The 108785-nt window shown below is 73.2% G+C and carries 88 protein-coding genes and 1 pseudogene; 53 read left to right on the top strand and 36 right to left on the bottom strand.

The genetic code is table 11. The features are described from left to right. Positions 1-124 precede the first annotated feature (124 nt). Together ACIG47_RS09970 and ACIG47_RS09965 are read right to left on the bottom strand one after the other, a co-directional pair. Positions 125-922, bottom strand: coding sequence for a glycoside hydrolase family 16 protein (locus tag ACIG47_RS09970; protein ID WP_397430661.1), 798 nt, complete (start codon positions 920-922; stop codon positions 125-127). A gap of 64 nt (positions 923-986) precedes the next feature. Beyond that, positions 987-2282 (bottom strand): glycoside hydrolase family 6 protein, encoded by a 1296-nt coding sequence (locus ACIG47_RS09965; protein WP_397430660.1) that lies wholly within the window; start codon positions 2280-2282, stop codon positions 987-989. 185 nt (positions 2283-2467) lie between these two features. Here ACIG47_RS09965 and ACIG47_RS09960 point away from each other — a divergent pair, with 185 nt between their 5' ends. The 12 genes from ACIG47_RS09960 to ACIG47_RS09905 all read left to right on the top strand — a co-directional run bounded on the left by ACIG47_RS09960 (position 2468) and on the right by ACIG47_RS09905 (position 9474). Next, the gene (locus ACIG47_RS09960) at positions 2468-3040 is read left to right on the top strand and encodes an AAA family ATPase (RefSeq protein WP_397430659.1); all 573 of its coding nucleotides are present in this window, start codon (positions 2468-2470) and stop codon (positions 3038-3040) included. A 172-nt stretch (positions 3041-3212) separates the two neighbouring features. Then, positions 3213-4673 (top strand): GntP family permease, encoded by a 1461-nt coding sequence (locus tag ACIG47_RS09955; RefSeq protein ID WP_397430658.1) that lies wholly within the window; start codon positions 3213-3215, stop codon positions 4671-4673. Further along, on the top strand, positions 4670-5224 hold the full coding sequence (locus ACIG47_RS09950) for a gluconokinase (RefSeq protein WP_397430657.1): 555 nt from the start codon (positions 4670-4672) through the stop codon (positions 5222-5224). The genes ACIG47_RS09955 and ACIG47_RS09950 overlap by 4 nt, the downstream gene beginning before the upstream one ends. 144 nt (positions 5225-5368) lie before the next feature. Next, positions 5369-5809 (top strand): Asp23/Gls24 family envelope stress response protein, encoded by a 441-nt coding sequence (locus tag ACIG47_RS09945; protein ID WP_397418718.1) that lies wholly within the window; start codon positions 5369-5371, stop codon positions 5807-5809. Next, positions 5806-5997, top strand: a complete 192-nt coding sequence (locus ACIG47_RS09940; protein WP_397418720.1) for a DUF2273 domain-containing protein — start codon at positions 5806-5808, stop codon at positions 5995-5997. Before ACIG47_RS09945 ends, ACIG47_RS09940 begins: the two co-directional genes overlap by 4 nt. Beyond that, positions 5994-6353, top strand: a complete 360-nt coding sequence (locus tag ACIG47_RS09935; protein ID WP_397430656.1) for a hypothetical protein — start codon at positions 5994-5996, stop codon at positions 6351-6353. The genes ACIG47_RS09940 and ACIG47_RS09935 overlap by 4 nt, the downstream gene beginning before the upstream one ends. Beyond that, positions 6350-6916 (top strand): hypothetical protein, encoded by a 567-nt coding sequence (locus tag ACIG47_RS09930; protein ID WP_397430655.1) that lies wholly within the window; start codon positions 6350-6352, stop codon positions 6914-6916. The genes ACIG47_RS09935 and ACIG47_RS09930 overlap by 4 nt, the downstream gene beginning before the upstream one ends. Continuing rightward, complete coding sequence (locus tag ACIG47_RS09925) at positions 6913-7518, top strand: hypothetical protein (protein ID WP_397430654.1); 606 nt, start codon at positions 6913-6915, stop codon at positions 7516-7518. Before ACIG47_RS09930 ends, ACIG47_RS09925 begins: the two co-directional genes overlap by 4 nt. A 138-nt stretch (positions 7519-7656) precedes the next feature. Further along, positions 7657-7851: a CsbD family protein gene (locus ACIG47_RS09920; protein ID WP_397430653.1), complete on the top strand. Its 195-nt coding sequence runs from the start codon at positions 7657-7659 to the stop codon at positions 7849-7851. Between the two features lie 86 nt (positions 7852-7937). Continuing rightward, entirely contained in the window at positions 7938-8504 is a 567-nt protein-coding gene (locus ACIG47_RS09915) for an RNA polymerase sigma factor (protein WP_397418729.1), read from the top strand. After that, positions 8501-9139, top strand: a complete 639-nt coding sequence (locus tag ACIG47_RS09910) for a hypothetical protein (RefSeq protein ID WP_397430652.1) — start codon at positions 8501-8503, stop codon at positions 9137-9139. Before ACIG47_RS09915 ends, ACIG47_RS09910 begins: the two co-directional genes overlap by 4 nt. Continuing rightward, the gene (locus ACIG47_RS09905) at positions 9136-9474 is read left to right on the top strand and encodes a hypothetical protein (RefSeq protein ID WP_397430651.1); all 339 of its coding nucleotides are present in this window, start codon (positions 9136-9138) and stop codon (positions 9472-9474) included. The genes ACIG47_RS09910 and ACIG47_RS09905 overlap by 4 nt, the downstream gene beginning before the upstream one ends. Here ACIG47_RS09905 and ACIG47_RS09900 read toward each other — a convergent pair. Together ACIG47_RS09900 and ilvD are read right to left on the bottom strand one after the other, a co-directional pair. After that, positions 9471-10676 (bottom strand): MFS transporter, encoded by a 1206-nt coding sequence (locus ACIG47_RS09900; RefSeq protein WP_397430650.1) that lies wholly within the window; start codon positions 10674-10676, stop codon positions 9471-9473. The genes ACIG47_RS09905 and ACIG47_RS09900 overlap by 4 nt on opposite strands. A 73-nt stretch (positions 10677-10749) precedes the next feature. Next, positions 10750-12453 carry a dihydroxy-acid dehydratase gene (gene ilvD, locus ACIG47_RS09895; protein ID WP_397430649.1) on the bottom strand — a complete coding sequence of 568 codons (1704 nt, stop codon included), beginning with the start codon at positions 12451-12453 and terminating at the stop codon, positions 10750-10752. A 152-nt stretch (positions 12454-12605) separates the two neighbouring features. On the opposite strand from ilvD, the gene ACIG47_RS09890 reads away from it, so the two are divergent. Further along, positions 12606-13520 (top strand): glycoside hydrolase family 43 protein, encoded by a 915-nt coding sequence (locus tag ACIG47_RS09890; protein ID WP_397430648.1) that lies wholly within the window; start codon positions 12606-12608, stop codon positions 13518-13520. Positions 13521-13574: 54 nt separating this feature from the next. On the opposite strand, the gene ACIG47_RS09885 is transcribed toward ACIG47_RS09890, so the two are convergent. Then, a complete protein-coding gene (locus tag ACIG47_RS09885) occupies positions 13575-14201 on the bottom strand; it encodes a hypothetical protein (protein WP_397418741.1) in 627 nt (208 codons plus the stop codon). Positions 14202-14505: 304 nt separating this feature from the next. Between ACIG47_RS09885 and ACIG47_RS09880 the strand changes: the two genes are divergently transcribed. Genes ACIG47_RS09880 through ACIG47_RS09860 form a run of 5 tightly spaced genes read left to right on the top strand, consistent with a single transcriptional unit; the run spans position 14506 to position 19565 of the window. Then, complete coding sequence (locus ACIG47_RS09880; protein ID WP_397430647.1) at positions 14506-15834, top strand: extracellular solute-binding protein; 1329 nt, start codon at positions 14506-14508, stop codon at positions 15832-15834. Position 15835: 1 nt separating this feature from the next. Beyond that, positions 15836-16810, top strand: coding sequence for a carbohydrate ABC transporter permease (locus tag ACIG47_RS09875; RefSeq protein ID WP_397430646.1), 975 nt, complete (start codon positions 15836-15838; stop codon positions 16808-16810). A 1-nt stretch (position 16811) separates the two neighbouring features. Further along, positions 16812-17648 (top strand): carbohydrate ABC transporter permease, encoded by an 837-nt coding sequence (locus ACIG47_RS09870; RefSeq protein WP_397418747.1) that lies wholly within the window; start codon positions 16812-16814, stop codon positions 17646-17648. A gap of 24 nt (positions 17649-17672) precedes the next feature. Continuing rightward, complete coding sequence (locus ACIG47_RS09865; RefSeq protein ID WP_397418749.1) at positions 17673-18446, top strand: IclR family transcriptional regulator; 774 nt, start codon at positions 17673-17675, stop codon at positions 18444-18446. 9 nt (positions 18447-18455) lie between these two features. Beyond that, on the top strand, positions 18456-19565 hold the full coding sequence (locus ACIG47_RS09860; RefSeq protein ID WP_397430645.1) for an enolase C-terminal domain-like protein: 1110 nt from the start codon (positions 18456-18458) through the stop codon (positions 19563-19565). A 253-nt stretch (positions 19566-19818) separates the two neighbouring features. Here the strand turns inward: ACIG47_RS09860 and ACIG47_RS09855 are convergent, their stop codons facing one another. The 3 genes from ACIG47_RS09855 to ACIG47_RS09845 all read right to left on the bottom strand — a co-directional run bounded on the left by ACIG47_RS09855 (position 19819) and on the right by ACIG47_RS09845 (position 24253). Continuing rightward, a complete protein-coding gene (locus ACIG47_RS09855; protein WP_397430644.1) occupies positions 19819-22446 on the bottom strand; it encodes an ABC transporter permease in 2628 nt (875 codons plus the stop codon). Next, positions 22446-23234 (bottom strand): ABC transporter ATP-binding protein, encoded by a 789-nt coding sequence (locus tag ACIG47_RS09850; protein ID WP_397430643.1) that lies wholly within the window; start codon positions 23232-23234, stop codon positions 22446-22448. The genes ACIG47_RS09855 and ACIG47_RS09850 overlap by 1 nt, the downstream gene beginning before the upstream one ends. Positions 23235-23371: 137 nt before the next feature. Continuing rightward, the gene (locus ACIG47_RS09845; RefSeq protein ID WP_397430642.1) at positions 23372-24253 is read right to left on the bottom strand and encodes an SDR family oxidoreductase; all 882 of its coding nucleotides are present in this window, start codon (positions 24251-24253) and stop codon (positions 23372-23374) included. 85 nt (positions 24254-24338) lie between these two features. Between ACIG47_RS09845 and ACIG47_RS09840 the strand changes: the two genes are divergently transcribed. The 4 genes from ACIG47_RS09840 (at position 24339) to ACIG47_RS09825 (ending at position 29145) form a co-directional block, all read left to right on the top strand. After that, positions 24339-24911, top strand: a complete 573-nt coding sequence (locus tag ACIG47_RS09840) for a TetR/AcrR family transcriptional regulator (protein WP_397430641.1) — start codon at positions 24339-24341, stop codon at positions 24909-24911. A 93-nt stretch (positions 24912-25004) separates the two neighbouring features. Next, on the top strand, positions 25005-25823 hold the full coding sequence (locus ACIG47_RS09835) for an ABC transporter ATP-binding protein (RefSeq protein ID WP_397418348.1): 819 nt from the start codon (positions 25005-25007) through the stop codon (positions 25821-25823). Positions 25824-25986: 163 nt separating this feature from the next. Continuing rightward, positions 25987-27012: an iron-siderophore ABC transporter substrate-binding protein gene (locus ACIG47_RS09830; protein WP_397418350.1), complete on the top strand. Its 1026-nt coding sequence runs from the start codon at positions 25987-25989 to the stop codon at positions 27010-27012. A 6-nt stretch (positions 27013-27018) separates the two neighbouring features. Then, a complete protein-coding gene (locus ACIG47_RS09825; RefSeq protein ID WP_397430640.1) occupies positions 27019-29145 on the top strand; it encodes an iron ABC transporter permease in 2127 nt (708 codons plus the stop codon). Positions 29146-29178: 33 nt separating this feature from the next. Here the strand turns inward: ACIG47_RS09825 and ACIG47_RS09820 are convergent, their stop codons facing one another. Both ACIG47_RS09820 and poxB read right to left on the bottom strand, forming a co-directional pair. After that, on the bottom strand, positions 29179-29580 hold the full coding sequence (locus ACIG47_RS09820) for a RidA family protein (protein ID WP_397418354.1): 402 nt from the start codon (positions 29578-29580) through the stop codon (positions 29179-29181). 52 nt (positions 29581-29632) lie between these two features. Next, a complete protein-coding gene (gene poxB, locus ACIG47_RS09815; RefSeq protein ID WP_397418356.1) occupies positions 29633-31366 on the bottom strand; it encodes a ubiquinone-dependent pyruvate dehydrogenase in 1734 nt (577 codons plus the stop codon). A 460-nt stretch (positions 31367-31826) separates the two neighbouring features. Here poxB and ACIG47_RS09810 point away from each other — a divergent pair, with 460 nt between their 5' ends. Beyond that, the gene (locus ACIG47_RS09810) at positions 31827-32831 is read left to right on the top strand and encodes a squalene cyclase (protein WP_397430639.1); all 1005 of its coding nucleotides are present in this window, start codon (positions 31827-31829) and stop codon (positions 32829-32831) included. Here the strand turns inward: ACIG47_RS09810 and ACIG47_RS09805 are convergent. Together ACIG47_RS09805 and ACIG47_RS09800 are read right to left on the bottom strand one after the other, a co-directional pair. Further along, on the bottom strand, positions 32804-33787 hold the full coding sequence (locus tag ACIG47_RS09805) for a hypothetical protein (RefSeq protein WP_397430638.1): 984 nt from the start codon (positions 33785-33787) through the stop codon (positions 32804-32806). The two genes, ACIG47_RS09810 and ACIG47_RS09805, sit on opposite strands and share 28 nt — an antisense overlap. Before the next feature lie 45 nt (positions 33788-33832). After that, positions 33833-34696, bottom strand: a complete 864-nt coding sequence (locus ACIG47_RS09800) for a LysR family transcriptional regulator (RefSeq protein WP_397430637.1) — start codon at positions 34694-34696, stop codon at positions 33833-33835. 148 nt (positions 34697-34844) lie between these two features. Between ACIG47_RS09800 and ACIG47_RS09795 the strand changes: the two genes are divergently transcribed. From ACIG47_RS09795 to ACIG47_RS09785, 3 genes are all read left to right on the top strand, one after another. Next, on the top strand, positions 34845-35720 hold the full coding sequence (locus ACIG47_RS09795) for an oxidoreductase (protein WP_397430636.1): 876 nt from the start codon (positions 34845-34847) through the stop codon (positions 35718-35720). Between the two features lie 176 nt (positions 35721-35896). Beyond that, positions 35897-38677, top strand: a complete 2781-nt coding sequence (locus tag ACIG47_RS09790; RefSeq protein ID WP_397430635.1) for a hypothetical protein — start codon at positions 35897-35899, stop codon at positions 38675-38677. Positions 38678-39049: 372 nt separating this feature from the next. Next, positions 39050-42442, top strand: a complete 3393-nt coding sequence (locus tag ACIG47_RS09785) for a CARDB domain-containing protein (protein WP_397430634.1) — start codon at positions 39050-39052, stop codon at positions 42440-42442. A 226-nt stretch (positions 42443-42668) separates the two neighbouring features. On the opposite strand, the gene ACIG47_RS09780 is transcribed toward ACIG47_RS09785, so the two are convergent. The 6 genes from ACIG47_RS09780 to ACIG47_RS09755 all read right to left on the bottom strand — a co-directional run bounded on the left by ACIG47_RS09780 (position 42669) and on the right by ACIG47_RS09755 (position 50781). Next, positions 42669-43850 carry an ROK family protein gene (locus ACIG47_RS09780; protein ID WP_397430633.1) on the bottom strand — a complete coding sequence of 394 codons (1182 nt, stop codon included), beginning with the start codon at positions 43848-43850 and terminating at the stop codon, positions 42669-42671. A gap of 70 nt (positions 43851-43920) precedes the next feature. After that, a complete protein-coding gene (locus ACIG47_RS09775) occupies positions 43921-45279 on the bottom strand; it encodes an ABC transporter substrate-binding protein (RefSeq protein WP_397418380.1) in 1359 nt (452 codons plus the stop codon). Continuing rightward, complete coding sequence (locus tag ACIG47_RS09770) at positions 45276-46274, bottom strand: acetylxylan esterase (RefSeq protein ID WP_397430632.1); 999 nt, start codon at positions 46272-46274, stop codon at positions 45276-45278. The genes ACIG47_RS09775 and ACIG47_RS09770 overlap by 4 nt, the downstream gene beginning before the upstream one ends. Continuing rightward, on the bottom strand, positions 46271-48796 hold the full coding sequence (locus ACIG47_RS09765) for a glycosyl hydrolase family 95 catalytic domain-containing protein (RefSeq protein WP_397430631.1): 2526 nt from the start codon (positions 48794-48796) through the stop codon (positions 46271-46273). The genes ACIG47_RS09770 and ACIG47_RS09765 overlap by 4 nt, the downstream gene beginning before the upstream one ends. Then, on the bottom strand, positions 48793-49764 hold the full coding sequence (locus tag ACIG47_RS09760) for a carbohydrate ABC transporter permease (protein ID WP_397430630.1): 972 nt from the start codon (positions 49762-49764) through the stop codon (positions 48793-48795). Before ACIG47_RS09760 ends, ACIG47_RS09765 begins: the two co-directional genes overlap by 4 nt. A gap of 66 nt (positions 49765-49830) precedes the next feature. Further along, positions 49831-50781 (bottom strand): carbohydrate ABC transporter permease, encoded by a 951-nt coding sequence (locus ACIG47_RS09755; RefSeq protein ID WP_397418388.1) that lies wholly within the window; start codon positions 50779-50781, stop codon positions 49831-49833. A gap of 111 nt (positions 50782-50892) precedes the next feature. Here ACIG47_RS09755 and ACIG47_RS09750 point away from each other — a divergent pair, with 111 nt between their 5' ends. Then, positions 50893-53070 (top strand): alpha-galactosidase, encoded by a 2178-nt coding sequence (locus tag ACIG47_RS09750; protein WP_397430629.1) that lies wholly within the window; start codon positions 50893-50895, stop codon positions 53068-53070. A 61-nt stretch (positions 53071-53131) separates the two neighbouring features. Here the strand turns inward: ACIG47_RS09750 and ACIG47_RS09745 are convergent, their stop codons facing one another. Then, on the bottom strand, positions 53132-55612 hold the full coding sequence (locus ACIG47_RS09745; protein ID WP_397430628.1) for a X2-like carbohydrate binding domain-containing protein: 2481 nt from the start codon (positions 55610-55612) through the stop codon (positions 53132-53134). 225 nt (positions 55613-55837) lie between these two features. Between ACIG47_RS09745 and ACIG47_RS09740 the strand changes: the two genes are divergently transcribed. Next, on the top strand, positions 55838-58300 hold the full coding sequence (locus ACIG47_RS09740; protein WP_397430627.1) for a glycosyl hydrolase 2 galactose-binding domain-containing protein: 2463 nt from the start codon (positions 55838-55840) through the stop codon (positions 58298-58300). A 24-nt stretch (positions 58301-58324) separates the two neighbouring features. On the opposite strand, the gene ACIG47_RS09735 is transcribed toward ACIG47_RS09740, so the two are convergent. After that, the gene (locus tag ACIG47_RS09735; RefSeq protein ID WP_397430626.1) at positions 58325-58498 is read right to left on the bottom strand and encodes a hypothetical protein; all 174 of its coding nucleotides are present in this window, start codon (positions 58496-58498) and stop codon (positions 58325-58327) included. A 26-nt stretch (positions 58499-58524) separates the two neighbouring features. Here ACIG47_RS09735 and ACIG47_RS09730 point away from each other — a divergent pair, with 26 nt between their 5' ends. From ACIG47_RS09730 to ACIG47_RS09720, 3 genes are all read left to right on the top strand, one after another. Continuing rightward, entirely contained in the window at positions 58525-59070 is a 546-nt protein-coding gene (locus ACIG47_RS09730) for a CGNR zinc finger domain-containing protein (protein ID WP_397430625.1), read from the top strand. Further along, a complete protein-coding gene (locus tag ACIG47_RS09725) occupies positions 59067-59636 on the top strand; it encodes a pyridoxamine 5'-phosphate oxidase family protein (protein ID WP_397430624.1) in 570 nt (189 codons plus the stop codon). The genes ACIG47_RS09730 and ACIG47_RS09725 overlap by 4 nt, the downstream gene beginning before the upstream one ends. Before the next feature lie 79 nt (positions 59637-59715). Further along, positions 59716-60609, top strand: a complete 894-nt coding sequence (locus ACIG47_RS09720) for a VOC family protein (protein ID WP_397430623.1) — start codon at positions 59716-59718, stop codon at positions 60607-60609. Positions 60610-60727: 118 nt separating this feature from the next. Here the strand turns inward: ACIG47_RS09720 and ACIG47_RS09715 are convergent, their stop codons facing one another. Next, positions 60728-63994 carry a family 78 glycoside hydrolase catalytic domain gene (locus ACIG47_RS09715; RefSeq protein WP_397430622.1) on the bottom strand — a complete coding sequence of 1089 codons (3267 nt, stop codon included), beginning with the start codon at positions 63992-63994 and terminating at the stop codon, positions 60728-60730. Between the two features lie 239 nt (positions 63995-64233). Here ACIG47_RS09715 and ACIG47_RS09710 point away from each other — a divergent pair, with 239 nt between their 5' ends. Continuing rightward, positions 64234-65193: a pyridoxamine 5'-phosphate oxidase family protein gene (locus ACIG47_RS09710; protein WP_397430621.1), complete on the top strand. Its 960-nt coding sequence runs from the start codon at positions 64234-64236 to the stop codon at positions 65191-65193. A 14-nt stretch (positions 65194-65207) separates the two neighbouring features. Here the strand turns inward: ACIG47_RS09710 and arfB are convergent, their stop codons facing one another. After that, a complete protein-coding gene (gene arfB / locus ACIG47_RS09705; protein WP_397430620.1) occupies positions 65208-65654 on the bottom strand; it encodes an alternative ribosome rescue aminoacyl-tRNA hydrolase ArfB in 447 nt (148 codons plus the stop codon). Positions 65655-66146: 492 nt separating this feature from the next. Between arfB and ACIG47_RS09700 the strand changes: the two genes are divergently transcribed. Beyond that, positions 66147-66638 carry an NUDIX domain-containing protein gene (locus tag ACIG47_RS09700; RefSeq protein ID WP_397430619.1) on the top strand — a complete coding sequence of 164 codons (492 nt, stop codon included), beginning with the start codon at positions 66147-66149 and terminating at the stop codon, positions 66636-66638. Between the two features lie 123 nt (positions 66639-66761). Here ACIG47_RS09700 and ACIG47_RS09695 read toward each other — a convergent pair whose 3' ends face one another. Next, entirely contained in the window at positions 66762-67409 is a 648-nt protein-coding gene (locus tag ACIG47_RS09695; protein ID WP_397430618.1) for a hypothetical protein, read from the bottom strand. A 43-nt stretch (positions 67410-67452) separates the two neighbouring features. Beyond that, the gene (locus tag ACIG47_RS09690; protein WP_397430617.1) at positions 67453-67767 is read right to left on the bottom strand and encodes a hypothetical protein; all 315 of its coding nucleotides are present in this window, start codon (positions 67765-67767) and stop codon (positions 67453-67455) included. Positions 67768-67832: 65 nt separating this feature from the next. Here ACIG47_RS09690 and ACIG47_RS09685 point away from each other — a divergent pair, with 65 nt between their 5' ends. Beyond that, the gene (locus ACIG47_RS09685; RefSeq protein ID WP_397418416.1) at positions 67833-68459 is read left to right on the top strand and encodes a LysE family transporter; all 627 of its coding nucleotides are present in this window, start codon (positions 67833-67835) and stop codon (positions 68457-68459) included. Between the two features lie 21 nt (positions 68460-68480). Here ACIG47_RS09685 and ACIG47_RS09680 read toward each other — a convergent pair whose 3' ends face one another. From ACIG47_RS09680 to ACIG47_RS09665, 4 genes are all read right to left on the bottom strand, one after another. Next, a complete protein-coding gene (locus tag ACIG47_RS09680; RefSeq protein ID WP_397430616.1) occupies positions 68481-70433 on the bottom strand; it encodes an anthranilate synthase family protein in 1953 nt (650 codons plus the stop codon). Between the two features lie 202 nt (positions 70434-70635). Beyond that, entirely contained in the window at positions 70636-71481 is an 846-nt protein-coding gene (locus ACIG47_RS09675; protein ID WP_397430615.1) for a citryl-CoA lyase, read from the bottom strand. Further along, positions 71478-72686 (bottom strand): CaiB/BaiF CoA transferase family protein, encoded by a 1209-nt coding sequence (locus ACIG47_RS09670; protein WP_397430614.1) that lies wholly within the window; start codon positions 72684-72686, stop codon positions 71478-71480. The genes ACIG47_RS09675 and ACIG47_RS09670 overlap by 4 nt, the downstream gene beginning before the upstream one ends. Next, positions 72683-73450 carry an IclR family transcriptional regulator gene (locus ACIG47_RS09665; protein ID WP_397430613.1) on the bottom strand — a complete coding sequence of 256 codons (768 nt, stop codon included), beginning with the start codon at positions 73448-73450 and terminating at the stop codon, positions 72683-72685. The genes ACIG47_RS09670 and ACIG47_RS09665 overlap by 4 nt, the downstream gene beginning before the upstream one ends. Before the next feature lie 208 nt (positions 73451-73658). On the opposite strand from ACIG47_RS09665, the gene ACIG47_RS09660 reads away from it, so the two are divergent. The 4 genes from ACIG47_RS09660 to ACIG47_RS09645 are packed head-to-tail and all read left to right on the top strand — an operon-like array spanning position 73659 to position 77075. Continuing rightward, positions 73659-74036 carry a universal stress protein gene (locus tag ACIG47_RS09660; protein ID WP_397418426.1) on the top strand — a complete coding sequence of 126 codons (378 nt, stop codon included), beginning with the start codon at positions 73659-73661 and terminating at the stop codon, positions 74034-74036. Continuing rightward, positions 74033-75013, top strand: coding sequence for a Bug family tripartite tricarboxylate transporter substrate binding protein (locus ACIG47_RS09655; protein ID WP_397430612.1), 981 nt, complete (start codon positions 74033-74035; stop codon positions 75011-75013). The genes ACIG47_RS09660 and ACIG47_RS09655 overlap by 4 nt, the downstream gene beginning before the upstream one ends. Further along, positions 75010-75567, top strand: coding sequence for a tripartite tricarboxylate transporter TctB family protein (locus tag ACIG47_RS09650; protein ID WP_397430611.1), 558 nt, complete (start codon positions 75010-75012; stop codon positions 75565-75567). Before ACIG47_RS09655 ends, ACIG47_RS09650 begins: the two co-directional genes overlap by 4 nt. A 2-nt stretch (positions 75568-75569) precedes the next feature. Further along, the gene (locus ACIG47_RS09645) at positions 75570-77075 is read left to right on the top strand and encodes a tripartite tricarboxylate transporter permease (protein ID WP_397430610.1); all 1506 of its coding nucleotides are present in this window, start codon (positions 75570-75572) and stop codon (positions 77073-77075) included. A 31-nt stretch (positions 77076-77106) separates the two neighbouring features. Here the strand turns inward: ACIG47_RS09645 and ACIG47_RS09640 are convergent, their stop codons facing one another. Continuing rightward, positions 77107-77652: a small multidrug efflux protein gene (locus tag ACIG47_RS09640; protein ID WP_397430609.1), complete on the bottom strand. Its 546-nt coding sequence runs from the start codon at positions 77650-77652 to the stop codon at positions 77107-77109. Positions 77653-77947: 295 nt separating this feature from the next. On the opposite strand from ACIG47_RS09640, the gene ACIG47_RS09635 reads away from it, so the two are divergent. Next, on the top strand, positions 77948-79165 hold the full coding sequence (locus ACIG47_RS09635; RefSeq protein WP_397430608.1) for a hypothetical protein: 1218 nt from the start codon (positions 77948-77950) through the stop codon (positions 79163-79165). Positions 79166-79168: 3 nt separating this feature from the next. Here ACIG47_RS09635 and ACIG47_RS09630 read toward each other — a convergent pair whose 3' ends face one another. Beyond that, on the bottom strand, positions 79169-80089 hold the full coding sequence (locus ACIG47_RS09630; protein WP_397430607.1) for an aminoglycoside phosphotransferase family protein: 921 nt from the start codon (positions 80087-80089) through the stop codon (positions 79169-79171). A gap of 176 nt (positions 80090-80265) precedes the next feature. Between ACIG47_RS09630 and ACIG47_RS09625 the strand changes: the two genes are divergently transcribed. From ACIG47_RS09625 to ACIG47_RS09615, 3 genes are read left to right on the top strand one after another with little or no spacing between them, the layout of a single operon-like run. Continuing rightward, entirely contained in the window at positions 80266-81771 is a 1506-nt protein-coding gene (locus tag ACIG47_RS09625; protein ID WP_397430606.1) for an MFS transporter, read from the top strand. Between the two features lie 36 nt (positions 81772-81807). Continuing rightward, a complete protein-coding gene (locus tag ACIG47_RS09620; RefSeq protein ID WP_397430605.1) occupies positions 81808-82644 on the top strand; it encodes an SDR family NAD(P)-dependent oxidoreductase in 837 nt (278 codons plus the stop codon). Beyond that, positions 82644-84293, top strand: a complete 1650-nt coding sequence (locus ACIG47_RS09615) for a hypothetical protein (RefSeq protein WP_397430604.1) — start codon at positions 82644-82646, stop codon at positions 84291-84293. Before ACIG47_RS09620 ends, ACIG47_RS09615 begins: the two co-directional genes overlap by 1 nt. A 19-nt stretch (positions 84294-84312) precedes the next feature. On the opposite strand, the gene ACIG47_RS09610 is transcribed toward ACIG47_RS09615, so the two are convergent. Then, positions 84313-85536 carry a helix-turn-helix domain-containing protein gene (locus ACIG47_RS09610; RefSeq protein WP_397430603.1) on the bottom strand — a complete coding sequence of 408 codons (1224 nt, stop codon included), beginning with the start codon at positions 85534-85536 and terminating at the stop codon, positions 84313-84315. Positions 85537-85669: 133 nt separating this feature from the next. Here ACIG47_RS09610 and ACIG47_RS09605 point away from each other — a divergent pair, with 133 nt between their 5' ends. From ACIG47_RS09605 to ACIG47_RS09595, 3 genes are read left to right on the top strand one after another with little or no spacing between them, the layout of a single operon-like run. Beyond that, on the top strand, positions 85670-87907 hold the full coding sequence (locus tag ACIG47_RS09605) for a glycoside hydrolase family 2 protein (protein ID WP_397430602.1): 2238 nt from the start codon (positions 85670-85672) through the stop codon (positions 87905-87907). A gap of 26 nt (positions 87908-87933) precedes the next feature. Beyond that, on the top strand, positions 87934-89166 hold the full coding sequence (locus tag ACIG47_RS09600; RefSeq protein ID WP_397430601.1) for a family 1 glycosylhydrolase: 1233 nt from the start codon (positions 87934-87936) through the stop codon (positions 89164-89166). Continuing rightward, positions 89163-91781, top strand: a complete 2619-nt coding sequence (locus tag ACIG47_RS09595; protein WP_397430600.1) for a family 78 glycoside hydrolase catalytic domain — start codon at positions 89163-89165, stop codon at positions 91779-91781. Before ACIG47_RS09600 ends, ACIG47_RS09595 begins: the two co-directional genes overlap by 4 nt. A 16-nt stretch (positions 91782-91797) precedes the next feature. Here the strand turns inward: ACIG47_RS09595 and ACIG47_RS09590 are convergent, their stop codons facing one another. Then, positions 91798-92448: a TetR/AcrR family transcriptional regulator gene (locus ACIG47_RS09590; protein ID WP_397430599.1), complete on the bottom strand. Its 651-nt coding sequence runs from the start codon at positions 92446-92448 to the stop codon at positions 91798-91800. A gap of 213 nt (positions 92449-92661) precedes the next feature. Between ACIG47_RS09590 and ACIG47_RS09585 the strand changes: the two genes are divergently transcribed. The 3 genes from ACIG47_RS09585 to ACIG47_RS09575 are packed head-to-tail and all read left to right on the top strand — an operon-like array spanning position 92662 to position 95287. Next, positions 92662-93873: a cytochrome P450 gene (locus ACIG47_RS09585; RefSeq protein ID WP_397430598.1), complete on the top strand. Its 1212-nt coding sequence runs from the start codon at positions 92662-92664 to the stop codon at positions 93871-93873. Between the two features lie 35 nt (positions 93874-93908). Beyond that, positions 93909-94103 (top strand): ferredoxin, encoded by a 195-nt coding sequence (locus ACIG47_RS09580; RefSeq protein ID WP_397430597.1) that lies wholly within the window; start codon positions 93909-93911, stop codon positions 94101-94103. After that, a complete protein-coding gene (locus tag ACIG47_RS09575) occupies positions 94100-95287 on the top strand; it encodes an NAD(P)/FAD-dependent oxidoreductase (RefSeq protein ID WP_397430596.1) in 1188 nt (395 codons plus the stop codon). Before ACIG47_RS09580 ends, ACIG47_RS09575 begins: the two co-directional genes overlap by 4 nt. Before the next feature lie 79 nt (positions 95288-95366). Here ACIG47_RS09575 and ACIG47_RS09570 read toward each other — a convergent pair whose 3' ends face one another. The 4 genes from ACIG47_RS09570 to ACIG47_RS09555 all read right to left on the bottom strand — a co-directional run bounded on the left by ACIG47_RS09570 (position 95367) and on the right by ACIG47_RS09555 (position 104170). Continuing rightward, the gene (locus ACIG47_RS09570) at positions 95367-98105 is read right to left on the bottom strand and encodes a PKD domain-containing protein (protein WP_397430595.1); all 2739 of its coding nucleotides are present in this window, start codon (positions 98103-98105) and stop codon (positions 95367-95369) included. A gap of 127 nt (positions 98106-98232) precedes the next feature. After that, entirely contained in the window at positions 98233-99426 is a 1194-nt protein-coding gene (locus ACIG47_RS09565) for a sugar phosphate isomerase/epimerase family protein (RefSeq protein WP_397430594.1), read from the bottom strand. 79 nt (positions 99427-99505) lie between these two features. Continuing rightward, positions 99506-102841: a family 16 glycoside hydrolase gene (locus ACIG47_RS09560; RefSeq protein WP_397430593.1), complete on the bottom strand. Its 3336-nt coding sequence runs from the start codon at positions 102839-102841 to the stop codon at positions 99506-99508. A gap of 210 nt (positions 102842-103051) precedes the next feature. After that, positions 103052-104170 carry a LacI family DNA-binding transcriptional regulator gene (locus tag ACIG47_RS09555; RefSeq protein ID WP_397430592.1) on the bottom strand — a complete coding sequence of 373 codons (1119 nt, stop codon included), beginning with the start codon at positions 104168-104170 and terminating at the stop codon, positions 103052-103054. A 137-nt stretch (positions 104171-104307) separates the two neighbouring features. Between ACIG47_RS09555 and ACIG47_RS09550 the strand changes: the two genes are divergently transcribed. From ACIG47_RS09550 to ACIG47_RS09530, 5 genes and pseudogenes are all read left to right on the top strand, one after another. After that, positions 104308-104604, top strand: a complete 297-nt coding sequence (locus ACIG47_RS09550; RefSeq protein ID WP_397430591.1) for a hypothetical protein — start codon at positions 104308-104310, stop codon at positions 104602-104604. A 255-nt stretch (positions 104605-104859) separates the two neighbouring features. Then, positions 104860-105729, top strand: a complete 870-nt coding sequence (locus ACIG47_RS09545) for an ABC transporter permease (RefSeq protein WP_397418446.1) — start codon at positions 104860-104862, stop codon at positions 105727-105729. 59 nt (positions 105730-105788) lie between these two features. Next, the gene (locus ACIG47_RS09540; RefSeq protein WP_397418448.1) at positions 105789-106832 is read left to right on the top strand and encodes an ABC transporter substrate-binding protein; all 1044 of its coding nucleotides are present in this window, start codon (positions 105789-105791) and stop codon (positions 106830-106832) included. Further along, on the top strand, positions 106829-107659 hold the full coding sequence (locus ACIG47_RS09535; protein WP_397430590.1) for an ABC transporter ATP-binding protein: 831 nt from the start codon (positions 106829-106831) through the stop codon (positions 107657-107659). The genes ACIG47_RS09540 and ACIG47_RS09535 overlap by 4 nt, the downstream gene beginning before the upstream one ends. 12 nt (positions 107660-107671) lie before the next feature. Continuing rightward, a pseudogene (locus tag ACIG47_RS09530) lies at positions 107672-108785 on the top strand (Gfo/Idh/MocA family protein); the annotation flags it as partial.

Genomic DNA, 108785 nt, shown 5'->3' with positions numbered 1-108785 from the left:
CCCCCCCCCCCCCCCCCCCCCCCCCCCCCCCCCCCCCCCCCCCCCCCCCCCCCCCCCCCCCCCCCCCCCCCCCCCCCCCCCCCCCCCCCCCCCCCGGGCCCGAAGGACGAGGCGCGACGGGCGGTCAGTACTGCGTGTACCGGACCCAGTCGTAGGTGGCGGTCCGCTGCCCGGTGTAGTTGAACGGCCCGAGCCAGGAGTCGACGCCGGTGCCCGGCCACAGGTTCATCATGATGCGCTGCGGGCGCGTGGGGAGCGGGCCGCGCGAGCCGTTCTCCTGGTGGACGAGGCGGCCGTCGACGAACCAGTTGATCGTGCCGCCGCGCCACCACTCGATGGCGTAGTCGTGGTAGCCGGCCGCGGCGTCGAAGCCGAGGTTGATGATCGACTCGTGCCCGCCGACCCCGTTGGTGAAGTAGTTGGTCTGCATCTGCCAGGTGTTCTTGCCGAGGATCTCGACGTCGATCTCGTCCCACGGCTGGCCGTCGCTCGGCCCGGTGTAGGTGAAGAACGACGTGACGATCCCGGACCCGGACGCCGCCTTCATCCGGACCTCGAAGCGCCCGTAGGAGTACAGCTCGTTGCTGCGGTACTCCCCGGAGGCGTACGGCTTGCCCGAGCAGCCGCCCGGGCACGGCGTGTTGTTCAGGTTCAGGCCCATGACGCCGCCGCTGTGCCAGACGTGGTCGGCCCGCCAGCCGGCGTTGAACATGCCGCCGTTGCTCCAGCCGTCGGCCTTGTTCCACCGGCCGGTGTCGTACGAGTCGAGGTTGTCGGTGAAGCTGCCGCCGACGGCGGCGGCGGGCGGTGTCAGGCCCGGTGCCGCCGAGAGCCCGAGCAGCAGGCCGAGGGCGAGGGCCGGAGCCAGGGTCAGGAGCCGGCGGCGTGCGGTGGAGCGGTGCTGCGTCGTCGTTGATCGCATGAGTACCTCCATCGGTACGGGTGGCGGGTTGGTGTGGCTGGCTGGTGCCGGCCGGTAGCGGCCGTCAGGGGTGGCGCAGCGGGGGCTGGGCGAGCTCGACCAGCTCGCGTGCCTGCTCGGGGAACCAGTGCCCGGCGGGCGGGTCGACCATGCCGCGCTCGGGGTCCTCCGGTCCGCCGAGGCCGCGGAAGCACTCGCCGTCGGACTCCCCGGGAATCTTGATCCACAGGAAGGCGTCGACGAGCTCGTTGCCGGTGTCGGTGGTCGGCCGCAGGCCCAGGCCGCGGTCCGGCGGGTTGCACCACGTCTCGGCGTCGGGGTAGACGCCTGCCGGCGCGGCCCAGGCGCCCCGGCCGTTGCGGCTGGTGTCGACGACGAAGTGCGTGGTGGGTTCGACGTCGCCGAGCGCGGCGTCGTACCGCGAGTCGATGCCCGCGGTGTTCAGCGCCGGGTCGGTCGCCGTCGGGCTCCAGATGCCCTGGTTGGACAGCGTCACGCCGGTCCAGTCGTTCGCCGGACCGCCGCTCCAGTACTGGTTGCCGCAGCTCGCGTAGTCGCCCGGCGCCACCTGCGTGGCGTAGGCGATGCATCGGGAGATCCAGGTGCCGTACGCGACGCTGTTCTCGGTGAACTCGTAGTTGGACACGTTCAGGAAGAACCCGTCCGCGCGCTCGACGCCGGCCTTGACCAGACGGTCGGTGGCCTCGCCCACGTTCAGCCACGACGTGTTCGTGCCGTCGAGGTACACGACGGCGTTCGGCTGCTCCTTGAGGCGGTCGACCGCGTAGTTGAGCATCTCGAAGCGCTCCGCGGCGGCGTCCCGGCCGGTGGTCTCGGGGTCGTACTCGGGCGGCCGGCAGCTCTCGAGCTGCCCGTCGAGCGTCGTGTACCAGGGGATGACGCCGAGCCCGTCCGGCTCCAGGACGACGGCGACCTCCTCGCGGCCGATGCCGGCCGCGAAGCCGTCGATCCACGCCTTGTACTCCGCCACGTCGCGGGCGCCGCCGGCCGAGTAGAGCGCGCAGTCGCGGAACGGGATGTTGTACGCGACCAGCACGGGCACCTTGGCGCCGGTGCGCTTGACGAGCTTGCGGACGTCCCGCTCCACCTCGGCGGGACTGCCGTCCGTGAACCAGGTGGAGCTGGGGATCTTGCTCAGCAGCAGCGCGTCACGCCTGGCCTGTCCGCGCAGCTCGTGCGCGGCCTCCTTCGTGGAGCTGTGGGGGTCGTTGAAGATCGTGGTCCCAGGGGCGAGGACGTCGTTGCTCGCCCAGGCCGGGCCGCCGCCGAGCAGGGCGGCGCCGAGAGCGCACACGGTCAGCGCGGCGGTGAGCCGGCGCCGAGGGGTCGGTCGTGTCATGCGGGGTCTCCCGAGGTCTCTGCGAACGCGTCGTTGCGTGTTCGTCGCGATGCTGTGCTGCATGCGGGTCTGCACAGAACTGGAAGAATGTGGAAGCGCTCCCAGTCGGACCATGGTCCGGGGCGGCGGCCGACCGTGTCAAGGTCTCCCGGCGTCGTGATCGGGTGGCGGGTAGGGTCTCGGCCGTGGCCGGGAGCGGAGGTGCGGCAGCCGGGGGACCCGGCGCCGGGAGCACGGAGACCTGTCTGGTCGTGGTGCGTGGCCCCTCCGGGGCAGGCAAGTCCACGGTCGCCCGCGCGGTGCGGCGGCGCATGGGCCGGGGGACGGCGCTCGTCGAGCAGGACTACCTCCGCCGCACCCTGATGTGGGAGAAGGACACGGCCGGCGCGCCGAACATCGGGCTCATCGACACCGTGGTGCGCCACGCGCTCGGTGTCGGGTACTCGGTCGTGCTGGAGGGCATCCTCGCGGCCGACCACTACGGGACCATGCTCAGGGACCTGCTCACGGACCACAGGGGCCGCACGGTGTGCGCCTACCTGGACGTGCCGTGGGACGAGACCCTGCGCCGGCACGAGACGCGGCCGCAGGTGGCCGACTTCACGCCCGAGCAGATGGCCGAGTGGTTCGACCCGGACGACCGGCTGGGCATCGACGGCGAGATCGTCGTCGACGCCGCGTCGTCGGCCGAGCGGACCGTCGAGACCCTGCTGGCGGCCGCCGGGTGGACCGGTGCCCACGCTCCCGGCGGCGCCTGACCGGGACGGTGGGCCGGTCTCAGGAACCGGCGGCCGGGGCGGCGGCGAGCATGGTCTCGACGAGGTCCGCCGCGCGTGACCCGCTGACCTGCGGCGGTGCTGTCCCCCGGGGCATTTCACCCTGTAGGGTCGTGCGGGTCGTCCAGGCAAGTCCCACCGCGAGGAGGCGGTCGTGACCGAGATCGAACCCGTCTACGGGGCCGGGACCCTGCTGCTCGTCGCCGCCGCGGCGGTGGCCCTGCTCCTGCTCCTGATCATCCGCTTCAAGCTCCACGCGTTCGTCGCGCTCGTGCTCGTCAGCCTGCTCACCGCGGTCGCCGCCGGGATCCCGGTCGCCGACATCCCCGACGCGCTGCTGACCGGGTTCAGCGGGACGCTCGGCTCGGTGGCCCTGCTGGTCGGGTTCGGCGTGATGGTGGGGCGGCTGCTGGAGATCACCGGCGGCGCACAGGTCCTGGCCGACACGCTCATCGCCCGGTTCGGCGAGAAGCGCGCCCCGCTCGCGCTCGGCGTCGCCGCGCTCATCTTCGGGCTGCCGATCTTCTTCGACGCCGGCCTCGTGGTCTTCCTGCCGATCATCTTCACCGTCGCGCGGCGGTTCGGCGGCGGCATCCTGCGCTACGGGCTGCCGACGGCCGGGGCCTTCGGCGTCATGCACGGCGTGGTCCCGCCGCACCCCGGGCCGGTCGCCGCCGCCGCCGAGCTGGACGGGAACATCGGGCTCACCCTGCTCCTGGGCATCCCCGTGGCGGTCCTCGCCTGGTTCATCGGCGGCTACTACGTGGCGCGCTACCTGAGCCTCCGGTACGTCATCGACATCCCGGACGCGGTGTTCGGCCGGATGAACGGTGGCCGGGACGACGTCGCGGACGGCGGCTCGGGCGGCCCCGGCGCAGGAGGGGCCGGCGCGGGAGGTGGCAGCACGACCGCCACCGCGACCCAGGCCCCGCCGCGGTTCGGCACCGTCCTGCTCATCCTACTGCTGCCCCTGGTGCTGATCTCGCTCAACACCGTCGTGGACACCCTCGTCAAGGCCGGGGCCGTCGCCGAGGAGGCCGGGTGGGCGAACGCTCTGATCCTCGTCGGGCAGACGCCGATCGCGCTGCTGATCACCGTGCTCGTCGCCCTCGCGGCGCTCGCACCCGGACGGTTCACCATGGGCCGCGCCAACGCCGTCCTCGACGACGCCCTCGGGCCGATCTGCTCGATCATCCTCATCACCGGCGCCGGCGGGATGTTCGGCGGCGTGCTGCGCGCCAGCGGCATCGGCTCGGCGCTCACCGACTCGCTGTCCGACCTCGGGCTGCCGCTCCTGCTGCAGGCGTTCGTCATCTCGACGGTCCTGCGCGTCGCACAGGGCTCCGCCACGGTCGCCCTCACGACCACGGCCGGGCTGATCTCCGCGCAGGTGGCGGCCGAGGGCCTCAGCGACCTCAGGATCACGCTCCTGGTGTTCGCCGTGGCGGCCGGCGCCACCGTCCTGTCCCACGTGAACGACTCCGGGTTCTGGCTCGTGAGCCGGTTCTTCGGCATGGACGTCCGCACGACGCTCAAGACGTGGACCGTCCTGGAGACCACCCTCGGGCTCGTCGTCTTCCTGCTCGCCGCCCTGCTGTGGCCGGTGACCGGGTGACCGAGGTGACCGGCTCGCAGGGCGGGGGCGCGCCCGCCGGCGTCGTGCGGCACGTCGTCGTCATGGGTGTCACGGCGACCGGCAAGACGACCGTGGGGCGGGCGCTCGCGGACGCGCTAAGCGGTGTGTTCGTCGAGGGCGACGCGTTCCATCCCCGGGCCAACATCGACAAGATGTCGGCGGGCATCCCGCTGGACGACGACGACCGCCGCCCGTGGCTGCACGCCCTGGCCGGTGAGATCGCCCGGCTCGATGCCGCCGGGGAGACCTCCGTGACGGCGTGCTCCGCGTTGCGCCGCCGCTACCGGGACTGGCTGCGCGAGGGGTACGCGGGCCTGTTCTTCGTGCACCTCGACGCGCCGTCCGACGTGCTGCTGGAGCGCATGAGGCGCCGCACCCACTTCATGCCGCCCTCCCTGCTGCGGTCCCAGCTCGACACCCTGGAGCCGCTGGAGGCCGGGGAGCGGGGAGTCGTGGTCGACGACACCCGGCCGGTGGACGAGGTCGTGGCGGCGGCCCTGGCCGCCGTCCGGCCTGGTGAACCGGTCTGACCCACCCCCGCCCGGGATCCTCCCGCACCCTCCTCGCCACGAGTTTGTGACGAACTCGCGCCGGCACCCGTCTCAGTGGTGTCGCTTGGTCGGAGCGGCTCGCATCCACACCGGATGCGACGTGGACAGTGGGAGGACGTCATCATGGCGAACGTAGCGGGCGGTACCCAGCCGAAGGCCCAGACGGACACGAGCACCCGGCTCGACGGCCGGACCACCATCGAGGACGGGGTGGTCGCGAAGATCGCCGGCATCGCCGCGCGGGAGGTCAGCGGGGTCTACGCGCTCGGCGGCGGCGCCGCGCGCGTGGTCGGCACCATCCGTGACGCGCTCAACTCCACCGACCTGACCCAGGGGATCAGCGTCGAGGTGGGGGAGACGGAGGTCGCCGTCGACGTCACGATCGTGGCGGAGTACCCGGTGGCGCTGCAGAAGGTGTCCGACGAGGTGCGTGCCGCCGTCTACCAGGCGATGCGGGACCTGGTCGGCATGGAGGTCGCCGAGGTGAACGTGACCGTGAACGACGTGCACCTGGCCTCCGAGGGCGACCAGGACACCGAGACCACGGAAGGCCGGGTCCGGTGAGCACCCCCGTGATCGGCGCGGCGGCCGGCGCGGTGCTCGCGCTGACCTGGATCGTGCTCGGCTTCGGCGCCTTCGTGCTCGTCGCCCTCGCCATGCTGGTCGGCGCGGCGGCGGGCCGGGTGGCCGAGGGACGGCTCGACCTCCGGGCGCTCTCGGAGGCGTTCGGAGGCAGGCGCTCGTCGTCATGACCGGCGAGGCGCAGGACGTGCCGGTCCGGGACGTGCCCGGCAGGACGCGGATCAGCGCGCGGGCCCTGGAGCACCTCGCCGTGGGCCTCGTCCGCGACGCGGCCCACGCCGCGCAGCGGGAGGTCGTGGTGCGGCTCGCCGATGCCGGCGGGGCGCTGAAGGTCACGGTGACCGTACCGGTCATCGTCGCCCCGCACCTGACGGGATCGATCGCCGACCGTGGCGCCGCCCTGCGGCAGCACGTCATCGACGGCATGCGTGACCTGGCCGGGCGCCGGGTCGACGTCGTCGACGTGCGCTACTCGGGCGTGCGGCGGACCGGCACACGGGTGACGACAGCACGGAGGGTGTCATGAGGGACGAGCGGAGCGTGCACCGGTGGGTGCTGCGCCGGGAGACGCACTCCTCGCGCACCGGCGCGGCGGTGGCCGTCGCGTCGGTGCTCGCGGTGGTGATGGTGGCGGCAGCCGGCGTGGGCGCGTGGTGGTTCGCGGCGCCCGGGTCGCGTGACGCGATCGGGGGCTGGCTCGGCACGGCGTCGTCCGTGACGGGTGACCGGGTGGCCCTGACGACGGCCGGGGTCGTGGCGCTGGTCCTGGCGCTCGTGCTGATCGCCCTGGCGGTGCTGCCGGGCCGCCTGCCCCGGCGGGCACGCAGCGCCGACCGCCTGGCGGTGCTGGTCGACGACGGTGTGCTCGCCGACGCGGTCGCGGACGCGGTGGCCGCCCGCTGCGGGGTCGACCCGCGGCAGGTGTCGGCCACCGTCGGACGGCGCCGCACCACCGTGCGGGTGACGCCGACCAGCGGCGTCCCCGTCGACCACGCCGCCGCCACCGAGGCCGCGGCGGACGCCGTGGCCGCGGTCGGCTTCACCACCACGGCGCGGCTGACCGTCGCGCCGCAGGGGGTGGTCTCATGAGGTCCGGCAGCAGGGTCCTGAACCGGGCGCTGCTCCTGGTGTGCGGGCTGCTCCTGGCCGCCGCCGGTACGGCCGCGGTGCTGACGGCGTCCGCGCCGGGTCGCTCGGGGTGGACGCCGCCGGAACCGGCCCCGCGCTGGCTGGCCCAGGCCCGGGAGTCCGCGGAGGGGCTGCCCTCGGTCGGTGGTGCGCCCGGCGCGACCCTGGTCGCGCTCGGCGCCGCGCTCCTCCTGGCTGTGCTGCTGGTGGTCTTCGTCGCCACGCGTGGCCGTGGCGGCACCACGACGGTGCTCCGGCTCGCGGGCCAGGACGGGAGCACCCGCGTCGACCGGGACGTCGCCGCGGCGATGCTGTCCGAGGTGCTGGCGGAGCGGCCCGACGTGCTCGGCGCCCGCACGCGGGTGCACCGGGTGCGGGGCGTCGAGACGATCGGCCTGGCGGTCACCGTCCGCCGTGGCGCCGACCTGTCGCGGGTCCTGACCGCGGCGCACGAGGCCGTCGACACCTGGGACGAGCTGGCCGGGGTCCGGATCCCGGTCCTGGTGCACCTGTCCGACCGGAGCTGGCTGGACGGTCTGCGTCCGGCCGGCCGGGTGCGGTGAGCCCCCGAGGCGCCCGGCATCCGTCCGCCGTCCCCGGGAGCGAGAAGTCGCGCCCGGGGAGAGGCTGGGCGCGGAGGCGCCCGTGAGATGTCCACGAGCTCGGTTCCCCGCCGGGGGACCAGGAGGAGAGGAAGAGACATGAGCGCAGGAGACAAGATCAGGAACGCCGCCGACGAGGCCGTCGGCAGGGCGAAGGAGTCGTTCGGCAAGGCCACGGGTGACGACGAGCTCGCCGCCGAGGGCACGGCCGACCGGGCCAAGGCGCAGCTCAAGGACGCGGCGGAGCACGTCAAGGACGCCGCGGAGAACGTCAGGGACGCCTTCCGGAAGTGAGTGCCGCGCACGGGGCGGGGTCGCGAGCGACCCCGCCCCGAGCCGCGGGACCGCACCACGCAGGACGTACTCACAAGGGGGCTGGGATGGGGGCGGAACACGGTCCGGCTCTGCTCGACCAGGCGGACGACCGCATCGTCGCGGGTCGCGCGGCCGACGGCGACGTCACCGCGTTCGCGGTGCTCGTGCGCCGGTACACACCGATGATGCGGGCCTACACCCGCCGGATCCTGAACTCCGGTGCGGACGTCGACGACATCGTGCAGGAGGCCTTCGTGACCGCCTGGCAGCGGCTTCCCGAGCTCGACGAGCCGGCGCGCGTCAAGAGCTGGCTCATGCGGATCGTCAGCCGCAAGGCCGTCGACCGCATCCGCGCGAGCCGGCCGCACGTCGACGTCGACCTCGTCGAGCCCGCCGCGCCCGCGCACGCATCACCGCCCCGCGTCGCCGAGGCGCGGGCCGGCGTCGACGCACTGGCCGAGGCCGTCGGGCGCCTCGCCGACGCCGAGCGGCAGTGCTGGGTGCTCCGGGAGGTGGGTGGATACTCCTACGACGAGATCGCGCAGGAGATGGACGTGCCCGTGAGCACCGTCAGGGGACTGCTGGCCCGTGCACGCAAGCACATCATCGTGCGGATGGAGGAATGGCGATGACATCCGGTGACGACCGACCCGACCTTCGTCCGCTCGACCTCGAGCCGGAGCACCTCGACGGCCACACCCTCGAGGAGCTGACCGACTACCTGGAGGCGGGCCGCACCCCGCCCGACCCCTCGATCGAAGGGTCCCCGGCCTGCCGGCTGGCGCTCGACGCCCTCGAACGGCTCCACGGGCTCACGCCCGCGCTGATCGCCGCCGACACCGCTGCCGAGCCGGAGGCCGACGACGGGTGGGTGCGCCGCGTCCTCGGCGGAATCGCCCTGGACGCGCACGCCGGACGCCGCATCCCGCTGCCGGGCCCCGACCCGGCCGTCGATCCCGCCGCGGACCTGGGCATCACCGAGGGCGCGGTCCGGGGCCTCGTGCGGGCCGTCGAGAACCAGGTACCCGGCGTCGTGGTCGGGCGGTGCCGCTTCGACGGGGACGTCACCGTGCCCGGTGCCCCCGTGCGGGTCCTGGTCGAGGTCAGCGTGCCGTACGGCCGGCCGATCGTCCCACTGGTCGAGCAGCTGCGCACCGAGATCGGCGCCCGCCTCGCGCTGCACACCGACCTGAACGTCACTACCGTCGACATCACCGTCCGCGACGTGGGGCCGCTCCACCTGGGAACCGAGGAGACGCACCGATGAACGTGGCACACGACGTACGGGTCGCGGCCGAGATCGAGGCCGCGCTGCGGGCGACCCCGGGGGTCGCCGACCTCTACGGCCCCGGGTCGCTGGTCTCGAACGTGCTCGACGCCGGCGCCCGCCGTCTCGGGCTCCGGGACGACGACGCCCCGCTCGTCCTGGTCCGGGAGGCCGGGACGGGCATCCGCGTGGACATCGCCCTGGGCGTGCACGGCACCGAGGGTGCGCGGGCGACGGCGCTCGCGGCGCACGAGACGGTCCGCGGGCTGCTCACGGACCACGACGTGCCCGACGCCGAGATCGTGCTCACGGTGGTCCACATCGAGGGCGCCTAGCCGCCCCTGCGGTCCCGGTCCGCCTTGCCGGTCCAGTGCCCCACCCAGATCGTCCCGGCCAGCGCGAGCACGCCGATCACCACGGGTGCGGCGGCCAGGGGCGCGACGGCGGCCACCGCGGAGACGAGCAGCGGGCCGCCGGTGTTGCCGATGTCGCCGCACAGCCGCCAGCCGCCGAGGAACTGCGCGCGGCCCTCCACCGGGGCCACGTCGGCGCCGAGCGTCATCACGATGCCGGAGCCCAGGCCGTTGCCGAGCGCGATCACCGCCATGACGAGGCCGACGCCGAGCGCCGAGTCGGTCAGGGGCAGCAGCAGGCAGCCGATGCCCACCGCGAGCACCACGGGGACGGCCACCACCTTGCGGCCGCGGGTGTCCAGCAGCCAGCCGCCCGGGAGGGTGAGCAGGATGTCGATCGTGGCGGCGACCGCGAAGAGCAGCGAGACGACGGCTGCCGAGATGTGCACGTGGTCGGCCCACAGCGGCAGCAGACCGGTGCGCACCGAGCGGGAGGCACCGATGATGATGACCGCGACGCCGAGGGTCAGCAGGGTGCGCCGGTGCTCCCAGAGCACGGTGCGCACGGGCAGGGGCGTGACACCGCGCGCCACCCGGCCGAAGTCCGGCATGCGCGTCACGATCAGCGCCGAGACCAGTGACGCGCAGGCCGCGAGCACGAACACCGACCGGACCCCGAGGAAGTGGATCAGCAGCGCCCCGAGCAGCGGGCCGATGAGGATGCCCAGGCGCATCGAGCCGCCCAGCAGCGCCATGCCCCGCGCCCGGTGGCTGATCGGCACGGCGTCGATGAGGAAGCCCTGGCGGGCGAGCAGGAACGCCGTCCAGCTCATGCCGCTCACGAACACGGCCACGCACAGCAGCCAGACGGACGGCACGAGGAAGGCGGCCAGCATGGCGGCGGCGTCGACGAGCCCGGCGATGACCAGGGTGCGACGCTCGCCGAGCCGGGCCACCAGCGCGCCCGACGGCAGGGAGTTGGCGAGCTGCCCGATGCCCAGCAGGGCGACCACGAAGGCGGCCAGGGCCGTGCCGGCCCCGAGGTCGCCCGCGTGGATCGCGAGGATCGGCATGACGGCGCCGTGCCCGAGCGAGCTGACCACGGACGGCAGGTAGGCCACGGCGGCGATGTCCCGGAAACGGAACTCAGGTTCGCCTGCTGGGTCTCCTGGGTCGTCCGCCACGCTGCCATCCTGCCAGATAGTTAGCCACGGCAACGATCTGTGTCCACGGAATGGTCAGGCCCGCCCGCCCGCGCTACGCCAGCACGGCGCCCGTCGACGCGGACTGCACGAGCTTGGAGTACTTGGCGAGCACCCCGCGCGTGTACGTGTGCGGCAGCGGCGCCCAGCCCGCGCGACGCAGCTCCAGCTCGGCCGGGTCCACCAGCACGTCGAGGGTCTTGGCCGCGACGTCGAGGCGGATGCGGTCGCCGTCACGCACGAAGGCGATGGGGCCGCCGTCCACGGCCTCGGGGGCGATGTGGCCCACGCACAGGCCGGTCGTGCCGCCCGAGAACCGGCCGTCCGTGATGAGCAGCACGTCCTTGCCCAGGCCCGCGCCCTTGATGGCGCCCGTGATGGCGAGCATCTCGCGCATGCCCGGCCCGCCCTTGGGGCCCTCGTAGCGGATGACGACGACGTCGCCGGCCTGGATGGTGCCGTCCTCCAGCGCGTCCAGCGCCGCCCGCTCCCGCTCGAACACGCGCGCCGTGCCCTCGAAGACGTCGGAGTCGAAGCCCGCCGACTTCACGACGGCGCCCTGCGGGGCGAGCGAGCCGTTCAGGATCGTGATGCCGCCGGTCCGGTGGATCGGGTTGTCCAGCGCCCGCAGGATCTTGCCGTCCGGGTCGGGCGGGGCGATGTCGGCGAGGTTCTCGGCCATGGTGCGACCCGTGACGGTCATGACGTCGCCGTGCAGCAGCCCGGCGTCCAGCAGCGCCTTCATGACCACCGGCACGCCGCCGATCCGGTCCACGTCGTTCATCACGTACTGCCCGAAGGGCTTGAGGTCGCCCAGGTGCGGCACGCGGTCCGCGATCCGGGAGAAGTCGTCGAGGGTGAGGTCCACCTCGGCCTCGTAGGCGATCGCGAGCAGGTGCAGCACGGCGTTGGTGGACCCGCCGAACGCCATCACCACGGCGATCGCGTTCTCGAACGCCTCCTTGGTCAGGATGTCCCGCGCGGTGATGCCCTGGCGCAGCAGGTTCACCACGGCCTCGCCGGACCGGTGCGCCCAGGTATCGCGGCGGCGGTCGGCCGACGGCGGCGCGGCCGAGCCGGGCAGCGACATGCCCAGCGCCTCGGCCGCCGACGCCATGGTGTTCGCGGTGTACATGCCCCCGCACGCGCCCTCGCCCGGGCAGATCGCCCGCTCGATGCGGTCGACGTCCTCCTGGCTCATCAGCCCGCGCGCGCAGGCCCCGACCGCCTCGAACGCGTCGATGATGGTGACCTGCTTCTCGCTGCCGTCGGTGAGCTTGACCCAGCCCGGCATGATCGAGCCCGCGTAGAGGAACACGCTGGACAGGTCCAGGCGGGCGGCCGCCATCAGCATGCCGGGCAGCGACTTGTCGCACCCCGCCAGCAGCACCGAGCCGTCCAGGCGCTCGGCCTGCATCACGGTCTCCACGGAGTCGGCGATGATGTCGCGGGACACCAGCGAGAAGTGCATGCCCTCGTGGCCCATCGAGATGCCGTCGGAGACCGAGATGGTGCCGAACTCGAGCGGGTAGCCACCGGCGGCGTGCACGCCCGCCTTGGTCGCCTGCGCCAGACGGTCGAGCGACAGGTTGCACGGCGTGATCTCGTTCCACGAGCTCGCGACGCCGACCTGGGGCTTGGCGAAGTCCTCGTCGCCCATGCCGACGGCGCGGAGCATCCCGCGGGACGCGGTGGCCTCCAGACCGTCGGTGACCTGGCGGGATCGGGGCTTGATGTCGACCGGGGGGTTGTCGCTCATCCCTGCATTCTGCCCGGCGCGCCCGGCCTCCGCCGTCCCGGCACGCCCGGCGTCCATCGTCCCGGCCCGCCGCCTCGTGGCGGGTACGGTGTCGTGCCGGCAGCACCCGAGCACACGAGCACGCACCGAGCAGCACGGAGGCAGGCACGACGATGGCGACGAACCCTGTGTACCTCACCAACTTCCCCGACCCCGCGGTCCTGGAGGTCGACGGGACCTACTGGGCGTACGCGACCAGGAACGCGAACGGCACGATGCCCGTGCTGCGGTCGGCGGACCTCGTCCGCTGGACGGAGGTGGGCGACGGCATGCCGGACCTCGCGCCGTGGGTCGAGCCGGGGCTGAACTGGGCTCCTGAGGTGGCGCTCGCGGGGGAGCGGTACGTCGCCTACTACACGGCCCACGACCGGGCGACGGACGTGCAGGCCGTGGGCGTGGCCGTGGCCGACGCCCCCCAGGGCCCGTTCCGGGACCACGCCGAGCGGCCCCTGCTGTGCCAGGACCACGAGGGCGGCTCCATCGACGCCTCGCCGTTCACCGACGCCGACGGCGTGCGCTGGCTGCTGTGGAAGAACGACGGCAACCACGTGGGCGTCGACACCTGGATCTACGTGCAGCGCTTGTCCGACGACGGGCTGCGGCTGGAGGGCGAGCCGCTGCGCATCCTCAAGCAGGACCAGGAGTGGGAGGGCGACCTCGTCGAGGGGCCGTACGTGTGGCCGCACGGCGGCCGCTACTACCTGTTCTACTCGGGCAACGGGTTCGCGTCCGACCGGTACGGCGTGGGCTACGCCGTGGCGGACGCCGTCACCGGACCCTGGGTCAAGCCGCTGGACGGCCCGATCATGGCGACCAACGAGCTGGCCGCGGGGCCCGGCCACGGCATGGTGGTCGAGCGGCACGGCCGCACCTGGTACGTGCACCACGCGTGGCCGCCCGGTGCGGTCGGCGCGCCGGAACCGGGACGGCAGACGTGGCTCACCGAGCTCACGTTCGAGCCGTCGCCGGACGGCGGGGCCGACCGGCCGGTGCTGCACGGGCCCCGCGCCGAGGTGGCCCTGGACTGACGGGCGCTCGGACTGGCGGGCGCTCGGACCGACGGGGCACCCGTCTCAGGGGGGTCACGCCATCTCGGGTACGTGCAGGTGGGCGAACGCGACCTCCAGCTCCTCGACCCCGTCGACCATGGCGCCGAGCTCGCCGACCACGCGCTCGCGGATGCCCGCCGCGATCTCGCGTCCGGCCTCGACGGCGGCGCGGCTGTCGAACGCCACCGTGCTGACGACCCGGCCGGTGTTCCGGTCGACCATCAGGCTGGCGCTGCAGAACCCGTCCAGGTCCTGGATCTGCGGCAGCACGGTCATGCGGTAGAGGTCGATCGCGTCGTCGACCCGGTCGCGCGCCCCGCTCAGCCAGGTGAGGCGGGCACAGGCGCCGTCGGGCGTGGGGTGGTCGCGGTGCACGACGGCCACCTCCCACTCGTGCACGTACCTGCCGGAGGTGCTGCCCAGGGCACGCTCCATGCGGTCGCGCAGCGGGCGTACGGCTGCCGCGCTCGCGGTCATCGCGTCCTCGGACGACCACGCCGTCGTCGTGACGCAACGACCGGACTCGCGGTCGATCAGCATCGACATGCCCACGCAGCCGTCCATCGCGGAGACGGCCGGGAAGATGTCCTCCCGGACGAGCCGCAGGCCGTCGTCGATGTCGGCCGGGTCGCCCCGGACCTCGGTGGTGCGGATGTACATGACGAACTCCTCGTGCTCGGAGCAGCGCCCCGGACGGCGCCGCCGTCCCTGTCCACGTTCCGCCGCCGACGGCCGGAGGTCAAGGGTGCGGCGGTCCCGTCCTTCCGCCCCCGCGCGCCCGGTCCACGCCCGCTCCGCGGGCGGCCGCGGGCCGGTGGCAGGGCAGCGACAGGGCAGCGACAAGGCAGCGGCAGGGCAGCGGCAGGGCGTTGACCACGCCGCACCGTCTCCAGTAGTGTCCCGCTCATCGACACATGCGTCCCGATGAACGGGACGGTCAACACGATGGGGTGGAGACGTGGAGATGAGTACGCTCACGCGCCGCGCCGTGCTGCGGGCGGCCGGCGTGGCCGGTCTCGCGGGCGTCGCGGCGCTCGCCGGCTGCGCGCCGACGGTCGGTTCGGCGCGGCTGCCGCGCGTGCCCGCGGCCTATGACGGCCCGCCGGTCACGCTGACGTTCTGGAACGGGCTCACCGGAGGGGACGGCCCGGTGATGCGGACGTTGATCGCCGAGTTCACACGGGCCCACCCGCGCATCCGGATCGAGATGTACGCCCTGCCGTGGGCGGACTTCTACCAGAAGTTCCCGGCCGCCGTCACGAGCGGGCTGGCCCCGGACTTCGCGCTCATGCACAACTTCCAGGTGGCGACGAACGCCGCGCGGAAGGTGATCATGCCCCTCGACGAGATCCTCGGCACCGTCGGTCTCGCGGAGGCCGACTACCTCCCGGTCGTCTGGGGCTCCGGCGTCTACCGCGACCGGCGCTGGTCGCTGCCGCTGGACATGTGGCCCGACTCGCTGTTCTACAACCGCCGGGTGCTGGGCCGGGCCGGGCTGGACCCGGACGCGCCGCCGGCCGACCGTGCCGCGTACGAGCACGCTCTCGACGCGCTGGCGTCGGCCGGCGTCAAGGGCCACTGGCTGCCCGCCGTCGACCCGCAGGGGGTGGGCCGCGGCTTCGACTCGCTGCTGTGGCAGTTCGGCGGCGAGCACTACGACGCCGCCGGACGCAGCGCGACGTTCGCCGGTGCGGCTGGTGTCGCGGCCCTGACGTGGCAGCAGTCGCTCATCCGGGCCGGCTGGAGCCCGCGGGACGTGAGCGGTTCGGACGCCTCGATGGCCTTCAAGAACGACCAGAACGCGTTCCTCTGGGGTGGCCCCGGCGCCCTGATCAACGACCTCGGATCGGTGGACGGGCTCGACTGGGACGTGGCCCCGCTGCCGCGGATCGGCACCGGCCGGGCGGCGTTCTCCGGATCGCACCAGTTCGTGGTGGCCCGCCAGCCGCAGTTCGACGCCGGCCGGCTCGCCGCCGTCGTCACGTTCCTCGGCTGGATCCTCGCGAACTCGATCGGGTGGGCCACCGCGGGGCCGGTCCCGGCCCGCCTCCCGATCCTGGACTCGCCCGAGCTGGCTGAGCTGACAGCGCAGTCACACGTGGCCGAGGGGGTCGAGCACATCCGGTTCTACCCGCTGGTACCGGGGATCGCGGAGGTGCAGACCACCGTCCTGTACCCGGCGATCGGCGACGCGCTGCTCTCGCTCGGCGACCCTCGTGCGGCGCTGGAGACCGCCACGACCCAGGCGTCCTTCCTGCTGCAGGAGAACGCCGAGAAGTACGGGAGGGCCTGAGATGACCGCCGTCGCCTCCCCGGACCACCGCACCGGGGGTTCGCCCGCCCCCGGCCCGTCGGCCGCGCGCCCGACCGCCCGCCCGGCGTCGCCCCACCGGCCCCGCCCGTGGACGCCGTACGCCTTCCTGGCTCCGTTCCTGCTGATCTTCGGCACGTTCGTGCTGGCTCCGGCGGTCTCCGGGATCTGGATGAGCCTGCACAACTGGGACTTCTTCCTGCCGGACCGGCCGTTCGTCGGCCTGCAGAACTACGTCGACCTGTTCACCCCGGACGCCCTGGTGGCGCAGCAGTTCTGGGAGAGCATGCGGGCCACCGGGCTGTTCGTGCTCCTGTCGGTGCCGCTGCTCATGGCGATCCCGCTCGGGCTGGCGCTCCTGCTCAACCAGCGGTTCCGCGGGCGCACCCTCTTCCGGGCCGTCTTCTTCGCCCCGTACGTGCTCGGCGTCAGCGTGGTCGGGCTGCTGTGGCAGTACCTGCTCAACGGCAACACCGGGCTGGTCAACGGTTACCTGGCCGAGCTCGGCGTCACCGAGGCGGTGCCCTGGCTGACGGCGACGCCCTGGGTCTGGGTCTCCCTGGTCGGCGTGACGGTCTGGTGGACCCTGGGGTTCAACTCCGTGGTCTACCTCGCGGGGCTGCAGAACGTGGACGAGGCGCTCTACGACGCCGCCAAGGTCGACGGCGCCGACCGCTGGCAGCGGTTCGTGCACGTCACGATCCCGCAGCTGCGCCCGGTGCTCCTCTTCGTGCTGACGATGACGGTGCTCGCCTCGGCGAACATGTTCGGCCAGTCCTACCTGCTCACCTCGGGCAACCCGTCCAACGAGACGCGCACGGCCATCATGTTCATCGCCGAGGTGGGCCTGGAGCAGTTCCGCATGGGCCTGGCCGCCGCCATGAGCTACCTGCTCGCCCTGCTCCTGATCGTCGTCAGTGCCCTGAACTTCCTGTTCCTGCGACAGAAGGAGAGCTGACGTGCCGGCCACCCGCGGCGTCGTGGGCACCCTGCTGCTCTATGCGACGCTCCTCATCCTGTCCGTGATCATCCTGGCCCCGCTGCTGTGGATGCTCTCCACGTCGTTCAAGACGACCGGCGACGCCACGGCCCTGCCGCCGCAGTGGATCCCGCCGACGCCCACCGTCGAGGGCTACACCCGGCTGTTCGCCGACGCGCAGGCGCCGCTGCTGCGCTGGCTCGGCAACTCGGTGCTCGTGGGCGTGCTGCACACCGTCCTGGTGCTCGCCACGGCGTCGGCGGCCGCCTACCCGCTGGCGCGGATGCGGTTCCCGGGCCGTCGCCTGGTCTTCGCGCTGATCATCGGCACGCTCTTCGTGCCCGGCTTCGTCTTCCTCATGCCGAACTACCTGATCGTCGACGGGCTCGGCTGGCTCGACAGCGTGTGGGCGCTGGTGGTGCCGGGGGCGGCCAGCGCGTTCGGCGTGTTCTTCCTGGTGCAGTTCTTCCAGGGCCTCCCGGCGGAGCTGGAGGAGGCCGCGCTGATCGACGGCGCCAACCGGTGGCAGATCTTCGTCCGCGTGGTGCTGCCGCTGTCGCGGGCGCCGCTCGCGACGCTCGGGCTGCTCTCGTTCCTCGGGAGCTGGAACGACTTCCTCTGGCCGCTGTACGTGCTGTTCAACCCGGACCGGCTCACCCTGCCCGCCGGGCTGGCGACGTTGCGCGGGGCGTACGCCACCGACTTCCCCGCCGTGATGGCCGGTGCCGCCATCGCGAGCGTCCCGGTGCTGGTCCTGTTCGCGTTCGTGCAGCGCTTCGTCATCGCCGGAGTCGCCCGGTCAGGCCTCAAGGGATGAGCGGGCGCCGTGCAGAATGGCAGCGTGAACGACACGAGCACCGGCAACCCCGGAACCCTCGCACGCGGCCTGGACATCGTCGAACGGGTGGCGGCGGCGCCGGGCACGACCGTCCAGCGCCTGGCCACGGACCTCGGGCTCAGCCGCAGCGCCGCCTACCGCATCGTGGGTGCGCTGCGGGAGCGGGGGTACCTGGTGGGGGAGACCGAGCTGCGTGCCGGGCCGGTCGTCCTGCGGCTCGGGCTGCAGGCGATGGACGGGCTCGACATCTACACCGTGGGCCCGGAGCCGTTGCGGGAGCTGGTCGCCGAGACGGAGGAGACGGCTTTCATCGCCGTCCTCGACGACGACCAGATGTGCTACGTGATGCAGGAGGAGGGGCCGCAGGTGGTCAAGGTGGTCTCGAAGCTCGGCAGCCGTGCCCCGCTGCACGCCTCCGCACTGGGCAAGGCGTACCTGGCGGCGCTGCCCGAGGCCGAGGCCGAGGCCGTGGTCGACCGCATCCCGCTGACCGGGTACACGGCGACGACCCTGACCACCCCGGCCGCGCTGCACGCCGACCTCGCCCGCACCCGCACGGCGGGCTGGGCGCTGGACGACGCCGAGCGCGAGCCCGGCGTGCGCTGCGTCGCCGCAGCGGTCCGCGGCGCGGGCGAACGGCCGGTCGCCGCCATCAGCGTGGCCGGGCCGCGCGACCGCATCGTCGCGGCACAGCCCGCCATCGTCACGGCGGTGCGGCGCACCGCCGCGCGTCTGTCCGCCGCGCTCGGCGCGGCGCCGCCTCCCGACCTCCCCTGATTGGACCCCATGGCCTCCGCAGACCCGCGCATCCGTTCCGTCCGCCTCGCCTCGCTGGAGACCCGCTACCCCCGGACCGTGGGCCGCAACGCCCGCCTCGGGAGCCACGGCGACGGCCCCGACTCGCACGTCGCGGTGCTGGTCACCGACGACGGCCGCACGGGGTGGGGGCTGTTCGAGGGGCCGCCCGGTGACGTCGGCCGGGTCGAGGGCCGGCTGCTCTCGGAGCTGATCGACCCTGCCACGGGCATCCTCGACGCCGCGGAGCACTGGCTCGACATCGCCCTGCACGACCTGCTCGGCGTGGTGCTGGACGCACCCGTGCACACCCTGCTCGGCGGGCACGGCTCACCCGACGTCGCCGTCTACGACGGCGCCGTCTACTTCGACGACCTCGACCCGGACGACGCCCCGCGCGGCGTCGGCGTGCTGATCGAGGAGTGCCGGGCCGACGCCGCCCTCGGCTTCCGCGACTTCAAGCTCAAGATCGGCCGGGGCAACCGGTGGCTGCCCCGCGCCGCGGGCGACGCCCGCGACATCGAGGTGACCCGCGCCGTCCGTGACGCGTTTCCGGACGCCCGCATCCTGGTGGACGCCAACGACGGCTACGACCGCGACGGGTTCCTCGCCTACCTGGCGGCGGTCGCCGACGTGGGCCTGTACTGGGTGGAGGAACCGTTCCCCGACGACGCCGACGACCTGGCAGCGCTGCGCACCTGGCTCGACGCGCACTCGCCGGGCACCCGGATCGCGGAGGGCGAGACCTCGCCCGACGTCGCCGCGCTGCTCCCGGTGGCCGCCGCGGGCTCGATCGACGTGCTGCTCATGGACGTCATGTCGTACGGCCTGACGGCGTGGCGCCGCCTCATGCCCACCCTTGCCGCGGCCGGGGTGCACGGCTCGCCGCACGCGTGGGGCCGGCCGCTCAAGACCCGCTACGCCGCGCACCTGGCCGCCGGGCTGGGCAACGTCGAGGTGGTCGAGGGCGTGCCCGGCACCGTGGCGGGCGTCGACCCGGCGCTGCTCACGCCCGCCGACGGCGTCCTGCGGCTGGGGGACCGCCCGGGGTTCGGCGTCCCGGTGCCTGAGGAGCGGCACCTGCGCCCGGTGCGGGCCTGACCCTGACCTCGCCGTGCGACAGACGTGGTCGCGGGGGGGGGCCCCCCGGGGCGGGGGCCCCCCCCCCGCCCCCCCCCCCCCCCGCGCGCGCCCCCCCCCCCCCCCCCCCCCCCCCCCCCCCCCCCCCGCCACCCCCCCCCCCCCCCGCCCCCGGCCCCCCCCCCCCCCCCCGGGGGGGGCCCCCCGGGGGGGGCGGCCCCCCCCCCGCCGGGCCCCCCCCCGCGACTACGTCACGGCCCCAGGGTCCTGCGCGTCACTCCACGCCGAGCGCCGCCACGGGCGACGTGCGGACCGCCGCCCGCGCCGGGACCACCGACGCCAGGAGGCCCGCGACGAGGGCGATGCCCAGGACCAGCGCGATGTCCGTCCACGGCACCGCGTACCGCACGTCGCCCATGAGCGACAGCGCGGTGGCCGCACCCGACCAGCCGAACACCAGCCCGAGCACGATGCCGAGCACCGCGCCGACCCCGGCGATGAGCATGCCCTCCACCGCGAGCATGCCGCGGAGCTGGTCCTTGCTCAGCCCGATGGCCCGTAGGGTCGCGGACTCCCGGGTGCGCTCGATCACCGACAGCGACAGCGTGTTCGTGACGCCGATGAGGGCGATCACGACCGCCACCGCGAGCAGGCCCACCACGATGCCGAGGATGACGTCCACGACCTGGCGGAACTGCGCGGCCTGCGCCGCCGGGCCCATCACGAACGCCCCGCCGTCCGCCTGGGCCACGGCGTCCTGCACGTCCGTGAGCACCGCCGCGGGATCCGAGCCGTCGATGTGCGCCCAGACGTCCGTCCAGTCCGCCTCATCCGTGACCCGGGCGAGGTCGGCGGCCGTGATCATGTGGTTGAGCGGCTCCGCCGTGGTGATGACGACCGTCAGGTCGACGGAACCGTCCGGCCCCTCGACCGTGGCGCGGTCGCCCGAGGCCAGGTCCAGCGAGTCCGCGGCGTCCTGGGTCAGCAGGACCGTGCCGTCGGTCAGCCGCCGCGCCTCGTCGCTCACGTTCACGACGGCCGCGAGGTCGTCCGGCTCGGCCGCCGTGACGTCCGAGTCCTGCGTACCGGCGAGCGTGACGGTCGCGCTGCTCACCAGCGCGGTGTCGGTGACCCCGTCGGAGCCGGCCACGGCGTCGCGCACGTCCTGGAGGTACCTCGGGTCGGACGGCGACGCGCTGACGTCGTACGGGAACGTCTCGTCGAGCAGGCTGTCGGCCGACATCCGGGCGCTCGCCGCCCCGGTCGACATCATGGTGACGAGGGTGACGCCGATGAGCAGCGCGGTGGAGGTCGCCGCCGTCCGCCGCGGGTTGCGCAGCGTGTTGGCGACGGCCAGGCGCGCGGCCGGGCCGGTCCGCGACACCAGGCCGCCCAGGCCCGCCGCGACCCGCGGCAGCCAGAGGACGGCGCTGAGGACGACGCCGAAGAACGCGAGCGATCCGCCGCCCACGGCCGCGACGAGCCCGAACTGCGGGGAGCCGTTCATCCCGAGCGCCACACCGACCGCGAGGCCCGCGAAGCCGCCGACCATGCACAGGATCGAGATGACGAGCCGGGCGCGGCCCGTCCGGGCGCGCAGGGTGGGGGCGTCGGCCGGCCGCAGGGCGGCCAGCGGAGCGACGCGGGTGGCCGAGCGGGCCGGGGCCAGCGCGGCCAGCACCGTGACGCCCGCGCCGACGGCGAGCGGCAGCACGACCGCCTGCCACGTGAGCGTGATGGTCTCCGGGAGCGGCACGCCGAGGTCGAACGACGGCGCCACGAGGAGGGCGACCTGGGCGAGCCCGGCGCCCACGACGATGCCCGCCGCCGACGCGACGAGGCCGAGGATCGCCGCCTCCAGCAGCACGCTGCGGTAGAGCTGACCCGCCCCCGCGCCGATGCAGCGCAGCAGCGCCAGCGTGCGGACCCGCTGGGCGACCAGCACCTGGAACGTGTTGGTGATGACCATGGCGGCGATCAGCAGCGCGATGGCGGCGAACGTCAGCACGAACACCAGGAAGACGAGGTCCTGGCCACCGGTCTGCTCGGCGGTCTGCTCCGCCGCCACCTCCTCGGTGGTCCGGACGGAGACCGTGCCGCCCGCGCCGGCGGTGGCGGCCGTGACGGACTCGCGCAGGTCGGCCGGGACCGCGGCACCGTCGAGCGGGGTGTCGAGCGCGACGAGCAGCTCGGTGACCGGGTTCGGGTAGGGCTCGTCCGCGTTCCAGGCGTCGAGCGTGGCGGCGGGCACCGCGGCGACGCCGCCGTAGGGGGTGTAGGCCCCGTACGGGTCGTCGGCGAGGCCGGTCACGGTCAGCTCCTGCGTGACGTCCTCCGGCTCGCCGAGCTCGGCAGCCGGGTCGTCGGCCGTGCTGTCGGCCCAGCCCTCGGGGTACAGGGTGCGCGTGAGCGTGACCGTGTCGCCGACGCCGACCTCCATGCGGTCGGCGACCCTCGTGGTCAGGGCCACCTCGCCGTCGGCGGACGGCCAGTCGCCGTCGGCCAGCTCCAGCGGGGAGAGGCGGTCGTCGGCCGGGATCGGCGCGAAGGCCTGGAAGCCGCCCTTGCCCCCGTTGCGCAGGTCGCCGAACCAGGTGGTGACGGGCTGCACGGCGCCGACACCGTCGAGGGCGGCCACGGCGTCGACGTCACCGGGGGTGAACCCGCCGGGCTCGGTCTCGGGGGTGGAGACCACGACGTCGGCCCGGGCGTACCCGGCCGCGACCATGTCGTGGGTGGTGCCGTTGATGACGGCGCCGGCCAGCAGCGTCACGGTGACGAACGCCGTGCTGATCAGGATCGCGACGCCGGCGGCCGTGAGGCGTCCGGTGCTGCGGCGCATCTGGGCGAGGGTGAGGCGTGCGGTGGGGTAGCGGGTGGTGGGTGTGGTGGGGGTGGTCATCACGCGCCCGTTCGGGTGGTGGTGATGGCGGGTTCGAGGGTGCGCAGGGCGTCGAGGCCGGCCATGGCGGATTCGGGGGTGGGGTCGGTGATGTCGCCGGCGATGCGTCCGTCGGCGATCAGGACGACGCGGTCGGCGTAGGCGGCGGCGGAGGGGTCGTGGGTGACCATGATGATGGTGCGGCCCAGCTCGCGCACGGAGCGGCGTAGGAAGGACAGGACCTCGGCGCCGGAGCGGGAGTCGAGGTTGCCGGTGGGTTCGTCGGCGAAGACGACGTCGGGCTGGGCGATCAGGGCGCGGGCGATGGCGACGCGTTGCTGTTGTCCGCCGGAGAGCTCTCCGGGGCGGTGGGTCAGGCGTCCGGTCAGGCCGAGGGTGTCCACGAGGGTGGTCAGCCAGGTGTGGTCGATGCGGCCGCCGGCGAGCTCGACCGGGAGGGTGATGTTCTGTTCGGCGGTGAACATGGGTAGGAGGTTGAACTGCTGGAAGACGAAGCCGATGCGGTCGCGGCGCAGGTGGGTGAGGGCTTTGTCGTTGAGGGTGGTGATGTCGGTGGTGCCGAGGTAGGCGTGTCCGCTGGTGGCGGAGTCGAGTCCGGCCAGCAGGTGCATGAGGGTGGACTTGCCGGATCCGGAGGGGCCCATGATCGCGGTGAAGCGGCCTTGTTCGAAGTCGACGTCCACGCCGTCCAGGGCCTGGACCACGGCCTGGCCACGGCCGTAGGTCTTGGTCAGGGAACGGGCCCGCACGACGGGCGACGCTCCGTGCACATTCTCGGTGAGGTCCATGCCGCCGACGCTACGCAGCGCCGTGCACGGCCGCGTCCGGCCCGGGTCCGATCCTGCCGGGCGGCAGGTCATACCCAGGTCGTACCCCGGACCCTGGCTCCGGTGGTGCCGCCGCGCGGGCGGCACCACCGCCGGCGTCAGGGCCGGATGTTCTCCAGGTCTGCCAGCAGGCCCGGATGCGTCGGTGCCCAGCCGAGCTCCTCGCGGGTCCGGGCGGCCGACGACGGCTGGTCCGCGGCGAACACCGGGCCGAGCGGTCCGAAGGCGTCCTGCGGCACCGGCTCGACCGGCAGGCCCAGGCGCCGTCCGATGACGGCCGCGATGTCCCGCACCTGGTCGCCCTCGTCGGCCACGGCGTGCCAGGACGTGCCGGCCGGCGCCTTCTCCAGGGCCAGCCGGAACAGCACGGCGGCGTCGAGGGCGTGGACGGCCGGCCAGCGCTGGGTGCCGTCGCCCGGGTAGCCGGAGACTCCCGTCCGGCGCGCGATGCCCGTGAGCATGCCGGCGAACCCGCCGTCGCCCTGGTTGTGCACGGTGCGCGGCAGCCGCACGGCGGAGCTGCGGACCCCGCGCGACGCCAGGTCCAGGACGGCCGTGACGGCCCGCCCACGGCCGCCGACCGGCCCGTCCGTGGACGGCGGGTCGGCCTCGGTGCTGGGGCGGCCCGGGGCGACGGGCGTCCCCGAGACGACGACGAACGGCCGGTCGCTCCCGGCCAGCTCGTCGCCCAGCGTCGCCAGGGCGGCGCCCTCCTCGGCGACGCACCGGGCGAGCGCCTCCGCGCTGCTGAAGTCGTTGCCGAAGGCGAGGTGGACGACGCCGTCGGCACGAGCGGCCGCGGCGCGCAGGGTGTCCAGGTCGGTGAGGTCGCCGCGGAGCGGCTCGGCACCGGCCTCCTCGACGGCTCGTGCGGACGCGTCGGAGCGGGCCAGGGCGAGGACGCTGTGGCCGCCCGCCAGAAGCTCGGCGACGACGGCGGACCCGACCAGGCCGGTGCCACCGGTGACGAAGACGTGCATGGCAAACTCCCGAAGGTGATGGGACTCTTGTCTCATCACCGTACCAGAGTGATGGGACAAGGGTCCCATCACATAGGATGGCCGCATGGCGCGATGGGAACCAGGGGCACGGGAACGGCTCGTCGTGGCGGCGGTCGACCTGTTCACCGAGCAGGGGTACGACGCGACGACCGTCGCGCAGATCGTCCAGCGGGCGGGCGTCACCAAGAGCACCTTCTTCCGGTACTTCCCGGACAAGCGCGATCTGCTGGTGGCGGGACAGGAGACGCTGAGCACCCTGCTGACCGAGGGCATCGCCGGAGCGCCGGACGGCGCGGGCCCCCTCGCGGCGGTGGCGGCCGGCCTGGAGCGTGCGTCGAGCGCGTTCGGCCCGATGAACCGGGAGATCGCCCCGCGCCTGAAGGCCGCGGTCGCCGCGAGCACCGAGCTGCAGGAGCGGGACGCGCTCAAGAGCGTCGGCCTCGCCGCCGCCATGACCGGCGCCCTGCGGGAGCGAGGCGTCCCGGAGGCGACGGCGCAGCTCGCCGCCGAGCTGGGCGTCCTCGCCTTCAAGCGCGCCTTCGCGCGGTGGTCGGAGGCCGAGCGCGAGGAGGACTTCGCCCCGTACGCGCTGACTGCCCTCGACGAGATCCGGGCGGCCGGCGCGGCGCTGGACTGAGGTTCTCGCTCTCCGCGACAGCTGGGTGAAAAGCCCGTCTCGACCCGTGGAGTCCGTCCTGGGGTGCGGTTAGGTGAGGTTAGGCTTACCTGCGTGACTCCAACTGCTCTGCGTGGCGACGACCTCGTGCTGGGCTACCAGCGCGCCACCGTGGTGCACGGCGTGGCCGTGCACCTGACACCTGGCGTCGTCACCGCGCTCGTCGGCCCCAACGGCTCCGGCAAGTCGACGGTGCTGCGCTCGCTCGCCCGGCTGCACCCCGTGCAGCAGGGCAGTGTCAGCCTCGGCAGCACACCCGAGGACACGGTCGACGTCGCACCGTTGTCCGCACGCGACTTCGCGCGCCGCGTCACGCTGCTGGCCCAGTCCCGCCCGCACCCGGCCGGCCTCGACGTGCACGACGTCGTGGCCTTCGGCCGGCACCCGCACCGCCGCCGGTTCGCCGCGCTGACCGATGCCGACCGTGCCGCCATTGACCGCGCCATGACCATCACCGGCGTGACCGGCATGGCCCGCCGGGGCGTCGACCAGCTCTCCGGCGGCGAGCTGCAGCGCGTCTGGCTGGCCACCTGCCTCGCGCAGGAGACCGGCGTCGTGCTGCTGGACGAGCCCACCAACCACCTCGACCTGCGCTACCAGGTCGAGACCCTCGACCTGGTGCGCGACCTCGCCGAGGAGCACGGCACCGCCGTCGGCATCGTGCTGCACGACCTGGACCACGCCGCCTCCGTCGCCGACTCGGTGGTCCTGCTGCACCAGGGCCGCGTGCTCGCGTCCGGGCCGCCCGCGCAGGTGCTGACCGGCGAGCACCTCTCGCACGCGTACGGCCTGCCCATCGACGTCACCACCGACCCGGGGACCGGTCGCGTCCGGGTGCACCCGCGTGGCCGTCACCACGGCCGGACCCGCTGACCGTCCGCCCGACCTCCAGCCCCCCGGGCGCCGACGGCGCCCGCGACCCCCTGCCGTACCGCGGGACGCACGGTCCCGCCCCGACACCGCCCGCCGCACCGCGCAGCGTGTCGGCACCGACCGGTGTGCGCCCGCAGCGCACGCCACGAGAACGAGGAGACCCATGTCCCTGCGTACGAAGGCCGCCCTGACGGGCGCCCTCCTGCTCCTGCCGCTGACGCTCGCGGCCTGCGGGACGACCGACCCCGGCGCCGCCGCGTCGTCGGCCCCGGCCGAGGCCGCCTCGGGCGACTGCGCCGACGTGACCACGTCGACCGACCCCGTGACGCTGACCGACTCGTTCGACCGCACGGTCGAGCTGGACAAGCCCGCCGAGCGGGTCGCCGTGCTGGAGTGGCAGCAGACGGAGGACCTGCTGAGCCTCTGCGTCACCCCCGTGGCCGTGGCCGACGTCGCCGGCTACGGCACCTGGGTGACCGCCGAGGAGCTGCCCGAGGGCGTCACCGACGTCGGCACGCGCGGTGAGCCCAACCTCGACGCCCTCTACGCCACCGAGCCGGACCTGGTGATCGTCGAGGCGTACACGCCCGACGACGAGATCATCGCCAAGCTGGAGGCCTACGACGTCCCGGTGCTGGCCACCAAGGGCGCAGACGCCGCCGACCCGATCGCGAACATGCTCGGCACGTTCGACCTCATCGCGCAGGCCACCGGCCGCACCGAGCGGGCCGAGGCCGTCACCGAGGAGTTCGAGCAGCACCTGGCACAGGGCAAGGAGGCGATCGCAGCGGCTGCCCCCGAGGTGACCGACTTCGTGTACTTCGACGGCTGGGTCGACGGCGGCAACGTCGCCATCCGTCCCTTCGGGCAGGGTTCGCTGATCGGTGAGATCGGCGAGGAGCTCGGCCTGACCAACGCCTGGACCGGCGAGGTGGACCCCGCCTACGGCCTGGGACAGTCCGACATCGAGGGCATGACCGAGGTCGGCGACGCGAACCTGCTGTACACCGGCACCAGCGACCCCGACGGCGACTGGACCGGCGAGCTCACCGAGAACGACGTCTGGGCGGGTCTGCCGGCCGTCACCGAGGACCGCGCGCAGGCGTTCCCGGAGGGCATCTGGACGTTCGGCGGCCCGCGCTCCGCGGAGCAGGTCGTCGACGCCTACGTCGACACGTTCACCGAGTAGTCCGCCGTGACCGCCACGCAGTCGCCCTCCCCGGCCCGGACCCTGCCCGGGGCCCCGGCGTCGCGCCCTGCCGCCTGGGCGACGGGCGGCGCCACCCTGGTGGTGCTCGCGCTGGCCGTGCTCGCCGTCGGTGCCTGGCACCTGACGCAGGGCACGTCCGGCGTGGGCACGGCGGACCTGTTCCGTCTGCTCACGGGCTCGTCCGCGGGCGACGACGCGGCGGTCCGCGACATCCTCGTCGGTTCACGTCTGCCGCGCCTCGCGGCGGGCGTGTCCGTCGGGTTCGCCCTCGGCGTGGCCGGGGCGCTCTTCCAGTCGATCGCACGCAACGCCCTGGCCTCGCCGGACACGCTGGCGGTGACCGCCGGCTCCTACGTCGCGGTGGTCGCCGTGGCCGCCTTCGGCATCGCCGTTCCGCTGTGGGCGTCCGGTGCCGTCGCGTTCGCGGGCGGCATCGCGGCCGCGGCGCTCGTGCTGGGGCTGGCCGGCGGCGCGGGATCGTCGTCCACGCGCCTGGTGCTGGCGGGGTCCGCCGTCGCGCTCGCGCTGCAGGCCGCGGCGTCCGCCCTGCTCATCCTGTTCGAGAACGAGACGACGGGCCTGTTCGCCTGGGGCAGCGGCTCCCTGACCCAGCTCAACCTCACCGCGTTCTGGCGGGCGCTGCCCGTGGTGGTGCTCGCCACCGCCGGCGGGCTGCTCATCTCCCGGCGGCTGGACGTGCTCGGCCTCGGCGACGACACGGCCGGCGCGCTCGGTGTGCCCGTGCGCTCGACCCGCGCCGTCGGCGTGCTGCTGGCTGTGCTCCTCACCGCCGCGGCCGTGACCCTGGCCGGACCGCTCGGGTTCGTGGGGCTGGCCGCGCCCGTCGTCGCCCGGCTGCTGGCCCGGGTGGTCCCCGCGCTGCACCGGCACGCGATCCTGCTGCCGGCCGCGGGCCTGCTCGGCGCGTTCGTCGTGCTGCTCGCCGACGCCGTCGTGCGCGCCCTGCTCGGCGCCGAGGACGCCCTGTCGGTGCCCACCGGCGTGGCCACCACGCTCGCGGGCGCGCTGGTCATGGTGCTGCTGGCGCGGCGGCTGCGCGACGCCGGGCCGTCCCGCCGCCCGCCCGCGGCGACGGCCGGACCACGCAGCACACGCCGGTTCGCCGTGGTGCTCGCGGTGTGCGTCGCCCTGGCGGCCGGCGTGGCGCTGCTCGGGCTGCTCGCCGGGTCCACGTGGCTCCGCACCGGCGACATCGCGCTGTGGCTCCAGGACCAGGGACCGGCCGTGGTGCGGTTCGCGCTCGACGAGCGCGCGCCGCGCGTGCTGGCCGCCCTCGCCGCGGGTGCCGCCCTCGCCCTGGCCGGCACGATGGTGCAGGCCACCGCCCGCAACCCGCTGGCCGAACCCGGGATCCTCGGCATCACCGGGGGAGCGGGCCTGGGGGCGGTGGTCGTGGTCACGGCCGTGGCCGGCACCGCGTGGGGCAACGGCGTGGCCGCGAGCACCGGCGGCATGCTCACGGCGGCCGTGCTCGGCGGCCTGCTCGCCTTCGCCCTCGTGTACCTGCTGGCCTGGCGCGGCGGCCTGCACGCCGACCGGCTCGTGCTCATCGGCATCGGCCTGGGCTACCTCACCACGGCGCTGACGACGTTCCTGCTGCTGCGCGCCGACCCGTGGAACACCCCGCGCATCTACACCTGGCTGTCGGGCACCACCTACGGGCGCACGCTGGAGCAGGTGCTGCCCGTGGTGGTCGTGCTGGCCCTCGCCCTGCCGCTCGCCGTGGTCGTGCGGCGCGAGCTCGACCTGCTCGCCCTCGACGACGACACGCCGCGCCTGGTCGGCGTCCGGCTGGAGCGGTCCCGGCTGCTCGTGCTCGCCCTGGCGGCCGGGCTGGCCGCCACGAGCGTGACGGCCGTCGGCGTCGTGGGGTTCGTCGGGCTCGTCGCGCCCCATGCGGCGCGGGCCCTGGTCGGCGCGCGGCACACCCGCGTGCTGCCCGTGGCGATGCTCCTCGGGGCCGTGCTGCTCGGCCTGGCCGACACGCTCGGCCGCACCGTCATCGCTCCGGCGCAGCTCCCCGCCGGGCTCGTGGTGGCGCTGCTCGGGGCGCCGTACTTCGTGTGGCTGCTGGCGCGGTCACGGGCGTGAACCCGTGGGCGTCGCCGGCGCGGGACGGTGACGTCAGCGCACCACCGCCGCGATCGCGCTGACCTCGATGAGCGCGCCCGGGACCCCGAGTCCGGCGACACGGGCTCCGAGCACCAACGGCGGCTCCTCGGCGGCCAGCAGCGGCGCGATCGCGCCGTAGGCGGCCGCGAGGTCGACGCCGTCGACGAAGAGCACCGTCCACTGCACCACGTCGGCGTAGGTGGCACCGGCCGCCGCGAGTGCGACGCCCGCGTTCTCCAGGGCGCGGACCGACTGCGCCGCGACGTCGCCGGCACCGACGAGCGCGCCGTCGGCGTCGACGGCGTTCTGGCCGCCCACGTAGATCGTGGTCGCACCGGGCGGGACGACGGCGACGTGGCTGAAGGCGGGGCTGGCGACGAGCCCCTCGGGGCGGAGACGCTGGATCGAGGTCATGTGCCCGATGCTCGCACGAGCCACTGACACTGCCGGCGCGACCGGCTCGCGGTCAGCCGAACAGCCGCCGGAACACGTTCGTGTCCGCGAGGTCCACCAGCTCGTCGCCGCGCCCCGACAGGATGGTGCGGATCGCGTACAGCGTGAACCCCTTGACCTGCTGCGCCGTGATCGCCGGCGGGATCGACAGCTCCTGGCGCGCCGTGACGACGTCGACCAGGGCCGGGCCGTCGTGCTCGAACGCCGTACGCAGGGCGCCCTCCAGGTCGTCCGGCTGCTCGACGCGCTGGCCGTGGATGCCCACCGCGCGTGCGACGTCGGCGAAGCTCGGGTTGTCGAGATCGGTGCCGAAGTTCACGAAGCCCGCGGCCTTCATCTCCACCTCGACGAAGTTCAGCGACGAGTTGTTGAACACCACGATCTTCACCGGCAGGCGGTTCTGCCGCAGCGTCAGCAGCTCACCGAGCAGCATCGCGAGCCCGCCGTCGCCGGCCAGGGCGATCACCTGCCGGTCCGGGAAGGCCGACTGTGCGCCCACGGCCTGCGGCAGGGCGTTGGCCATCGTCCCGTGGTTGAAGGACCCGACGAGCCGGCGTCGGCCGTTCATCGTCAGGTAGCGGGCCGCCCAGACGACCGGGGAGCCGACGTCGGGCAGGAACACCGCGTCGTCGTCGGCGAGCTCGCTGACCAGCCGTGCCACGTACTGCGGGTGGATGGGCTCGCGGTTGCGGTCGTTGTCCGCGAGGTCGTCGAGGTCCTTGCGGGCCCTGGCGTAGTGCTTCAGGCAGGAGTCGAGGTGCTTGTGGTCCCGGTGGTCGTCCAGCAGGGGGAGCAGGGCGTCGAGGGTGTCACCGACGTCGCCCACCAGGGCCAGGTCCACGGGAGTGCGCCGGCCGAGCTGCTCGCCGCGCAGGTCGACCTGCACGATCTTCGCCTTCGACGGGTAGAACTGCTGGTACGGGAAGTCGGTACCGAGCATCAGCAGCGCGTCGCAGCTCTCCATGGCGCGGTAGCCGGAGGAGAAGCCGAGCAGGCCCGTCATGCCCACGTCGTACGGGTTGTCGTACTCCAGGAACTCCTTGCCGCGCAGCGCGTGCACGATCGGTGCCTTGAGACGGCCGGCGAGCTGGAGCACCCGGTCGTGGGCGCCCTGCGTGCCCGCGCCGCCCAGGATCGTGACCCGCTTGGCGGCGTTCAGGATCTCGGCCGCCTGCCGCAGCCCGTCGTCGTCGGGCCGCACCACGCTGCGCGACGCCCGGAGGGGCGCCGACCTCCTGCGGTCCGCGCCCTCGGCCAGGAAGATCTCGCCCGGCACGACGACGACGGCCACACCGCGCCGCTCGACCGCCGTCCGCATCGCGATCTCCAGCACCCGCGGGAGCTGCTCGGGCGTGCTCACCAGCTCCGTGTAGACGCTGCACTCGCGGAACAGCTCCTGGGGGTGCGTCTCCTGGAAGTAGGTGCTGCCGATCTCCACCCCCGGGATGTGCGCCGCGATGGCGAGCACGGGCACCCGGCTGCGCTGGGCGTCGTAGAGCCCGTTGATCAGGTGCAGGTTGCCCGGCCCGCAGCTGCCCGCGCACACCGTGAGCTCGCCGGTCAGCGCCGCCTCCGCGCCCGCCGCGAACGCCGCCGCCTCCTCGTGCCGCACGTGCTGCCACGTGAGCCGCTCGCTGCGGCGGACGGCGTCGGTGAACCCGTTCAGGGAGTCGCCCGGCAGGCCGTAGACCCGTTCGACGCCGGCGTCCTCGATGATCTCGACCATGGTCTCGGCGACGTTCGGCATGCATGCTCCCGTCTCGGCTGCGGCTCCCACCGGCGACCCGGCCAAGGCCGGGCCGGCAGGTCCACCCGAACCTAAGCCCGCCCCGGGGAGGTCGCAACGCCGCCGGCCGCCGGGTCTCCTGGCTGCTGGCCTCCTGGCCTCCTGGGTTCCTGGGTTCCTGGGTTCCTGGCCTGCTGGCCTGCTGGCCTGCTGGCCTGCTGGCCTGCTGGCCTGCTGGCCTGCTGGCCTCCTGGGTTCCTGGCCCGCCTGGCCTGCCTGCCTGGCCTGTCTGGCCTGTCTGGCCTCCCGGCCTGCAAGGCCCCGCTGACCTCGGTCAGATGCACCGGTCCAGGAGCGCAGGTCGGTCGCTTGCCTCGAGATCGGTCCATCAGCGGACCGATCTCGAGGCAAGCGACCGAACACGCCGGGGCAGTCGGTGCACATGACCGATGTCAGGGGCCCGCCCGGCCTACCGTGGGGTATGACCTCCTCGCGGACACCCGGCGCCGTCCTGGCCTGGCTGCTCGACAGCGACCCCGCCCTGCGCTGGCAGGTCGAGCGGGACCTGGCGGGCGAGCCCGACGCCGTCTGGCAGGCCACACGGGCCCGTGTCGCCACCGAAGGATTCGGCGCACGCCTGCTCGCGCTCCAGGACGACGCCGGCACGTGGGCCGGCGGAGCGTTCTTCCCGGCCGGCTTCGACTTCCACGGCCCCGAGGCCCAGCCCGGCGCCGGGCAGCCGTGGACGGCGACCACGTGGTCGCTCACCAGCCTGCGCGAGTGGGGCGTGCCCGCCCGGGTGCTGGGGGACACCGCAGCGCGCATCGCGGCGAACGCCCGCTGGGAGTACGACGACCTGCCCTACTGGGACGGCGAGGTGGACGCCTGCATCAACGGCTTCACCCTGGCCAACGGCGTGTGGCTCGGGGCGGACGTCGGCGGGATCGCCGACTGGTTCGTCACCCACCAGGCGGCCGAGGGCGGCTGGAACTGCGAGTGGGTCGAGGGGTCGACCCGCGCCTCCGTCCGCTCCACGCTCAACGGGCTCAAGGGCCTGCTGGCGCACGAGGCGGCCACCGGTGGCACCGACGCCACCCGCGAGGCGCAGGCCCGCGCCGAGGAGTACCTGCTGGCGCGGCACCTGATCCGGCGGCTGTCGACCGGCGAGCCGTTCGGCGACTGGGTGTTCCGGCTCGCCTACCCGTTCCGCTCGTTCTACGACGTGCTCAGCGCCACCGACTACTTCCGTGCTGCTTCGGTGCTGCGCGGCACACCACCCGACCCGCGGCTGGCGGACGCCGTCGAGCACGTCCGCGCGCAGCGCCGGCCGGACGGCACCTGGCTCCAGGCCCGCCGCCACCCGGGGCGGGTGTGGTTCGAGGTCGACGTGGACGCCGGGGAGCCGTCGAGGTGGCTGACGTTCCACGCGGCCCGGGTGCTGGCCTGGTGGGACACGGCTCAGGTCGGGTCGGGGCGCGAACCCTGATGGGGGCGAACGTCAGAACGCAGCGAGACACGTGGCAACGGCCGGGGCGACCGTCGAAGGCGCCGGCTGATGCTCTCGTAGGAGCCCGCTGACGGGTCGGGGCTCGCCCCGAGCGGCCGTGGCTCGACGTCGAACAGCAAGGTCTGCTGCAACGGTTCCAGTCCGCTCGTGTCGCCTGACAAACCCATGGATTCCAGAGCCTGGAACGAGGTGCCCGCCCGGTCGAGGGAAGCCAAGGACGGCTCCTCACGGCACGCGGCGTCGAGCGCCGCGAACTCGTCCGCCGCCCTCCTGAGGAATGCGGCGCACGACGCAGGGAGGGGGTTGAGGCCGACCTCGATCCGGCGCTGGTTCAGCCCGGCCTCCGCCGAGTCCCATCGGGTGGGCAGCTGCCCGCACAGTCCGGAGACGTGGCGCAGCTCGGCGTTGACCTCGCGGGTCAGGTGGGTGAACCTGACGGCCTGCGTGAGTCCAGAACCAGCCGGCAGCGCCCGGGCACGGCAGAGGTCCAGCATGTGGGGTGCGAGACGTGCCGCCTCGCCCCAGGCGGCCTCGATCAGGTCCCACTCGCGCCGAGACATCCGGGCGACCCGACGGCGCTCTGCGACGTCGTCCTGGTGTTCTGCGAGGCGCCCGACGACGACGAGTGCGAACGGCACCGCGAACAGGAGCCCCGTCAGCGAGGACAGCAGGTTTGCCGCGAACCCCAGCCCGTCCCACCAACCGCGCAGGTCCCCGGCGAGGCCGACGATCGAGAGCGCGGCCCCGGCCGGCGGCAGCGTGAGACAGACGGCGCGCGTCGAGGTCGGAAGCTCGGCCCATGCCGACGCCAGCGGCCGTCCGCCGGGACGCGCTCGGTGCGCTCCGGCGTCCTGCGGCCCGGTTGGTTCGCGAAGGTCCAGTTCCCACGTGAGGTGCCTGACCACCTCGTCATCGAAGCAGAGCACCGCGGTCATGTCGAGGCCCCCGGGCTGCACGGGGACCGAGCGCCCGAGGGGCCCCTACCGGGCGCTCGCGGCCAGCCCCGTCGCGGTGTCCACCAGGTCGTCCAGCGCGGCCGACCGGACGCCCGCGGGCCAGGCGAGCAGCGTCGTCACCTCGGGGGCGTCGACGACGGGCACCGCCACGTGCTCCGGCCACTGCCAGGCCCGGCTGGACCCCGGGATGACCAGCAGCGTGCGGCCGAGCGCGACGAGCTGCGCGAGCTGGGACTGGCTGCGCACCTCGGGGCCGGGGCCGGGCGGGTAGGTGCCGTCGTGCAGCGGCCAGCGCGCGATGGGCAGGTCGGGTACGTCGCTCACCTCGGCCAGGGTCAGGCTGGTGCGTGCGGCCAGCGGATGGGTGCCGGGCACGATCGCCACCTGCCCCTCGGTGCGGATCTCGACGGTGTCCAGGCCGGTGAGCACGTCGTAGGGGGCGTGCACGATCGCGACGTCGGCCTGCCCGCTGCGCAGGAGCTGGTGCTGCCCGCCGATCTCGCACAGCAGCACCTCGACGGGGGCGGCGCCGGGACGGGCGGCGTGGGCGTCGAGCAGCTCCTTGAGCAGCTCGTGCGCGGCACCCGCCTTCGTCGCGAGCACCAGGCCGGGTTCCGGCGTCGCGGCCCGGCGGGTGCGGCGGGCCGCCGCCTCCACGGCGTCGAGGGCGACCCGGGCCTCGCCCAGGAGCGTCCGCCCTGCGGCCGTGAGGGACACGCCGCGCCGGTCCCGGTCGAGGAGCACGACGCCGAGGCGCCGTTCGAGCTGCTGGACCGCGCGGGACAGCGGCGGCTGGGCCATGTTCAGGCGCTCGGCCGCGCGGCCGAAGTGCAGCTCCTCCGCCACGGCGACGAAGTACCTCAGCTCACGCGTCTCCAGTGCGTCCATGAGCGCAGGATATCGGTGATACCCGCGGGGTATCAGGACCGATCGAACCGGTCTTGGACGCCGCGCCGGTGCGGGCCGCACGATCGACGTGGGGCCGGACGGCGGCAGACCGCTCGCCCTCCGCGACCCCCTGACGGAAGGCCACCACGTGAGCACCACCACCCCCACCCTGCCCGGCGGCACCTGGACCCTGGGCGACATGACCGTCACCCGGTTCGGCTACGGCGCCATGCAGCTCGCCGGCCCCGGGGTGCTGGGCCCGCCCGCCGACCGGGACGGCGCGCTCGCCGTCCTGCGCGAGGTGGTCGAGCTCGGCATCACGCACGTCGACACCGCCGGTGCCTACGGCCCGTGGATCACCAACGGGCTCATCCGCGAGGCCCTGCACCCGTACCCGGACTCGCTGCACGTGATCACGAAGGCCGGGGCCACCCGGGACGAGCAGGGCGGATGGCCGGTCGCCCGCCGCCCGGAACAGCTCCGCGCCCAGGTCCAGGGTGACCTGGAGTCGCTCGGGCTCGACGCCCTGGACCTCGTCCACCTCCGGCTCGGCAACGGGCAGGGGCGGCACCAGGAGTCGCTGGCCGAGGCGTTCGAGACCATGGTCGAGCTGCAGCAGGAGGGTCTGGTGCGGCACCTCGGCCTCACCAACGTGACCGCGGAGCAGGTGGCCGAGGCCCAGGCGATCGCGCCGATCGTGAGCGTGCAGAACATGTACAACCTCGCCTACCGGGACGACGACGAGCTGATCGACCGGCTCGCCGCGCAGGGCATCGCGTACGTGCCCTGGTTCCCGCTCGGCGGGTTCAGCCCGCTGCAGTCCGAGGCCCTGACCGCCGTCGCGGAGCGTCTCGGCGCCACCACGATCTCGGTCGCGCTGGCGTGGCTGCTCCAGCGTTCGCCCAACATCCTGCTGATCCCGGGTACGTCGTCGATCGCACACCTGCGGCAGAACGTCGCCGGTGCGGGTCTCGTGCTCGGGCCGGAGGACGTCGCGGAGCTGGACCGGATCGGCGGCCGGTAGGGAGCGCCGGCTACGGCATTCGATCACTATCGATCAGAATGTTGACCGTGTTACGGGGTCCGTCCTAGGTTCTGGCCAAGCAGAGCGCGGAGCGGCGGCCTCAAGCGATCAGAAACGATCATCGCTGATCGCCGCTCCGTGCGCCGTTCCCAGTCAACGACGACGGAGAGTGCCTCATGCCACGTCCGCACCCCCGCACGGCCCGATCCACGGCCGTCGCCGCAGCCCTCGCGCTCGCCGCGGGTGGCCTCCTTGCCCCGTCGGCCAGCGCGAGCGCCCCGCGCGGGCCGGCCGCGGCCGCGCCGTCGGCCACCGTGCTCGGTCCGACGGGCGATGCCGCCGCGCTGCCCGTGCTCCGCCTCGACGATCCGTCGATCGACTGGCGCGAGCTGCTGGTCGACGGCGACGACGTCGAGCGCCGCGCCGACGGCACCGCGTACAACACGTTCGGCGGGTTCGGCTCGGTGTCCTGCAACAACACCAGCAAGCTGCTGCTCGACTACAAGGAGGAGCAGCCCGAGGCCTACTGGCGCATCATGCGGATGCTCTTCGACCCGGTCACGGGCGCGGGGCTCAAGCACATCAAGGTGGAGCTCGGCGCCGACAGCAACTCGTCGTCGGGCGCGGAGCCGGCCACCAAGCGCAGCGCCGACGAGCCCGCGAACGTGCTGCGCGGCGCCGGCTTCCACTTCATCGCCGATGCGCTGTCGATCAACCCGGACATCGAGACCGAGGCCCTGCGCTGGGGCGAGCCGTCCTGGACCGGCAACGATCCCGTGAAGCGCTACCAGTGGTACAAGGAGACCATCGACGCCGCGTACGACACGTTCGGTGTCGAGCTCGACTGGATGAGCCCGTCGCAGAACGAGGTGCGGGGCAGTACGTATCAGGCGGCCGAGCTGGCGTGGACGGTCCAGTTCGCGCAGTGGCTGGAGCGGGACGCGGCGGCGCCGGACGCCCGCTACGACTACTCGCACATCAAGATCGTGGCGCTGGACTCCTACCGCGAGGGCGACGCCGTCGCGGCGCGCATCCTGGCCGACCCGGCGGCCCTGGAGCAGATCGACGCCCTCGGCTACCACTACGACATCGTGGGCGGCCCCAATGTGACCCGGCTGAACAAGGAGTTCGGCAAGGAGATCCTGTACTCCGAGGGCGTGGCCCCGATGATCGACCCGCAGTACCGCCTGTCCGCGGACCCGTCCCGCGGCGGCGTCGGCGGCACGGTCTCGGCCGCCGACATCGCGGACCGGTTCATCAACGCCTACCGCTGGAGCGGCGCCGGGAGCGACCCGGCGCACATGACCACGTTCCTGTTCCAGCCCGCGGTCAGTGCCATGTACGAGGGCACGCAGTACTCGCCCAAGCACCTGGTGCGGGCCTCCGACCCGTGGTCGGGCTACTGGGAGGGCGACGTCGGCCTGGTCGCCGTGCGGCACTTCCACCAGTTCGTCGGCGACGGCTGGGAGTACGTCGAGGGCGCCACGGGCGGTGACGGCACCAAGGGCGACGGCGGCACCAATGTCGACACGTCCACCCGCACGGTCCTGACCGCCCGCACGCCCGCCGACGCCGACGGCGCCGCCCAGTGGTCCCAGGTGCATGCCAACAACACCCGCACCGACCGGTACTTCGAGGTCAAGGTGGCCGACCTGGGGGAGCGCGGCCGCCCGCTGTACGCGTGGGAGACCCGCGGGCCGGACGCCGGCCAGGAGCACGACGCGAACTACTTCCAGAACACCGGCGTCTACGAGCCGGTCCGCACGGAGACGATCGACGGCGTCGAGCACGACGTCTACCAGGTCGAGGTGCCCGCCTACTCGATCGTCACGCTGTCGACGCTCGCGCACGGCACCTCCGGCGCGACGGCCGAGTACGTGCCGGGCGACCTCGCGCCGGCCGCGGAGGACACCATCCTCCCGCTGCCCTACCGCGACGACTTCGAGTACGACGGGTACCCGGTCACGACCGTCGGCGGGCGTGAGATGACCTACCTGGAGCGCCGCGGCGGCACGCCGCGCTACACGGCGGACCAGGACGGCGCGTTCGAGGTGGTGGACACCGGCCGTGGGCACGTGCTCCAGCAGCAGATCCACGCGGGCAACCGCGGCTTCACCTGGAACGTCTGGGGCAACGGCCGGCAGGACGTGCTCCAGACGGCGGCGCCGTCCACGGTGCTGGGCGACCACCGCTGGGCCGACTACGCGGCCGCCGTGGACTTCCGCCTGGACGGCGTGGACCGCGACGCGAGCCTGGCGAACTACGCGGGACTCGGCGTGCGGCAGACGTACGCGCGCGGCGGTGACCAGGCCACGTACGCGGTCCGCGTGCACGAGGACGGCCGGTGGCAGCTCCGCAAGCTCGACCAGGTCGTGGCCTCGGGTGCGGTGGCCGGGTTCGACGCGGCCGCGTGGCACCGGCTGGCCGTCGAGGCGCGTGGGAACGTCGTCACGGCGACGCTGGACGGTGTCCGGCTCGGGCAGTACACGGACTCGTCGGCCAACCCGGTGCTCGCGGGGCGGATCGCGCTGACCAGCGGGTTCTACAACACCCGCTACGACAACCTCGCGGTGACGCCGGTCCAGGGGTACGCGTGGGCCTCGGAGAAGATCGACGACGCCGACGCGCGCCTGACCTACCCGGACGGGTTCACGTTCACACAGGCCGGGTACGCCCACTTCAACCGGACGCAGCACGTGCTGGCCGCGGGCCGTTCCGTGACCGTCCCCTTCCGGGGCACGGGGCTCAACCTCTTCGGCGCCACGGCTGCGGCCACCCTGGAGGTGCGGGTCGACGGCGGCCCGCCGCGCACGGTGCAGGTGGGGCCGGCCGGCACGCGCGAGACGTCGTACTGGCTGCGCGACCTCGGCAACCGTCCCCACACGGTCACGGTCCGGGTGGTCAGCGGCACGTACACGCTGGACGGCGTGGACGTGCTGACCCCGGGTCGCCCCTGACCAGCACGGCCTAGAGGCACCGCGAGCTCGGTCGGTTGCCTCGAGATCGGTCCATCGGCGGACCGATCCCGAGGCAACCGACCGAGCTCGCGTGCGTTGCGGAGCGTGTCGCCGGCTCTTGACGGCCCGGATTCGCCCTCGTAATATCCAGACCGCAAGACTGCAAGAAATTGACAGACAACGAGCACAAAGCAGTGCACGTGCTGCAACTCTTCACTCTCGCCTCCGGTGTGCCGGCTCCTCGCGGGTTGGTTCGGTGGCGCCGACCCGACCCACCCAGGACGTCGACGCGGACCAGCCGGTCGTGCCGTCGTCGGGCGACGCAGCCCGCGGGTGGACGACGCCCGCCCCGGCGGGAGAACGAGGACGTTCATGAGAATCCCCTGGAAGCACACGGTCGTGGCGAGCGCCGCGCTGGCACTGGTCGCCCCGCTCGGCCTGGCCGCCGTCGCACAGGCCGCGGACGCCACGAACCTGGCGCTCGGCGCGCCGATCACGGCGTCGTCCGTGACGCAGGACTACGTGGCGGGCAACGCCAACGACGGGAACACCGGCACCTACTGGGAGGGGGCGGGCGGGCAGTACCCGGCGCACCTCACGGTCGACCTCGGTCGGGAGGCCGACGTCGACCGCGTCGTCGTCACGCTGCCGCCGCCCGCGGCCTGGTCGCCGCGCACGCAGACGTTCAGCGTGCTCGGCCGGTCCGACGGCGAGTCGGCGTTCCGGGCGCTCAAGGCCCCGACCGCCTACGCGTTCGACCCCGCGAGCGGCAACCGGGTCGAGATCCCGCTCGACGGCGCGGCCGACGAGGTGCGGCTGGCGTTCACCGCCAACACCGGCGCGGGCAACGGCCAGGTCTCCGAGCTGCAGGTGTGGGGCACCCCCACGGGCGACCCCGACCCGACCGATCCCACCGACCCGCCGGACCCGACCGGCACCAACTACGCCGCCGGCCGCCCGGCGGTCGCGTCGTCGGCCGAGTGGACGTACGTGGCCGCGAACGCCGTGGACGGGCAGGCCGGCACCTACTGGGAGGGCGCCGGCGGGCAGTACCCCGCCACGCTCGACGTCTCCCTGGCCGCACCCACGCAACTCGGCAGCGCGCGCGTGCGCCTCAACCCGGACGGCGCGTGGGGTCCGCGCACCCAGACGTTCTCGGTCTGGGGGCGCACCGGCACGGGTTCCTGGCAGGAGCTCAAGGCCTCGGCCGGCTACGCCTTCGCGCCCGCGACGGGCAACCTGGTGGACATCCCGCTGACGGGCACCGTGACGGACGTGCGCCTGCGGTTCACCGGCAACACCGGCGCAGGCAACGGGCAGGTCGCGGAGCTCGAGGTCTACGGCGCCCCGGCGCCGAACCCGAACCTCACCGTGACCGCGGTGACCACCGCCCCGGCGTCGCCCACCGCGACCACGCCGGTGACGCTCACCGCGACCGTCAAGAACACGGGCGACCTCGCCTCGGCGGCCACGACGCTCGACGCGAAGGTCGGCGGCAGCACGGCCGGCTCGGCCGACGTCGCCGCGCTCCAGCCCGGCGCGACCGCCCAGGTGGAGGTCGCGGCCGGCACCCGTCCGGCCGGCGAGTACACGGTGGGCGCCGTCGTCGACCCCGACGACGAGGTCGCCGAGCAGGACGAGACCGACAACGCCTTCACGGCCCCGGCCAAGCTCGTGGTCGGGGAGGCGCCCGGGCCCGACCTGGAGGTCGTGTCGGTGTCCTCGGACCCGGCCAACCCTGCGGTCGGCGCGGCCGTGTCCTTCTCCGTGCAGGTGCGCAACCGCGGCGACGAGCCGGTCGCGGCCGGCTCGGTCACCCGCGTGGTCGCGGGCTCGACCACCCTGAGCGGCACGACGCCGGCCGTCCCCGCGGGCGGCACCGTCACCGTCACGCCGTCCGCGACGTGGACGGCGACCAACGGCGGCGTCACCGTGACCGCCACGGCCGACGCGACCGACGTCGTCGACGAGACCAACGAGGACAACAACACCGGCACGCTCGCGGTGACCGTGGGGCGCGGCGCCGCCGTGCCGTACACCACGTACGAGGCCGAGGACGGGCAGTACACCGGCACGCTCCTGGAGACCGACCCGCTGCGCACGTTCGGGCACACCAACTTCGCCACCGAGTCGTCGGGCCGCGAGTCGGTGCGGCTGACCAGCACGGGCCAGTACGTGCAGTTCACGTCCACCACCCCGACCAACTCGATCGTGGTGCGCAACTCCATCCCGGATGCCGCCGGCGGCGGGGGACAGGAGAAGACCATCAGCCTCTACGCGGACGGCCAGTTCGTGCAGAAGCTGACGCTCTCCTCGAAGCACTCGTGGCTGTACGGCACCACCGACCAGCCCGAGGGCCTCACGAACACCCCGGGCGGCGACGCCCGGCGCCTGTTCGACGAGTCGCACGCGCTGCTGGGCCGGTCGTTCCCGGCAGGGACGGAGTTCAGGCTGCAGCGTGACGCCGGGGACGACGCCGCGTTCTACGTCATCGACCTGGTCGAGCTGGAGCAGGTCGCGCCGCCCACCGCCAAGCCGGCGGAGTGCACCTCCATCACGGAGTACGGGGCCGTGCCGAACGACGGCCTCGAGGACACGGCCGCCATCCAGGCCGCCGTCACGGCCGACCAGGAGGGCGAGATCGACTGCGTGTGGATCCCGGCGGGGCAGTGGCGCCAGGAGAAGAAGATCCTCACGGACGACCCGCTCGACCGCGGCACGCACAACCAGGTGGGCATCAGCGACGTCACGATCCGCGGCGCGGGCATGTGGCACTCGCAGCTCTACAGCCTGATCAAGCCGCACCTCGCCCCGGGCGTCATCAACCACCCGCACGAGGGCAACTTCGGGTTCGACATCGACGACAACGTCCAGATCTCCGACATCGCGATCTTCGGCTCGGGCGACATCCGGGGCGACAACGGCCAGCAGGAGGGCGGCGTCGGCCTCAACGGGCGGTTCGGCCAGAACACGAAGATCACCAACGTGTGGATCGAGCACGCGAACGTGGGCGTCTGGGTGGGTCGCGACTACTCGAACATCCCCGAGCTGTGGGGGCCGGGCGACGGCGTCGAGTTCTCCGGCATGCGCATCCGCAACACCTACGCGGACGGCATCAACTTCAGCAACGGCACGCGCAACTCGCTGGTGTTCAACTCCTCGTTCCGCAACACGGGCGACGACGCGCTGGCCGTCTGGGCCAACCCGTACGTCAAGGACCGCAACGTCGACGTCGGCCACGACAACGCGTTCCGCAACAACACCGTCCAGCTCCCGTGGCGCGCCAACGGCATCGCGATCTACGGCGGCTACGACAACACAGTCGAGAACAACCTGGTCTACGACACCATGAACTACCCCGGCATCATGCTGGCGACCGACCACGACCCGCTGCCGTTCTCGGGCACCACGCTGATCGCCAACAACGGCCTGTACCGCACGGGCGGGGCGTTCTGGAACGAGGACCAGGAGTTCGGGGCGATCACGATCTTCCCGCAGACCCACGACATCACCGGGGTCACCATCCGCGACACGGACATCGTCGACTCCACGTACGACGGCATCCAGTTCAAGAACGGCGGCGGCAACATGCCCGACGTCCGGATCACGAACGTGCGGATCGACCGGTCGAACAACGGCTCCGGCATCCTCGCGATGGCCGGTGCCCGTGGCAACGCGATCCTGTCGAACGTGACCGTCACGAACTCCCGCGACGGTGACATCGAGAAGGAACCGGGCTCGCCGTTCACCTTCACGGGGCAGTAGGGCCGTAGGCAGGGCCTCTGCCGCCGTCGACCCCGTGGGCGGCGGTCTCGTCCGCACCGGTGAGCGCCGATCGGTGCGGACGGCCGGAGGCCCGTGTGACGAGGTGCCGGGTGGGGTGCACCGTGTGTGCCTGAGCGTCGCGGATGCCGGCTCAGCCGAACGATTCGGCAGGGCCGGCATCCGCGGCGTACAGGTGAACGTGGTTCGGCCCACCCGGCACCTTGGCTCAGGCCGACGCCGGCCGCAGGGCGTCGCGGAAAGCCGCCACCGCCGCGCCGCACGCCCAGTCGATGAACGTGTGCCGCCGCACCACCAGGCGGCAGCTCGCGGCCGCGCCGAAGGCGTGCGCGGCGAACTCCTCGCGGATGCGGCGCTCGTACAGGTCGTACTCCATGACGCCCTCGCCCGCGATGACGACGACCTCCGGGTCCACGAGGTTCACGGTGACCGCGAGGGCCGCCCCGATCGCCGTGCCCGCGCGGTCGAAGGCGTCGACGGCGGTGCGGTCGCCGTCGTGCGCGAGGGTCACGGCGTCCGCGAGGGTGAGGGTGGGGTCGCCGCGGCCGGCGCGCACCGCGTCACGGATCGCCCCCGAGGAGGCGACCGCCTCGACGCAGCCCCGGCGCCCGCACACGCACAGCGCGTCCGGCGGGGCGAGCGGCAGGTGGCCGATCTCGCCCACCACGCCGTGCGCGCCCACCAGCACGTCGCGGTTGACGGAGATGCCGCAGCCGATGCCGGCGCCGATGGTGACGATCGCGAAGCTCTCGGCCTCCACGCCCAGCCCGAACCACTGCTCGGACTTCGTCAGGGCGCGCACGTCGTTCTCGACGATCACCGGCAGGTCCACCTGCCGCGCCACGCGCGCCCCCAGGGGCACGTGGGACCACCCGAGCAGCGGGGAGTGGCGGACGACGCCGGAGGCGGTGTCGACCTCGCCCGACACCGAGACGCCGAGGCCGACGAGCCGGCCGGCGCTGTCGCCGAGCTTGTCCACCAGCCGGCGGGCGCAGCGCACGATCTCGGCCACCACCGTGTCGGGGTCGTGCCGGGCCAGCGGGCGGCGGACCGAGGTGAGCACCTCGTTGCCGATGCTCACCGCGACACCGACGAGCTCGTCGGCGTTCACCTTGATGCCGATCGCGAGCATCGAGCGCGGCACGACGCTCAGCGGGTAGACGGGGCGCCCGGGCGACGAGCTCTCGGCGTGCTCGCCGACCGTGACGAAGCCGTCGCGGATCAGCGGGCTGACGGTCTTGGTCACCTTCGCCGGGGAGAGCCCGGTCAGCCGCCCCACCTCGATCCGGCTGACCGGCCCGTGCGTGATGATGCGCGTGAAGATCTCCGCCGACGCCGCCGTGCGCAGGAGCGGGCGGCGCGGGGCCGCCGGGGGAGGTGGTGCGCTCATGGGAACCTCGTGGTCGGGCCCGGGTGCGGCGTCCCGCCTCTCCGGCAGGACGGCGCACCCGGGCCGGTGGTCACTTGGACAGGATCTCGGCGGCCTTGTCCGAGGCCTCCTGCCAGACGTCGTCGTCCCGCTGGTGGCTGTAGTACGCCTCGAACAGCGGCTGCAGCTCGGACTTGAGCTCCGCGCCGTTGCCGTAGGCGAGCGACGGCTCCAGCTCGCCGTTCTTCGCGTAGTCCACGAAGACGCTGAGGTCCACGCCCTGCTCGAGCTGGTCGGCGGCGAGTGCGTCCATGGCCGACGGGATGGACGGGAAGAACGAGCCCGACGTCAGCGCGGCGCTCTCCTGGCACTCGGCGGTGCCCATGAACGAGATCCAGTCCCAGGCCGCCTGCTTGACCTTGCTGCCCGACCACAGCATGTTGCCGTTGGAGTTGCTCATGACCACGCGCGTCTCGCCGTCGGGGCCGAGCACGTTCGGCGCGATGCCCACCGACAGGCCCGGCAGCTTCGCGAACGTCGTGGCCGACCACGAGCCGCCGGAGATCATCGCGACCGAGCCCGAGCCCAGCTGCTCGGTGTCACCCACGGTGAACTGGCCGAACTCCGGGGCCAGGCCTCGGTCGGACAGGCCACGCAGATAGCTCATCGTCCCGGTGAAGTCCGGGTCGTCGAAGGCGAACGACGTGGGCCAGCTCTCGGGCTCACGCATCTGCCAGCCCGTCGAGGCGGCGAACTGGTACCAGGTGGTCTGGCCCAGGTAGTCGGCGGTGCCGAGCGCGCCGATGCCGTACACGGCCACGTGGTCCTTGTCGAAGCCCTTCTCGTCGCCCCGCGTGCCGTTCTCGTCCACGGTCAGGCGCGCCACGACGTCGTCGAAGGTGCCGCCGTCGTCCGGGTTCCAGGTCATGTTCTGCACGTCGTCCTCGGTGAGGCCCGCGTCCTTGAGCATGTCCTTGTTGTAGTAGAAGGCCGACCCGGCGAAGTCCAGGGGCAGCGCGTACTGCTTGTCGTCCGTGTACGTGAACGCCGGCACGCCGACGTTGAACACCCCGAGGTCGTAGTCCGACTCGGCGATGTAGTCGTCCAGCGGCTCGAGCTGGCCCTGCTGCGCGTACGAGTCCAGGAACTCCACGCTGTTCTGGAAGGCGTCGGGCGCGTTGCCCGCGACGAAGCCCGCGGTGAGCTTGGTGAAGTAGTCGTCCACCGCGTACTGGGTGATGTTGACCGTGATGTCGGGGTACTTCTCCTGGAAGGCGGGCAGGCAGGTCTTGTACGACTCGGCCTGCTTCTCGTCCCAGGTCCACCAGTTGACGGTGCCCGCGTGGGCACCCTCCTCGGCGGCGCCGCCGGCCGAGCCGCCCGCGCACGCGGTCAGCGAGAGGGTGACGGCGGCTGCGGCGACGATGCCCAGCATGTGCTTCGTTCTCATGATTCCTCTTCGATCAGGGGAGACGGATGGGTGAGGTGGCCGGCGTCGGCCCCGAGCATGCGGCCGAGCACGTCGAGCGCGCCCTGCCGGTCGAGGCTTCCGCCGGCGTCGTGGCCGTTGGCCGGCCAGACGGCGATGTCGTGCGGCGCGGCGTACTCGTTGTGCGCGGCGAACACGGTCTGCGGGGGAGTGATGTCGTCGTCGAGCCCGCAGGAGAACCACGCGGGCACGTGTGCCAGGCGCGCGAAGTTGACGACGTCGACGTAGCGCAACGTGGCCAGCGCGCGCTCGCGGCGCGGCCGGTCGCGGGCGAACAGGTCGGCCAGCTCGCGGTACGGCCCCTGCGCGGCCAGGGTCAGCGCACCGGGCAGGTCGGCGAGGAACGGTGCCTGGGCGAGCACCGCCCGGACCCCGTCGGCGAGGTACCCGGCGGCCAGGGCGATCCCGGCGCCCTGGCTGTTGCCGAGCACGGCCACACGGTCCGGGTCCACGCCGGGCAGCCGGCGCACGGCGTCGACGGCCAGGGCCGCGTCCGTGAACACCCGGCGGTAGTAGTACCCCGCGGGATCGGCCAGGCCACGCGTCACGTAGCCCGTGCTGTCACCCCACGGGCCGTCCGGCGTGGATCCGTCACCCTGGCCACGGGTGTCCATGACGAGGTGGGCGTAGCCCGCCGCCGACCACGTGAGGTCGTCGATGGCGTGCCCGCGCCCGGCGCCGTAGCCCGTGAAGTGGACCACCGCGGGCAGCGGGCCGGAGCGGTGCCGCGGCAGGCGCAGCCAGGCACGTACCGGGTCGCCGGCGAAACCGGGGAACGTCACGTCGAGGACGTCGATCGCGTCCAGCGGCGTGGTCACGGGGTGCGCGACCGGCGCCTCCGCGCTCGCGGCCCGTGCCTCGGCGAGGGTGTCGCGCCAGAACGCGGCGAAGTCGTCCGGGAGATCCTGTGTCGACCGGTAGGCGTGCAGCGCCGCCTCGCGGGGGTCCGCGGTCATGACGCCTCCGTCCCGGCCGGCGCCGCCGTGGCGGCGAACAGGTCAGCGACCGGGATCGTCGCACCGTCGACGGGCAGCGTGCGGGACAGGCCCGCGAAGGTCACGACCACCTCGCGCGTTGCGCCGCCGACGGCGTCGTGCAGGCGCAGGGTGGCCGGGCGGCCGGCCCGCCAGGCGAGGTCGACCGCGATGCCGCCACGGGTGCGCACGCCCGTGACGCGACCGTCGGGCCAGGCCGTGGGCAGGGCGGGCAGCAGACGGAGCGGGTCCTCCGGGGTGCCCTCGCCGGAGCCGACCAGCAGCTCCGCGATCGCCGCGGCCAGGCCGAAGTTGCCGTCGATCTGGAACGGTGGGTGCGTCGAGAACAGGTTGGGCAGCAGCCCGCCCCACTCGGAGCCGTCCACCGGGGCGTCGCGGTCGGGGTCACCCGTGTACGGGTGGGTCGCCTCGCGCAGCAGGTCGCGCGCGACGTCGCCGTCGCCCAGCCGGGCCCGCATCAGCATCTTCCACGACCACGACCAGCCCATGGCCCCCGGGCCGCGCGCGTCGAGCGTGCGGCGGGTGGCCTGCGCGAGGTCGGGGGTGCGCACCGGGTCGATCAGGTCGAGCGGGTGCAGCCCGATCAGCGGCGACAGGTGGCGGTGGTGCGGGTCGGTCGCGACCACGTCGTCGCCCCACTCGTGCAGCGTGCCGTCGTCCGCGACGCGCAGGGGTGCCAGGCGGGGGAGCGCCGCGCGGATCTCGTCGAGCAGCGCCTCGTCCGCGCCGCCGGCCGCGAGGTCCGCCGCGGCGAGCGTCCGCTCGAACGTGGCCCGGATCAGCGTCAGGTCCATCGCGGACGACGTCGACACCGCTCCGGTCGACCCGTCGGCGCGGCGGAACGAGTTCTCGGGGGACGTCGACGGCGAGGTGCCGAGGGTGCCGTCGGCGCCGGGCACCAGCCAGTCCAGGGCGAACGCGCTCGCGCCGAGCAGCAGCGGCAGCACGCGCCCGGTCAGCTCGTCACGGTCGCGGCCGTACTCCCAGCGCTGCCACAGGTGGTCCGCGAGCCACAGGCCGCCCATCGGCCAGAACGCCCAGGACGTTGCGCCATGGCCCGCGCCGACGGGCAGCGCCCAGCCCCACGGGTCGGTGTTGTGGTGCGCCACCCAGCCGCGCGCCCCGTAGAGGGCACCGGCGACGGCGCGTCCCTGGTGGGCGACCCGCTCGACGAGGTCGAGCAGGGGTCCGTGCAGCTCGCCCAGGCCGGTGCGCTCGGCGAGCCAGTAGTTCATCTGGGTGTTGATGTTGATCGTGTAGTTGGACGACCACGGCGGCCGCATCGACGCGTTCCAGATGCCCTGGAGGTTCGCCGGCGGTGACCCGGGCCGCGACGACGAGACGAGCAGGTAGCGTCCGTAGGCGTACAGCACCGGGGCCAGCGCGCGGTCGTCGCCGTCCGCGAGGAGGGTCGCGACGTCGACGGGTTCGCCCGTCGCGGGGACGGCGGCGTGCCCGTCGTCCTGTGCGACGCGGCCGATCTCCAGGCCCGACCGCCCGAGGAGCTCCCGGGCGTCGGCCTCGTGCCGGACGCGGAGCTCGGCGGCGTCGGCCACCGCGAGCCGCCCGGCTCGCCGGGCCGCGCGGGCGATCAGCGCGTCGCCCGTCGCGGGCGGCTCGTGCCGCCACCAGCGGCGCGTGTTCGTCTCGGTGGTGGTGGCGAGCAGGATCCGGCGTGCCCCCGTGACCACGACCTCGTACCCGGCCGGCGGCGGCGTGTCGCCGGTGCCCGTCCCGGCAGCGTGGCCGGCCGGCCGGACGGTTGCCGTCCCGTCGGTGTGCAGCGCCACGGCGACGGCCGCGACGGGGTCGAACCCCGGCCCGCCGTCCCGCCACACGTGGGCGACGGCGTCCGGCTCGTGCTGCGGCGCGCCGTCGATCGGTGCCTCGACGAGCAGCGCCAGGTGCGCGCTCCCGGGACCCTGCGCCCGGGCGCCGGCGTCCACGACCCGCAGGGGCGAGCGCAGGCGCAGCACGGCCGAGACCGGTGCGTCGGCGACGAGCTCGACGAACAGCGCGCCGTCGGCCGCGCCCGCCCAGGTGCTGCGGCGCACGCGCACGCCGTCGACCAGGAACGACTCGTCGACCACGGCGCAGGCCAGGTCGAGCACCCGCTCGTACGCCGCCGCGTCGATCCGGCCCAGGTCCAGGTCGAGGTCGCCCAGCGGCAGGAACTCCTGGCTCCAGGGGCCCTCGAAGGTGCGCAGCAGCCGCTCGGCCGCCGCGTCGTCATGCCGGGCGACGGCGTCGCGCACCTCGGCGAGGCGGTCCGGTCCGGCGCCGCCGGCGAGGACGGCGTCGAGCGCCTGCCGGGGACCGTCGGGGGTGCCGGACCACAGCGACGAGTCGTTGAGCGTCACGCGGCCGCGGGCGTCGCCGAGCACCATGCCGCCGATCTCGCCGTTGCCGACGGGTGTGGCCGCGGTCCAGTGCGGGGCACGCTCGGTCCAGCGCAGGCGGACGGGGCCCGGTGCGGCGCTCACTTGAGCCCCGAGAAGCCGATGGAGTCCACGATGCGGCGGCCGAACGCGACGAACAGCAGCAGCATGGGCAGCGCCGCGACCAGCGTGGCGGCCATCAGCCCGGCCCAGTCGGGTGCGGCCTGCGGCGAGGACTGCTTGAAGACGGCCAGCGCGAGGGTCAGCGGCCGCACGCTGTCGTCGCTGGTGACCAGGAGCGGCCAGAAGTAGTCGTTCCAGGCCCCGATGAAGCCCAGGATCGACAGCGTCGTCACGGGGCCGGACGTCATGGGCAGCGTGATCTGGAACAGCACGCGCAGCCGGCTCGCGCCGTCGATGAGCGCCGCCTCCTCGATCTCGTGGCTGAGGCCGAGCATGAACTGCCGCAGGAAGAAGATGTTGAACGCCGAGAACAGCGCACCCGGCAGGATCAGGCCGCCGAAGGTGTTGAGCAGGCCCAGGTCCTTGACCAGCACGAAGTTCGGCAGCAGCGTCAGGATGCCCGGGACCATCAGCGCCGTGAGCAGCGCGGAGAAGACCAGGTCGCGGCCCTTCCAGTGCAGGCGGGCGAAGGCGTAGGCGGCGATCAGCGAGAAGAACACCACCAGCCCGGTCTGGAGCGTCGCGAAGACCAGCGAGTTCAGGGCGAAGTGGAGGATGTTGATGCTGGCGCCGGAGCCGCCCTCCGCCAGCGACTCCGCGGACGTCGCGATGCCCAGCACCCGCCGGAACGCGCCGAGCGTGAAGTCCGCCGGCAGCAGCGACGACGGGTTGGTGATGAGCGCGTAGTTGTTGGAGAACGACGTCCGCACGATCCAGTAGAACGGGAAGATCGTCACGAGCACGACGGCGCCGAGGTAGGTCCAGGCGAGGGCGCGCCCGGGGCTGAGGCGGCGTCGTGCGGACGACGGCCGGTGGTGGGCCCGGGCCGGTGCGCCGGTGCCGGCGGGCGCGCCGGTCAGGGCGCGCGCCGGGGACGTGGTTGCGGACATGCGGGAGCTCCTCGCTGGTTCAGGACGACTCGCTGGTTCGTGGGCAGGGCGGGGCGACGGCGACGGTCAGTCGGTGTCCGACTCGTCGGCGCGCAGCAGGCGCATCTGCAGGAAGGTGATGGCGATGAGCATCGCGAACAGCGCGAGCGACATCGTCGCGGCGTAGCCGAACTCGAACTGGCCGAACGCCTTGTCGTAGATGTAGAGCTGCAGCACGTTGGAGGCGCGCGCGGGGCCGCCCTGCGTGGTCACGGCGACGATGTCGAAGACCTGGAACGAGCCGATCACGGTCAGCACCAGCACCATCGCCAGCACCGGCCGCAGGAGGGGCAGGGTGAGGCGCCGGAACATCTGCACCTCGGTGGCGCCGTCGATGCGGCCCGCCTCGTAGATGGACGGCGGGATGGTCTGCAGGCCGGCGAACACGATGATCGCGTTGTAGCCCATGCCCTTCCAGACGCTGATCAGCGCGATCGTCGGGATGGCCCACTTGCTGGAGCCCAGGAAGAACACGGGGTCGAGACCGAGCTGGCGGATCGCGATGTTCACGATGCCGAGCTGGGCGTCGAGCATCCACGACCAGGTGGTCGCCGCGACCACGCCCGAGATGAGGAACGGCAGGATGATGACGCCGCGCAGCAGGGTGGACGCCGTCAGCCGGTGCAGCACCACCGCCGTCGTCACCGACAGGGCCATCCCGATCACCACGGACAGCACCACGAAGTAGGCCGTGACGCCGAGCGAGTGCCAGAAGACCTCGTCGGCGACGAGGCGCCGCAGGTTGTCCAGGCCGGTCCACTGGGGCGGGGTGAGCACGCGGAAGTCGGTGAAGCTCAGGTAGATGCCGCGCAGCGTCGGGTAGGCGGCGAACACCAGGAAGCCCACGACGGCGGGTGCGACCAGCACCCAGGCCAGGCGTGCGTCGCCCCGGTGCGCGGGTGATCCCCCGTGCCGTACCGAGCCTGTGTCCCGCGTCGCGCGGCGTCCGCGTGACGGGGTTGTCGTGGAGATCGCCATCGGCCTCATCCCTCGTCGTCGAGCTGCAAGGAGGCAGACACCTCGCTTGCCGCCGACAGCGTAGAGCGACTAAGTTTCCACTGTCAAGAAAGTCGATCCGGGGTGGTGAAGATGTCTGCTGGTGATGGATACGCGGTGCTGCGTGCGGCTGGGGTGTCGCTCGTGCTCGACCTGGAGGGCGAGATGCCCCAGGTGCTGCACTGGGGCGCGGAGCTCGGCGACGTGGGTCCCGACGGCGTCGCCGCGCTGCGGGAGTCCGGTGTGCCGGCGCGGGTGGCCAACTCGCCGGAGACGCCCCGCGTGCTCACGCTGCTGCCCGTCGAGCGCGACTCCTGGTCGGGGTTTCCCGGCATCGAGGGGCATCGCGGCGGCACGGCGACGACGCCCCGCCCGGTGCTGAGCGGCGCGACCGTCGAGGTGCCGGACGACGGCGTCGGCGGCACCGTGCGGCTGGACGTGCGCGAGCCGATCGCGGACCTCGCCCTCGCGGCCGAGCTCGAGCTGGAGCCCACCGGGGTGCTGCGCGTGCGGTGGTCGGTCACGGCACAGGGGTCCGGCACGTACGACCTGTCGCACGTCACGGCGCTCCTGCCGGTGCCCGCCCGTGCGACGCAGGTGCTGGACTTCAGCGGGCGCTGGAGCCGGGAGCGCGCCCCGCAGCGCCTGCCGCTCGTGGACGGCGCCCACGTGCGCGAGGTGCGCCGGGGCAAGCCCGGCCTCGACTCGCCCTACCTGCTGGTGGCCGGCACGCCGGGCTTCGCGCACCGCGCGGGTGAGGTGTGGGCCGCGCACGTGGCCTGGAGCGGCGACCAGCGGTGGATCGCGCAGCGCCTGCCCGAGGGCGCCGGTGTGCACGGCGCGGTGATCGGCGGCGGCGACCTGCCGCGGCCCGGCGAGGTGCGGCTGGGTCCCGGCGAGCGGTACGAGGCGCCCGACGTGCTCTTCGCCTGGTCGGACGCCGGGCTCGACGGCCTCGCCGACCGGTTCCACGGCCGCGCGCGCACGCGCCGCCCCCGCTCCACCCCGCAGCCCCTGGTGCTCAACACGTGGGAGGCCGTCTACTTCGACCACGACCTCGGGCGGCTGGGCGAGCTCGTGGACCGCGCGGCCCGCGTGGGTGTCGAGCGGATCGTGCTCGACGACGGCTGGTTCCGCGGCCGCCGCGACGACACGGCGGGGCTCGGCGACTGGCAGATCGAGGCGGACGTCTGGCCCGACGGGCTCGACCCGTTCGTGGAGCGCGTGCACGCCGCGGGCATGGAGTTCGGGCTGTGGTTCGAGCCCGAGATGGTCAACCTCGACTCCGACCTGGCGCGGCTGCACCCGGAGTGGCTGCTGGCGCCGTCGGCGGGCGTGGGGGCGAGCTTCCGCAACCAGTACGTGCTCGACGTCGCGCACCCCGACGCGTACGCGTACCTCGTCGAGTCGGTCTCGAAGCTCGTGGAGCGCTACGACATCGCGTACATCAAGTGGGACCACAACCGCGAGCTGCACGAGGCGGTGGTCCGCGGCGGCGCCGACGGCGACCGTCCGGGGGTGCGGCGGCAGACGCTCGCGCTGTACGCCCTGCTCGACGAGCTGCGTGAGCGGCACCCGACGCTGGAGATCGAGAGCTGCGCGTCGGGTGGCGGGCGCATCGACCTGGGCATCCTGGAGCGCACCGACCGGGTCTGGACGTCGGACTGCAACGACCCCGTGGAGCGCCAGCAGATCCAGCGCTGGAGCGAGCTGCTGCTGCCGCCCGAGCTGCTCGGGTCGCACGTCGGCGCGGCGCGGGCGCACACCACGAACCGCGTCACCGACCTGTCGTTCCGGCTCGTGACGGCGGCGTTCGCGGCACCGGGCATCGAGTGGGACATCACCGGCTGCACCGACGAGGAGATGGCGCAGCTCGCGTCCTGGGCGACGTTCGTGACCTCCCGGCGGCCCCTGCTGCACGGGGGAGTGCGGGTGCACGCCGACCTGGCCGACGACCAGACGCTGCTGCACGGCACCGTCGCCCAGGACGGCGCGCAGGCGCTGTTCGCCTGGGTGCGGCTGGCGAGCTCGGCGGGTCCCCAGGCGGCCCGCGTGCCGTTCCCGGGGCTGGACCGCGCCCGGGACTACGTGGTGCGCGTACCGGACGCCTTCGGTCCGGCCGCGGTGCACGGCCAGGAGCCCGCCTGGCTCGCGCGTGCTCGGAGCACGGAGGGCTTCCGGGTGCCCGGAGCGATCCTGGCGGGCGCGGGTCTGCCCCTCCCGGTGCTCCACCCGGCCTCGGCGCTGGTCCTGGAGCTCACCTCGGTGTGACCCCCGCGTGTCAGACGCTCAGGTCAGCAGGTGGCCTGAGCGTCTGGCACGCGGTCGCTGGTCAGCGGGTGTAGCGGAAGCCGTCCGTGCGCATCGGTGCGTCCGAGCCGTTCAGCACCACGACGCGGTGCTCGCCGCGGCGCAGGCCCGCGACCGAGTACAGCTCCTGCTGCGTGCGGCGGGTCGCGGTGCGGGTGTCGACCGTCTCGGCGAGCACCCCGTCCACGTAGACGTGGACCGGTCCCTGGTCCGGCGCCGTCGGCGCGACCCAGGTCACGCCGGTGCCCGTGAACGTCAGGTCGGTCCACGCCGCGCCCTGCGCCGTGTGCACGTCGTCCGCGGCGTCGCCGCGGAACCCGAAGGTCAGGGCGGTGTCGCCCGCCGGCAGCGCCGTCAGGAAGCCGGCCGACAGCACGACGGCCGAGCCGTCCACGGTGTAGTCGGCACCGCGCTCCAGGACGGTGTCGCCGTACCGGATCCCGGTGAGCTCGCCCGGGTCGCGCGCGAGCTCGACGCGGGTCGCCTCCGCCCCGTCGTCGGGTACCACGATCGCGTTCGGCGTCACCAGGTTCTCCTGCTCGACGTCGATCCGGTCCAGCAGCATGAACCGGCCGCTCTTCTTCTCGACGCGCAGCGTGTGCTCGCCGTCCGCCAGGTCGCTCGCCGACCACACCGCCTGCTGGCTCTCGCGGGGGGTCCCGGCGGGCAGCGAGGCGTCCACCGTGGCCACGGGCTCGCCGTCGAGGAAGACCGCCACCTCGCCCTGGGACTCGTCACGCTCGGTCACGTACGTCACGCCGGTGCCGCGGAAGGTCAGCTCGAACGCGTCGCCGTCCTTCTCGGTCCAGTGCACGTCGTCCTCGTGGTCGCCGAGCCCGCGGCCGGTGCTGTGGCTCCAGCTCCCGGAGTAGCTGATCTCGGCCGCGTCGTCGTTGAGCCGGGTCACGCGGGCGTCGGTGTCGCCGGGTGCGGGCGGCTCGTCGCCGTCCGCCACGACCGTGACGGCGAGGTCCTGCGACGTCGCCGCCACCTCCTGGTTGCCGTTGCGCTGCCAGTCGCCGCCGTAGCCCACCTGGAGCACGTCGTCGTTGACGGCCGACGTCGCGGCCCCGGCGGGCGTGACCCGCAGCAGCCGCACGCCGTGGGGCGGCACGTCGGTCGCGGTGAAGCCGTCCGTGAACCGGCCGAGGTTCTTGCGGGCCCACAGGTCGCGCACCTGGTGCCGGCCGTCGGTCAGCCCCAGGTCCGTCCAGTCCGCCGTGACGTCGGCGTCGGTCGAGCCCAGGTTGAACAGCCCCACGACGTACGACCCGTCGTCCTGCAGCGAGTACCAGACCTGCCGCTTGCCCGCGGTCGAGACGGGGTGGGCGGGGATCGCGGCCTGGTTGACGGCGATGACCTCTTTGTTGGTGAGCAGGCCGAGCCCGAACGCGTCGAGCCGGGTCAGGTCGTTGCCCGTGTACATCGGGGCCGCGGAGATGGCCCACAGCGTGGTCGCCGTGCGGCGCTCGTCCTGCGTCAGGCCGTCCATGCGGCCGTTGCCCACGTTGAGCGAGTCGAGGTCGCCGAAGCCGCCCGGCCCGGTGCTGCGCCACCACTGCTCGGCCTGGGGGAACAGGCGCGCGATGTTGGGCCAGGTGGTCAGTGCCTCGTTCTCGCAGTAGCACTCGACGTCCCAGTCGAGGCGCCAGCCGTCGGCCTTCTCCTTCCAGTAGTCCGCGTAGCGGGGGTCGAGCGCCCAGGACAGCTCGAACCAGATGCCGCGGCTGTGCAGCGCGTCGGACCAGGCCGCGACGTCGCGCCGCGCGTCGAGCGACAGGTCGCCGATGCCGGAGCCCGGCGTCACGCTGTCGAACTTGACGAAGTCCACGCCCCACTCGTCCAGCAGCGCACCGACGGAGTCGATGTACTTCGTGGTGCACGGGTCGTCGAAGTCGAGCGCCCAGCCGATGCCCCAGTAGTCCGCCTTGGTGAGCGGCTGCTTGACGATGTCGCCGGTGCTGCAGCCCGGCGCGTTCCAGACGGGCAGGTCGGCCTCGTAGACCTCGGGCCCGATGCCGGGGATGAAGTACAGCCCGAACTTCTGGCCGTTGTCGTGCACGTGGTCGATCACGGCCTGGAGGCCGTCGGGGTACAGCGACGTGCTGGGCGTGGGGCGGCCGTACTCGTCCACGCCGTCGTTCCAGCCCGCGTCCACGTTGATGTGGTCGTACCCGAAGGGCTGCAGCTTCTCGTGCATCGCGTCGGACTGGGCCACGAGCTGGTCGGCGGTGATCCACCGGCCGTCGCCGCTGTAGACCTGCATGCTGAAGCTGCTCCAGCCCAGGTACGGCGCGGTGGCGAGGTCGCCGGGCTCCACGCGCGGGACGGCGGGCGGCGGCGTGGGCGGTGCCGCGGGGCCGGTGCCCGCGGTGGTGAGCGCGGTGGGTGCCTGCGGTGCCGCGACACCGGCGGTCGCGACGGCGGCGCTGCCGGTGGTCGCGAGGCCGAGGGCGGCGAGCCCGCACAGCGCCTGCCGGAGCAGGCGTCGGGAGCGTGTCATGGAGGTGCACTCCTTCGGTCGAGGATGCGCGGTGGCGTCGTGCGGAACGGCACTGTTCCACGGCGCGGGATGCGCCAGGTCGGCGCCCGTCATTATTTGACGCGCTCAAATAACCACAGGTCGGGCGCGAGCGCAAGGGTCGGTGAGGTAGTTGCTTGACAATGGAAATAAATTCGTGGAGCGTTCGACGCGCTCCACCCGCCCCGAGACCCCTGGTGACCTCCCATGCTCAAGCACACAGCCGTGCCCGGACCCTGGACCCTGCACGCCGAGACACCTGCGCCGGACGCCGACGCCGGCGTCCTCGCCCACCTGCCCGTCACCGCGACGGTTCCCGGCACCGTCCACACCGACCTCCTGGCAGCGGGGCTGATCGACGACCCGTACCTGGACCGCAACGAGCTCCTGACCCCCTGGATCGGGCGCTCGCGCTGGCGGTACGAGACGACGCTGCCCGAGCCGTCGTCCGCCGAGCGCACCGACCTCGTGCTCGACGGGCTGGACACGCTCGCCACGGTGACCGTGGGCGGCGTCGAGCGGCTGCGGACCCGGAACATGTTCCGTTCCTACCGGGTGCCGCTGGACCCGGCGGACGGCGCCGGCCTCGCGGTGACCTTCGACTCGCCCTGGGGGCCGTTCGACGACCTGGACGACGAGGAGCGGCGCGCGTTCGACTCGCCGTCGGCCCACATCCGCAAGATGGCCTGCAACTTCGGCTGGGACTGGGGCCCCACGCTGGTCACGGCCGGCCTCTGGCGCCCGGTGCGCATCGAGTCGTGGTCGGTCGCACGCCTCGCCGAGACCCGCGTGGAGGTGCGCGCCGAGCAGGACGCCGCCGGCTGGCGCGGCGTCGTCGAGGTGGGTGTCGAGCTGGAACGGACGACCACGGCGCACGACGTCGGGCTGGTGGTGCGGGTCGCCGGCCGTGCGGCCGACGTGGTGGTGCCCGCGGCGCAGACGGCGGCGCAGGTGACCGTCGAGGTGCCCCTCGGGGAGGACGACCTGTGGTGGCCGCGCGGCTCGGGCGACCAGCCGCTCCACGACGTCGAGGTGCGGCTGACCGACCGGGAGACGGGTGAGCCCCTCGACGCGGCGGACCGGCGCGTCGGCTTCCGCTCCGTCGAGGTGCGCCGCGAGCCGGACGCGGACGGGGAGTCGTTCGCGTTCGTCGTCAACGGCCGCCCCGTCGCGGCGCTCGGCTTCAACTGGATCCCGGACGACTGCTTCCCGCACCGCGTCACGCACGACGACGCCGCCGCCCGCCTGCGCGATGCCGCCGAGGCGAACGCCAACATCCTGCGCGTGTGGGGCGGCGGCCTGTACGAGTCCGACGACTTCTACGCGCAGTGCGACGAGCTCGGCTTCCTGGTCTGGCAGGACTTCGCCTTCGCGTGCGCGCCGTACCCGGAGCACGAGTGGATGCTGGCGGAGGTCGAGGCGGAGGCGCGCGAGAACGTGGTGCGGCTGATGTCGCACCCCTCGCTGGTGATCTGGAACGGCAACAACGAGAACTGGCTCGGCTGGGACGACTGGGGCTGGAAGGAGCGCCTCGGCGACCGGCCCTGGGGCGAGCGGTACTACCTGGAGGTGCTGCCGCGCGTCGTGGCCGAGGTGAGCCCGCACGCCTTCTACTGGCCCGGCAGCCCGTACTCCGGCACCCCGGAGGTGTACTCCAACGACCGTTCGCGCGGCGTGGTGCACCTGTGGGACGGCTGGAACGAGCAGGGCTACCAGGTCTTCCTGGAGGACCGGGCGCGGTTCGTCTCCGAGTTCGGCTGGCAGGGACCGCCCGCCTGGCGCACCCTCACCGACGCCGTGCACGACGACCCGCTGACGCCGGCGTCCGAGGGCGTGCTGCACCACCAGAAGGCGGTGGACGGCTCGCTCAAGCTGTCGCGCGGCCTGGCCCCGTACCTCGACGAGCCCACGGACATGACGGACTGGCACTGGGCGATGCAGCTCAACCAGGCGCGCGCCCTGACCTTCGCGATCGAGCACTTCCGCTCGCTGCGACCGGTGAACATGGGCTCGATCGTGTGGCAGCTCAATGACTGCTGGCCGGTCGCCTCCTGGGCGGTGGTCGACTCGGCCGGGCGGCGCCGCCCGGCATGGTTCGCGGTGCGCGCCGCGTTCGCGCCCCGGCTCGCCACCATCCAGCCGCGGGCCGGCGGCCTCGCGCTCGTCCTGGTGAACGACGCCGGCCGGCCCTGGTCGGGCTCCGCGACGGTGCGCCGCCGCGGGCTGGACGGCCGGGTGCTGGCCGAGCAGTCCGTCACGTTCGAGGCCGGGTCCGTGGCGAGCGCGACCGTGCCGCTCGACCCCGCCCTGAGCAGCCCGGGCGACCCGGCCGCCGAGCTCCTGGTGGCCGACGTCGACGGCGCGGCCCGGGCGTGGCGGTACTTCGCGGTGGACCGTGACCTGGCCTACCCCGCCCCCCGGCTCGACGTCACGACGGCCGCGCCGGCCGGCGGCGACGTCGACGTGACGGTCACGACCGATGCGTTCGTGCGCGACCTGACGGTCCACGCCGACCGGCTCGGCGCGGCGGCGTCGGCGAGCGACGCGCTGGTCACGCTGCTGCCGGGGGAGTCGGTGACCTTCCGCGTCGCGGGCGGCGACCCCGGGGTCGTGGCCGGGCTCCGCGGCCAGGCGCCGGTCGTGCGGCACGCGGGGGACCTGGTGGGCTAGCCCCGGCGCGAGCCTGCGCGGTGCCTACGCGCCGCCGACGGTCCTGGTCAGGGGCGTCGGCGGCGCGTCAGTGCGGTGCTGGAGGTCCACGCGGTGCGTGCCGCAGGTGGCGCAGCGCACGTAGACCACGTGGCCCACGGAGGTCGCGTGCCGGGAGCCGGTGGTCCAGGAGTGCTCGTGCGGCATGGTCGTCGTCATGCCGCCCACGATGCTGTAATGGCCTTGTGCATCTCAACCCTTACGGAGAGTACGCGGTGCTGCTCGCCGCGTCCCTCGCCGACGACTGGCCCGCCGACCGCGCGGGGATCGAGGCCCGGACACGCGACTTCGGCATGACGATGGAGTTCCGGGAGTCGCCCGACGACCACGCGCTGACCCGGCTCGCGATCGACGACTGGCTGCGGGTCGTGGACGCCACCGACCCCGCCGAGCGGGCCGCGCTCCTGAACGCCCAGATGGCAGCCGTCGCGGCCTACCCGCGCCTCACCGACCACGACGGCGAGGGCTGGCACCTGCACTACCGGGACGACAACCAGGTGCTGTCCGCGGTGCTGCGCGCCGTGATTAGCGTCGGGACGTCGTTGCACCTGGTCACCCGCGGGATGCACCGGCTCGGACGGTGCGCTTCGGCGCCCTGTGCGAACGTCGTCGTCGACGTGACGCGCAACGGGCGGCAGCGGTACTGCTCGGTGCGGTGCGCCAACCGTGCCGCCGTACGGCGGCACCGCGAGCGCACCGCCCCTGAGCCGCCTGCAAGACTGCGCCCATGAAGCTGCACGAACGGATCGAGGGCCGGCTGCGCGAGTTCGTCGATCGACAGCCCATGTTCTTCGTGGCGACCGCGCCCCTCGCGGCGGACGGCCACGTCAACGTCTCACCCCGGGGCATCCCCGGCACCTTCGCCGTGCTGGACGACCACACGTTCGCCTGGCTGGACGGCACCGGCAGCGGCAGCGAGACGGTGGCGCACCTGCGCGAGAACGGCCGCATCACCCTGATGTTCTGCGCCTTCGAGGGCGCGCCGAACATCGTGCGGTTCCACGGCACGGGCCGCGTGGTGACCCGGTACGACGACGAGTACCCGGCGCTCGCCGCCCGGTTCACGGACGTGCCCGGCGCCCGCGCGGTCATCGTGGTCGACGTCGAGCGCGTCTCGGACAGCTGCGGCTGGGGCGTTCCGCTCATGTCCTACGAGGGCGAGCGCGACCTGGTCGGGCCGTACTTCGAGCGCAAGGGGGAGGCCGGGCAGCGGGAGTACCGGCGCCGGAAGAACCGGACGAGCATCGACGGTCTGCCGGCCTACGACGTGGACCCGGTCGACACCCCGGCGACCTGACCCACAGGACGTCGTCCCACGGCGGATGTCAGTGGCAGGGGGCAGGATCGGAGACAGCAGAACCGACCTGGAGGACGCCATGGCTGACACACCCGCCCCACCCCGTACCTATCCCCACGGCGTGCCCTGCTGGGTGGACCTGGAGACGGAGAGCGTCGACGCGGCGCTCGCGTTCTACGGCGGGCTCTTCGGCTGGCGCTTCACGGAGATGCTGCCCGCCGGCGCCCCCGGGCGCTACGCGGTCGCGTCGCTGGACGGCACGTCCGCCACGTCCGTCGCCGCCGTCGCGACACCCGCCGCGGGCTTCGACGGCGAGGTGGCGTGGCACACGTACCTCGCGGTGGACGACGTCGACGCCGCCGCCGCCCGCGTCGAGGGGCTGGGCGGCTTCGTGAGCTCCGTACCGGAGGACGTCGGGCCCCCGGGGCAGCGCGCGGGCCGCATGGCCCGGATCGTCGACGCGCAGGGAGCGCCCGGCCGCCTGTGGCAGGCGGGCACCCGGCTCGGCGCCCAGGCCGTCAACGCTCCCGGCACGTGGAACTTCAGCAACCTGATCACCCCGGACGTCGACGGCGCCCTGCGGTTCTACGGGCCGCTGCTCGGCTGGGAGCGCAGCGACGACCTCGGGGCGGGCATGGCACGCGTGCCCGGGTACGGCGACCACCTGGCGCGCACGGTCGACCCGCGCATCCGCGAGCGGCAGGAGTTCGTGCCGCCCGCCTTCGCCGACGTCGTGGCCGGGGTGCTGCCGGGCGACGGGCCGGCCCACTGGTCGGTGGCCTTCGCGGTCGCCGACCGGGACGCGTGCGCCGCGACCGCCGAACGGACCGGTGCCACCGTGCTGCGCACCGAGGACGGCGAGTGGAGCAAGGAGGCGACCATCCGGGACCCGTTCGGCGCGGAGCTCGTGCTGGCGCAGTTCGACCCGCCGGAGTCCTACCTGGAGGGCGAACGGGAGGCGGGCCGGGCCTGAGGCGGACGGCGGCCCGGCCCAGGATGCCCGGATCCAGGATGCCCGGACCCAGGATGCCTGGACCGTGCCGCGCCGCAGGTACGTCGCTACGCCGCACGGTCGCTACGCCGCACCGTCGCTACGCCGCGAACGTGTACCGTCCCGAGCCGACCCGGACCAGGACGGCACCGTCCTCCGCCCGGACGTCCGTGACGCCCGCCGCGTGGTGCAGGGGACGGCCCTGCTCGGTGACGGCGGCCGGTTCCGGGACGGGCAGACGCACCGTCGCCGTGGCGCCCACGGGGACGGTCACCTCCAGCCGGAGCCGGCCGCCCGTGCGGCGCCACGAGCTGGCGACGGTGCCGTACGGCGTGCGGACCGACGCGCTCGCCCGGTCCAGGTACCCGGTGACCGCGGGGGCGATGGTGATGTCCCGGAACCCGGTCTCGGGCGAGGCCTGGATGCCGGCCACGTGCTGGTAGAACCAGTCGTCCACGGTGCCGAGGAAGTAGTGGCCGTACGAGCGGGCCTCCCGTGACCAGTGCTCCCACATCGTGGTGGCGCCGTTCTCGATCATGTACCCCCAGCTCGGGTACGCGGTCTGCACGGCGAGCTCGTAGGCCACGTCGGCGTGCCCGTGCCGGGTGAGCACCGGCAGCAGCCACTTCGTGCCGAGCACGCCCGTGTTGAGCGTCGTGCCCTTGGCGCGCACGTCGGCCACGATGCTGTCGACGACCCGCCGGGTCATGGCGGCGTCGGGCACCAGGCCGAACTCCACGGCGAGCACGTTGTGCGTCTGCCGGTAGCCGCGGTCGCCGGTGCCCCGGTAGCAGCCGGCGGCCGTGTCGAGGAACGCGTCGTTGAAGGCGGCCTTGATCGTGGCGGCGTTCCGGGCGAAGTGCTCCACGTCGGCCGTCCGGCCGAGGAACCCCGCGCTGCGCCGCATGGAGGTGGTCATCGCGTACAGGAACGCCGTGGCGGAGACCCGGAGGTCCTCCGGCGCGTTGCCGCCCGCGGGGCTCGCCTCGGGGCTGACCCAGTCGCCGAGCCGGGCGTCGGGCACGATGCCGCCGGCCGAGCGGTCGAGCTCCAGGTCGACGTAGCGCTTCATGCCGTCGTAGCACTCGGCCAGCACGCGCGAGTCGCCGCCGTACTGGTGCAGCCACCAGGGGATCATCACGTACGCCGCGTGCCACGGCGGGCACACGCCCCACTCGCCCCAGTCGCCGGAGCTCGGCGCGATGACCAGGGGGCGGCCCTGCTCGTCGCGGGTCTCGTGCACGTCACGCAGCCACTTGGCGAACAGCTCGTGCACGTCGAGGTTCAGCAGGAACATCTCCGCGCCCACGGCGGCGTCGCCCGTCCAGCCGTTCTTCTCGAACATCGGGGTGTCGGTCGGGATGCCGTGGATGTTGTTGGTCAGCGTGTCCACCACGGCCCGGTGGGTGCGGTTCATGATCTCGCTGGAGCTGTCGAACGTCCCGGTCTCGCGGGCCGCCGTGTGCACGACCTGCGCCGTGAAGGCGGACAGGGGCGGCGGACCGTCCTGCGGCCACCCGGTGACCTCGACGTACTGGAAGCCCTTGTACGAGAACCGCGGTTCCCACGTCTCCGCCTGCCCAGTGCCGGCCAGGGTGAAGCGGTCGGTCTGGAAGCCGGCCTGGAACCCGCCGTTGTTGCTCAGGTTCACGCGCCCGGCCGCGGTGAGCTTCTCGCCGTGCGCCGCCCGGATCGTGGTCCCGGCCGGCCCCGTGGCGGTGTACCGCACCCAGCCCGCGAGCACCCGGGGGAACTTCACCACGTAGACACCCGGATCGGGCTCGGTCACCTCGACGGCGGGCAGCGACTCGATCACCTCGATCGGCTGCTGGCGCTGGTTGACCAGCACGCCGCGCGGGCCGGGCGCCGTCGACGCGGGCGCCCACGCGCCGTCGTCGAAGCCGGCCGTGTCCCAGCCCGGAACGGCCTCGCGGGCGTCGTAGGCCTCGCCGCCGTACAGGTCGTCGAACACCGTGGGCCCCGCGGCCAGGCGCCACGTCGTGTCCGTGACCACGTGCTCGACCCGGCCGCCGGCGTACTCCAGGTACAGCACCGCACGCACCACGGGCTCGTCGTGCCAGGGCGGTGCCTCCCACCGCCAGACGTTGCCGCCCGTCATCCCGTAGAAGCCGCGGCCCAGCTCGACCCCGAGCGCGTTGCGGCCCGGACGCAACCGCCGGGTCAGGTCGGTCGCGGTGTACTGCACGGTGTCGTCGTAGTCGGTGAACCCGGGTGCCAGCACGCTGTCGTCGGCGGGCGCGCCGTTCAGCGACACGTTCGCGTACCCGCCCGCGGCCAGGTACAGCGTGGCGCGCTCGAGACCGGGCCCCACCTCGACCTCCCGGCGCAGCAGCGGCGCGGGCAGCGGGTCCCGCACCGGGAGCCGGACACCCCGGCCCCACGGGCCCGTGCCGTAGACAGCGATCTCGGCGGCCTGGTCCCAGCCGGAGTCGTCCAGGTCCGGCCGCGCGAAGTCCGCCGGGAAGTCCGTCGCGGTCTTCCAGGCGCTCCCGGACGTGAGCGTCGCCGTCGACCCGTCCGAGTACGTCAGGCGGACGACGGCGAGCACCGCCCCCGCGCTGACCGCGTCGTTCGTGCCCCGGACGGCCACGACCGTGGTGTCCCCGGACAGCTCGGCCGTGAAGAAGCGGGAGGACTGCCAGCCGTTCTCGGCCGGCTCCGTCGACCCCGTCTCGGCGCCGTCGACCCAGAGCGTGAACGAGTCGTCGGCCGTGACCAGCACCTCGGCCCGGGTCGCGGACGTGCCCCCCGGGGCGGCCCGGAGGATCCGGAACGCCCGGTCCTGGCCGGCCGGCTCGCCCTGCGCCGCCCACATCCACGCGGCGCCGTCGAAGGTCAGGTCGGTGACCTGGCCCGGGCCGCGCTCGTTGCCGATCCACGCCGCCCCGGCCCAGTCGGCGTCCGTGTACAGGCCGGTGCGGAAGGCCGCCGTCGTCGTGCTCGAGCCGTGCGTCGTGACCACGTCCACGCGCCAGGTGTGGTCCGTGGCGGCGCGCAGCGCGGGCCCGTCGTACTCGACGTTCGCCGACTCCCGCGACCGGACGACCCCGCTGTCCCACACCGTGCGCGGGCGCTGCCCGCCCGTGCTGACGCGCAGCCGGTAGGACACCTGCTCGACGCCGCGTCCGTCCGCCTCGACGGTCCACGAGAAACGGGGACGGCCGACGTCGATGCCGAGCGGTCCGGTCTTCTTCTCGACGAGCGGCTCGGTCAGCCGCACCGCGCCGGCGGCACCCGGGCCTGGCGCCTGGTCGGCCGGCACGGCGGTGGCGGGAGCGGCGGTGACGGGTAGCGCGGCCGCGGTGGTCGCGACGCCGGCGGTCTTCAGGAACAGTCTGCGGTCCACGGTCATGACGCCTCCAGGCGTGTGCGCGGTGAGAAAGCGAGCACCATTGCAACGTTTCAAAACGCGTGCGTCAGTGTAGGGGCGACCGGGTGCCCGCCGCCAGGGTGTGCGGCGGATAACCGCAGGTGGCGTGCCGAGATCTGACGACGTCGTACGGATGGACCACGGCGTCCGGCCCGGGCGCCGGTGCATGGGAGGCTGGGCCCGTCCCGCTCGCCGTCCCGCACCGGAAGGAGACCATGGAACACGACCAGCTCGTCGCCCCGGCCCAGGCCCGCATCATGTCCAGCTACCTCACGTGCGAGCTCGCCACCGTGACGCGGTCCGGAATGCCGATCGCCTGGCCGGTCACCGGGGTGTGGCGCCCCGACGACCAGACCTTCGTGGTCTCCACGTCGATCGGGTTCCCGCAGAAGGCGTTCAACGTGCGCCGCGACCCGCACGTCGCCCTGCTCTTCTCGGACCCGACGGGCAGCGGGCTCGACGGCGAAGGGCAGGTCCTGCTCCAGGGCGTGGCCGAGTGCGCGGACGAGATCGAGACCCGGTTCTCGCGCAACGCCGACCTCTGGGAGCGCGTCTCGCGCGCCCAGCCCTCCTCGCGGGCCCTGTCGGCGGGGTGGCTCGCCCGCCGGCTCATGGACGTCTACTACATGCGGCTGGTCATCACGGTGACGCCGACGGCCGTCACGGCCCGCCCGCCGCTGCCCGGCGCCGCCCCGGTGCCCGCGCCCTCGCCGCTCGCGGTCTCCGCGCTACCGGGCGTGCCGGAGCCCTTCGCCGGCGAGCTGGCCGGCTTCACCAGCGGTGTCCTGGCCGGCCTGGACGACGCCGGGCACCCGACCCTCGACCGGGTGGTGCCCGAACCTGCCGACGGCGGGCTCCTGCTGCCCGGCTCCGCCGCGCGGCCCGGCCGGGCGAGCCTGCTGTTCCACCGGCACGACGAGCTGCTGGCCGCGCAGCGCAGCTTCGCTGTCGTCGGCGAGCTCGTCGAGAGCCCCCGTGGCCCCGTGCTCCGTCCGGAACGGGTGGCCGACGGGATCCAGCCCGCCGGGCTGGCGTCCACGGTCCGCATGGCACGCGGACTGCGGAAGCGGGCGCAGGCCTACCTGGACGCGCGGGGCCTGGAGCGGCCGGAGGTCCCGTGGGACGAGCTCAAGGACATCTACGCGCGGGTGGACGCGGAGAACGCGGCGCGCTGATCCCGGCGACCGGGTCAGTCCTCGCGACCGGGCCGCGACGAGCGCAGCCGCTTGGTGTCCGACCGCTGCCGCTTGGCCGTCAGCCGTCGTTCCTGCGATCCGCGGGTGGCCCGCGTCGCCTTGCGGGCGCGCGGGCCCGGGGCCAGTGCGTCGGCCACGAGGGCGGCCAGGCGCCGGGCGGCGGCGTCGCGGTTGCGCCGCTGTTCCCGGTGCTCGGAGGCGACGACGGTGAGCACCCCGCCGGTGAGGCGGTGCCCGAGCTGTTCGGTGAGCCGGCGGAGCTGCTCCTCGCTCAGGACGGCGGAAGCCCGGAGGTCCCAGGTGAGCTCGACGCGCGAGTCGGTGGTGTTCACGCCCTGGCCGCCGGGCCCGGAGGAGCGGGAGAAGCGCTCGGTGAGCTCGGCTCGGGGGATGGTCAGCCCGGGGCTGACGACGAGGCCGGGTCGGACGGGGGACGGCATGGGGCCATCTTCCCAGGGGGTGCGCCTCGCGGTCACGCAGATAATTCTTCGCCGCTATATAAATGGATCGCAGAAATGTCCAGCCAAAGCACCGAAGATTGCGTCAACGCACACGTGTCTGCGTCAGCGCAAAATGGGCGAGCCCCCCTCGCGGAATTCCGCGAGAGGGGCTCGGCCGCTGGGGGAGTGATTCCAGCTCTGCTACCCGTCAGGGCAGGTCAGAGGCCCAGCAGGCAGAGAATCTGCTCCAGGGTGTAGCCCAGGTTGTCGAGCAGGTTCGAGACGATGTCAACGAGGGTCATGTGCGAGACCTTTCACATAATGGGGATCACGGACGATTGCCCGTGAGTCGAACTGTGTTCGCGTTCCATACGTTAAGCACCTGACACGGACACTGCAACGGGAAAGGGATATTAGTAGGTAAAGCGCGAAATGGTTGGCGCTGTGATAGTGGCCGCGACGCCGTCCGGTGCGCGCGGGAGACTGGGGCGCATGGCGACGACGAGCGCGGGCCTGCTGCCCTACCGGAGACTCCCTGACGGCGCGTTCGAGGTGCTGCTCGGACACATGGGCGGGCCGTTCTGGGCCCGCAAGGACGCGGGCTCCTGGACGGTGCTCAAGGGTGAGCTCGAACCCGGCGAGGACCCGCACGCAGCCGCGCTGCGCGAGGCGGGCGAGGAGCTCGGTCTGGAGCTGCCACCCTCGACGGCCCCGGACGTCGAGCTCGGCGAGGTGCGCCAGCGCGCGGGCAAGAAGGTGCTCGCCTGGGCGCGCCAGTGGCCGTCGCCGGGGCCAGACCTGACCCGGATCACGAGCAACACGGTCCAGATCGAGTGGCCGCCGCGGTCGGGCCGGCAGATCGAGATCCCGGAGATCGACCGCGTCGCCTGGTTCGCGCCGGACGACGCGCGGCGGGTCGTGGTGGGGGCGCAGGCGGCGTTCGTCGACCGGCTGGGGGAGGTGCTCGCGCTCAGTGCAGGGTGAGCGCCGCGTTCGTGTCACGGGCACCTCGCTGTGCACGGTAGTGCGTGGCTCCACGGTCCGGGAGGAACCGGGGGGCGGGGCCCGGCGCATCGCCGGGCCCCGCCCTCGTGCGGGGTGGTGGCGTCAGGGCTGGATCGTGGGCACGAAGTTGTCCAGGAGGAACTGGCCCTCCGCGCCCGGGGGCAGCTCACCCATGAACCGGGTGACGATCCCCGTGGCCGCGGACTGGACGTAGACCTGGAAGTCGATGGTCTGGACCGACGGGTCGGCCCAGTGCCCGGTCTGCGCGGCCGTGAGCACGGCCTCCGAGGCGCCCTCGACGTCGATGGAGGTGGCGTGGTAGCCGAGCTTGTTCAGCTCCTTCGGGTCCGGCATCTCTTGGGAGACGAAGGGGGACTGCACCAGGACCCGCCAGTGCAGGTCGCCGAACTCGTCGGAGACCGCGACCTCCGGCGACTCCCACTCGTGGCCGCTGCCGCCGTCGCCGACGATCGCCCGGCCGTCCCAGTCGGCCGGGACCTTGTAGCCGACGCCGTCGGTCTCGGTGGACTGCCAGGTGTCGGTCGCGCCCTCGGTGGGCTCGCCCAGATCGATCGGGATGCCGATCGGGTCGCACGGGCCCGCGGCCTGGCCCGGGGCGTGCGCGGAGGCTGCGGAGCAGGCCACAGCCGCGGGGGCGGCGCCGGCGACCGTCGCCGAACCCGCCGTGAGGCCGACGACGAGGGCGGACGTCAGGAGGATGGAGCGTGCCTTCTCGTGTGTGTGTCTCATGACCACTAGGACGCAGCGGGTGCCCGGTGGGTTGTCCCAGGTCCTAGGCGGTGACGACGAGTTCTCCGTCGACCAGCCGGAGCTCGCGCGGCCACGACTGCGTCGCCAGGGTCTCCTCGACCCAGACCGACAGCAGCGCCAAGGCAGTCCAGGCACGGTCACGGCCGGGCCACACCGCGGCCAGGTCGCCCATGTCCAGGTCCTCCGCGAAAGTCCGGAGGTCGTCGTCCGTCACGATGAGACGGATCGGCGGGCCGCCCGTGCGTCCTACCCACCGGTGGATCTCGAGGTGCGGTCCGGCCGGGACGACCTCGGTGCCTGGGTCCAGTGACCACTGCTCCACGAGATGTTCGCGCATCGGTTCCAGTATGCGGGCAGGACTGGTCGGGCGGGTGCCTGCCGACCTTCCCCTAGGCTGACGCCGTGTCGCTCTCGCTCTGGCTCGCCCTGGTCGGCGCGGGCGTGCTGATCTCCCTCACGCCCGGCGCAGGCGCCATCAACACCATGTCGAACGCGATGACCTCCGGCTGGGCGCGGTCCATCTGGGGCATCCTCGGGCAGCAGCTCGCGCTGCTCGTGCACCTCGTGGTCGTCGCGGCAGGGGTCGGCGTGCTGGTCGCGGGCACGCCGTGGCTGTTCGACACCATCCGGTACGCCGGTGCCGCCTACCTGGTCTACCTCGGCGTGCGGCAGTTCCTCGCCCGCCCGGGTGCGGGCACCGACGTCGCCGGCGGTGCCCGGGTGCGCGAGCCGGCCTGGTCGATGTTCCGGCGCGGGCTCATGGTGAACCTCCTGAACCCGAAGGCGATCGTGTTCTTCCTGGCGTTCGTCCCGCAGTTCGTGCGGCCCGACCGGCCGCTGGTGGGCCAGTACGCCGTCCTCGCCGCGACCGTCGTGGTCATCGATGTCGTGGTCATGTGGTTCTTCTTCGCCACGACGGCCCGCGGCCTCGGCCGCCTGACGGCGGGCGAGTCGGGGTCGAAGGTCGTCAACCGCGTGTTCGGCAGCCTGTTCGTGGGCGTCGGGGTGCTGCTCGCGGTCATGCACTGACGCCGGCGTCGGACGCCGTCCTCACCGCACCCCCAGCGCCCCGCGGCCGACCCCGTCCGGCACCTCCAGCACGTGCCGCACGAGGCGTTCCAGCACCGCGATCCCGTCTGCCGAGAGCACCGACTCCAGGTGCCCCTGGACGGAGGCGACCCCGGGGCCGCGCAGCGCCGTGAGCACCCCCTCGGCGTCGACCGACGGCTCCAGTGCGAGCCGGGCCACCGGGTCGTCGGCGGCGTCCGCGGCGAGCGTGGTCACGTACGCGCCGAAGGTGTTGTAGTAGCCGACGGCGGCCGTGGTGCCGAGCACGTCGGCGTCGAGCCGCACGCCCTGCCGCGGGGCGGGCAGCGGGCGGACCGGGAAGCCGGCCAGCCCGGCGAGCACCTGGTGGCTCAGGCAGACCGCCAGCAGCGGCCGGCCCGCGGCGACGCGTTCGTGGATCCGCCGGGTGACGGCAGCGATGCGGGGGTCGTCGTGGTCGCGGGGGTCGCCCGGACCGGGGCCGAGCACGACCAGGTCGGCGGTGAGCACGTCGTCCACGGCGTCCCACCGGACCACGCGGGCGTTCATGCCCAGGTGGCCCAGCTGGTGGGCGAGCATCGTCGTGAACTGGTCCTCGTGGTCGACCACCAGCACGTCCCGCCCGGTGAGCGACGAGGGCTCGGGAGCAGCCACGGCGGTGTCCTGCGGTCGCACCCAGAACTCGGCGAGCTGCCCGTTGCGGACGGCCAGCGCCTCGGCCACGCCCTCCTGCGCGTTCAGGTCGACCACTGCGTCGGGCGCTGCGCCGCGCGGCACCAGCCCGAGGGAGGAGAGCACCCCGGCGGCCTTGGCCCGGGTCTCGGCCACCTCGTGCTCCGGTACGGAGTGCCGCACCAGGGTGGCCCCGGCGGGGACGGTCACGCGGCCGCCGTCGTGCAGGTAGGCCGTGCGGATGAGGATCGGGGCGTCGAGCGAGTACCCGCCCGAGGCGCCGTCCGGCTCGAAGAGGGCGAGGAAGCCCGAGTAGTAGCCGCGCGGGCGCGTCTCGTGCCGGGCGATGACCGTGCAGGCGTTCTCCATGGGCGACCCGGTCACGGTGGGCGCGAACATCGTCAGCCGCAGGGCCTCGCGCGGGTCCACGGCGGTACGGCCCTCCAGCAGGTACTCGGTGTGGCTGAGCCGGGCCATCTGCTTGAGGTACGGGCCCACGATGTGCCCGCCGTCCGGGCAGAGCGCGCTCATCATCTTCATCTCCTCGTCGACCACCATGAAGAGCTCCTCGTTCTCCTTGGTGTCGCGCAGGAAGTCCAGCACCCCCTCGCGCGTGGGGCCCGACGCCGGGTGCCGGTACGTACCGCTGATCGGGTTCATGCGGGCGACGCCGTCGTGCAGGGTCAGGTGCCGCTCGGGGGTGGCGCCCGCCAGGGACACGGCGGCGCCGGGCCCCGGGACGTGCACCGCGAACGTCCAGTACGAGCCGACCTCGTGGGTGAGCAGCGCCCGGAACCACGACGTCAGCGTGGGCACCGGTGCCGCGTCGGTCCGGGCCTCGAAGCTGCGCATCACCACGAAGTTGGCGCCGGCGCCCTGCCCGATCTCGTCGTCGATCACGCGGCGCACGATCCCCGCGTACTCGTCGTCGGGGGTGTCGAAGCCGAGCGGCTCGGCCGCCACGGGCTCGGGCGGCAGCGCGGCGAGCGCGTCCGGCAGAGCGACCCGCTCCGACTCGCGGACCACCAGGCAGCGCAGCGGGGCGCCGTCGTCGTGCACGGTGAAGCCGCGCTCGCGGGCCTGGCGGTACGGGACGACGGCGAGCACCGGCGCGCCGTCCAGCGGGATGTCCCGCAGCAGGTCGGCGTCGACGACGTCACCGGTCAGCACCTCGACCTCGGTGCCGCCGTGGCGGCGCAGGAGGGCGAAGGGGAGCGAGCCGTCGGAGGTCAGGACCCGGTCCAGGAGCGGGTGCGTGCCGGCGGAGCCAGGGTGGTGGGACATGCGGGGCCTCTCGGTTCGGGGTGCTCGACCCGAACCGGGAGCCTCGTGGGGAGACACGAAACGACCGCCTCGGGCGAGGCGGTCGTGGACGTGTGAGTGGATGCGTCGCGAGCCCGCCTAGTCGGCGGGCCACCAGTCCAGGCAGATGCGGGGCGACGTCATGGCCGGAACGTTAGCCGTGCCCGCGCGCGATGTCCACCGCTCACGTCCGGTCGGCCAGGTCCCGTGGACCGGGCCCGTCGTAGCCGGCCAGGAGGGGGCGCGGGATCGGCCCCTTGATCCGTGCCCCGCCGGTGGTCTCCTCCCAGGCGTGGGCGAGGATGCCGACGCTGCGGGACAGGACGAACAGGCCGCGCCCGAGCTCAGGAGGGATCCCGAGCTCGCTGTACACGATCGCGGTGGCCCCGTCGACGTTCATCGGCACGGGACGGGCGCGCCCGGCTGCCAGCGCCGACTCGACCGCCTGCCCGGCCCGCAGCGCCCAGCCGGTCACGGCGCCCTCGTCGACGGCCTGGGCGGTGAGGTCGAGGAGCGGGTCGCGGCGCGGGTCGCGCGGGTGGAACCGGTGCCCGAAGCCCGGCACGTGCTCACCGCGCTCCCGGTACTCGGCCACCAGGCCGGCCGCGGCTGCCGCGAGCTCCTCGCCCTGCTCGGCGCGCCGGTGCACCTCGGCCAGGACCTGCATGCACTGCTGGCCGGCGCCGCCGTGCACGTCGCCCAGCAGGTTGGTCCCGGTCGCGACGGCGTTGTTGAGCCCGACGCCGCAGGTCGCGGCCATGCGCGCGGCCGCGATGGACGGCGCCTGCGGCCCGTGGTCGACGGCGGACACGAGGGCCGCCTCCAGGAGCCGGCTCTGCGCCGGGGTGGGCAGCTCGCCGCGCAGCATGAGCCAGATCTGGTCGACGAAGGTGATGGTGCCGACGAGCTGTTCGACGGGGTACCCGCGCAGCAGGATCTCCCCGGGCCGGATGCGGGTGATGCCGGTGCGCCACCACCCGGTGACCCGCTCCTCGTACTCCTCGGCGGTGGGGAACGCGGGGCTGCTCATATGGTTCCTTCCTCGTGCATCGTGGCGATCGCGGCGTCGTCGTAGCCGAGCTCGCGCAGGATCGTGTCGGTGTGCTCGCCCAGCAGGGGCGGCTCGTGCGCGGGGACCGGGGCGGCGCCGTCCACGTGGACGGGGCTGCCGAGCACGCGCAGGTCACGGTCCGGGTCGCCCGGGAAGGGCAGGTCGTGCACGAAGCCCCGCGCACGGACCTGGTCCTGGGCGAGGGCCTCGGGCACGCTGAGCACGCGAGCGGCGGGCACGCCCGCCGCCGCCAGCACGGTCTCCCACTCCGCGGCCGGGCGGCCGGCCAGGGCCGCCTCGATCTGCGCTGTGAGCTCCCGGCGGTGCACCTTGCGCGCCGACCGCTCGGCGAAGCGCGGGTCGTCGCACAGGTCGGGCCGTCCCAGCAGGCGGCAGAGCGTGACGAACTGGCGCTGCTCGTTGGCGGAGATGTTGAGCATCCCGTCGCCCGTCGCGAACGTGCCGGACGGCGCCGCGGTGAAGTTGTCGTTGCCCATCGGGACCGGGTCCTGGCCGGCGATGAGGTGGTTGGACACGACCCAGCCCATGGCCGTCATCGCGGACTCCAGCATCGACACGTCCAGCCGCACGCCCTCGCCGGTGCGGTCGCGGTGCACGAGCGCCGAGGCGACGGCGAACGCCGCCGTCATGCCGCCGAGCGTGTCCGCGACCGGGTAGCCGGCGCGCAGCGGCCCGGTCTGCTCGGTGCCGGTGGCGCTCATCATCCCGGAGACACCCTGCACGATCTGGTCGTAGGCGGGCCGGTCGCGCAGCGGCCCGTCCTGCCCGAAACCGGAGACGGCACAGTAGACGAGCCGGGGGTTGGCCGCCCTCAGCCGGTCCCAGCCGAGGCCGAGCCGGTCCAGCACGCCGGGGCGGAAGTTCTCCACCAGCACGTCGGCGCCCTCGACGGCGCGGAGCAGCACGTCCCGGCCCGCCGGGCTCTTCAGGTTCAGGGTGAGGGAGCGCTTGGCGCTGTTCTGCGCGAGGAACGAGGCGCCCGTCCCGGCCTCGTTCAGGGCGTGGTCGGCGCCGAGCCGACGGGCCAGGTCACCCGCCCCGGGGATCTCCACCTTGATCACGTCGGCGCCCAGGAGGGCGAGCTGGTAGCTGGCGAACGGACCGGCCAGCACGTTGGTGAGGTCGAGCACCCGCACGCCGTCCAGGAGCGCGGTGGGGTTCACGCGATGCCCCCGAAGAAGGGGATCTCGGCGAGCCGGCCGGCCGCCTCGACCACCAGGGGCCGCCAGGCGTCGAGGTGGTCCGGGGTGAACCGGCTGGTGGGGCCGCCGAGCCCCACGGCCGCCACGACGTCGCCCGCGGACGTGACCACGGGTGCGGCCAGGGCGGAGACGCCCGGCTCGCGCTCGCCGTGGCTCGCCGCCCAGCCCTGCTGCCGCGCCTGCTCGACGGTCCGGACGAGACCTGCGGCGAACTCGGGGCCGCGGCCGGCGGCGGCGCCGAGGGCCGCGACCTGCTCGGCCGGCAGCCCCGTCAGGAGGGCGTGCCCGGTGGCGCCGAGGACGACAGGCATCCCGTCGCCCACGCGCACGACGTGCCGGAGCTGCTGCGTGCCCTCCTGCTGCGCGATGCACACGCGCGAGGCGCCCTGGCGCACGTAGACGCGGCTGGACTCCCCGCCGCAGTCGACCCCGAGCTGCCGCAGCACGTCCATCGCCTCGGGCGGCACCGCCCAGGTGGCCTGCGCGAGCCGCGACCAGCGCATCAGGCCGACGCCGGGCACGATGCGCCCGTCGCCGCGGGTCCACAGCATGCCGGCGTGCTCCAGCGTGGTCACGAGCCGGACCACGGTGGACTTGGCCAGGCCGCTGGCCTCGACCAGGTCCCGGACGCTGCGGGAGGTGTGCTGCTCGTCGAAGTGGCCCAGCAGGTCCAGCGCGCGGTGCACGCTGCGCACCCCGTCACCGCCCGTCGTCGCCTCTGTCACCAGGTCTCCTTGCTCGTGGGGCCTGCCGGGTTGCCAGACCGAATCTCGCTCACGTAGCCTCACCGTACCACCAGGCAGAACTGTCGAACCGTCTGGTGGTACGCAATGGAGGAGTCAACGATGACGACGAACGCCGGTCCCGTCTTGGACGTCGGGGTCACGACCGCGACCCGCGCATCGCTCCAGCCCCACGCCTGAGGAGGCACCCGTGTCCGTACTCGTCGTCGCGAGCGCGACCCCTGAGGGTCGCGCCGCACTTGCCGAAGGCGCCGCCGAGGCCCGCCGCCGCGGCACCGCGCTGCTGTGGTTGGACGTCGGCGCCGAACCCGCCGGGGACGTCGCACCCCTCCTGGACGGGACGCCCGCACGCCACGTCGCGCGCGACCCGAACCAGGACCCGACCGACGCCGTGCTCGACGCCGTGGCCGCCGAGGACGTCGAGGTGCTGGTGGTCGGCACCCGGCGGCGCAGCCCGCTCGGCAAGTTCGTGCTCGGGTCGATGGCGCAGAAGCTCATCCTCGACGCGCCGGTGCCGGTGCTCACCGTCAAGGTGCCGGCCGGTGCCGACGGGCGGGCGGGCTCGTGAGGCGCGGCATCCGGGCGGCCGTCGCCCTGCTGGTGTGCGTCCCGCTCGTGGTGGCGGCGGGGATCCAGGCCAACCGGTCCGGGAACGTGCACGGCGCACGGTCCGGCCTCACCCTGCTGGTTCCCGCGGCGCCCGGCGGCGGCTGGGACACCGTGGCGCGCGAGCTCCAGGCCGCCATGCGTGAGCACGGCATCGTCACCAACCCGCGCGTGGTCAACGCGGGCGGTGCGGCGGGCACCATCGGCCTGGGCCAGCTCATGGAGATGCACGGTCAGGACGACGTGCTCATGGTGACCGGCACCGTGATGATCGGCGGCATCGAGGTCAACGACTCCGCCTACCGCCTGGAGGAGACCACGCCGGTCGCCCACCTCGCGGACGACTACGTGGCGCTCGTGGTGCCCGCCGACTCGCCGTTCGAGACCGTGGACGACTTCGTGGCGGCGTTCGAGGAGAACCCGGGCCAGGTCTCGATCGGCGGCGGCTCCGTGGGCGGCACCGACCACCTGACCGCCGGCCTGCTCGCGCAGGAGGTGGGCGTGGACCCTGCCGACGTGAACTACATCCCGTTCGCCGGCGGGGGAGAGGCGGTCAACGCCCTCCTCTCGCACAGCGTCGCCGCCGGCATGAGCGGCTACAACGAGTTCGCCGACCAGATCGAGGCCGGCTCGCTGCGCATCCTCGCCCTCTCGGCGCCCGAGCCCGTGACCGGCATCGGCGCGCCGACCTTCATGGAGGCCGGCTACGACCTCTACCTGCCCAACTTCCGCGGCGTCGTCGCACCTCCGGGGATCTCCCCGGAGGACGCCGCCGAGCTCGAGGCCATCATCGAGGAGACCGTCGCCACGCCGGAGTGGGCGGACGCCGTGGACCGCAACAAGTGGGTCCCCAACCTGCAGACCGGCCAGGAGTTCGGCGACTTCCTGGACGGGGAGATCGGCCGCATCACCGACGTCGTCAAGGAGCTCGGACTGTGACCAGCAACGACAACGCCGTCTCGACGGCCCACACCCCCTCCGCCGCGGCGGCCCGGCCCGACCGGGGCTCCGTCCCGCTCGCCGTGGTGGTCCTCGTGGTCGCCGCGTACCTCACCTACGGCACGGTCACCATGACGGTCTCGCCCAGCGCGAGCCCGCCCGGGCCGCGGTTCTTCCCGGTGATCGTCACCGTGGTCGCCTACGTCGTCGGCCTCCTGCTCCTGGTGCAGGGCGTGCGGGGGCGGCTGCGGCCGGCACCTGCCGAGGCGCCCGACGCCGATGCGGGGGCCGGCGCAGGCACGGACGCCGACCGCATCGACTGGCGCCAGGTCGGCATCGTGGTCGGTACGTTCGCCGTGTTCATCCTGGTGCTCGAGCCGGTCGGCTGGCTGGTCAGCGGCGCGCTGCTGTTCACGGGCGTCTCCTACGGGCTGGGCTCGTCCCGGCACCTCGTCAACGTCGGCGCGGGGCTCGCGCTGTCGTCCGTCATCCAGCTCGCCTTCGCCGGGGGCCTCGGGCTCCCGCTGCCGGCCGGCATCCTCGCGGGGGTCTGACCATGGACACGCTCACCCACCTGCTCGACGGCTTCTCGACCGCGCTCTCACCGGTCAACCTGCTCTGGGTCACGATCGGCGCGGTGCTCGGCACCGCCGTCGGCGTGCTGCCCGGGCTCGGCTCGGCCATGGCCGTCGCCCTGCTGCTGCCCGTTACGTTCAGCCTGGACCCCACCGGTGCGTTCATCATGTTCGCCGGGGTCTACTACGGCGGGCTGTTCGGCGACTCGATCTCGGGGATCCTGCTCAACACCCCCGGCAACTCCTCCGCCATCGCCTCCACGTTCGAGGGGCACAAGATGGCCCTGGCCGGGCGGGCGCCCCAGGCCCTGGCCACGGCCGCGATCGGCGCGTTCACCGGCGGGCTCATCGCCACCACGCTCGTGGCGTTCGGCGCGCCGTACATGGCCCGGCTCGCCACGAACTTCGGCTCCGCGGAGTTCTTCGCGCTCGCCGTGTTCGCGTTCGTCGCGACGTCGGCCATCGTGGCCGACTCGGTGCTCAAGGGCCTGGCCGCGCTCGTCGTCGGGCTGGGCGTGGCGCTGGTCGGCATCGAGCCGCAGTCCGGCGCCTCCCGGTTCACGATGGGCGTCCCCGAGCTGTTCGACGGCATCAGCATCATCACCGTCACCGTGGGCCTGCTCGCCCTGGGCGAGGTGCTCAGGGTCGCCTCGACGGCCCGCCGCAAGGGCCCGGAGACCGCCGTGCTCTCGAAGGGCCGCCCGTTCCTCTCGGGTGCCGAGTTCCGCAAGGCGCTGCCCGCCTGGCTGCGCGGCACCGGCTTCGGCCTGCCGTTCGGCGTGATCCCCGTGGGTGGCTCCGAGATCCCGACGTTCCTCGCCTACGGCAACGAGCGGCGCATCGACCGCAAGCAGCGCAACCCCGAGTTCGGGCGCGGCGCCATCCGCGGCGTCGCGGCACCCGAGGCGGCGGGCAACGCCACGTCCGGCACCGCGATGGGTGCCCTGCTCACCCTGGGCCTGCCCACGTCGGCGACGGCGGCCATCATGCTCGCCGCGTTCCAGCAGTACGGCATGCAGCCCGGGCCGCTGCTGTTCGACCGCAACGGCGACCTGGCGTGGGCGCTCATCGCGTCGCTGTTCGTCGGGCTCGTCGTGCTGGTCATCCTGAACATGCCGTTCGCGGCGATCTGGGCCAAGCTCCTGCTCATCCCGCGCCCGTACCTGTACGCGGGCATCGCCACCTTCTGCGCGTTCGGCGTGTACGCCAACTCGACCAGCCTGGTGGACCTCTGGCTGCTGCTCGGGTTCGGCCTGCTCGGCCTGCTCATGCGCCGCTACGAGGTGCCCGTCGCGCCGGTGCTCATCGCCGCGATCCTCGGCCCCATGGCCGAGACCGAGCTGACCCGCACGCTGGCGGTCAGCGAGGGCGACCTCACGGCGCTCGCGGCCAGCCCCATCACGATCACCGTCTACGTCGGCCTGCTCGCGACCGTCTGCGGCGTGCTGGTCAGCCGGTTCCGCGCGCGGCGGTCCGTGGACGTGTGACCGGTGGGCCCGCCCGGCGGGGACGCGGGCGTCAGCGGACCACCTGGAGCACGCCGCTGACCACCAGCGTCGTGACCGTCGTCCAGCCGATGATCGCCACGGCCTGCCAGACCAGGATCCGGGTCCTGCCGACCCCGGACGCGGCGAGCATGGTGGCGGTGAAGTGCGTGGGCAGCAGGAGCGGGCCGAGCAGGCTCACGCCCGGCACGCCGTAGCGCTCGTAGGCGCGCTGGAACTTGGCCCGGCGCGCGGCGGAGCGCTCGTCGCGGGGCTCCGTGGCGGTCGTGCCGCCGGCGGAGCCGCCGCCGGCGGCCACGGTCGCCCGGGATCTCGCCCGGCGGGTCACGACGGCGTCCCGCGCGCCCGACCCGAGCAGCACCAGCGCGGCCACGGTCACGAAGTTGCCGACCACGGCGGAGACGGCGGCGACCACCGGGTGGATGCCGCCGAGCACGCCGATCGCCGCTCCACCCTCGCCCTCGACGAAGGGGATCGCGCCGGCGAGCGCCACGACCAGCGGCTGCACGACGGTGGGCACGTGGCCGACGAGGTTCTGCAGGATTTCGACGAGGTCCATGGATGCTCCTGTGGGTGCGGGGCGCCAGGGGGTTCCCTGCGCCGTACCCCAGTCCACCCGCTGCCCGCGCCGCCCGGAAGTGTCGCCGCGTCACTGTCTTCCGGGCGCTGGGCACGGTCCGGCCGTGACATGTGTCATGCCCGCCATCGGCTCCTCGCGGAGGAGCGGGGCTGGGCCGGACGGGGATGCGGCGGCCACGAGCCGGGCGCCGTCGTGCGGTGGTAGGGGTGCCCCACGGACGGCGCGGAGGAGCGCACCATGTCGGCCGCCGTGAGCCCCTCGGCAGGCTGTACGCATGTTCCGCAGACCAGAAGTCCGAACCGTCCCCCGTGTCCTCACCGCTCTGACCTGCGCCGTCGCTGTGGGCCTCCTGTCCGCGTGCGCCACGGCACCCGCGGTCGCCCCGCACGAGAACGTCGACACCCCGCGCGGGGCGGTGCTCGAGGTGACGCCGGTGGAGGACCTCACGGCGGCCGAGGTGACCGACCGGTTGCGCACCGCCGACATCGACCCCGGCGAGGTCCAGCACGGTGTCACGGCCTACCGGGTCGTGTACGCCACCGTCGACGCCGACGGGGAACCCACCACCGCGAGCCAGCTCGTCGCGTTCCCGCAGAACGACGAGAGCGACCTCACCGTGGTGTCGTGGCTGCACGGCACCACGGTGTACCGGGGTGACGCCGCCTCGGTGAACGCGGACTCGACGGACCGGGCCGCCGCGCTGCTGTTCGCCTCGGCCGGCCGCGCCGTGTCCGCCCCTGACTACCTCGGGCTGGGCGAAGGCACGGGGACGCACCCCTACGGGCACCCAGGGGCCACGGTCTCCGTCTCGCTCGACGCGCTCCGTGCGGCCCGCGAGCTGGCCGGGCGGTACGAGCGGACGTTCGACGAGGAGGTGCAGGTCAGTGGGTTCTCGCAGGGTGGCCCGGCCACGATGATGCTCGGCCGGGCGCTCCAGGAAGGTGTCGACCCGTCGTTCGAGCTCGGCGGCCTCGCCCCGATCGCGGGGCCGTTCGACCTGAGCCGGTTCGAGGGCGACGCCGCCGACGACAGGATCGTGATGGCCTCGCTGTACCTGGCGTACTTCGTCACCGCGTGGGACCGCCTGTACGACCTGTACGACACACCGCGGGAGGCGTTCCGCGAGCCGTACGCGGCGAAGGTGGAGGGGCTCTTCGACGGTGACCACCGGTCGCAGGAGATCGCGGGGGCACTGCCGCCGACGTCCGAGGCGCTCTTCACCAGCGAGTTCCTGGACCAGGTGCGGCACCCGAGCGGGACCCTGCGGCAGAAGCTGCGTGCGCTCGACACCACGTGCGACTGGCAGCCCGAGGTGCCCGTGCACCTCTTCCATGCCGCCGGAGACAAGGACGTCGCGTTCGAGCACGCCCGGTACTGCGGGCGCCGGCTCGCGGCACACGGTGCCGAGCAACGGCTGACCGACATCGGCGACACCGACCACAACGGCACCGTACGAGCTGCCCTGCCGCAGGTGGTCAGGGCGTTCGCGTAGTGTTCACGGGCGGGGCAGCGCCTCGGCCACGATGGTCTGGGCGGGGTCGATCGTGGTCCGCCCGTCCTCGATGTCCCACAGGGTGTTCTGCAGCAGCCGGGCCAGGGTCCAGGCGGTCGCGCGGCGCCGGTCGAGCCCGAGCACCTCGGTGAGCAGGTCGAAGCGGCGCCGCACGACCCGCGGAACCTCCCGGGTGGTGCGGAGCCGCTCCCAGCCTGAGTCCAGGGCCGGCCAGAGGTCGAATCCCGGGTCACCGACCAGGGGTTCGGGGTCGATGGCCAGCCACGGCTCGCGCTCGGCGGCGAGCACGTTGTCGTGGTGCAGGTCCCAGTGGAGCATCGCCGCGCCCGGGCCAGCGGCCACCTCCGTCACGGCCGCCGCCCAGTCGCGCAGCCGTCGCCGGTCCTCTGCGTCCGGCAGGGCGGCGGCCGCCGCGGGCACCGCCGCCAGCATGTCGCCCGCGACGTCGCCCAGGCCGCGCAGGCCGTCGGCCGCCGGGACGGAGTGCAGGCGGGCGAGCAGGCCGGCCACGGTGCGCGTCGCGACGTCGTCGTCCTCGACGGACGCCAGCGCGCGCGAGCCGTCCAGCCGTTCCAGCAGCACGGCCCCGCCGGGGTCGTGATCGAGCAGCCGCACGACGCCGTCGCCGTCCCAGGCCCGCAGCCCGATCAGCGCCGCCGTCGTCTCCTCCCGGGGCATCTGCAGCCTGAGCACGGCGCGCGCGCCACCGGGGCGGCGCACCGGCACCACGAGGGCTGCCTCACCGGACCGGACGTCGCCGTCGCGCTCCAGGTCCCACCTGTCGAGCAGGTCCGCCACCTGTGCCGGGAGCCGGGCGACCCAGGCCCGCGCCTGCTCGTCGCCGCCGCCGGCGAACGACGCGACCAGGGTGGCGGGGATCTCGACGGAACGCGGGGAGCTCATGGGCCTATCCTCCCTGCCGACCGTGGCACGAACGACGCCGAATCCCTGCTGCTCACGCCGGACCGCTTCTACCGAGCGCCTCCGGTCTCGCTCTACCGTTGCGGTCATCTCGGACGGCAGCCACGGAACGGCCCGTCGGCAGCCCGGGACGAGATCCTCGAAGGAGAGTGAACGCGATGGCGCGTACCCCGAAGCAGACGGCGAGCGAGGCCGACGGCGTGACGTACCGCCGTGCCCGTACCTGGGAGATCGCTCTCTCCCAGATGAACAACGGCTCGGCGATGGTCTTCTACACCCTCGTCGGCCTCATGAGCTACCTGCAGAACGCCGGCTACGGCATCGCGGTGGCCGTGGCAGGCGTGATCCTCACCGTGACCCGAGTGTTCGACGGCGTCATCGACCCGTTGCTCGCGCTCGTCATCGACAAGGTGAGCTTTCCGTTCGGCAAACTGCGGTTCTTCATGCTCACCGGGTGGCTGATCCGCTCGCTCGCGATCCTCATGCTGTTCGTCTGGGCGTCCGACACGGGGCTCGGAGCCGGGTTCTTCGTCGCGATGTACGTGGTGTACATCGTCGGCTCCTCCATGAACGACATCGCCGGGCAGATGTCCGGTCCGGTGCTCACCAACGATCCCCGCCAGCGGCCCACCGTGCAGGTGTGGGCCACCGTCTACTCGTACTTCGTCCCCGCGACGTTCTCGATCATCTCCACCGTCGTGTTCCTGCCCCGGCACGGCAACCAGTTCACCGTGGAGATGCTCAGCGAGACCGCCACCACGTACGTGGCCTGCTCCCTCGTGTTCCAGATCCTCGCCTGCGTCGGCGTGAGCCGGATCGACCACCCGTCCAGCTTCGCGCACCTCTCCGCCGGCGCCACGAGCTCGACCCAGGTCGAGGTCACCCTGCGGGACATGTGGCAGCTGCTCGCCCACAACGGTCCGTTCCAGCGATACCTGATCAGCGGCGCCTCCGACAAGCTCGCCCAGGTGGTCAGGTCGCAGGCGGTGATCGGCACCCTGATGTGGGGCATCCTGCTGGGCAACATGCAGCTCGGCACGACGCTCAGCACCATCGCCATCCTGCCCGGCATCGTGTTCGCGATCTTCGGCGCCCGCTACAACGGCAAGCACGGATCGAAGGCCGCAACGGTCACATGGACCTGGATCTGCCTGATCCTGGCGGCCCTCCTCACCGCGTTCTGCCTGCTGGTGGACCTGGGGTCCGTCCTCGCCAGCCTGCCCCTGGCGATCGTCTTCTACGCGGTGTACCTGCTGCTGAACGGTGCGTCCATGGTGGTCACCGTCGCCTCGGGCGCTATGCGGGCCGACATCATCGACTACGAGCTCGACCGCTCCGGCAAGTACCTCCCGGCCACCGTCACCGCGACGTACAACCTCATCGACCAGATCATCACCTCGCTCGGCGCCACGCTCGCCCTCGGCGCGGTGTCGCTGATCGGGTTCACCACGGTCATGCCGCAGCCCACGGACGCGCCGAGCACCCCGATCCTCCTGATGACCCTGGCGCTCTTCTTCGGCCTCCCCATCCTCGGCTGGGCGTGCACCCTGATCGCCATGCGCGGCTACCGGCTCACGCGCACCGAGATGATCGAGGTGCACAAGCGCGTCGCGGACCGGAAGGCCGCACTGCAGGAGGCCGAGCCCGCCCCCACGGCCCCGTAGTCCACCACTTCACATCCCGACCGATCGGAGCACCCCGTGCCGTTCCCGTTCGCCGACGTCTCCACCGCGCCGCTGACCGACCTGCTCTCCCTGCGCGGCCGCCGCGCCGTCGTCACCGGCGGCGCTCGCGGGCTGGGGCGCGCCATCGCCGCTCGGCTCGCCGAGGCCGGCGCCGACGTCCTGCTCGGCGACCTCGAGCTCACTCTCGCCGAGCAGGCGGCCGCCGAGCTGAGCGCCGCGCACGGCACACGCGTGCTCGCCACCCACGTCGACGTCGTCGACTCCGCGTCCGTGGACGCCGCCGCGGACCGTGCAGTCCGGGAGCTCGGTGGACTCGACATCTGGGTCAACAACGCGGGGATCTTCCCCGCCTTCGGCGCCCTGCAGGCGAGCGACGAGCAGTGGCGGCAGGTGCAGGCCGTGAACCTCGACGGCACCTTCCACGGCGCCCGCGCCGCGGCCCGCCACTTCGCTGCCTCCGGGGGCGGGGTGATCGTCAACGTCGTCTCCACCGCCGGTTTCCAGGCCCCCGCGCCCGGGCTCTCGGCCTACGTGGCCAGCAAGCACGCGGTGCGCGGCCTCACGAAGGAGCTCGCCCTCGAGCTGGCGCCGCTGGGCGTGCGGGTACTCGGTGTCGCCCCCACGTTCGTGCCCACGGAGGGCAACCTGGCGGCCGCCGAGGCCGGCCGGGCCCAGGCCGAGGCCGCTGGCATCGATCCCGGTGCGGCGGGCATGGACGTGATGACCCACAGCCTGATCGGACGCCTCGGCACACCTGACGACATCGCCCGGGTCGTGCTGTTCGCCGCGAGCGACCTGTCCCTGATCATGACCGGCAGCACGCTGCTGGCGGATGCGGGGGAGACCATCTGATGGGCGACCCCGGCACCGGGACCGGGCTGGGCGAGGGCATGCGTCTGACGACGGAGGAGTTCGGCCGGATCGAGGTCGACACCGTGCCCCTGCCCGACGACGCCTTCGACACCTATGCCACCTACACGCCGTCGGGCAGGATCTTCCTGCTCTACCGGCGCCCGACGGACTCCGTCGATGAGCAGGTCTTCCATGCCGCGACCATCGAGGACGACGGCACCGGATATCACCACCTCTTCAGCGGGCCCATCGCGCAGCACCCTCGCGCGAACGGCATCCGGGCCATGATGTTCCCGGACAACCGACGTGCTCTGCTCGGCGACTACATGCTCGAGTGCGACCCGGACCTCGACACGGCCACGGCCGCGCGCCTCGTCGACGTGCGCTATCCGTGGCGGCAGGAGGAGGATCCCAGGACTACCCATCACTGGTCCGAGGTCATCGTCGCCCCCGACGGGGAGCACGTGGCCTGGACGATCCTGAGGGCTGACATGAGCGCCGCCGTCGGGCTCGGCCGCCTGAGCCGCACCGTCGCCGGCTACGAGATCGTGAGCCCTCAGCTCATTAGCACGGTCGAGCAGTTCGTCCCGGATCCCGAGCATCCCGGCTGCATGCTGCCGCAGCCGTCCCGTGGGGGTGAGGTCAAGCAGTTCGTGCGCGGCGGGCGCGCGATCTCAGCCGTCGGTGGCGTGGACGGGTTCCTCCCGGACTCCGTGGTGCAGGCCCTGGACTCCGGCGACCTCACGGCAGTGACCAGGGGCCCCGGTTACGACGAGACCACCATCTTCTCGCCGGACGAGAAGCTCGGCCTGGTCATGAGCGCTCGCGCCTCGCGTGCGACCGACCTTGCCGTGCTCGGCCTGCTGCCGCGGCCGCAATCCGGCCACGCGCTCTCTTCCATCGCCTGGATCGTCTACTCCTACAGCGTGACCGGGGTGCGAGACCACAGGCTGGGCAATGTCGGTCCGGTGCTCATCGACATCGCTCGGTCTCGGGCGGATCCCGGTTACCAGGGTGTCGCCCTGCACGACCCGGCCGAGGAGTGGGTGTACGTCTCGCCGATGTCCTGGCACCCTGACGGGACCCGGTGCGCCTGGCTGGAGACGCCACGCGGTTCGGAGCTGGCCCAGCCCGTCCGGGACATCCGGGTCCGGCGGGCCCGGCTGCTGGATGTCGCGCCCGGCGAGCCGGTGCGGCCGGCTGCTGTACCGGACGACGTCGTCTACGCGTTGCGCGGCGAGGCCGCAGAGCAGGCACTGTGGAACCCGCCGCAGCCGGTCACCTCTGCGCGGGTCGCCGGGCGCCACAGCGGATACCTCGAGATCGACCGCACCCTGCCCGACCCCGCCCGTGGCGTGTCCGGGACGGGCGAGGTGCGGTACGTCGGGTACAGCGACGACGGCGAGACCGTGTGGACCGGGTTCGAACGCGTGACCAGTTCGTTCACCGCCGACACGGTCTACGAGGCGGACGTCGAGCTCGCCGGGCCGGTGTCCGGGCAGATGCAGCTGCGGGCCACCTGGACGCCGCTCGTCGGCCCCGACCCCGCTCGGCTCCGCTTCGAGCGGGCGGACGACGGCGAGCCTGCCAGCCACGGGTACGCCCGGTACGGCGACCAGCGGCGGGAGATCTCGGCGCTCCTGCCGTGAGCCCGGTGGGCCACCCGGCTCATCCGGCGTGCGCGGCGCGATAGGCCGTGGGGGTCATCCCGTACGCGGCGCGGAACACCTTCACGAAGTAGTTCGCGTCGTCGTACCCCACGAACAGGGCGATGTCGTGCACGTGCCGCGTGGTCGTGGTGAGCAGCCGGGCGGCGCGCTCGGCCCGCTGCCGGGCGACGTACGTGGCCACGGTCGTACCCGTCTCGGCCTTGAAGCGCCGCGCGAGCGTCGAGGTCGAGACGCCCGTGCGCTCGGCGAGCTCCGAGGTGGAGACGGGGTGGCTGAGGTGCAGGTCGATCTCGTCGGTCACCTGCCGCACCAGGGCCGAGAAGCCGCGCTGGTGGTGTCGGCGCACGTGCCGGCAGAAGTCCGTGACCATCTGCGCGGTGTAGGTCGCGATCCGTCGCGCGTCGGCGCTGTGGCCGACCCGGTGCAGCCGCTGGGCGTACTCCTGGGAGATCGCGTCGATCGTCACCGCCGGTAGCCCGCCGCGCTGCGCCGCCACCCGGGCCATGATCCGCAGGATCGTCGCACCGAGGAACGGGGTGCTGAGGTAGTTCATGGTCTGCGGCATGCGGGCGAGGCGCTGCAGGGCGGCCAGCGCCTGCTCGGTCGAGCCCTCGGCGACCGCGTCCATGAACTCCCGCTCCAGGAGGTAACGCTCGTCGATCACCGCGAAGGACGCGGACTGCGGCGCCTCGCCGCGACCCGGCTCGATCGTCCCGCCCTCGGCCTGGACCTGGTGCAGCCGCCCGAGCACGTCCTCGCTGCCGGCGGCGCGTAGCAGCGCAGCGGCACCCCGGTGCACGTACTCCGGGTCCACGATCGGGTAGCGGGTGCGGTACAGCTTGTAGAGCCGGAGGTGCGCGCTGGAGATCCCGAGCCGGTCCAGCACCTCCTCCGCGACACCGGGGTGCGTCGGCTCGTGCGTGTAGGGGCCGACGAGCAGGAGCTGCTCCTCCCAGCGCACCAGGGTCACGGCCATCCCGAGCGGCTCCAGGACCTCGTGGACCACCTGCGGCTCCATCTCCCGCACGAAGGCGCGCAGCGCTGCGGTGGTGAAGGCGGGCTGCAGGCGCGGGTCCAGGCAGTGGGCTGTCTCGAAGTCGGCCAGGGCCGCCGGGATCCCGGAGGTCCGGACCAGGACCACGGGGCAGCTCAGCACCCCGCCCAGGACGGCGCGGACCGCCTCGAGCGGGTCGACAGGGGCGGCTTCCGACGTCGTCGTCATGAACGGTTCCGTTCGTCCACGGCGCCGGCGGGCGCCGAATTCGTCCTGCTGGTGCGCGACCAGTTCTATCACCGGTGCGCGAGCGGTTCGTACTGTGGCGGCACGCCAGCGTCGTCTTGTCGAAGGAGATCCCATGCCGCTGCCCCCCGACAGCCCCCGGCAGGTCACGCCGATCCTCGACGGCTGGGCGTTCGCGCCCGTGGCACTGCCGCCGGACGCGAGCTGGGACGACGTCGTGCTCGCCGGGGAGCAGGTCGTGCTGCCGCACACGTGGAACGCCGTCGACGGGCAGGCCGGCGGCGGGTACCACCGGGGCACCTCCACGTATGCGCGGCTCGTCGAGCCGGACGGCGCCGCGCAGACCTGGGTGGAGTTCGAGGGCGTGAACTCCACCGCCGAGGTCTACCTGGGCGGTGAGCTGCGCGCGCGGCACGACGGCGGCTACTCGACGTTCCGGGTCGATCTCACGAAGGCGCTCGCGGACGGTGCGCGGACCCTGCTGGTCGTCGTGGACAACGCCGCGAACGACCGGGTGTACCCGCAGCAGGCGGACTTCACCTTCTACGGCGGCATCTACCGCGACGTCCGCCTCATCACCGTCGGACCCACCCACTTCGCGCTCGACGACCACGGCGGACCGGGCCTCACGGTGACCCCGACGCTCGACGGTGACCGCGCCGACGTGGCGCTGACCGCCGGGGTCACGGGAGCTACCGGTCCCGTCTCCGTGCGGTTCGGCATCGACGGCGAGGCGTCCGTGACCGTGCCCGTGGTCGACGGCACGGCGACCGCCGTCCTGCCCGTCGAGGAGGTGCGCCGCTGGCACGGCCTGCGCGACCCCCACCTCTACACCGCGCGCGCCGAGCTTCTCGCGGGCGAGACCGTGCTCGACGCGGTCGACGTGCGCTTCGGCTGCCGCGAGTTCGAGGTCGACCCGCAGCGGGGCTTCCTGCTGAACGGTGAGGAGTACCCGCTCCGCGGCGTGTCCCGTCATCAGGACCACGAGGGCGTGGGCAACGTGCTCACCGAGGAGATGCGGCAGCAGGACCTCGCGCTGCTGCGCGAGCTGGGGGCGACCACCGTGCGGCTCGCGCACTACCAGCACGACCAGCGGACCTACGACCTGTGCGACGAGGCCGGGATCGTGGTGTGGGCGGAGATCCCGCAGATCACGGTGTTCCTGCCTGGCGGGACCGGCAACGCCCGCGACCAGCTCACCGAGCTCGTCGTCCAGAACCGGCACCACGCGAGCATCATCAGCTGGGGTCTCTCGAACGAGATCACGCTCGCCGGGGCGGGCGAGGACGTGCTGGCCGCCCACCGCGAGCTGAACCGCCTCGCCCACGCGCTCGACCCCACCCGTCTGACCGCGATGGCGAACCTGTTCCTTCTGGAGACCGACCACCCGCTCGTCACGGTGCCCGACGTGATGTCCTACAACCTCTACTTCGGCTGGTACGTGGGCGAGGTCGAGGACAACGACACCTGGCTGGACGACTTCCACCAGGCCTACCCGGAGGTCGCGATCGGTCTGTCCGAGTACGGGGCCGACGCCAACCCGTTGTTCCAGTCCGCCGCGCCTGTCAAGGGCGACTACACCGAGGGCTACCAGGCGCTGTACCACGAGCACATGCTCACGATGATCGAGCAGCGGCCCTGGCTGTGGGCCACGCACGTGTGGAACCTCGCCGACTTCGGTTCTGCGGGCCGCAACGAGGGCGGGGTGGCCGGCCGCAACCAGAAGGGCCTGGTCTCGTTCGACCGGACCGTCAAGAAGGACGCCTTCTACCTGTACAAGGCCGCGTGGGCGACCGAGCCCTTCGTGCACGTGGCCGGACGGCGCAGGGCAGACCGGGTGGAGGACGTGACCGAGGTGATCGTCTACTCCAACCAGGAGCGGGTCACCCTGCTGGTCGACGGCGCGGAGCATGCGACCGCCGAAGGCCGTCGGGTCTTCCGCTTCCAGGTGCCCCTGACCGGCGAGCACAGGATCACCGCGAGCTCCGGCGATCTCGACGACAGCGTCGTGCTACGCCGGGTCGACGAGGTCCCGGCGGCGACCGTCATGCCCACCACGACGATCGCCAACTGGTTCGACGACACCGAGCTGCCCGCCCCTGAGGGCTTCTTCTCGATCAGGGACACCCTCGGCGACATCAAGCAGTCGGAGCAGGGGGCCCGGCTGATCGGCTCCGTGCTCGACACCCTCGCGACCAGCCGCGGCGAGGTGGGCCGGGGCGTCGAGATCCCGGCGGCGATGCAGGCCATCGTCGACCGGATGAGCCTCGAGAAGCTCGTCCGGCAGGCCGGGGGCGTACCCGTGGAACAGATCGCGGCGTTGAACGCCCAGCTCAACGCCATTGCCAAGTGACCCGCGCGACGAGAACGGCGAGAACCATGACCAGCACCTTTCCGGCTACCTTTCTCTGGGGCGCAGCCACCGCCCCGCACCAGGTCGAGGGCAGCAACGTCGGCTCCGACTTCTGGACCAACGAGGGGCGCGTGCCCGGCATGGAGCGCAGCGGCGACGCGTGCGACTCCTACCACCGCTACCGCGAGGACATGCAGCTCCTCGCCGACGCCGGCTGTACCGCCTACCGCTTCGGCGTCGAGTGGGCCCGGATCGAACCGGAGGAGGGCCTGTTCTCGAACGCCGAGCTCGCCCACTACCGGCGCATGATCGACACGGCGCTCGAGCTGGGGCTCACGCCGGTCGTCACCCTGCACCACTTCACGAACCCGCGCTGGTTCGCGGAGCGCGGCGGCTGGCTCGCCGACGGTGCCGTCGACCTGTTCACCCGGTACGTCGAGGTGGTGACCCGGATCCTCGACGGCGTCGAGTGGATCGTCACCATGAACGAGCCCAACATGCTCTCGATGATGACGGCCATGGGACGGGACATGGCACGGAACTCGGCCGAGGGCTCGGCGGCGGACACGGATGGAGCCGCGGAGGACTGGACCAGCCCCACGGTCGACAACGGCCCCCGTCCCGTGCGGCTGCCCACCCCGGACCCGGAGATCGGGCAGGTCTTCGTCCGGGCCCATCACGCCGCCCGCGAGGTGCTGCGTACGAGGACGACCGCGAAGATCGGCTGGAGCGTGGCGAACCGCGCCTTCCAGGCCAGGCCCGGTGGGGAGCAGCGGATGGCGGAGCTCTCCTGGGTGTGGGAGGACCTGTACCTGGAGGGCTCCGCCGGCGACGACTTCGTGGGCGTGCAGTCGTACTCGGTCCAGCACGTCGACGCCGACGGGATCGAGCCCTACCCGGACCACCCCGACAACACCCTGGTGGGCACCGCGTACCGCCCCGACGCCCTCGGCATCGCGGTGCGACACACGTACGAGGTGACCGGCCTGCCGATCCTCGTCACCGAGAACGGCATCGCCACCGGCGACGACACCCGCCGCATCGCCTACACCACCGGCGCCCTGGAAGGCCTCGCCGCCGCCATGGCCGACGGCATCACCGTGCACGGCTACCTGCACTGGAGCCTGCTGGACAACTACGAGTGGGGCCACTGGGCACCGACCTTCGGCCTCGTGGCCGTGGACCGCGAGACCTTCGTGCGCACCCCCAAGCCGAGCCTCGCCTGGCTCGGCGGAGTGGCGAAGCGAGGGGCGCTGTGACCCTCCTGCTCCAGGTCGACTCCGGCGGGGACCAGTTCCCGGTCACCGGACCGGCTCCTCGGCTGTCGTGGACCCTGCCGATGTCGCTCGGGTCCGTCACCGGGTCCGTACTCGACGCAGAGGTCGACGGGAAGCTGCTGTCACCGCGGGCGCTCGGCCCCGAGCACAGGTTCGTGCCCTGGCCGTGGGAGCCCCTGCCGAGCGGGGCACGGGCCCGGTGGCGGGTGACCGTGCGCGGTACGGGCGGCGAGGTCCTCTCCGACTGGTCGACCTTCGAGGTAGGCCTGGCCGACGCCGACTGGGCGGCCCGCTGGATCAGCCCTGTCGAGCAGACGGACCCCGGTTACGGGAAGCGACCCGCACACGTCCTGGCCACGAACTTCTCGACGTCCGGCACGGTGGTGCGAGCCCGGTTGTACGCCACCGCACTGGGCGTGTACGAGGCGTTCGTGAACGGCGAGCGGGCTGGCACGGCGCACCTGAACCCGGGCAGCACGGCCTACGACGACACGCTGTACGCCCAGGTCAGCGACGTCACCGACGCGGTCCGGGCGGGGGAGAACCGGCTCGAGATCGTGCTCAGCGACGGCTGGTTCCGCGGGCAGGTGGGGGCGTTCCGCATGCCCGCCGGCTGGGGCACCAGCCTGGCCGCCCGTGTCGAGCTGCACCTCGAGCTGTCCGACGGGACCAGCAACAAGGTGATCAGCGACGGCACCTGGACCTCAGCGGTCTCCACCATCACCCGTGCCGATCTCATGGCCGGGCAGACCACGGATTACGCCGCTGGTCCCGGCGCGGCCCTGCCGGTTCTCGTCGACCAGGTCACCGCCCCGCCGCTCACCTGGTCGCCCGCCCCTCCGGTGCGGGTGATCGAGACCCGCGCACCGGAGGGTGTCCGGCAGCTCGCCGCCGACACCTGGGTGCTCGATTTCGGGCAGAACGCGTCCGGATGGCTACGGGTGCAGGGGCTGGGGCCGCCGGGTACGCGCACCCTGATCGACCACGGCGAGCACGTGGGCCCCGACGGCGACCTCGACACCGCCCACCTGAACTCCTCCGGCGACGGCGGGGCAGTCGTCTTCTCGCAGCACGACGAGGTCGTCTCCGACGGTGCGTCCAGCGTGTTCGAACCGCACCACACCGTGCACGGCTTCCAGTACGTCCGGATCCGCCGGGAGGGTGCTCCGCTTGACCCGGCCGGCGTGACCATGCAGGTGGTGCACACCGACCTGCGCCGCACCGGCACGTTCGCCAGCAGCTCCCCGGAGCTGAACCGGCTGCACGAGATCGCCGAGTGGAGCTTCCGCGGCAACGCGGTCGACGTCCCGACGGACTGCCCGACGCGCGAGCGTCTCGCCTGGACCGGGGACTACCAGGTCTTCGTGTCCACGGCGACGCGGCTGTTCGACGTGCTCGGCTTCAGCCGCAAGTGGCTGCAGTCCGTCCGCGACGACCAGCTCGACGACGGCCGGATCCCGAACTTCGCGCCCGACGGCCGCCGCATCAAGCACCACCTGGAGGACCGGCTCGCCATGATGACCGGCTCCGCAGGCTGGGGCGACGCCGTCGTCGCCGTGCCCTGGGAGCTGTACCGCACGTACGGGGACCGGGAGGCGCTCGCCGAGAACTGGGGCGCGATGGTGCGTTGGGTCGACTGGGCGCTGGAGACGGCTCGGACCCTTCGCCACCACACCCGCCGGCAGCGTTCGCCGGAGCCCGCCCCGCACGAGGAGTACCTCTGGGACGGGACGTTTCACTGGGGGGAGTGGACCGAGCCGGTGCCCCGTGGCCCGGACGGCGAACGGCGGGACCCGGTCAAGGTGAACCCGGCCGCCTGGTTCATGGCTGACAAGGGAGAGGTGGGTACCGCCTACCTGTACCGCAGCACCACGACGCTCGCGCAGATCGCACGGGTCCTCGGGTTCGAGGACGACGCGGCGAGGTATGCGGAAGCCGGGCGACGGGTGCTCGACGCCTGGCGGACCGAGTTCCTGGGGCCCGACGGCCGCACGGTCGCCGACACGCAGGCTGCCTATGTCCGTGCTCTGAGCTTCGGGCTCGTCCCCGACGAGCTGCGGGCAGCAGCCGCGGAGCGGCTGGTCGAGCTCGTCGCCGAGGCCGGGGGACACCTGGCCACCGGGTTCCTCTCCACGGGCGACCTGCTGCCCGTCCTCGTCGATGCCGGGCGCACGGACGTGGCCTACGGCCTCCTGTTCCGGACCACACCGCCATCGTGGCTGGCCATGGTCGCCAAGGGCGCGACCACCATCTGGGAGGACTGGGAGGGCATCGACGATCAAGGCGAGGCGCACGAGTCGCTGAACCACTACAGCAAGGGTGCGGTGGTCCGGTTCCTGCACAGCCACACCCTCGGGCTACGGCAGGACCGGGGGTCGGTCGCCTGGGAGGCGTTCACGGTCGCGCCGGTGCCGGGCCCGCTCACCTGGGCCGAGGGTACCCACGAGTCGCCACAGGGCACGATCGTGGTGCGCTGGGACCGCACGGCCGACGGGCTGCGCGCGCAGGTCACGGTGCCTGCGGGGGCGGTCTGCACCCTGCGGCTGCCGGGTGCGGACCCCGAGGTCGTCGTGGGCCCGGCACGGGTGGTGCGGTGACCTGGGGCCGGCGTGCCTAGTCGGTCGCGGTCACCGGGGCCAGCCAGATACCGGTGATCGCGTCGATGAGGCCGACCGCCGTCGCGTCCCAGGTGGGACGCGACGGCGGCGCTCCCTCGGCGAGGGCGCGCTCACGTTCGGCGCAGACGTACAGCACCAGGTTGCGAACCATCAGTTCGCGCTCGTGCGCCACGGCGTCGGGCAGGTCGGGCAGGCTGCCCCGCAGGCCCTCCTCGGCCCGTCGTCGGTGCTCCGACACCGTGGACCGGTCGAGCTCGACCCGGTACTGGCCGGGATCGGTCGAGATCTGCGCGAGCAGCCGGGCGCACCAGGTGACCCCGGTGAGCGAGTCGAGATGGTCGGTCGTCGGACGGACCATGCAGGCCACCCAGTCGCGGACGTCGGGATCGTCGCCGAGCTCGGCCAGGAGCTGTGCGCGCCGCTCCTCCATCGGATCGACATGGCGGTGCACGACTGCCTTGACCAGCTCCGCCTTGCTGCCGAAGTGGTACCCGACGGCGGAGTTGTTCGCCTGTCCGGCGGTCTCGCTGATCTGCCGGTTCGAGACCGCGAACAACCCGTGCTCGGCGAAGAGCCGTTCTGCCGCGTCCAGGATCCGCTCGCGGGTCTGGGCGACCTTGTCGGCCCGCGTCGGCTTCGCTGGCACGGTGACCTCTCGTCCGTGATGGATGTGGGCTATAGCTTATCGAGCTCGGTCGTTCCCGTGCCGTGGTGGACCGTGCAGAGCGGCCCTGGCGGTTCGAGGACCCCGGTCGTCGATATTTTAAGTCAGATGCTTGACTTAGAAGTGTCGGTGTCGATCTACTGAGGGCCACGGGGTGAATCACGGCCCCCGACCCCCAGCAGAAAGGTTGTGTAGATGACCGAGTCCGAGGTCCTCGCCTATCCGATCCCCGTGGACCATGCGCTGGACGCGCCGCAGGAGTGGGAGCGCCTCCGCTCCCGGTGTCCCGTGGCTCACGTCCGGCTGGCCAGCGGTGACGAAGCGTCGCTGGTCACCCGGTACGACGACGTCAAGGCGGTGCTGTCGGACCCCCGGTTCGGCCGGGGCACGGGCAACGCCGACGCTGCCCGGGTCGCCGACACCGACGACGGAGGGCTGTTCAACAGCGAGATGGCGACCGTCATGCCGCAGGAGGGGGAGGCGCACCAGTCCTGGCGGCGCCTGGTGGGCAGGTGGTTCACCGCCAAGCGCATGGCGGCGCTGCGGCCGGGCATCACCGCGATGGCCGACCAGCTCGTCGACGCCATGGTCGACAAGGGCCACCCGGTCGACCTCAAGGCGGCCTTCGGGTTCCCGCTCCCGGTCTGGGTGATCTGCGACATGCTCGGTGTCCCTGACGCGGACCGGGACAGGTTCTCCTACTGGTCGGACTGCATGCTCAGCATGACCCGGTACACGCAGGACGAGATGACTGCTGCGATGACCGAGTTCGGCGCCTACATGGCCCACCACGTCGAGCTGAAGCGGACAGCGCCGGGCGAGGACCTGCTCAGCGAGCTGATCGTCGCAACGGACGCCGAGGGGCAGCCGCTGTCGACGGCGGTGCTGGTCGCCACCGGTCAGGCGCTGCTGGTGGCCGGGCATGAGACCACCGCGAACATGATCACCAAGATGATGGGCATGCTGCTGGCGGATCGCTCGAGGTGGGAGCGTCTGGTCCAGGATCCGAGCCTCGTGCGGAGCACGGTCGAGGAGGCCTTGCGGTACGACGCCAACGCGGGGTTCGGCATGATCCGGTTCATCGACGCGGACATCGAGCTGTCCGACGTCACGGTGCCGGCCGGCACGACGGTCGTGTGCAGCATGGCGGCCGCCAACCGCGACGAGACCGCGTTCGAGAACGCCGCCGAGCTCGACCTGACCCGCAGCCCGAACCCGCACCTCGCGTTCGGCGCCGGCGCGCACTCCTGCCTCGGCCAGGCGCTGGCGCGCACGGAGCTCCAGGTCGCACTGGAGACGCTGATTCGCCGGCTGCCGGCGCTCGACCTGGCGGTCGCCGCCGACCAGCTGGAGCGGGTCGACGGCCTCGCCGTCGGTGGCCTGCGCGAGCTCCCGGTGCGGTGGTAACCGTGGCGGACACGAACACGGAACGAGGAGGCGCCATGCGGGTGACCGTAGACGAGGACCGCTGCTGCGGGGCGGGCACGTGCGTGCTGGTAGCCCCCGACGTCTTCGACCAGCGGGACGAGGACGGCATCGTCGTGCTCCTGGACGAGACGCCCGGGGCTGACCGGCACGACGCTGTCCGGGAGGCGGCGAGCGTCTGCCCTGCGGCCGCGATCGGCCTGGTCGAGTGAGCACGGCACCGGGCAGCGTCCTGGTGGTCGGTGCCTCCGCCGGTGGCCTGGCCACGGTGGAGGCCCTGCGCCGCAAGGGGTTCGAGGGCCGCATCACGCTGCTCGGCGCCGAGCAGCACCTCCCGTACGACCGGCCGCCCCTGTCCAAGCAGGTGCTCTCCGGTGCCTGGGAGCCCGACAAGGTGCGCCTGCGCCCTGAGCCCGCGCTCCGGGCGCTCGGCGTGGAACTGGTGCTCGGCGACCCCGCCGTCGGCCTGGACGTCGCGAACCGGAGCGTGCGGACCGGCTCGGGGCGCACGCTCGCGGCGGACGCCGTGGCGATCGCCACAGGCGTCCGTGCACGGGCCTTCCCAGGCCAGGCCGGCCTGGCGGGCGTGCACATGATCCGCACCCTGGACGACGCTGTCGCCCTGCGCGCCGCGCTCGCCGTCGCCCGCCGGCTGGTCGTGGTCGGCGACGGCGTGCTGGGTGCCGAGGCCGCGGCCACCGGTCGCGGCCTCGGCCTGGACGTCACCCTGGCGGGGCCGCAGGAGGTGCCCATGGAGAGCCAGATCGGCACGTGGGCGGGCGGGCGCCTGGCCGACCTCCATGCTGCGCGCGGCGTCCGGCTGCGGCTCGGGGCCGGGGTGTCGGAGCTGACTGCCAGGTCCGGTCGGGTCACCGGCGTGACCCTCGACGGCGGTGCGCACGTGCCGGCCGACGTCGTCGTGGTAGCCATCGGCGGCACGCCGGCGACGGACTGGCTGGCGGGCAGCGGGCTGGCGTGCGACGACGGCGTCGTCTGCGACAGCAGGTGCCGGGCGGCGGACGGCATCTACGCCGTCGGGGACGTGGCCCGCTGGCAGCACCCGGGGCTGGGCGGTCTGATACGTCTGGAGAACCGGACCAACGCGACCGAGCAGGCGGTCGTGGTGGCGGCCAACATCCTGGGCGCGGACGCGCCCTACGCGCCGGTGCCGTACTTCTGGAGCGACCAGTACGACGTCAAGCTCATGGTGCACGGCGCGGTCCCCGCAGACGCCGAGATCGATGTCGTCGAGGGCGACCCGTCGGACGATCGGTTCGTCGCGCTGTGCCGCAGCGAGGGTGTGCCGCGTGCCGTCCTGGGCTGGAACATGCCCAAGCAGGCCCGGTTGCACCGCCAGGCCGTCGTCGACGCGCCGGCTCCCCTCGGTCGCCCCTGAGCGCCCCGCCTCCCGTAGAAGGTCCGGCCCGGACCACCGTGCGGTGTGGTCCGGGCCGGGCACTGTTCTCCCCGCGTCCTCAGCGCCGGACCGTCAGCCGCACGGTCGTCCAGTCGCGGGTGCCCTCGCTGTCCGTCGCGATCAGCCGCGCGGTGTACCGGCCCGGCTGCTCGTAGACGTGCGTCACGCTCGCGCCGTCCGCGGTGGTCCCGTCGCCCAGGTCCCACTGGTAGGAGACGATCTCCCGCCCCTCGGGTGCCACGGCGGACCCGGACAGGTCGACCGGGCTGCCCGCCGGGACGGCCCCGCGGCCGGCCTGCGCCGTCACCACCGGCGCGGTGGCGTCGGCGACGCCGCGCCCGTGGAAGACGAGCCAGTCGAGACCGAGGTCGGCGCCGTCGGCCGGCTCGCGCTTGCTCTTCGCGACGAGGTACAGCGTGGTGGCACCCTGCTGCTCCGGGAGGTCGATCGTGGGCGAGACGACCTGCCCGGCGCCGGCGGCCTTCGCGACCTCGACCTGGCCGAGCGTGCGCCCGGTCGGGCTGCCGGCCCGCACCTCGACGGTGGCGTCGGCGGCGCCGCGCACGGCGCCCACCGTCAGCGCGTCGATGCCGCGCAGGTCGACCGGCCCGAACGCGATCCAGTCGCCGTGGTCCACGTCCGTCACGAGCCGCCCGCCGCGGGCGTCCGCGCCGTCGGCCACCGTGACGCCGGAGCTGTCGGCGAAGAACTCCGCCTCCTTGTCGCGTACCTGCAGGTGGATGACGTCCTGGCCGGCCAGCGCGGGCACACCGTCGGCGCCGAGGTCCTGGTAGCCCGCCCCGAGCACGGGGTAGACGTTCTGCCCCACGCCGTGGTCCGCCGGGTCGAGGAACACCGTCCCGGAGCACCCGGTGTAGTTGTCCAGCGGGTGCGCGTGGGTGTCGTGCCCCAGCTGGGTGTTCACCGTGACCTGCTCGCAGTCGATCGTTCCGGCCTCGGTGGAGCCGTCCTCGACGTCGTCCACGTCGACGGCGTAGTCGACCGTGTCGCCGAGCTCGGCGAAGCCGCCGTGGAACGGGGCCCCGAACGCGACGTCCGGCCGGGTGTTGCCGGCGGTGATCTTCTGCACGGAGACACCGGTGAACCCCTCGCTGTCCGTGACCGTCAGGCGGGCGCTGAACTGCCCCCGCTCGGTGTAGGTGTGCGTGGGGCTGGGCTCGGTCGAGTCGACGACGCCGTCGTTCTCGAAGTCCCACTCGTAGGTGATCTCCAGCCCGTCGGGGCTCTCGCTGGCGCCGCCGTCGAAGGCGACGGTCAGGGGTTCGTGACCGGAGTCGACGTCGGCGGTGAACCGCGAGATCGGCCGGCGGCCGTCGGCGGCGTAGTCGATGCGGTAGATGCCGGCGTCCGTGTTGGTGCTCCCGCGGCCGGCGCCCCGGCCCAGGCCGAAGTCGATGATGTAGAGCGAGCCGTCGGGACCGAACTCGGCCTCGAACGGGGCGACGAACGTCTCGTCCGGAAGGAACGGGTCGATCGAGGCGAGCTCGCCCGTGGTCTCGTCCAGCGAGAGCACCTTGTAGAAGTTGCGGGCGTACTCGGACACGAACCAGTGCCCGTCGAAGGCTTCCGGGAACTTCGTCTTCACGTCGAGCTCCGGGTCGAACCGGTAGACCGGGCCGCCCATCGGGGCAGCGCCGCCGGAGCCCAGCTCGGGGAACTCCTCGGACACCCCGTAGCCGTACCAGACGAGCGGCTCCTGCGACGGCGGCAGCTCGCGCAGGCCCGTGTTGTTGGGGGAGTCGTTGACGGGGTTGGCGCAGTCGAACGGCTCTCCGGAGACACCGGTGGCGAAGTCGTAGTCGATGTACGGCTGGTTGTTCGCGTGGCAGTACGGCCAGCCGTGGTTGCCCGGCTGCGTCATCCGGATGAACTCGACCTGGCCCTCGGGGCCGCGCAGCGGGTCGGCCACGCGGGCGTCGGGCCCGTAGTCCCCGATCAGCACCGCGCCGGTGCCGGGGTCGACCGTGATCCGGAACGGGTTGCGGAAGCCCATGCCGTAGATCTCCGGGCGGGTGCCCTCGGTGCCCGGCGCGAACAGGTTGCCGTCCGGGATCGTGTAGGTGCCGTCGTCCTGCGGGGTGATGCGTAGCACCTTGCCGCGCAGGTCGTTCGTGTTGGCGGACGTGCCCTGCGCGTCCCAGGCGCGACGTCCCTCGCGCTCGTCGATCGGCGTGTAGCCCGCCTGGTCGAACGGGTCGGAGTTGTCGCCGGTCGCGACGTAGAGGTCGCCGTCCGGCCCCATCGCCAGCGAGCCGGCCATGTGCGAGTTGGCGCGGCCCTCGCCGCGCCAGATGGTGAAGTCGAGCAGCCGCTTCTCGGTGGCCGGGTCGATCGTGTCGTCCGGCCCCATCGTGAACCGCGAGAGGTTCATCTTCGCCACGTCGGGGTCGCTCCAGAGCAGGTACAGCCACCCGTTCTCCGTGAAGCCGGGGTCCAGGGTCAGCCCCAGGAGGCCGTCGGACTGCTGGAGCAGGTCGAGGGAGTAGTCCAGGTCCAGGGCCGTGGTCTGGCGCAGCGTCTCCTGGTCCAGCACGACCACCTGGCCGGTGCGCTGGATGTAGACGACGCGGCCGTCGTCGGCCACGTCGAGCTCGAACGGGTCGGCGAGCCCCTCGGTGACCAGCGGGACCTTGTCGAACGTGGCGGCCTCGGCATGGTCGGAGCCCGGATGGGCGGTGGCGGCCGTGGTGGCGGGGACCAGGGCACCGACCGCGACGACCAGACCGGTCGTCGCAGCCAGAACCCGGCGGCGTGCCCTGCGGTGCGGTGCGGACATCAACACTCCCTCGTGCTGGGTCGGATGGTGCGTGCGGGCGTGCGGCACTCCCGGGCGAGGGCGGGTGCCCTCGCCCGGAAGCAGCCGGACGGATCAGTGGCCGATCAGTGGCGGACCAGCAGCTGGACTAGTAGCGCAGCTCGGCGAGGTTGCCGATGCTCGTGCACGCGGACGTCACGCCGTCGGGGGACGGCTGGTCGTGCTCGGTGAAGCCGTAGCGGACGCCGGCCAGCGTGGCGCCCGCGAAGATCTCGGCGAAGTCGATGGTGCCCTCGCCCACGTCGGCGAAGGAGCCGTCCTCCGCCATGTCCTTGAGGTGCAGCAGCTCGAACCGGCCCGGGTAGCGCGCGAACAGGTCCGTGGCGGACGTGTCCGTGCTCGCGGCCCAGTACACGTCGAGCTCCATCGTCACGAACGCCGGGTCGGTCTCCCGGACCAGCACGTCGTAGCCCGTGACGCCGTCCTCCTCGGTCTCGAACTCGTACCCGTGGTTGTGGTAGGCGACCCGGATGCCCTCGGCGCTCAGGGCCTCTCCTGCCTCGTTGAGGATCGCGGCCGTCCGGGAGTAGTCCGCCAGCGTCCACGAGCCGGAGCCCGAGACGCGCACGTACCTCGCCCCGATCGCGTGCGCCTCGGCGACCACCAGGTCGACGTCGTTCTGCAGGTTCGACAGGCTCACGCCGAGCGAGGGCACCGCGATGCCCGCCGCGTCGGTGAGCGGCGCCAGCTCGGCGGCCGTGTAGCCGTAGAAGTTGCCGGCGGCGCCCGACGGCTCGATGTTCTGGAAGCCGCACTCCGCGAGCGCGCCCAGGGTCCCCTCGGCGTCGGTGGGCATGGTCGCGCGGACCGTGTAGCCCACCAGGCCGATCCTGGACAGGTCGACGGCCCTGTCGCCCGTGACCGGGTGCGGCCGGCCCACCTCCGAGTCGGTGGCGGCGCGGACGATGTCCCGGCGCTCGCCGCCGGTCAGGACCCGTTCACGTACGAGGTCCCTGGTCACCGACGAGACCGTGCGGACGAACGCGCCGTGCGTCGCGAACGGCGCGCCGGCCATGATCTCGTCCATGACGGTGCAGCCGCCGCCGGTCTCGCGGTTGGGCACGCCGGAGTCGGCGCCGGCGCCGAACCAGACGGTGGCGTCGCTCGTGTAGCCGTACGCGCAGGCGGCGGTCCCGCTGGTCCCGCCGCGGCCGTCCGCTGGTCCGGCTGCTGACGCGCACGGCGCCAGGATCGGCAGGGTCAGCGTGGCGGCCACGGCGGCGGTGAGCCACGGCTTCGCCGTGCGCCGCAGGGTCGGGGTCGTGCCGGTAGTTCGTCGCATCAGATGAACCTCTCCTTCGAGGAACCGGATCAGCTTCGGGAGACCAGATCAGCTTCGGGAGACCAGGTCAGGAACCCGGTCAGCGGACGGTCAGGTCGACCGTCGTCGTGCTCCGTCCGTAGACCAGGTCGCCGAGGTACTGCACGGTGACCGGGTGCTTCCCCTTGCCCAGGCCGGCCGTCGGGACGACGACCCGTGCGGGGCCGCGGCCCAGTGTGGCCTTGACCGACACGTCGCCGACGGTGACCCGGACGGTCCCGGTCGGGGCAGGCCGGCCCGCGGCGCCGGGCACCCGGACCACGGCCTCGACGTCCTGGCCCGCCGCGACCCTCGGCGGGGCGAGCCGCGCCGAGACCTCGGACGCAAGCGCCTGGGAGGTCTCCTGCCCGGTCAGGCGCTCGATCCAGACGTTGCGGAACCGCGGGTTCAGACCGGCGTCGCCGTGGTCCTGGAGCTTGATGTGCCCCGGCGTCGGCCCCTCGGCCTTGCCGTTGCCGGTCTTGCCGTCGATCGCCACGTCGTCGTGCACGAGCTGCCCGTTCCACCACAGGGACAGGCGTGCGTCCTCGGTCTTGGTCCCGTCGGGGGCGAACCGGGCGGCGCGGAAGACGAGGTCGTACGTCTGCCACGTGCCCATCTCGGTCGCCGCGTTGATGTCCGGGGCCTTCTTCAGGTAGATCGACCCGGCGTCGTTGGTCTGCGGCGGGTCGATGCCGAAGGACTCCAGCACCTGCACCTCGTAGCGTTCCTGGATGTAGATGCCGCTGTTGCCACGGGCCTGGCCGGTGACGTCGTCGGCGTGCTGGGGCTGGTACCACTCGGCGTGCATCCGGAAGTCGCCGAACTTCTCCTTGGTGCGGATGTCGCCGCCGAAGGACTCCATCGAGCCGTCCGCGACCGGCCACGTCGCGGCCCCGCCGCTGGCCTTCTCCCAGGCGTCGAGGTCGCCGCCGTCGAACAGGGTGATGCGCTCGCTCGGCGTGACGGTGAGGCTGTCGAGGTTGACGTGCCCCAGGTCGTCCTCGTCGTGCACGTAGGCGATGGTGTTGGCACCCTCCCGCAGCTGAACCGTCTCGGTCTGCGTCTGCCAGTTGGCCCAGGTCACGGTGCTGTCGAGCCAGACCTGCTTCTGCTTGACGCCGTTGACGTACAGGCTCATCGACCGCGGCGTCGGGCTCGGGTCGGAGTTCTGCCCGTTCGCGTAGCGCAGGGCCAGGTCGTGCGGCCCGGCCTCGTCGGCCTCGACGGCGAACGTGGTGCGGGCGCCCGGCTCCCAGTTGCGGTCCACGAACCCGGCACCCGAGTACCCGGCGTGGTTGGTGTTCCAGCCCGCGCCGCCGGCGATGTCGGCGGCCTCGGCCTCGTAGACCGGCGGCGGGGTGGAGCCGTCGGGCAGGCGGTTCATGGTGTACCAGGCCTCGGTGCTCCACAGCTCCTCGCCGCCCTCGGCCGCGAACGGCCGCGGGGAGTGCACGTTGACCACCCGGCCGGGCTTGAGCCCGTCGATCATGAGGGTCACCGTCCTGCGGTCGTCGGACAGCGTCGCGGAGGTCACCGTCAGGTCCTCCTCGTCCACCTTGGGCCCGCCGTACTGCGGCGTCGAGACGTAGCGCCACTGCGCCGCCTCGTACTTCCCGGCCAGGTCCTGCGCGGTCTCGGCCGACAGCGGCTTCGTGTACTCGATCTCGAACCCGCCCTCCACGGCGCGCATCTCGAGCATGTCGAACGCCCGGCTCTCGTCGAAGGTGAGCTTCTGCAGGCCGTAGCCGAGCTTGCCCGCCTGGCCCCAGTTGCCCGACCAGCCGATGCCGCCCACGTAGATCGAGCCGTCCGGCCCGACGCTCGTCCTGCTGACGCCGGACTCCAGGCCCTGCGTCATGCGGAAGACGGCGCCCTGCTCCTGGCCCGCGACCTCCTCCAGGTAGACGCGCTGGAGGCCGCCGTAGGTCACGTCGCCGATCGCCATCTGCCCGGCGAACACGCCGTCGGTGAGGATCACGGGGTTGCTGGGGGAGTTGGAGATCTCGCTGTGCGGCATCCACAGCACGGGCTCGGTGACGGGCTGGTCGTCGTACGGGCCGTCCGGGTTCGTGTAGTGGTTGTAGAACGCTCCCTCCTGCACGCGCACCAGCTTGGACGTCGGCACGTGCATGCCCTGGTTGTCGGTGACGTACATGCCGCCGTCGGCGCCGAAGCCCAGGCCGTTCGGGGTGCGCAGGCCGCCCGCCAGGTACTCGACCTCGCCGGTGTCCTCGTCGATCTTCAGCACCGAGCCGCGGTTCTCGACGAGCTGCGGATCGCGCGTCGCGCCGCCGGGCACCATCGCGATGCCCGTGGAGACGTAGAAGTAGCCGTCCTCGTACAGCAGGCCGAACGCGAACTCGTGGTAGTTGCCGCCGAACGGCCAGGTCGCGACCTCGCGGTACTCGTCGGTGACCTCGTCGCCGTCGGTGTCCACGAGTTCCGTCAGGCCGTGCTTCTCGGAGACGTAGATGCGGCCGTCCACGACCTTGAGGCCCATCGGCTCCTGGAGCTCCTCGGCGATCCTCGTGTACGTCACGTCGTCGGCGCCGCCGTCGCCCGTGACGTTCTCGACGATGTACACCTCGCCGAGCACCGTCTCGCGGTCGCCGCCCCACGTGGCGATGACCATCCGGCCGTCGGGCAGCCAGTCCATGCCGGTGACCTGCGGCTCGAAGCCGTCCGGGCGCAGGTTGGTCAGCGTGTAGTCGGGGTGTACCTCGGTCAGGGGCAGGCCGTCGCCCGGCGCCTCGTCCACGCCCTCGCAGAGCTTGCGGCCCGGTGAGGTGACGCGCGTGACCTCGGCGTCGGTGCTCAGCACCGAGCTCGGCACCAGCGCGAAGCCGGAGGCGCCCGGCGGGCGCCACTCCAGCGTGAGCTGCTGGCCGAAGTCGCCGTCGAAGTGGTCCATGCGCAGCGCGTGGTACCCGGCCTCCAGGTCGACCGAGCCGTCCTTCGGCGTCGCCCCGTGCTTGCCGGGGTGGTCGACGACGAGCGTGTCGTCGAGCAGCAGCCGCGCGCCGTCGTCGCTCGTGACGCGGAAGTCGTAGGTGCCGGTGTCCGGCACGTTCAGAAAGCCGGTGACCTCGGTGACGAAGCGGTCGGTGAGGCCGAAGTCGTCGGCCGTGCGCCAGTCGATCGTCGGCTTCAGCTCGTCGATGTTCGGCGTCTGGCCCGGCTTCAGCGTGCAGTAGTCCTCCAGCGGGACCTGGACGTCGAAGACGCGCATGGTCACGCCGGGCTCCTGCGGCCGGGTGGGGTCGGTCGCGGGCTGCGCGGCGGCCTGCGCCGCGGGCCGGCCCGCTGCCTGCGCTGCTGCCGGCAGCACCGTGAACGGCAGCACGAGCACGCCGAGCATCGCGGCGAGGGTGCGGGGGGTCGATCTGCGTTCCATCCTGCGTTCCATGGGCCTGCCTCTCCATCGAGGACCTTGCCTAGCGGGGACCGTGCCCGCCGCGGCGGCGTCGTTGCGCCGACGGCTGGGCACGCCACGTCACTATGCGGTCAGGGGTGACCCCGGACAACGAGTTGCCACTTGTTGCCCCTCCCGGGCGGCTCGCACCGCCTCACCGGCGTGCTGGTGGGCGAGCGTTCACCAGGCGATCTACGACCGTGAAGGACCGGGTGACGGCCGCTGGCGGCCTGCTGAACGGGTGTCCGACGTCGCGTGCGAGAACGGGTCGGCCAGCGGGCGGGCCGTCGAGCCGCGTTCGACGAGCTTGGCCGGCAGCAGCGCCGGGGCCGACAGGCCGGACGACGCCGCGGCCGACAGCCCCGCCGACGGTGCACGCAGCTGGTTGAGCAGACGCTGGACGGCGAAGGTGCCGAAGTGGCGCAGGGGAGAGGCGACCGTCGTCAGCGGCGGGGTGCAGAAGTCGGAGCCGAAGATGTTGTCGAACCCGACCACGCTCAGATCGCCGGGCACCTCGATGCCCAGCCGGGTCAGCCCGCGCATCGTGCCGATCGCGACCAGGTCGTTGTAGGCCACGGTCGCGGTCGCGGAGTGGGTGGTCAGGGCCTGGGCGGCCGACAGCCCGCCGGCGAGCGTGGGCGCGAACGGGCCGAGCCGGCGGGCCTTCAGCCCGAGCTCCTGGGTCGCCTCCCGGAAGGCGCGCCAGCGCATGCCGTCGGCCCACGACGCCTCGGGGCCGGCCAGGTACGTCAGCCGCACGTGCCCCAGGCCCGCCAGGTGCTCGACGGCGCGCCGCATGCCCTGGGCGTTGTCGGTCACGACGCTCGGGACGTCCGCCACGACGCGGTTCATCACGACGGTCGGCCGCTGCTTGGCGACGGCCCGGATCGCGGCGTCCGAGAGCCGCGAGGTGGCCAGCACGACGCCCTCGACCAGGGGCAGCGTGCGCTCCAGGGCGCGGCGCTCGGCCCCGCTGGACTCGTGCGCGTCCACCACCAGCAGCGTGTAGCCGGCGTCGATGGCGGTCTTCTCGGCGCTGCGGATGATCTCGAAGAAGAACGGGTTGGTCAGGTCGGCCACGACGATCGCGAGCAGCGCCGTCCGGCCGTCGGGCAGGCCCCGCCCGATCGGGCTGGTCCGGTAGCCGAGCTCGTGGGCGACCCGGCGGATGCGGTCCGCCGTCTCCGCGTTGACGCGCCCGGGCCGGGAGAACGCCCGCGACACCGTCGAGGGCGCGACGCCGGCGGCCTCGGCGACGTCGTAGATGGTCGGTCTTGTGCGAGAGCTCCCTGTTTCGCCAGTTTCGCCCATGCGTGGGGAGCGTACGGCGCGCACCAGGTTCACGGCAACTAGTTGCCGTGAACCTGCCGGGTGTGGCAGATCCTTGCCCGCCCGGCAAGAGGTGGCAACACCTTGACTGCCCTGGTGCGGCACCCTCGAATGACGGCATGACCATGCGCGCCGCGGGCTCAGCGACGAGCCCGCCACCCGAGGACGACGACGAGGCGGTCCAGGTCGAGGCCGCCGAGAGCGAGCTCAGACGGCTGGGCCTGGAGGAGATCCGCGTACGGCACCACGGCGACCTGGCCCGGCTCGAGGCGCCGCACGACGACCTGGCGACCATGACGTCGGAGCCCCTGCGCGGTGAGGTGCTGCGGGCCGTGCGGTCCGCGGGCTTCCGGTCGGTGGCCGTCGACCTGGAGGCCGTCGACCTGGAGGCCGTGATCACCCCGGACGACGCCTGACCGGACCCGATGGCAACCGGGTGCCACGGGGCGCGCGCCGTGGCGGGGCAACAAGTGGCAACTCGTTGTCCGGCCCTGGTGCGGCTCATAGTGTCCCGTCTGACGCGCAGCTCCACCGCCGGGGCTGCTGACCTGCTCTACCGACCGGCACCTCCCGGACGACGACGTCCGCCGTGCCCCGACCCGCAGCCCCACGGGCGTCGACGTCGACCCCGTGCGACGAACCGGAAAGAGCGAACCCTTGAGGAGCACGCCATGGTGACCGCCCAGGAGGCCCGCCCCACGACGCCGTCCAGGTCACGGCCGACGCCGCCGGCCGGCGGGCCGCCGTTCGCCGCCCGCGTGCTCGCGCTGCTGGCGGAGTCGTGGCGGCCCGTCGCGGTGCTGCTCGCGCTGTTCGCGCTCTGGTGGTTCGTGGCGTGGCGCGAGCTGGTCCCGGCCTACCTGGTGCCCTCTCCCGGCGCGGTCGCCGAGACCATGGCCGCCGAGTGGCCGATGCTCCTGGAGCACACCTGGGTGACCACGCTGGAGACGATCGTCGGGTTCGTGCTCGCGGCCGTGATCGGCGTGGCGGCCGCCGTGCTGCTGGTCTACTCCAGGACGGCGGAGAAGTCGCTCTACCCGCTCATCCTCTTCGCCCAGGTCATCCCCAAGATCGCCATCGCCCCGATCCTGGTCGTCTGGTTCGGGTTCGGCATGACGCCGAAGATCGTCCTGGCGGTGCTCATCGCGTTCTTCCCCGTCGTGGTCTCGGCCGTGGCCGGGCTGCGCTCGGTCGACCCCGAGCTGCTGGAGATGTCCGCGACGATGGGCGCCTCGCGGTGGAAGACGTTCCGCAAGATCCGCTTCCCCGGTGCGCTCCCGCAGCTCATGTCCGGCCTCAAGGTGGCGGTGACGCTCGCGGTCGTGGGCGCCGTCGTCGGCGAGTTCGTGGGCGCCGACCGGGGCCTCGGCTACGTGCTGCTGCTCGCCAGCGGCAACCTCGACGCCCCGCTGCTGTTCGCCGACCTGATCCTCATGTCGCTCATCGGCGTGGTCCTGTTCGTGCTGGTCGAGCTGCTCGAACGGCTCCTCATCCCGTGGCACGCCTCGCGCCGGGGCAACCTCGCGCTCGCGACCGTCTGACCAGCGCCCTCTCGTTCTTCCCGCCGCCACCGTGGCGGCCCGACCAGAAAGGCTCTCCCATGCATGGTGCAACGAAGCAGGAGCGTGGCCGCAGGACCGCGATGTCGCTGGCCGTGGCGGGCGTCGCGCTGGCGACGGCCGCGGCCTGCGGGCAGGCCGCCGGGGGCGGGCCGGGCGAGCAGAACGCCGAGGGCCTGAGCGAGGTCACGGTGACCCTCAACTGGGTGCCGTACGGCGAGCACGCCCCGTTCTACTACGGCGTGGCCGAGGGCATCTTCGAGGACGAGGGCATCGACCTGACGATCCAGCCGGGCAACGGGTCCGGCAACACCGTGCAGCAGGTGGCGCAGCGCAACACCGACTTCGGGTGGGCCGACACCCCGCCGCTCGCGAACGGCATCAGCTCCGGCATGCCGGTGCGCAGCGTCGGGGTCTTCCTGCAGACCGGCCCCAGCTCCGTGGAGTTCTTCGACGACCAGGGCATCACCGAGCCCGCCGACCTCGTGGGCAAGACGGTCGGCGGCACGCCCGGCGACGCCATGTACGGCACGTTCCCGGCGTGGCTGGAGATCAACGGCGTGAACCCGGACGACGTGACCGTGGTCAACGTGGACGCCGCGGGCAAGATCGCCGCGCTCATCGAGGGCAAGGTCGACGCCATCCAGGGCTTCTACCACGACCAGGCGGCGACCATCGAGAACCAGACCGGCAAGGAGGTCTCGGCCCTGCCGTTCGCGGACTTCGGCATGAACATGCTCGGCACCGGCCTGCTGGCGCACGAGGCGACGATCGAGAGCGACCCCGAGCTGGTCCAGGCGATGGTGCGGGCGACGTCGAAGGCGTTCCTCGCGGCGTCCGAGGACCCGGAGGCCGCCGTCGCCGCCATGGCCGCCGACGCCGAGCAGGCGCCCGACGAGGAGGTGCTGGCGGCGCAGCTCGAGGCGACGATCGGCCTGCTCAACCTCGAGGAGGCCCCGGCGCCCGGCGTGAACACCGAGCAGCAGTGGACCGACACGCTGACGTTCCTCACGGAGAACACGGAGTTCGAGGGCGAGCCGACGCCGGACGCGTACTGGGACGCGAGCTTCGGGGAGGGCATGTGACCGCCGCGACGGAACCCACGGTCGCGCGGGCCGCAGGCGGGCGGGCCGCCGGCGCCGAGCCGATCATCGAGGTCTCGCACCTCACCCGGCGCTTCACCTCCAAACGCTCGGAGACCGTGGCGCTGGACGACGTCTCGCTGGCCGTGCAGCCGGGGGAGTTCGTCACGATCGCGGGGCCGTCCGGCTGCGGCAAGTCGACGCTGCTCAAGATCATCGCGGGGCTCACTCTCGCCAGCGAGGGCGACGTGCGCCTGTACGGGCAGCCGGTCACGGGTCCGCAGCGCGAGATCGGGTTCGCCTTCCAGCGCTCGGCCCTGCTGGAGTGGCGGGGCGTGCGCAGGAACATCCTGCTCCAGGCCGAGATGCGCGGCATGGACCGGCGCCGCGCGGAGGAGCGCGCCGACCACCTCATCGAGCTCACCGGACTGACCGGGTTCGAGAAGGCCCTGCCGCACGAGCTGTCCGGCGGCATGCAGCAGCGCGTGGCCCTGTGCCGTGCCCTGCTGCACGAGCCCCGGGTGCTGCTCATGGACGAGCCGTTCGGGGCGCTCGACGCCCTGACGCGCGAGCAGATGAACATCGAGATGAACCGGATCTGGCGCGAGACCGGCACCACCGTGGTGCTGGTGACCCACTCCGTGCCGGAGGCGGTGTACCTGGGCAGCCGCATCGTCGTCATGAGCCCGCGGCCCGGCCGCATCGTCGAGACGCTCGAACCGGGGCTGCCGGAGCGCCGCGAGTACGGGCCGACCCTGGCCGACCCGCGGTTCACGGCGGCCGCCGAGCGGCTGCGCGACCTGCTCGGCGCGAGCCATGCGCCCGAGTGACCGGGGCCGGCCGTGACGTCCGCCGGCACGGGTGAGGACGTCAGCACGGGTGAGGGCGTCGGCACGGGCGTCGGCGTCGGCATCGTGGGCATGGGCGGGATCGGCGCGTTGCACGCCCGGGCCGTGTCGGAGCTGGCGGGCCGGGCTCGTGTCGTCGCGTTCAGCGGCCGGGCGGCGGAGGGTGCGCCGCCGACGGCCGCGCGTCTCGCACCGCACGAGGTCATCGCGCACCCCGACGTCGAGGTCGTGGCGATCTGCACCCCGAGCGGCACGCACGCGGCGCTCGCGCTGGCGGCGCTGGAGGCCGGCCGGCACGTCGTCGTCGAGAAGCCGCTCGCGCTGGACGTCGGTGACGCGCTGCGCGTCGCGCGTGCCGCGCGCGAGCGCGGGCTCCTGGTCTCGATGATCGCCCAGCGGCGCCTGGAGGCCGAGAACGTGGCGCTCAGGCGCGCGATCGACGACGGGGCGCTGGGCGAGCTGCGGCTGGCGACCACCCACGTGCACTGGCACCGCGACGACGGCTACTACCGCGCGGCGGGATGGCGGTCCGCGGCGGACCAGGGCGGCGGGTCCCTGATGAACCAGGGCGTGCACAGCGTGGACCTGCTGCGCTGGCTGTGCGGCCCGGTCGAGTCGGTGACGGCCCAGTCCGGCACCCTCGCGCACGCGATCGCGGCGGAGGACACGACGGTGGCCACCCTCCGCTTCGCCTCCGGCGCGCTCGGCGTGGTGACCACGACGACGGCGACGCCGCCCGGGTTCCCGGCGACCGTCTCCGTGCTCGGTTCCCGCGGATCGGTCGAGCTCGGTCAGGGGGAGGTGCGCCGGTGGGACGTGCCGGGGGTGCCCCCGCCGCCGGCGGGACCCGCGGCGAACGGTGCCGCCGACCCGCTCGCGATCGGCCACGCGGGACACCTGGCCCAGTGGACCCGGATCGTCGACGCCCTGCGGTCACCGGCAGCGGTGCCGGTGCCGGTCGGCATCGACGACGCCGTCGAGACGGTCCGGCTGCTGTGCGCGATCGAGGCGGCCGCGGGGGGGGGGGGGGGGGGGGGGGGGGGGGGGGGGGGGGGGGGGGGGGGGGGGCCGGCCCCCCCCCCCCCCCCCCCCCCCGCCCGCCCGCGCG

Source organism: Promicromonospora sp. NPDC052451, from assembly GCF_044547525.1.
Lineage (GTDB): Bacteria > Actinomycetota > Actinomycetes > Actinomycetales > Cellulomonadaceae > Promicromonospora.
Note: the sequence above shows the minus strand (reverse complement) of the source record. Positions and strands in the feature narration are given on the sequence as shown.

Coding starts and splice junctions, on each gene's coding strand:
- ACIG47_RS09935 (WP_397430656.1), top strand. CDS start 5,994: ATGACCGGCGAGGCGCAGGACGTGCCGGTCCGGGACGTGCCCGGCAGG.
- poxB (WP_397418356.1), bottom strand. CDS start 31,366: ATGCCGAACGTCGCCGAGACCATGGTCGAGATCATCGAGGACGCCGGC.
- ACIG47_RS09770 (WP_397430632.1), bottom strand. CDS start 46,274: ATGACCGCGGACCCCCGCGAGGCGGCGCTGCACGCCTACCGGTCGACA.
- ACIG47_RS09810 (WP_397430639.1), top strand. CDS start 31,827: ATGACCTCCTCGCGGACACCCGGCGCCGTCCTGGCCTGGCTGCTCGAC.
- ACIG47_RS09610 (WP_397430603.1), bottom strand. CDS start 85,536: ATGACGACGACGTCGGAAGCCGCCCCTGTCGACCCGCTCGAGGCGGTC.
- ACIG47_RS09930 (WP_397430655.1), top strand. CDS start 6,350: ATGAGGGACGAGCGGAGCGTGCACCGGTGGGTGCTGCGCCGGGAGACG.
- ACIG47_RS09970 (WP_397430661.1), bottom strand. CDS start 922: ATGCGATCAACGACGACGCAGCACCGCTCCACCGCACGCCGCCGGCTC.
- ACIG47_RS09600 (WP_397430601.1), top strand. CDS start 87,934: ATGACCAGCACCTTTCCGGCTACCTTTCTCTGGGGCGCAGCCACCGCC.
- ACIG47_RS09560 (WP_397430593.1), bottom strand. CDS start 102,841: ATGGAACGCAGATCGACCCCCCGCACCCTCGCCGCGATGCTCGGCGTG.
- ACIG47_RS09640 (WP_397430609.1), bottom strand. CDS start 77,652: ATGGACCTCGTCGAAATCCTGCAGAACCTCGTCGGCCACGTGCCCACC.
- ACIG47_RS09740 (WP_397430627.1), top strand. CDS start 55,838: ATGCTCAAGCACACAGCCGTGCCCGGACCCTGGACCCTGCACGCCGAG.
- ACIG47_RS09780 (WP_397430633.1), bottom strand. CDS start 43,850: ATGAGCGCACCACCTCCCCCGGCGGCCCCGCGCCGCCCGCTCCTGCGC.
- ACIG47_RS09915 (WP_397418729.1), top strand. CDS start 7,938: ATGGGGGCGGAACACGGTCCGGCTCTGCTCGACCAGGCGGACGACCGC.
- ACIG47_RS09725 (WP_397430624.1), top strand. CDS start 59,067: ATGAAGCTGCACGAACGGATCGAGGGCCGGCTGCGCGAGTTCGTCGAT.
- ACIG47_RS09690 (WP_397430617.1), bottom strand. CDS start 67,767: ATGCGCGAACATCTCGTGGAGCAGTGGTCACTGGACCCAGGCACCGAG.
- ACIG47_RS09905 (WP_397430651.1), top strand. CDS start 9,136: ATGAACGTGGCACACGACGTACGGGTCGCGGCCGAGATCGAGGCCGCG.
- ACIG47_RS09920 (WP_397430653.1), top strand. CDS start 7,657: ATGAGCGCAGGAGACAAGATCAGGAACGCCGCCGACGAGGCCGTCGGC.
- ACIG47_RS09645 (WP_397430610.1), top strand. CDS start 75,570: ATGGACACGCTCACCCACCTGCTCGACGGCTTCTCGACCGCGCTCTCA.
- ACIG47_RS09845 (WP_397430642.1), bottom strand. CDS start 24,253: ATGCACGTCTTCGTCACCGGTGGCACCGGCCTGGTCGGGTCCGCCGTC.
- ACIG47_RS09790 (WP_397430635.1), top strand. CDS start 35,897: ATGCCACGTCCGCACCCCCGCACGGCCCGATCCACGGCCGTCGCCGCA.
- ACIG47_RS09570 (WP_397430595.1), bottom strand. CDS start 98,105: ATGTCCGCACCGCACCGCAGGGCACGCCGCCGGGTTCTGGCTGCGACG.
- ACIG47_RS09775 (WP_397418380.1), bottom strand. CDS start 45,279: ATGAGAACGAAGCACATGCTGGGCATCGTCGCCGCAGCCGCCGTCACC.
- ACIG47_RS09910 (WP_397430652.1), top strand. CDS start 8,501: ATGACATCCGGTGACGACCGACCCGACCTTCGTCCGCTCGACCTCGAG.
- ACIG47_RS09540 (WP_397418448.1), top strand. CDS start 105,789: ATGCATGGTGCAACGAAGCAGGAGCGTGGCCGCAGGACCGCGATGTCG.
- ACIG47_RS09545 (WP_397418446.1), top strand. CDS start 104,860: ATGGTGACCGCCCAGGAGGCCCGCCCCACGACGCCGTCCAGGTCACGG.
- ACIG47_RS09710 (WP_397430621.1), top strand. CDS start 64,234: ATGGAACACGACCAGCTCGTCGCCCCGGCCCAGGCCCGCATCATGTCC.
- ACIG47_RS09755 (WP_397418388.1), bottom strand. CDS start 50,781: ATGGCGATCTCCACGACAACCCCGTCACGCGGACGCCGCGCGACGCGG.
- ACIG47_RS09635 (WP_397430608.1), top strand. CDS start 77,948: ATGTTCCGCAGACCAGAAGTCCGAACCGTCCCCCGTGTCCTCACCGCT.
- ACIG47_RS09785 (WP_397430634.1), top strand. CDS start 39,050: ATGAGAATCCCCTGGAAGCACACGGTCGTGGCGAGCGCCGCGCTGGCA.
- ACIG47_RS09680 (WP_397430616.1), bottom strand. CDS start 70,433: ATGTCCCACCACCCTGGCTCCGCCGGCACGCACCCGCTCCTGGACCGG.
- ACIG47_RS09550 (WP_397430591.1), top strand. CDS start 104,308: ATGACCATGCGCGCCGCGGGCTCAGCGACGAGCCCGCCACCCGAGGAC.
- ACIG47_RS09720 (WP_397430623.1), top strand. CDS start 59,716: ATGGCTGACACACCCGCCCCACCCCGTACCTATCCCCACGGCGTGCCC.
- ACIG47_RS09735 (WP_397430626.1), bottom strand. CDS start 58,498: ATGACGACGACCATGCCGCACGAGCACTCCTGGACCACCGGCTCCCGG.
- ACIG47_RS09880 (WP_397430647.1), top strand. CDS start 14,506: ATGAGTACGCTCACGCGCCGCGCCGTGCTGCGGGCGGCCGGCGTGGCC.
- ACIG47_RS09925 (WP_397430654.1), top strand. CDS start 6,913: ATGAGGTCCGGCAGCAGGGTCCTGAACCGGGCGCTGCTCCTGGTGTGC.
- ACIG47_RS09890 (WP_397430648.1), top strand. CDS start 12,606: ATGGCGACGAACCCTGTGTACCTCACCAACTTCCCCGACCCCGCGGTC.
- ilvD (WP_397430649.1), bottom strand. CDS start 12,453: ATGAGCGACAACCCCCCGGTCGACATCAAGCCCCGATCCCGCCAGGTC.
- ACIG47_RS09745 (WP_397430628.1), bottom strand. CDS start 55,612: ATGACACGCTCCCGACGCCTGCTCCGGCAGGCGCTGTGCGGGCTCGCC.
- ACIG47_RS09580 (WP_397430597.1), top strand. CDS start 93,909: ATGCGGGTGACCGTAGACGAGGACCGCTGCTGCGGGGCGGGCACGTGC.
- ACIG47_RS09855 (WP_397430644.1), bottom strand. CDS start 22,446: ATGACCACCCCCACCACACCCACCACCCGCTACCCCACCGCACGCCTC.
- arfB (WP_397430620.1), bottom strand. CDS start 65,654: ATGCCGTCCCCCGTCCGACCCGGCCTCGTCGTCAGCCCCGGGCTGACC.
- ACIG47_RS09630 (WP_397430607.1), bottom strand. CDS start 80,089: ATGAGCTCCCCGCGTTCCGTCGAGATCCCCGCCACCCTGGTCGCGTCG.
- ACIG47_RS09625 (WP_397430606.1), top strand. CDS start 80,266: ATGGCGCGTACCCCGAAGCAGACGGCGAGCGAGGCCGACGGCGTGACG.
- ACIG47_RS09800 (WP_397430637.1), bottom strand. CDS start 34,696: ATGGACGCACTGGAGACGCGTGAGCTGAGGTACTTCGTCGCCGTGGCG.
- ACIG47_RS09805 (WP_397430638.1), bottom strand. CDS start 33,787: ATGACCGCGGTGCTCTGCTTCGATGACGAGGTGGTCAGGCACCTCACG.
- ACIG47_RS09585 (WP_397430598.1), top strand. CDS start 92,662: ATGACCGAGTCCGAGGTCCTCGCCTATCCGATCCCCGTGGACCATGCG.
- ACIG47_RS09965 (WP_397430660.1), bottom strand. CDS start 2,282: ATGACACGACCGACCCCTCGGCGCCGGCTCACCGCCGCGCTGACCGTG.
- ACIG47_RS09605 (WP_397430602.1), top strand. CDS start 85,670: ATGCCGCTGCCCCCCGACAGCCCCCGGCAGGTCACGCCGATCCTCGAC.
- ACIG47_RS09695 (WP_397430618.1), bottom strand. CDS start 67,409: ATGAGACACACACACGAGAAGGCACGCTCCATCCTCCTGACGTCCGCC.
- ACIG47_RS09675 (WP_397430615.1), bottom strand. CDS start 71,481: ATGAGCAGCCCCGCGTTCCCCACCGCCGAGGAGTACGAGGAGCGGGTC.
- ACIG47_RS09820 (WP_397418354.1), bottom strand. CDS start 29,580: ATGACCTCGATCCAGCGTCTCCGCCCCGAGGGGCTCGTCGCCAGCCCC.
- ACIG47_RS09565 (WP_397430594.1), bottom strand. CDS start 99,426: ATGCGACGAACTACCGGCACGACCCCGACCCTGCGGCGCACGGCGAAG.
- ACIG47_RS09875 (WP_397430646.1), top strand. CDS start 15,836: ATGACCGCCGTCGCCTCCCCGGACCACCGCACCGGGGGTTCGCCCGCC.
- ACIG47_RS09700 (WP_397430619.1), top strand. CDS start 66,147: ATGGCGACGACGAGCGCGGGCCTGCTGCCCTACCGGAGACTCCCTGAC.
- ACIG47_RS09830 (WP_397418350.1), top strand. CDS start 25,987: ATGTCCCTGCGTACGAAGGCCGCCCTGACGGGCGCCCTCCTGCTCCTG.
- ACIG47_RS09840 (WP_397430641.1), top strand. CDS start 24,339: ATGGCGCGATGGGAACCAGGGGCACGGGAACGGCTCGTCGTGGCGGCG.
- ACIG47_RS09945 (WP_397418718.1), top strand. CDS start 5,369: ATGGCGAACGTAGCGGGCGGTACCCAGCCGAAGGCCCAGACGGACACG.
- ACIG47_RS09885 (WP_397418741.1), bottom strand. CDS start 14,201: ATGTACATCCGCACCACCGAGGTCCGGGGCGACCCGGCCGACATCGAC.
- ACIG47_RS09615 (WP_397430604.1), top strand. CDS start 82,644: ATGGGCGACCCCGGCACCGGGACCGGGCTGGGCGAGGGCATGCGTCTG.
- ACIG47_RS09750 (WP_397430629.1), top strand. CDS start 50,893: ATGTCTGCTGGTGATGGATACGCGGTGCTGCGTGCGGCTGGGGTGTCG.
- ACIG47_RS09850 (WP_397430643.1), bottom strand. CDS start 23,234: ATGGACCTCACCGAGAATGTGCACGGAGCGTCGCCCGTCGTGCGGGCC.
- ACIG47_RS09555 (WP_397430592.1), bottom strand. CDS start 104,170: ATGGGCGAAACTGGCGAAACAGGGAGCTCTCGCACAAGACCGACCATC.
- ACIG47_RS09760 (WP_397430630.1), bottom strand. CDS start 49,764: ATGTCCGCAACCACGTCCCCGGCGCGCGCCCTGACCGGCGCGCCCGCC.
- ACIG47_RS09860 (WP_397430645.1), top strand. CDS start 18,456: ATGGCCTCCGCAGACCCGCGCATCCGTTCCGTCCGCCTCGCCTCGCTG.